At 69.7% G+C, this 112690-nt stretch carries 100 protein-coding genes, 1 tRNA gene and 3 pseudogenes (2 of these 104 running past the window's edge); 52 read left to right on the top strand and 52 right to left on the bottom strand.

What is annotated here, in order from left to right; translation table 11 throughout:
* Nucleotides 1–1647: the 3' portion of an autotransporter outer membrane beta-barrel domain-containing protein gene (locus JOE48_RS31105; RefSeq protein ID WP_210034758.1), read on the top strand. Its footprint begins 417 nt before the window's first position; the window shows 1647 of its 2064 coding nt (coding positions 418–2064); the start codon falls outside the window, past its left edge; its stop codon occupies nucleotides 1645–1647.
* 112 nt (nucleotides 1648–1759) lie between these two features.
* Here JOE48_RS31105 and JOE48_RS27870 read toward each other — a convergent pair.
* Nucleotides 1760–2366: pseudogene (locus JOE48_RS27870) on the bottom strand (IS3 family transposase); the annotation flags it as partial.
* Nucleotides 2367–2763: 397 nt separating this feature from the next.
* Between JOE48_RS27870 and JOE48_RS27865 the strand changes: the two are divergent.
* Together JOE48_RS27865 and JOE48_RS30940 are read left to right on the top strand one after the other, a co-directional pair.
* Complete coding sequence (locus JOE48_RS27865; protein WP_210034756.1) at nucleotides 2764–2940, top strand: hypothetical protein; 177 nt, start codon at nucleotides 2764–2766, stop codon at nucleotides 2938–2940.
* Between the two features lie 10 nt (nucleotides 2941–2950).
* Nucleotides 2951–3073, top strand: a complete 123-nt coding sequence (locus JOE48_RS30940; protein ID WP_280921339.1) for a hypothetical protein — start codon at nucleotides 2951–2953, stop codon at nucleotides 3071–3073.
* A 31-nt stretch (nucleotides 3074–3104) separates the two neighbouring features.
* Here the strand turns inward: JOE48_RS30940 and JOE48_RS27860 are convergent, their stop codons facing one another.
* Nucleotides 3105–3368, bottom strand: a complete 264-nt coding sequence (locus tag JOE48_RS27860; protein ID WP_210034755.1) for a hypothetical protein — start codon at nucleotides 3366–3368, stop codon at nucleotides 3105–3107.
* Nucleotides 3369–3509: 141 nt separating this feature from the next.
* Here JOE48_RS27860 and JOE48_RS27855 point away from each other — a divergent pair, with 141 nt between their 5' ends.
* The 8 genes from JOE48_RS27855 to JOE48_RS27820 all read left to right on the top strand — a co-directional run bounded on the left by JOE48_RS27855 (nucleotide 3510) and on the right by JOE48_RS27820 (nucleotide 12600).
* Entirely contained in the window at nucleotides 3510–4796 is a 1287-nt protein-coding gene (locus JOE48_RS27855) for a nucleotide sugar dehydrogenase (protein ID WP_210034754.1), read from the top strand.
* A gap of 26 nt (nucleotides 4797–4822) precedes the next feature.
* Nucleotides 4823–5413 (top strand): CoA-binding protein, encoded by a 591-nt coding sequence (locus JOE48_RS27850; RefSeq protein WP_210036099.1) that lies wholly within the window; start codon nucleotides 4823–4825, stop codon nucleotides 5411–5413.
* 439 nt (nucleotides 5414–5852) lie between these two features.
* The gene (gene rplM, locus JOE48_RS27845; RefSeq protein WP_210034749.1) at nucleotides 5853–6314 is read left to right on the top strand and encodes a 50S ribosomal protein L13; all 462 of its coding nucleotides are present in this window, start codon (nucleotides 5853–5855) and stop codon (nucleotides 6312–6314) included.
* Nucleotides 6315–6316: 2 nt separating this feature from the next.
* The gene (gene rpsI / locus JOE48_RS27840) at nucleotides 6317–6802 is read left to right on the top strand and encodes a 30S ribosomal protein S9 (RefSeq protein ID WP_043356850.1); all 486 of its coding nucleotides are present in this window, start codon (nucleotides 6317–6319) and stop codon (nucleotides 6800–6802) included.
* 189 nt (nucleotides 6803–6991) lie between these two features.
* Nucleotides 6992–7942, top strand: coding sequence for an N-acetyl-gamma-glutamyl-phosphate reductase (gene argC, locus JOE48_RS27835; protein ID WP_210034743.1), 951 nt, complete (start codon nucleotides 6992–6994; stop codon nucleotides 7940–7942).
* A 263-nt stretch (nucleotides 7943–8205) separates the two neighbouring features.
* A complete protein-coding gene (locus tag JOE48_RS27830; RefSeq protein ID WP_210034736.1) occupies nucleotides 8206–9597 on the top strand; it encodes a coagulation factor 5 8 type domain-containing protein in 1392 nt (463 codons plus the stop codon).
* A 77-nt stretch (nucleotides 9598–9674) separates the two neighbouring features.
* Nucleotides 9675–10919, top strand: a complete 1245-nt coding sequence (locus JOE48_RS27825) for a hypothetical protein (protein WP_210034734.1) — start codon at nucleotides 9675–9677, stop codon at nucleotides 10917–10919.
* A gap of 34 nt (nucleotides 10920–10953) precedes the next feature.
* Complete coding sequence (locus JOE48_RS27820; protein ID WP_245252982.1) at nucleotides 10954–12600, top strand: GDSL-type esterase/lipase family protein; 1647 nt, start codon at nucleotides 10954–10956, stop codon at nucleotides 12598–12600.
* Between the two features lie 122 nt (nucleotides 12601–12722).
* On the opposite strand, the gene JOE48_RS27815 is transcribed toward JOE48_RS27820, so the two are convergent.
* From JOE48_RS27815 to JOE48_RS27795, 5 genes are all read right to left on the bottom strand, one after another.
* The gene (locus JOE48_RS27815; protein ID WP_210034732.1) at nucleotides 12723–13055 is read right to left on the bottom strand and encodes a hypothetical protein; all 333 of its coding nucleotides are present in this window, start codon (nucleotides 13053–13055) and stop codon (nucleotides 12723–12725) included.
* A 14-nt stretch (nucleotides 13056–13069) separates the two neighbouring features.
* Nucleotides 13070–13822, bottom strand: a complete 753-nt coding sequence (locus tag JOE48_RS27810; RefSeq protein WP_210034731.1) for an FkbM family methyltransferase — start codon at nucleotides 13820–13822, stop codon at nucleotides 13070–13072.
* 68 nt (nucleotides 13823–13890) lie between these two features.
* Nucleotides 13891–14226 carry a hypothetical protein gene (locus JOE48_RS27805; protein WP_210034728.1) on the bottom strand — a complete coding sequence of 112 codons (336 nt, stop codon included), beginning with the start codon at nucleotides 14224–14226 and terminating at the stop codon, nucleotides 13891–13893.
* Between the two features lie 210 nt (nucleotides 14227–14436).
* A complete protein-coding gene (locus JOE48_RS27800) occupies nucleotides 14437–15864 on the bottom strand; it encodes a phosphomannomutase (RefSeq protein ID WP_210034726.1) in 1428 nt (475 codons plus the stop codon).
* A gap of 225 nt (nucleotides 15865–16089) precedes the next feature.
* The gene (locus JOE48_RS27795; RefSeq protein WP_210034724.1) at nucleotides 16090–16380 is read right to left on the bottom strand and encodes a hypothetical protein; all 291 of its coding nucleotides are present in this window, start codon (nucleotides 16378–16380) and stop codon (nucleotides 16090–16092) included.
* A 256-nt stretch (nucleotides 16381–16636) separates the two neighbouring features.
* On the opposite strand from JOE48_RS27795, the gene JOE48_RS27790 reads away from it, so the two are divergent.
* Entirely contained in the window at nucleotides 16637–16903 is a 267-nt protein-coding gene (locus tag JOE48_RS27790) for a hypothetical protein (RefSeq protein WP_210034722.1), read from the top strand.
* A gap of 533 nt (nucleotides 16904–17436) precedes the next feature.
* Here the strand turns inward: JOE48_RS27790 and JOE48_RS27785 are convergent.
* Nucleotides 17437–18548 (bottom strand): IS3 family transposase gene (locus JOE48_RS27785; protein ID WP_210031638.1). Its coding sequence is split into 2 segments (ribosomal slippage): nucleotides 17437–18299 and nucleotides 18299–18548, totalling 1113 coding nucleotides; the frame shifts between segments, so codons are not numbered across the junction.
* 195 nt (nucleotides 18549–18743) lie between these two features.
* On the opposite strand from JOE48_RS27785, the gene JOE48_RS27780 reads away from it, so the two are divergent.
* From JOE48_RS27780 to JOE48_RS27765, 4 genes are all read left to right on the top strand, one after another.
* Entirely contained in the window at nucleotides 18744–19658 is a 915-nt protein-coding gene (locus JOE48_RS27780; RefSeq protein WP_210036098.1) for a LysR family transcriptional regulator, read from the top strand.
* A 115-nt stretch (nucleotides 19659–19773) separates the two neighbouring features.
* Nucleotides 19774–20520 (top strand): SDR family NAD(P)-dependent oxidoreductase, encoded by a 747-nt coding sequence (locus JOE48_RS27775; RefSeq protein WP_210034720.1) that lies wholly within the window; start codon nucleotides 19774–19776, stop codon nucleotides 20518–20520.
* A gap of 34 nt (nucleotides 20521–20554) precedes the next feature.
* Complete coding sequence (locus JOE48_RS27770) at nucleotides 20555–20953, top strand: cupin domain-containing protein (protein ID WP_210034719.1); 399 nt, start codon at nucleotides 20555–20557, stop codon at nucleotides 20951–20953.
* A gap of 618 nt (nucleotides 20954–21571) precedes the next feature.
* Complete coding sequence (locus JOE48_RS27765; RefSeq protein WP_210034718.1) at nucleotides 21572–22582, top strand: hypothetical protein; 1011 nt, start codon at nucleotides 21572–21574, stop codon at nucleotides 22580–22582.
* A 592-nt stretch (nucleotides 22583–23174) separates the two neighbouring features.
* Here the strand turns inward: JOE48_RS27765 and JOE48_RS27760 are convergent.
* Complete coding sequence (locus JOE48_RS27760) at nucleotides 23175–24125, bottom strand: hypothetical protein (RefSeq protein WP_210034713.1); 951 nt, start codon at nucleotides 24123–24125, stop codon at nucleotides 23175–23177.
* Between the two features lie 707 nt (nucleotides 24126–24832).
* Between JOE48_RS27760 and JOE48_RS27755 the strand changes: the two genes are divergently transcribed.
* Nucleotides 24833–25974, top strand: a protein-coding gene (locus JOE48_RS27755; RefSeq protein WP_210034711.1) for an IS3 family transposase whose coding sequence is annotated in 2 segments (ribosomal slippage) — nucleotides 24833–25100 and nucleotides 25100–25974 — 1143 coding nt in all. Because the reading frame shifts where the segments join, the coding sequence is not laid out codon by codon here.
* A gap of 30 nt (nucleotides 25975–26004) precedes the next feature.
* Here the strand turns inward: JOE48_RS27755 and JOE48_RS27750 are convergent.
* Entirely contained in the window at nucleotides 26005–26400 is a 396-nt protein-coding gene (locus JOE48_RS27750) for a GIY-YIG nuclease family protein (RefSeq protein WP_210034710.1), read from the bottom strand.
* 26 nt (nucleotides 26401–26426) lie between these two features.
* Between JOE48_RS27750 and JOE48_RS27745 the strand changes: the two genes are divergently transcribed.
* The 3 genes and pseudogenes from JOE48_RS27745 to JOE48_RS27735 form a co-directional block, all read left to right on the top strand.
* Nucleotides 26427–26714 carry a hypothetical protein gene (locus tag JOE48_RS27745; protein WP_210034708.1) on the top strand — a complete coding sequence of 96 codons (288 nt, stop codon included), beginning with the start codon at nucleotides 26427–26429 and terminating at the stop codon, nucleotides 26712–26714.
* 474 nt (nucleotides 26715–27188) lie between these two features.
* A complete protein-coding gene (locus tag JOE48_RS27740; RefSeq protein WP_280921338.1) occupies nucleotides 27189–28331 on the top strand; it encodes an IS256 family transposase in 1143 nt (380 codons plus the stop codon).
* Nucleotides 28300–28554: pseudogene (locus JOE48_RS27735) on the top strand (transposase); the annotation flags it as partial. The gene JOE48_RS27740 and the pseudogene JOE48_RS27735, both read left to right, overlap by 32 nt.
* A gap of 126 nt (nucleotides 28555–28680) precedes the next feature.
* Here JOE48_RS27735 and istB (JOE48_RS27730) read toward each other — a convergent pair.
* Both istB (JOE48_RS27730) and istA (JOE48_RS27725) read right to left on the bottom strand, forming a co-directional pair.
* Nucleotides 28681–29523, bottom strand: coding sequence for an IS21-like element helper ATPase IstB (gene istB / locus JOE48_RS27730; RefSeq protein ID WP_210025729.1), 843 nt, complete (start codon nucleotides 29521–29523; stop codon nucleotides 28681–28683).
* A complete protein-coding gene (gene istA / locus JOE48_RS27725) occupies nucleotides 29520–31019 on the bottom strand; it encodes an IS21 family transposase (RefSeq protein WP_210025731.1) in 1500 nt (499 codons plus the stop codon). The genes istB (JOE48_RS27730) and istA (JOE48_RS27725) overlap by 4 nt, the downstream gene beginning before the upstream one ends.
* A gap of 108 nt (nucleotides 31020–31127) precedes the next feature.
* On the opposite strand from istA (JOE48_RS27725), the pseudogene JOE48_RS27720 reads away from it, so the two are divergent.
* Both JOE48_RS27720 and JOE48_RS27715 read left to right on the top strand, forming a co-directional pair.
* A pseudogene (locus JOE48_RS27720) lies at nucleotides 31128–31658 on the top strand (substrate binding domain-containing protein); the annotation flags it as partial.
* Nucleotides 31659–31972: 314 nt separating this feature from the next.
* A complete protein-coding gene (locus JOE48_RS27715; RefSeq protein ID WP_210034706.1) occupies nucleotides 31973–32521 on the top strand; it encodes a recombinase family protein in 549 nt (182 codons plus the stop codon).
* 31 nt (nucleotides 32522–32552) lie between these two features.
* On the opposite strand, the gene istB (JOE48_RS27710) is transcribed toward JOE48_RS27715, so the two are convergent.
* From istB (JOE48_RS27710) to JOE48_RS27685, 5 genes are all read right to left on the bottom strand, one after another.
* A complete protein-coding gene (gene istB / locus JOE48_RS27710; RefSeq protein WP_210028606.1) occupies nucleotides 32553–33335 on the bottom strand; it encodes an IS21-like element helper ATPase IstB in 783 nt (260 codons plus the stop codon).
* Complete coding sequence (istA, locus tag JOE48_RS27705) at nucleotides 33335–34573, bottom strand: IS21 family transposase (protein ID WP_210035590.1); 1239 nt, start codon at nucleotides 34571–34573, stop codon at nucleotides 33335–33337. Before istA (JOE48_RS27705) ends, istB (JOE48_RS27710) begins: the two co-directional genes overlap by 1 nt.
* A gap of 503 nt (nucleotides 34574–35076) precedes the next feature.
* Nucleotides 35077–35709, bottom strand: a complete 633-nt coding sequence (locus JOE48_RS27695) for a class I SAM-dependent methyltransferase (RefSeq protein ID WP_210034701.1) — start codon at nucleotides 35707–35709, stop codon at nucleotides 35077–35079.
* A gap of 105 nt (nucleotides 35710–35814) precedes the next feature.
* Nucleotides 35815–36243, bottom strand: a complete 429-nt coding sequence (locus JOE48_RS27690; protein ID WP_210034699.1) for a nuclear transport factor 2 family protein — start codon at nucleotides 36241–36243, stop codon at nucleotides 35815–35817.
* A gap of 32 nt (nucleotides 36244–36275) precedes the next feature.
* Nucleotides 36276–37025, bottom strand: coding sequence for an SDR family NAD(P)-dependent oxidoreductase (locus tag JOE48_RS27685; protein ID WP_210034697.1), 750 nt, complete (start codon nucleotides 37023–37025; stop codon nucleotides 36276–36278).
* A 282-nt stretch (nucleotides 37026–37307) separates the two neighbouring features.
* Between JOE48_RS27685 and JOE48_RS27680 the strand changes: the two genes are divergently transcribed.
* On the top strand, nucleotides 37308–38204 hold the full coding sequence (locus JOE48_RS27680) for a LysR family transcriptional regulator (RefSeq protein ID WP_210034695.1): 897 nt from the start codon (nucleotides 37308–37310) through the stop codon (nucleotides 38202–38204).
* Nucleotides 38205–38446: 242 nt separating this feature from the next.
* Here the strand turns inward: JOE48_RS27680 and JOE48_RS27675 are convergent, their stop codons facing one another.
* The 7 genes from JOE48_RS27675 to pdxY form a co-directional block, all read right to left on the bottom strand.
* The gene (locus tag JOE48_RS27675; RefSeq protein ID WP_210034687.1) at nucleotides 38447–40222 is read right to left on the bottom strand and encodes a site-specific integrase; all 1776 of its coding nucleotides are present in this window, start codon (nucleotides 40220–40222) and stop codon (nucleotides 38447–38449) included.
* 92 nt (nucleotides 40223–40314) lie between these two features.
* A tRNA-Ser gene (locus JOE48_RS27670) sits at nucleotides 40315–40404 on the bottom strand.
* A 141-nt stretch (nucleotides 40405–40545) separates the two neighbouring features.
* Nucleotides 40546–42813: a glycogen debranching protein GlgX gene (gene glgX, locus JOE48_RS27665; protein WP_210034685.1), complete on the bottom strand. Its 2268-nt coding sequence runs from the start codon at nucleotides 42811–42813 to the stop codon at nucleotides 40546–40548.
* Between the two features lie 125 nt (nucleotides 42814–42938).
* Nucleotides 42939–43913 (bottom strand): ABC transporter substrate-binding protein, encoded by a 975-nt coding sequence (locus JOE48_RS27660; protein WP_210034683.1) that lies wholly within the window; start codon nucleotides 43911–43913, stop codon nucleotides 42939–42941.
* A gap of 221 nt (nucleotides 43914–44134) precedes the next feature.
* On the bottom strand, nucleotides 44135–44845 hold the full coding sequence (locus JOE48_RS27655) for an NUDIX hydrolase (protein ID WP_210034681.1): 711 nt from the start codon (nucleotides 44843–44845) through the stop codon (nucleotides 44135–44137).
* The gene (locus JOE48_RS27650; RefSeq protein ID WP_210034679.1) at nucleotides 44838–45722 is read right to left on the bottom strand and encodes a PhzF family phenazine biosynthesis protein; all 885 of its coding nucleotides are present in this window, start codon (nucleotides 45720–45722) and stop codon (nucleotides 44838–44840) included. The genes JOE48_RS27655 and JOE48_RS27650 overlap by 8 nt, the downstream gene beginning before the upstream one ends.
* 59 nt (nucleotides 45723–45781) lie before the next feature.
* Complete coding sequence (gene pdxY / locus JOE48_RS27645; protein ID WP_210034674.1) at nucleotides 45782–46630, bottom strand: pyridoxal kinase PdxY; 849 nt, start codon at nucleotides 46628–46630, stop codon at nucleotides 45782–45784.
* 123 nt (nucleotides 46631–46753) lie between these two features.
* Here pdxY and JOE48_RS27640 point away from each other — a divergent pair, with 123 nt between their 5' ends.
* The 3 genes from JOE48_RS27640 to JOE48_RS27630 all read left to right on the top strand — a co-directional run bounded on the left by JOE48_RS27640 (nucleotide 46754) and on the right by JOE48_RS27630 (nucleotide 48687).
* Complete coding sequence (locus JOE48_RS27640; RefSeq protein ID WP_210034672.1) at nucleotides 46754–47275, top strand: DedA family protein; 522 nt, start codon at nucleotides 46754–46756, stop codon at nucleotides 47273–47275.
* A gap of 16 nt (nucleotides 47276–47291) precedes the next feature.
* Complete coding sequence (locus tag JOE48_RS27635; RefSeq protein WP_210034670.1) at nucleotides 47292–48068, top strand: cobalamin-binding protein; 777 nt, start codon at nucleotides 47292–47294, stop codon at nucleotides 48066–48068.
* A gap of 106 nt (nucleotides 48069–48174) precedes the next feature.
* Nucleotides 48175–48687, top strand: a complete 513-nt coding sequence (locus tag JOE48_RS27630; RefSeq protein ID WP_210034668.1) for an MmcB family DNA repair protein — start codon at nucleotides 48175–48177, stop codon at nucleotides 48685–48687.
* A gap of 41 nt (nucleotides 48688–48728) precedes the next feature.
* On the opposite strand, the gene JOE48_RS27625 is transcribed toward JOE48_RS27630, so the two are convergent.
* Nucleotides 48729–49409 (bottom strand): aldolase, encoded by a 681-nt coding sequence (locus tag JOE48_RS27625; RefSeq protein WP_210034663.1) that lies wholly within the window; start codon nucleotides 49407–49409, stop codon nucleotides 48729–48731.
* Nucleotides 49406–50413: a LacI family DNA-binding transcriptional regulator gene (locus tag JOE48_RS27620; RefSeq protein ID WP_210034661.1), complete on the bottom strand. Its 1008-nt coding sequence runs from the start codon at nucleotides 50411–50413 to the stop codon at nucleotides 49406–49408. Before JOE48_RS27620 ends, JOE48_RS27625 begins: the two co-directional genes overlap by 4 nt.
* A 316-nt stretch (nucleotides 50414–50729) precedes the next feature.
* Here JOE48_RS27620 and JOE48_RS27615 point away from each other — a divergent pair, with 316 nt between their 5' ends.
* The 5 genes from JOE48_RS27615 to denD all read left to right on the top strand — a co-directional run bounded on the left by JOE48_RS27615 (nucleotide 50730) and on the right by denD (nucleotide 56320).
* Nucleotides 50730–52052, top strand: coding sequence for an MFS transporter (locus JOE48_RS27615; RefSeq protein ID WP_210034659.1), 1323 nt, complete (start codon nucleotides 50730–50732; stop codon nucleotides 52050–52052).
* A gap of 90 nt (nucleotides 52053–52142) precedes the next feature.
* Complete coding sequence (ltnD, locus tag JOE48_RS27610) at nucleotides 52143–53057, top strand: L-threonate dehydrogenase (RefSeq protein WP_210034657.1); 915 nt, start codon at nucleotides 52143–52145, stop codon at nucleotides 53055–53057.
* Nucleotides 53058–53262: 205 nt separating this feature from the next.
* Nucleotides 53263–54045, top strand: a complete 783-nt coding sequence (gene otnI, locus JOE48_RS27605; protein ID WP_210034655.1) for a 2-oxo-tetronate isomerase — start codon at nucleotides 53263–53265, stop codon at nucleotides 54043–54045.
* On the top strand, nucleotides 54042–55316 hold the full coding sequence (otnK, locus tag JOE48_RS27600; protein ID WP_210034653.1) for a 3-oxo-tetronate kinase: 1275 nt from the start codon (nucleotides 54042–54044) through the stop codon (nucleotides 55314–55316). The genes otnI and otnK overlap by 4 nt, the downstream gene beginning before the upstream one ends.
* A gap of 26 nt (nucleotides 55317–55342) precedes the next feature.
* Nucleotides 55343–56320, top strand: coding sequence for a D-erythronate dehydrogenase (denD, locus tag JOE48_RS27595; RefSeq protein WP_210034650.1), 978 nt, complete (start codon nucleotides 55343–55345; stop codon nucleotides 56318–56320).
* A gap of 3 nt (nucleotides 56321–56323) precedes the next feature.
* On the opposite strand, the gene JOE48_RS27590 is transcribed toward denD, so the two are convergent.
* Together JOE48_RS27590 and JOE48_RS27585 are read right to left on the bottom strand one after the other, a co-directional pair.
* On the bottom strand, nucleotides 56324–56725 hold the full coding sequence (locus JOE48_RS27590; RefSeq protein ID WP_210034648.1) for a type II toxin-antitoxin system VapC family toxin: 402 nt from the start codon (nucleotides 56723–56725) through the stop codon (nucleotides 56324–56326).
* Nucleotides 56725–56952 (bottom strand): type II toxin-antitoxin system VapB family antitoxin, encoded by a 228-nt coding sequence (locus tag JOE48_RS27585; protein ID WP_210036096.1) that lies wholly within the window; start codon nucleotides 56950–56952, stop codon nucleotides 56725–56727. Before JOE48_RS27585 ends, JOE48_RS27590 begins: the two co-directional genes overlap by 1 nt.
* A gap of 83 nt (nucleotides 56953–57035) precedes the next feature.
* On the opposite strand from JOE48_RS27585, the gene recQ reads away from it, so the two are divergent.
* From recQ to grxD, 5 genes are all read left to right on the top strand, one after another.
* Entirely contained in the window at nucleotides 57036–58877 is a 1842-nt protein-coding gene (gene recQ, locus JOE48_RS27580) for a DNA helicase RecQ (protein ID WP_210034646.1), read from the top strand.
* A 154-nt stretch (nucleotides 58878–59031) separates the two neighbouring features.
* Complete coding sequence (gene purL, locus JOE48_RS27575; RefSeq protein WP_210034644.1) at nucleotides 59032–61257, top strand: phosphoribosylformylglycinamidine synthase subunit PurL; 2226 nt, start codon at nucleotides 59032–59034, stop codon at nucleotides 61255–61257.
* A 26-nt stretch (nucleotides 61258–61283) separates the two neighbouring features.
* Entirely contained in the window at nucleotides 61284–61520 is a 237-nt protein-coding gene (locus JOE48_RS27570; protein ID WP_007568343.1) for a BolA family protein, read from the top strand.
* A 23-nt stretch (nucleotides 61521–61543) separates the two neighbouring features.
* Nucleotides 61544–62038, top strand: coding sequence for a DUF29 domain-containing protein (locus JOE48_RS27565; RefSeq protein WP_210034642.1), 495 nt, complete (start codon nucleotides 61544–61546; stop codon nucleotides 62036–62038).
* A gap of 39 nt (nucleotides 62039–62077) precedes the next feature.
* Nucleotides 62078–62416, top strand: a complete 339-nt coding sequence (grxD, locus tag JOE48_RS27560; RefSeq protein WP_210034641.1) for a Grx4 family monothiol glutaredoxin — start codon at nucleotides 62078–62080, stop codon at nucleotides 62414–62416.
* A gap of 160 nt (nucleotides 62417–62576) precedes the next feature.
* Here the strand turns inward: grxD and JOE48_RS27555 are convergent, their stop codons facing one another.
* Complete coding sequence (locus tag JOE48_RS27555; protein ID WP_210034638.1) at nucleotides 62577–63233, bottom strand: class I SAM-dependent methyltransferase; 657 nt, start codon at nucleotides 63231–63233, stop codon at nucleotides 62577–62579.
* A 98-nt stretch (nucleotides 63234–63331) separates the two neighbouring features.
* Here JOE48_RS27555 and rlmN point away from each other — a divergent pair, with 98 nt between their 5' ends.
* Nucleotides 63332–64606: a 23S rRNA (adenine(2503)-C(2))-methyltransferase RlmN gene (gene rlmN, locus JOE48_RS27550; protein WP_210034636.1), complete on the top strand. Its 1275-nt coding sequence runs from the start codon at nucleotides 63332–63334 to the stop codon at nucleotides 64604–64606.
* A gap of 137 nt (nucleotides 64607–64743) precedes the next feature.
* Here the strand turns inward: rlmN and JOE48_RS27545 are convergent, their stop codons facing one another.
* From JOE48_RS27545 to JOE48_RS27535, 3 genes are all read right to left on the bottom strand, one after another.
* A complete protein-coding gene (locus tag JOE48_RS27545) occupies nucleotides 64744–70065 on the bottom strand; it encodes an alpha-2-macroglobulin (RefSeq protein ID WP_210034629.1) in 5322 nt (1773 codons plus the stop codon).
* A gap of 129 nt (nucleotides 70066–70194) precedes the next feature.
* Nucleotides 70195–70494 carry an antibiotic biosynthesis monooxygenase family protein gene (locus JOE48_RS27540; protein ID WP_210034627.1) on the bottom strand — a complete coding sequence of 100 codons (300 nt, stop codon included), beginning with the start codon at nucleotides 70492–70494 and terminating at the stop codon, nucleotides 70195–70197.
* Between the two features lie 16 nt (nucleotides 70495–70510).
* The gene (locus JOE48_RS27535; RefSeq protein ID WP_210034624.1) at nucleotides 70511–71371 is read right to left on the bottom strand and encodes a Kdo hydroxylase family protein; all 861 of its coding nucleotides are present in this window, start codon (nucleotides 71369–71371) and stop codon (nucleotides 70511–70513) included.
* Nucleotides 71372–71575: 204 nt separating this feature from the next.
* On the opposite strand from JOE48_RS27535, the gene JOE48_RS27530 reads away from it, so the two are divergent.
* Nucleotides 71576–72025, top strand: coding sequence for an RNA polymerase subunit sigma-70 (locus tag JOE48_RS27530; protein WP_210034615.1), 450 nt, complete (start codon nucleotides 71576–71578; stop codon nucleotides 72023–72025).
* A 65-nt stretch (nucleotides 72026–72090) separates the two neighbouring features.
* Here JOE48_RS27530 and JOE48_RS27525 read toward each other — a convergent pair whose 3' ends face one another.
* Both JOE48_RS27525 and JOE48_RS27520 read right to left on the bottom strand, forming a co-directional pair.
* The gene (locus JOE48_RS27525; RefSeq protein WP_210034613.1) at nucleotides 72091–73092 is read right to left on the bottom strand and encodes a GNAT family N-acetyltransferase; all 1002 of its coding nucleotides are present in this window, start codon (nucleotides 73090–73092) and stop codon (nucleotides 72091–72093) included.
* 162 nt (nucleotides 73093–73254) lie between these two features.
* A complete protein-coding gene (locus tag JOE48_RS27520) occupies nucleotides 73255–73737 on the bottom strand; it encodes an Hsp20 family protein (RefSeq protein ID WP_192708402.1) in 483 nt (160 codons plus the stop codon).
* A 236-nt stretch (nucleotides 73738–73973) separates the two neighbouring features.
* Here JOE48_RS27520 and JOE48_RS27515 point away from each other — a divergent pair, with 236 nt between their 5' ends.
* Complete coding sequence (locus tag JOE48_RS27515; RefSeq protein WP_210036095.1) at nucleotides 73974–74966, top strand: alpha/beta fold hydrolase; 993 nt, start codon at nucleotides 73974–73976, stop codon at nucleotides 74964–74966.
* A gap of 4 nt (nucleotides 74967–74970) precedes the next feature.
* On the opposite strand, the gene JOE48_RS27510 is transcribed toward JOE48_RS27515, so the two are convergent.
* Complete coding sequence (locus JOE48_RS27510) at nucleotides 74971–75495, bottom strand: SixA phosphatase family protein (RefSeq protein WP_210034611.1); 525 nt, start codon at nucleotides 75493–75495, stop codon at nucleotides 74971–74973.
* 204 nt (nucleotides 75496–75699) lie between these two features.
* Here JOE48_RS27510 and JOE48_RS27505 point away from each other — a divergent pair, with 204 nt between their 5' ends.
* Nucleotides 75700–76620, top strand: a complete 921-nt coding sequence (locus tag JOE48_RS27505) for a class I fructose-bisphosphate aldolase (protein WP_210034607.1) — start codon at nucleotides 75700–75702, stop codon at nucleotides 76618–76620.
* Nucleotides 76621–76645: 25 nt separating this feature from the next.
* Here the strand turns inward: JOE48_RS27505 and JOE48_RS27500 are convergent, their stop codons facing one another.
* From JOE48_RS27500 to JOE48_RS27490, 3 genes are all read right to left on the bottom strand, one after another.
* Complete coding sequence (locus JOE48_RS27500; RefSeq protein WP_210034606.1) at nucleotides 76646–77497, bottom strand: MoxR family ATPase; 852 nt, start codon at nucleotides 77495–77497, stop codon at nucleotides 76646–76648.
* Between the two features lie 234 nt (nucleotides 77498–77731).
* The gene (locus JOE48_RS27495; protein WP_210034604.1) at nucleotides 77732–78373 is read right to left on the bottom strand and encodes a hypothetical protein; all 642 of its coding nucleotides are present in this window, start codon (nucleotides 78371–78373) and stop codon (nucleotides 77732–77734) included.
* Nucleotides 78370–79629: an ATPase gene (locus tag JOE48_RS27490; RefSeq protein ID WP_210034603.1), complete on the bottom strand. Its 1260-nt coding sequence runs from the start codon at nucleotides 79627–79629 to the stop codon at nucleotides 78370–78372. Before JOE48_RS27490 ends, JOE48_RS27495 begins: the two co-directional genes overlap by 4 nt.
* Before the next feature lie 313 nt (nucleotides 79630–79942).
* On the opposite strand from JOE48_RS27490, the gene JOE48_RS27485 reads away from it, so the two are divergent.
* Nucleotides 79943–81805: a cation:proton antiporter gene (locus tag JOE48_RS27485; protein ID WP_210034602.1), complete on the top strand. Its 1863-nt coding sequence runs from the start codon at nucleotides 79943–79945 to the stop codon at nucleotides 81803–81805.
* Nucleotides 81806–82551: 746 nt separating this feature from the next.
* Nucleotides 82552–82992, top strand: a complete 441-nt coding sequence (locus JOE48_RS27480) for a hypothetical protein (RefSeq protein WP_210034595.1) — start codon at nucleotides 82552–82554, stop codon at nucleotides 82990–82992.
* A 394-nt stretch (nucleotides 82993–83386) separates the two neighbouring features.
* Here JOE48_RS27480 and JOE48_RS27475 read toward each other — a convergent pair whose 3' ends face one another.
* The gene (locus JOE48_RS27475; protein ID WP_210034593.1) at nucleotides 83387–83794 is read right to left on the bottom strand and encodes a hypothetical protein; all 408 of its coding nucleotides are present in this window, start codon (nucleotides 83792–83794) and stop codon (nucleotides 83387–83389) included.
* A gap of 335 nt (nucleotides 83795–84129) precedes the next feature.
* Between JOE48_RS27475 and JOE48_RS27470 the strand changes: the two genes are divergently transcribed.
* Complete coding sequence (locus JOE48_RS27470) at nucleotides 84130–85305, top strand: vWA domain-containing protein (RefSeq protein WP_210036094.1); 1176 nt, start codon at nucleotides 84130–84132, stop codon at nucleotides 85303–85305.
* Between the two features lie 70 nt (nucleotides 85306–85375).
* Here the strand turns inward: JOE48_RS27470 and JOE48_RS27465 are convergent, their stop codons facing one another.
* Entirely contained in the window at nucleotides 85376–85696 is a 321-nt protein-coding gene (locus JOE48_RS27465; protein WP_192708394.1) for a 2Fe-2S iron-sulfur cluster-binding protein, read from the bottom strand.
* Nucleotides 85697–85857: 161 nt separating this feature from the next.
* Nucleotides 85858–86178, bottom strand: coding sequence for an Hpt domain-containing protein (locus JOE48_RS27460; RefSeq protein ID WP_210034591.1), 321 nt, complete (start codon nucleotides 86176–86178; stop codon nucleotides 85858–85860).
* A gap of 289 nt (nucleotides 86179–86467) precedes the next feature.
* Here JOE48_RS27460 and JOE48_RS27455 point away from each other — a divergent pair, with 289 nt between their 5' ends.
* The gene (locus JOE48_RS27455) at nucleotides 86468–93649 is read left to right on the top strand and encodes a hypothetical protein (RefSeq protein WP_210034590.1); all 7182 of its coding nucleotides are present in this window, start codon (nucleotides 86468–86470) and stop codon (nucleotides 93647–93649) included.
* 72 nt (nucleotides 93650–93721) lie between these two features.
* On the opposite strand, the gene JOE48_RS27450 is transcribed toward JOE48_RS27455, so the two are convergent.
* Together JOE48_RS27450 and JOE48_RS27445 are read right to left on the bottom strand one after the other, a co-directional pair.
* Nucleotides 93722–94162: a DUF1489 family protein gene (locus JOE48_RS27450; RefSeq protein WP_210034587.1), complete on the bottom strand. Its 441-nt coding sequence runs from the start codon at nucleotides 94160–94162 to the stop codon at nucleotides 93722–93724.
* A gap of 67 nt (nucleotides 94163–94229) precedes the next feature.
* On the bottom strand, nucleotides 94230–95237 hold the full coding sequence (locus tag JOE48_RS27445) for a hypothetical protein (RefSeq protein ID WP_210034586.1): 1008 nt from the start codon (nucleotides 95235–95237) through the stop codon (nucleotides 94230–94232).
* A gap of 707 nt (nucleotides 95238–95944) precedes the next feature.
* Between JOE48_RS27445 and JOE48_RS27440 the strand changes: the two genes are divergently transcribed.
* The 6 genes from JOE48_RS27440 (at nucleotide 95945) to JOE48_RS27415 (ending at nucleotide 103241) form a co-directional block, all read left to right on the top strand.
* Nucleotides 95945–96226, top strand: a complete 282-nt coding sequence (locus tag JOE48_RS27440; protein WP_210034585.1) for a hypothetical protein — start codon at nucleotides 95945–95947, stop codon at nucleotides 96224–96226.
* Between the two features lie 1948 nt (nucleotides 96227–98174).
* Entirely contained in the window at nucleotides 98175–99332 is a 1158-nt protein-coding gene (locus JOE48_RS27435; protein WP_210034584.1) for an MFS transporter, read from the top strand.
* Between the two features lie 68 nt (nucleotides 99333–99400).
* Complete coding sequence (locus tag JOE48_RS27430) at nucleotides 99401–100549, top strand: ABC transporter permease (RefSeq protein WP_409518618.1); 1149 nt, start codon at nucleotides 99401–99403, stop codon at nucleotides 100547–100549.
* Nucleotides 100550–100571: 22 nt separating this feature from the next.
* A complete protein-coding gene (locus tag JOE48_RS27425) occupies nucleotides 100572–101357 on the top strand; it encodes an ABC transporter ATP-binding protein (RefSeq protein WP_245252980.1) in 786 nt (261 codons plus the stop codon).
* A 98-nt stretch (nucleotides 101358–101455) separates the two neighbouring features.
* Nucleotides 101456–102538, top strand: a complete 1083-nt coding sequence (locus JOE48_RS27420; RefSeq protein WP_210034580.1) for an MlaD family protein — start codon at nucleotides 101456–101458, stop codon at nucleotides 102536–102538.
* 121 nt (nucleotides 102539–102659) lie between these two features.
* Complete coding sequence (locus JOE48_RS27415; RefSeq protein WP_210034578.1) at nucleotides 102660–103241, top strand: ABC-type transport auxiliary lipoprotein family protein; 582 nt, start codon at nucleotides 102660–102662, stop codon at nucleotides 103239–103241.
* 7 nt (nucleotides 103242–103248) lie between these two features.
* Here the strand turns inward: JOE48_RS27415 and JOE48_RS27410 are convergent, their stop codons facing one another.
* From JOE48_RS27410 to thiE, 3 genes are all read right to left on the bottom strand, one after another.
* A complete protein-coding gene (locus tag JOE48_RS27410; RefSeq protein ID WP_210036093.1) occupies nucleotides 103249–103875 on the bottom strand; it encodes a helix-turn-helix domain-containing protein in 627 nt (208 codons plus the stop codon).
* 123 nt (nucleotides 103876–103998) lie between these two features.
* Complete coding sequence (gene thiD / locus JOE48_RS27405; RefSeq protein WP_210034576.1) at nucleotides 103999–104814, bottom strand: bifunctional hydroxymethylpyrimidine kinase/phosphomethylpyrimidine kinase; 816 nt, start codon at nucleotides 104812–104814, stop codon at nucleotides 103999–104001.
* A complete protein-coding gene (thiE, locus tag JOE48_RS27400) occupies nucleotides 104811–105521 on the bottom strand; it encodes a thiamine phosphate synthase (RefSeq protein ID WP_210034561.1) in 711 nt (236 codons plus the stop codon). The genes thiD and thiE overlap by 4 nt, the downstream gene beginning before the upstream one ends.
* A gap of 220 nt (nucleotides 105522–105741) precedes the next feature.
* Here thiE and JOE48_RS27395 point away from each other — a divergent pair, with 220 nt between their 5' ends.
* Nucleotides 105742–106737 carry an NUDIX hydrolase gene (locus JOE48_RS27395; protein ID WP_210034559.1) on the top strand — a complete coding sequence of 332 codons (996 nt, stop codon included), beginning with the start codon at nucleotides 105742–105744 and terminating at the stop codon, nucleotides 106735–106737.
* A gap of 9 nt (nucleotides 106738–106746) precedes the next feature.
* Here the strand turns inward: JOE48_RS27395 and JOE48_RS27390 are convergent, their stop codons facing one another.
* The 6 genes from JOE48_RS27390 to JOE48_RS27365 form a co-directional block, all read right to left on the bottom strand.
* Nucleotides 106747–108303: a serine hydrolase gene (locus JOE48_RS27390; RefSeq protein WP_210034557.1), complete on the bottom strand. Its 1557-nt coding sequence runs from the start codon at nucleotides 108301–108303 to the stop codon at nucleotides 106747–106749.
* A 153-nt stretch (nucleotides 108304–108456) separates the two neighbouring features.
* Nucleotides 108457–108702, bottom strand: coding sequence for a DUF333 domain-containing protein (locus JOE48_RS30935; protein ID WP_312893385.1), 246 nt, complete (start codon nucleotides 108700–108702; stop codon nucleotides 108457–108459).
* Nucleotides 108703–108818: 116 nt separating this feature from the next.
* On the bottom strand, nucleotides 108819–109637 hold the full coding sequence (panB, locus tag JOE48_RS27380; protein WP_210034555.1) for a 3-methyl-2-oxobutanoate hydroxymethyltransferase: 819 nt from the start codon (nucleotides 109635–109637) through the stop codon (nucleotides 108819–108821).
* A gap of 111 nt (nucleotides 109638–109748) precedes the next feature.
* Nucleotides 109749–110345 (bottom strand): rhodanese-like domain-containing protein, encoded by a 597-nt coding sequence (locus tag JOE48_RS27375; RefSeq protein ID WP_210034550.1) that lies wholly within the window; start codon nucleotides 110343–110345, stop codon nucleotides 109749–109751.
* A 2-nt stretch (nucleotides 110346–110347) separates the two neighbouring features.
* Nucleotides 110348–111187 carry a quinoprotein dehydrogenase-associated SoxYZ-like carrier gene (locus JOE48_RS27370; RefSeq protein WP_210034549.1) on the bottom strand — a complete coding sequence of 280 codons (840 nt, stop codon included), beginning with the start codon at nucleotides 111185–111187 and terminating at the stop codon, nucleotides 110348–110350.
* A gap of 42 nt (nucleotides 111188–111229) precedes the next feature.
* Nucleotides 111230–112201 (bottom strand): quinoprotein relay system zinc metallohydrolase 2, encoded by a 972-nt coding sequence (locus JOE48_RS27365; RefSeq protein ID WP_210034548.1) that lies wholly within the window; start codon nucleotides 112199–112201, stop codon nucleotides 111230–111232.
* A 126-nt stretch (nucleotides 112202–112327) separates the two neighbouring features.
* On the opposite strand from JOE48_RS27365, the gene JOE48_RS27360 reads away from it, so the two are divergent.
* On the top strand, nucleotides 112328–112690 hold the 5' portion of the coding sequence (locus JOE48_RS27360; RefSeq protein ID WP_210034547.1) for a TetR/AcrR family transcriptional regulator. It continues 204 nt past the right edge of the window; only the first 363 of its 567 coding nucleotides appear in the window; the start codon lies at nucleotides 112328–112330; its stop codon lies beyond the right edge, outside the window.

The raw sequence follows: 112690 nt of genomic DNA, 5'->3' as shown, positions 1-112690 counted from the left end.
GGCGGCACCGCCACCCTCGCCGGCGCCAGCGTCGCAGTGCTGGCGGGCTCCGGCACTTACGCGGCCTCGACCAACTACACGATCCTCTCCGCCCCGACCGTGTCCGGCACCTTCGGCGCTGTCACCTCGAACATGGCGTTCCTGACGCCGAGCCTGAGCTACCCGAACAACACCGTCGTGCTCACCCTGGCCCAAACTGCGCCGGTCACCAGCGTAGCCACCACGCCCAACCAGACCGGTACCGGCACTGCGGTCCAGGCTGCCGTACCGACGACGTCCCCTACGACGCCCGCAGCCACGATGACCACACAGCCGGCGAACACCCTGACAACCACGACGCTCGCAGCCACGACGACCACGCAGCCGGCGACGACCACGACGCCCGCAGCCACGACGACCACACAGCCGGCGAACACCACGACAACCACGACAGTCGCGCAGCCGGCGACCACCACGCAGCCGACGACAACGGCAGCTACGCAGGTCGCCTCTGCTGTCCTCACGCAGACCCCGTCTGGCGCGGTGCAGGCGCTGAACTCCCTCTCGGGTGAGGTACAGGCCAGCGCCATCTCGGCGCAGGTCCAAACTGCCTTCCTCGTGCAGGAGGCGATCCTCGACCACCTGCGCTTCGGCGCGGGCAACGGGTTCGCCGGCCCCGGCCTCGGCGGTCCGGGCCTGGCCGGCGCCATCGGCCAGCGCTTCGCCCCCGGCACGACTCTGCCCGCGATGTACTCGGCCGACCTGCCCGGCGGCCCTCCGGTCTCGCTGGTACCGGTGCGGCCGGCGACCCCTCACTACGCGCTCTGGGTCCAAGGGTTCGGCGCGTTCGGCGATACCGGTGGCAACGGCAACGCCGCCCGCCTCACCCGCCAGACCGGCGGCTTCGTGCTCGGCATCGAGACCGGGTTCGGGGCGCTGTCGAACGCCCTCGTCTCGGACCTGCGCGTCGGCGTGGCGGCGGGCTACACCTTCACCGGCTTCGACGTCACCGCCCGCCAGTCCACGGGGCAGGTCGAGAGCGGCTTCGGGGCGGTCTACGGCCGCGGCGCGCTCGGGGCGGTGCAGGTCCGCCTCGGTGCAGCCTACGCCGGCAACGCGCTCGACACCCGCCGCACGTTGCTGTTCCCGGGCTTCTCCCAGGCGGTCTCCGGCAAGACCGGCGGCGAGACGATCAACGGCTTCGGCGAGATCGGCTACCGGGTCGGGTTCGCGCAGGGCTACGTCGAGCCGTTCGTGGGCGGTGCCGCGATCCACATCCGTCGCGACGGCTTCGCCGAGGTCGGGGGCGCCTCGGCGCTGACCGTCTACGGGCGCTCCTACGACGTGCAGACGGCCACGGCCGGCCTACAGGGGCAGGCGGTGCTCTCGGACCTGTTCGGCACGAGCACCCCGATCATCGCCCGCGGCCTGATCGGCTATCGGCGGGCGTTCGGCGACGTGGTCCCGCAGGCGCTGCTGGCCTTCGGCGGCGGAGGGCAGGCGTTCCTGACGGCGGGCGTACCGATCGCTCGGGATGCGCTGGTGGCGTCTGCCGGCCTCGACGTGCAGGTGGCACGCAACGTGACGCTCGGCCTGAACTACACCGGTCAGGTCGGCGAGCGGGCGCAGGACCACGCGGTCAAGGGCAGCTTCTCCTACCGGTGGTGAGATGACGGACCGGGCGGCTACGGTCGCCCGGGTTCCATGGCCCGACTGTGTTCCGGTACCGCAAGGATGGGCGTATGCCCTACGTCGCGCCGTCTGAGGCCGCCGACATCCTAGAGCCGTCGTTCAGCCAAAGCCGGCTGCGCGGCCGGTGCTTCTGCGGGACCTTCAGCCCCTCGCGACGCAAGATGCGCTGCACCCGGTCCTTGCCCACCCGCCACCCTGCTGCCTGCAGCAGCGCGGTGACGCGGCGATAGCCATAGCGCCCGTCCTCGGACGCCAGGTGATGATGGTGCGGGTCAGCTCATCCTAGTCCGCCAGCACGGTTGGCACGGAGCGTTGCGTGCCGCGGTGCTGACCGACGATCCGGCAGGCCTGACGTTCCGAGAGGCCGTACTTCTCCCGGATCCCCTCGACTGCCTGCCTGCGTCGCTCGGGAGCTACAAGTTTCCCGAGGCGACGTCCGCCAGCACCTGCTTCTCTAAAGAAAGGTCGGCGACGAGCCGGCGCAGACGAGCGTTCTCGCGCTCCAGATCCTTCATCTTCCTGGCTTGATCGACCTGAAGGCCGCCGTACTCCTTGCGCCAGCGGTAGTACCTCTGCTCGGAGATCTCCGCTTCCCTGCATGCAAGAGCCAAACTCTTGCCCTGGGCCGTCCGCACCTCGATCTGACGCAGCTTGAGCACGACCTGCTCCACGCTCGTCTTCTGACCTCGCCGCATGTCCCGCGCCTCTGGTCCTGGCTGATCCTCGCAATCAGCCCGGTCCAAAGCCAGCCGGTCAGGTCAACTTTGACGACCATGAAAAGAAGCACCGCGCGCGATCCGTTGCGCCCAGGTGATCGGCCCGGGGAGAGGGCTATCGCGTGAAGATCGAGGCAAACCCGTGCGGTCGTCGTGTTCATCGGGCAAGGGCCGGAGAGGCCGCAAATCCACCGGCCCATCTTGCGGCGCGTCGGGCCGCCGCGAGAACGCCGGTATCGCGACGCGCGCCAGCCCTCCTGACCGGCAGGACGTCTGTCTGCCGATCAGCCTGTCTATCCGACAGTCGCGGCGGCCGGGTTGCAATACGGCCGTAAACAGCTAAGCTCCTCAGCATTGAATACTGAGGAGGGCGGCTATGAAATCAGTCTTTCCCCTCGAGGAAGACCGCCCAAGCGCAGCGATCCCGTCCGCGACGGCCCATCACCCGCCGCACGAGGACGAACTCCGTCAGCAGCAGATGCGCCGCCAGCACAACACCCGTGCCCGCGAGCGCGCCGCACGGCACCTGCGCGGCGGCCGACCGCTGCTCTGAGCGCGCAGCCATGCTGGATGCCCTGCTGCTCGTCTGCGCCGTCGTGGCGATCGTCGGGACGGCGATCCGGATCGGCATCGCGGTGACCGCCCCCTCCGTCCGGCCCCGACGCATCACGTGGGACGACCCCTGAGACGGCGCGGATCCGGCGCGCGCAAGGCGCGCTAACGCGGATCGCCCGCACCGCGAATGATGCGCACGGGCCGGAAGGCGCGCACCGCAACTTCGGCCTCGACCCAGGCGCGCGCCGCATCCATCGAGGGATGATCGGCGTAGGCGGGTGCGCGCGGCGGCCATTCCGAGCCGGATTGCACGACATATCCCCGCGTGCCGCCGGCGACGGGCCCGACATAGCCGAACACCTTGCCGGTCCCGTCCACGAGATCGGTGCAGTGAACCGGGCCGTCTGCCCAGCGGAGATCAGGCATCCTCACGCCCCCTATGCGCGATTCGGGTTGACCGCGTCATAGCACTCGGCGGATGCGGATCGACGCGGGACCGGGCCGCCCCTATACGCGCATGGCGGGCGCGGCGGTGACCGGCGCCTTCGAACCCGCGGGGGATCCGACGTGGCGGAGAGCGTGGCAATCGTCGGTCTGGGCTATGTCGGGCTCCCGCTCGCCCTGGCCTTCGGCCGGGTGCAGCCCACGATCGGCTACGAACAATCCGCCGCCAAGGTGGCCGCCTACCGGGCCGGGCACGACCCGGCGGGCGAGATCGACGCCGGGGCGTTCCGGGCCGCCGCGCACCTCGCGGTCACCGACGACCCGACGGCCCTGTCGGCCGCCGACGTGATCATCGTCACGGTCCCGACCCCGGTCGACGCGGCACAGTGCCCGGATTTCGACCTGCTGACCAAGGCCGCCGCGCTGGTCGGGCAGCACATGACGCGCGGCACGATTGTGGTGTTCGAATCCACGGTCTATCCCGGCGCCACCGAGGAGATCTGCATCCCCGTCCTGGAGCGGCATTCCGGGCTGCGCTGGCAGGCGGATTTCTTCGTCGGCTACTCGCCGGAGCGGATCAATCCCGGCGACACGGAGCACGGCCTCGCCGAGGTGGTGAAGATCGTCTCGGGTGACACGCCCGAGACGCTGGACCGGCTCAAGGCCCTCTACGGGACGATCGTCCCGGCGGGCCTCCACGCCACCTCGTCGATCCGCGTCGCGGAGGCCGCCAAGGTCATCGAGAACACCCAGCGCGACCTCAACATCGCGCTCATGAACGAGCTGTCGCTGATCTTCGACAAGCTCGACCTCGACACGCAGGAGGTCCTCCAGGCGGCCGGGACCAAGTGGAACTTCCTGCCGTTCCGGCCGGGCCTCGTCGGCGGCCACTGCATCGGGGTCGACCCGTATTACCTCACCCACAAGGCCGCGATGATCGGCTACCACCCGCAGGTGATCCTGGCCGGGCGGCGGATCAACGACAGCATGGCCGCCCACGTGGCCCGCAGCACGGTGAAGCGGATCGTCCGGCGGGGCGGCAGCGCCGGTCGCGCGCGGGTCATCGTGCTGGGTCTCACCTTCAAGGAAAACTGCGCGGACCTGCGCAACTCGAAGGTCGCCGACCTCATCGCGGAGCTGGAGGCGTTCGGCTGCGCCGTGTCGGTCCACGATCCCCGTGCAGGCCGGACGGAGGCCCGGGACACGTACGGCCTCGACCTCATCGACTGGGCCGACCTGCCCGCGGATGCGGACGCGGTCGTGATCGCCGTCCCGCACCGCGAATACGCCCGGCTCGCGCCGGAGGCGATCGCCGCGCTGGCGAAGCCGGGGGGCCTGATCGTGGACGTGAAGGCGCTGCACGACCGGGCTGCCTTCGAGCGGCTGGGCTACGAGGTCTGGCGGCTGTGACGAAATCGGACACCGGGGCGCACGCCATGAACGAGACGGGCAACGACGCCGCTTCGATTGCGGACCGGCACGCGCGCTACCCCGACGCGCAGATCCGCGCGATCCTGAACAGCACGCGCACGGTCGCGCTGGTGGGCGCCTCGGCGAACCCGGCGCGCCCGAGCTGGATCGTGCTCAAGTACCTGCTCGACCGGGGCTACGCGGTGACGCCGGTCAATCCCGGACTCGCCGGCCAGGACCTGCTCGGGCGCCGGGTCGCGGGCTCGCTCGCCGAGGTCCAGGCGTGCTTGGGCGGGCAGCCGATCGACATGGTCGAGATCTTCCGCAACGCCGCCGCTGCCGGCCCGCTGGTGGACGAGGCGCTCGCCCTCGATCCGTTGCCGAAGGTGATCTGGATGCAGCTCGGCGTGCGCGACGACGCGGCCGCCGCCCGCGCCGAGGCGCGCGGGCTCACGGTGATCATGAACCGCTGCCCCAAGATCGAGTACGGCCGCCTCTCCGGGGAGATCGGCTGGGCGGGGGTAAATTCCCGGATCCTCAGCGCCAGGAAGCCGGTTCTCGCCGCCCGAGGCGTCCAGAAGCTCACCATCGCGGATCGGGGCCGGCGCAGCGACTGAACGTGTTCTCCTGACGGTCCACGACAGCGTCCCGTGGTGGGCTGATCAGGCGATCCCACCCGCTGCCCTCATCCCGAGGTGCCCGCGTCAGCCGGCCTCGAAGGCGGGTTCCAGCCAGAAGCGCGATCCCTGGAAGTCTCCTTCGAGGCCTGTGCTGGGCTCCGGCCCCTCAGGATGAGGCGGTTGGACGGTCGATCCGAATCCGCAGGGTCGCGCGTCACGGGCCGTGTGGTATTATGATACCCGACCTATCAAATCACTCTGTCTGCTTGTCTTTTCGCGATCATTGATTTTCCGGTTGACCCGGCCGCCGGGCCCGGCTATGCAGCCGCCACCGCCGCCGCGTGCACCCCACGCGGCGGCTCGTTTTTCGGCACCCCGATGCCTTCGGATCCTGACACGTCGGGATCCGGTCCGTCGGAACCCCTGGGATTTGGCTATGAAGACCACCTCGCTGAAGCCCGCCGAGGTCGACAAGAAGTGGATCGTGATCGACGCGGAGGGCTTGGTCGTGGGCCGTCTCGCCTCGATTGTGGCGATGCGCCTGCGCGGCAAGCACAAGGCCGCCTATACGCCCCACGTCGATTGCGGCGACAACGTCATCGTCGTCAACGCGGACAAGGTGAAGTTCACCGGCCGCAAGTACGTCCAGAAGCGCTACTACTACCACACGGGCTATCCGGGCGGCATCAAGGAGCGCACGGCCAAGTTCATCCTCGAGGGCCGGTTCCCCGAGCGCGTGGTCGAGAAGGCTGTCGAGCGCATGCTGCCCCGTGGCCCGCTCTTCCGTCAGATCCTCGGCAACCTCCGCGTCTACAAGGGCATCGAGCATCCGCACGAGGCCCAGCAGCCGCAGGCGCTCGACGTCGGCGCCCTCAACCGCAAGAACGTGAGCGCTTGATCATGGCGACCCTGCAGTCCCTCGCCGACCTCAACCGGTCGAACACCGGCGCGGTCGACCCCGCCAACGAGGCCCCCATCCACGTCCAGAAGCTGGATGCGCAGGGCCGTGCCTACGCGACCGGCAAGCGCAAGGATGCGGTTGCCCGCGTCTGGATCAAGCCCGGCAACGGCACGGTCACGGTCAACAAGCGTCCGGTCGAGACCTATTTCGCCCGTCCGGTGCTGCGCATGATCCTGCGCCAGCCGCTGGAGATCGCCGGCCGCGTCGACCAGTACGACATCACCGTCACGGTGGCGGGTGGAGGCCTCTCGGGCCAGGCCGGCGCGGTGCGCCACGGCCTGTCGAAGGCCCTGACCTACTACGAGCCGGAACTGCGCGCTCCGCTGAAGCGTGAGGGCTTCCTCACCCGCGACGCCCGCGTGGTCGAGCGTAAGAAGTACGGCCGCAAGAAGGCCCGCCGCAGCTTCCAGTTCTCCAAGCGTTAAGACGCCCGGTCACACCGGTGTCACGGAGAGGGCGGTTCCTGCGGGAGCCGCCCTTTCGCGTTTCAGGGGTCGGGCCCATGGCTAGGCTGATGGCTCGGCCGTTGACAGGCTGTTGCACGGCGCGCACCTGATTCCCGGCCGCAAGGCCCGACTCGGGCGGCATGCATTTCGGAGAAGGCGAGACGGACGATGGCTGGCCAAGGCGCGACGAAGCCCACCGTGTTCATCGACGGCGAGGCCGGCACCACCGGCCTCGGCATCCGCGAGCGCCTGGAGCGCGACGGGCGGGTCGCCCTGCGCAGCATCGCCCCGGAGCACCGCAAGGACCCGGAGGCGAAGCGCGCGCTGCTGGCCGAGGTCGACCTCGTCGTGCTCTGCCTGCCGGATGAGGCCGCCAAGGCGACGGTGGCGCTCGCCGACAGCCTGCCCGGCGGCGGGCCGCGCGTCCTCGACGCCAGCACCGCCCACCGGGTCGCTGAAGGCTGGACCTATGGCTTCCCGGAGCTGACCCGGGAGCAGGGCGCGGCGATCGCCCGCGCCCGGCGGGTCGCCAATCCCGGCTGCTACCCGACCGGCGGCGTCGCGCTCCTGCGCCCGCTGGTGGAGGGCGGCCTGATTCCGGCCGATCACCCGATCAGCGTCAACGCGGTCAGCGGCTACAGCGGTGGCGGCAAGAGCATGATCGAGGCCTACGAGCAGGGCACGGCGCCCCCGTTCCTGCTCTACGGCCTGGGCTTTGCCCACAAGCACCTGCCAGAGCTGCAGCTTTACAGCGGATTGTCCCGGCGGCCGATCTTCGTGCCGTCCGTGGGCAATTTCCGGCAGGGCATGCTGGTGAGCGTACCGCTCCACCTCGAGACGCTGCCGGGCCGGCCCACGGCTGGCGATCTGGAGGCCGCCCTGCGCGATTGGTATGCCGGCCAGACGCTGGTTCAGGTGGTGCCGGGCGCCGCCACTGGCGCGTCCCGCGAGAAGATCGAGCCGGAGGGTCTCAACGACACCGACCGGCTGGAGCTGCTTGTGTTCGGCTCGTCCGAGCACGGGCAGGCGGTGCTGGTGGCGCGGCTCGACAATCTCGGCAAGGGCGCCTCGGGGGCAGCGGTGCAGAATCTCGGCCTGATGCTCGGACTCGATGCCTGAAGCTCCGGCCGCGCGTTGAAGCCCAGTGGGCGACGCGCGGCGGACCGGATCCTGTTTCCGCGGACGCCGCGCTGCCGCTGACGTCGACACCCGACGCTGTCCAGTCGCGCGCGGATCGGGTGCTGCAATCCTGTCGGAGCCGGTCAACCCATGCGGGTGGAGAAGTCGGCTGCGGCCAGCTACACCTCGCGACGCCGACGACCATGCCCGCGTTTCGGAGGGCTCGGCACGGAATCCTGACGGGAAGGCGCGGGCGCGATTTGATGGGTGCGGACGTCGATCATTATCGGGATTTCGTCGATCTCGCGCAGGGCAGCGCCTGGGTGGTCATCGACCCGGACGGCTCGTCACTGGCCGGAGCCGACGGGGACGCCACGGCGATCGCGATCGATCTCGGCCAGCGCTTTCCCATTCACAGCCTTCAGTTCGGCTCCCCCGGGGAGCCGGGTCAGGCGGGCGCGGCCGACATCCGTGTCGCTTTCTCCGACGACGGCACGACGTGGTCGCCGCCCGAGCTTGTGCCTCCAGCCGATGACGCGACCCCCGCGGCCGAGATCCGGATCGCTCCGGGCGAGGCCGCTTGGGCCCGCCACATCCGCGTCTCGACCCGGAGCCCCGCGGCCCAGGGCGGCCGCGCCGTGCAGATCTGGTGCGAGCGTGCCGCGTTCGACCTGATCGTGCTGCGCAAGCTTCTCGACGCCGATTTCGACATCGTGTCCGAGCACCGGGGCAGCGACGTGTACCGAGCCTACCGGCTCCGGAGCAATCCCCAGCAGACGGGCCTCTCCCTCATCGGCGTCGATCTCTACGAGAACGGAGCCTTCGGGAACTTCATCATCCAGTGCCTGCTCGCCATCGGGATCTGCCGCGCGCTCAAGCTCAAGTACCTCAAGCTGTCGATCATGGATCGGAGCGAGGTCCTCGACTTCGTGCAGGCCCGCGAGATCGGCGGCATCACCTTCATACCGGCCAACGATCCCCTGCCGCCGGAGGGTTACTTCCTGTCGGGGATGTTCTTCGACGTCCGGGTCCAGAAGCTTGCGGGCGATCTCGACCAGAACGAGAGCCGCCGCATCATCAAGGAGTACATCCGTCCCCTCTTCAACCGCATCCCGACGCGCTTCGAGGAGAAGCCGGCGGATCAGCTCCACATCCACATCCGATCCGGCGACATCTTCAGCACCTGGGTCGCGCCGCACTACCCGCAACCGCCCCTGGCCTTCTACAAGCTCGTCATCCAGCGCCTGCTCGCGGAGAAGCGCATCACGTCGATCAAGATGGTGTTCGAGAACCGGCTGAACCCGGTGATCCCCGCCCTGGAGGCTTACATCGCCGAGATCGGCGTGCCGCTGACGACGCAGAGCGGGACGCTCGCCGACGATGTCGCGGCCCTCGTCAACGCCCGGTATCTGGTCTTCGGTCTCGGGACGTTCGGGCCGGGCGTGTGCCACCTGTCCGACCATGTCGAGCAGGTGTTCTACTTCGCCTCGGGATGGCCTCAGCACTTCAGAGGCATTCCGACGATCGAAAAGATCACCGAGGTCGTGGACGTGGCCGGCGCCTACACGAAGGTCGGCGAGTGGGACAACTCGCCCGAGCGGCGCGCCCTCATGCTCGATTACCCGGCCCACAACCTCGCCTTCGACGACGCCTGATCGGCCCGGACCGGCCCACCTTGCCGAAGACGGGAAAAGCGGTGACAAGCGCCCAGCCGTTCCGCCGGAGGACAGACTTGGCCAGCGCCGACCCGTCATCGGAAGCCCTGCGCGTCAACGCCTTCGCGACGCACCGGGCCGAGGTGCTGATGATGCAGCGGCGCCGGCTGCGACCGCGCCACACCACCCTGGTCAGCTTTGCCGCCAAGTACCACTACGTGGAGAGCCAGCGCCGGCTGGCTGCGGCGGCGGCCGCCTCGGGCGACTTCGGCACAATCGAGAGCTGGTCACCCGACCGGCTGCGCGAGACACCGTTCTACCGGGAGCACCGGGAGATCCTCGACCGGTCCCGTGGCGCCGGGAACTGGGCCTGGAAGCCCTACATCATCGCCGAGGCGCTGGAGAAGCGCCGCGACGGCGACTTCATCATCTTCAGCGACACCGGGATGCAGGCGGTCGGCGACGATCCGCTGCCGCCGGTGGCGCCGCTCCTGACCTGGCTTGGCGGGTCCGAGCGCCGGGTCGCGGTCGGCGTGCTGCACGGCCGGCCGCAGCGGGTCTGGACCAAGCGCGACTGCTTCGTGCTGATGGAATGCGACACGGAACGCTACTGGGAGGCCGACCAGATCCAGGCCTCCTGGATCGCCTTCATGGTCAGCCCCGCCACCCGCCATCTCGTCGCCGAGTGGCTGCGCTACGCGGGCGATCCGCGGGTCGTCACCGACATGCCGAACGCGATGGGGTTGCCCGATCTCGACGGCTTCATCGATCACCGCTTCGATCAGAGCATCCTGTCGAACCTGATCTACAAGCTCGACCTGGAGATCCCGCCGCTGCGGCAGCCCTCGAAGCAGATCCGGACCCTGATCGAGGAGCTCGAGACGGACACGCTGGTCGCGACGCGGCCGTCCGAGAACATCGCCCTCGGCAAGACCTGGACGGCGAGCTCCGCCTCGCCCTGGTCGGGGACGACGGGCGTCTACGGCGCGCGCACGACCGGCGACCCGTCGTTCTTCTTCCACACGGCGCTGGAGCGGAACCCCTGGTTCGTTCTCGACCTCGGCGCGGTGGAGCGGGTCTCGGAGATCCGGATCTACAATCGCTGGGGGCAGCTCAGCGAGCGGGCGCAGCTGATGCGGGTCTGGCTGGGCGAGACCGAGGACGCCGACCGCCTCGTCTTCGACGCCGTGGACGCCCACTGCCATCCCGGCCTGCCGCTCCATCTCCGGTTCGACAACGCGCGATTCCGCTACCTCAAGATCGATCTCGACGAGGAGCAGTACCTGCACCTCGACGGCATCGAGATCTTCGCGGCGCGCTGAGGGCGCGGCAGCGCGCGACGGCATGAGCGCACAGATGTCAGACACGCCGCTCTTCCCGTTCGGGCCGATCCTGTTCTTCGGCGATTCGGTGACGGCGGGGCTGACGGCCGGGACGCCGCAGCTCTTTTCCGGGCCTCAGACGGTCGCGCGGGGAATTGCCGGACAATCGACCCGGGACATGGCGCGGCGGCTTCGCTCCGACATCGCCCTTTACGGCGCCCGGGGCCTGCACCTGATCGGCGGCCGCGACGACATCCTCAGCGGCGACGGCGCGCCGTCGGTGGAGCAGATCACGGCCGACATCGCCGCCATGCTGCAGGACGCGCGCGACCTCTACGTGCGGACCTGGGTCGGCTCGATCCCGCCGGTCGATCCGGCCTCCCGGGCCGCGGCCGGGCTGCCGGTCGCGCTCATCGGGCAGGTCAATGCGTGGCTGCGCGATCACGTCCCGGCCTACGGGGCGCAGTTCATCGACTACGATCCCGTCCTGGCCACCGAGACGGGCGCGCTCAGGCCCGCGTTCAGCGACGACGGAGTCCGGCTCAATGCGGCCGGCGAAGCGGCGCTCCGAGACACGATGATGGCCGCCCTGACCGCCCCGGGCGTGGAGCAGATCTGGGCTCCGCCCGAGAGCGAGGATGCTGCACGACGGCGCAAGTTCCTGCATCACTTCGGCTATCTCGACTCGAACACGCGGTATCCAAGCCCGTTCATCCAGTTCGCCGGCAAGCCGGGGGCGAGCCATTACGGCGTCCCGTTCGACGCCGACGGCTTCCTGAACGCGGCGCCGATCGTGGAGCGCAAGCCGGCCGGCGAAACCCGGATCCTGATCGTCGGCGACTCGACCACCATCGACGGCGGCGACATCGCCAACACCCTGCCGGGCCGGATCGAGCGGATTCTGCGGGCGGACTGGCCGGCCAGCGCGAAGGTCTACAATTTCGGGGTGATGTCGAGCTGCCTCACCCAGATGACCCACCTGATCTGGTCGCGTCTCGTCACCTACAGTCCCGACGCGATCCTCGTGCTCAGCGGCAGCACGGACCTGTTCCAGCCCTGGACCTACGATCCCCGGCCCGGCCACCCGTACAACGCCTTCATCACCCAGCGGCTCTACGACCACTTCTTCGACACGCACGACCCGAGGGCCCGCGAGGACGGGCTGTCCTACGATGCGCTGATCACGCTGATCTACGAGGAGCTGAAACGGCTGCGCGCCGAGGTGGGCTGGCAGAGCCCGGGCTGGGAGGACGCCATCGTCCACCACTACGAACGCGCCGCGCACCGCCTCACCAAGCTGTCCCACGATCACGCGGTGCCGATCGTGAGCGTCCTGCAGCCCACGGTCCTGCGCAAGCGCCACCTCACCGAGGTGGAGCGCGGCGTCGCCTCGGGGGCGTTCCTGGCCTATCTGGACCGCCAATACGCCAAGCTGGAGGCCTTCACGGCGCAGCTCGTGGCTCGGCGCCCGTACCGGCGCACGTTCACGGCGCTGGACCTCAGCGGGATTTTTCGCGATCGGGAGGCGGGGACCTTCTACGACATCGTCCACTACGACGATGCGGCCCGCGAGATCGTCGCGGCGCGGTTGGCCACCGAGATCCGAAATGCCCTGGAGCGAGCCCGCCCCCGGACGCCCCTTTCGCGCGCGGTACGTTTCTTCGGCGGCCGGAGGCGCTAGAAATCCAGTCCGCCGAAATCATCGCAGGGTCGCTCCGGCGACGGGCGATCAGGGGGCAGCCCGAGAGGCCGCATGCCCCCGCACAATCGGCGGCCGGCAGAAGTAGCTCTACGGCGCCCGCCTCAAGCCGGCCTCGCGATCCCGCCGGGCTGCTGCTCGATGTGGGCGCGCAGGATCGCGTATTGTTCGACGACGCGGTCGAGTTTCGCGGCGTTCGCCGCCTTGATCGTCTCAGACCCGAGGTCGGGCTCATAGGTGGCCGCGAAATGCGCGGCGTAGGCTTTCAGCTTCACGGCGACGAAATCCATGTCGGCCGACCAAACGGTGTCCGCGCGGATTTGCTGGAGACGTCTCGAGATCGCAAGCCAGTGCAGATCGAGGGCGATGCCGCTGCCCATCTGCCTGAACAGGTCGAACATCGAGTCGAGGGTCGCGATCGCGTTGCGGGTCGGCATGACAGAGGGCTCCGTCAGGCCTGCGCCGGGAGAAGATCGGGCCGTGCGTACCAATCGTCGAACAGAGAGAGGTGCCGGAACCGCCGACGGTACCCCAGCCCGGTCAGAAGATCGTAGATCTTCCCGCGGCTGTCCGAGAAATTGTGCTCGACGCTGATCAGGGCGATGTCGCGGCTCGCGAAATCGAAGCTTTGCAGGACATCGAACTCGCCGCCCTCGACGTCGAGGCTCATATAGTCGATCTGCCGGGGCGCGCGGGCCTCCGACAGGAAACGGTCGAGCGAGATCGTCTTGACCGCGTATTGGACGCCCTGCTGGCGGGCATCCGCGTGGAAATCACCCGTGATCAGATCTTCGACACCCGACAGCTCGCCGATATCGACCTCGTTGAACAGGACCTCAATCCCATCGGTTTTGTAGACGCAGCGATCGGTGATGTAACAGTTGCGATTGCGATACAGCGCCGCGTGCCAGGCGCGGGCCGGCTCCGCCAGGGCACCCTGCCAGCCGAAGGTCTTCTCGAGCAGGAGCGTGTTGCTGAGGCTGACGCCGTCACAGGCACCGAACTCGACGAAATAGCCGTTCCGCTTCTCCTTCAGCTCGTACAGGACCCACAGATCCTGCAGCAGCTGCGCGTTGGAGTACGGGGCCATCCGCGCGGCGAACGCGAGGAATTCGAGATCGGCCTGGAGGATGTGCGGCTTCTCGTCCAGATTGTCTCTGAGATGGATCAGCGCGTTGAAGACCGTCAGAAGCTCGGCACTCATGGTCCGCAGTTGCACCTTCTGGATTGCATGGATCGATACCGACGCTGCTGTGCGATCTCGATCTCGCGTCAGGGATGGAGGCGGCCGGGGGGCCGGGTGCCCAGGATCCGGTTCGCGCCGTCGAACAGGACGGTGTGCTGGAGCGCGTCCGGCCCCTGATCGGGGATTGCGCGCGCCGCCTTTCGGATGGCCGACAGGAAGAGCTTCCGGCTGAACCCGTAGGGTCGCAGGCTGCCCAGCAGCGCATCGACCAGCGTGGCCATCGCGTCGGACCGCGCGCGCGCCTGGTCGCGGTCGCGCAGGGCCGCGTCCCGCTCAGCCTTGATCACCGCCAACGCGATCTGCTGCTGCTGGATCTGGCGGATGTAGCGCGTGTCGAGGTCGTGGACGGGGTTCTTCGTCATACGGCAGCCTTGAGGGCCCGGAAGGGGATCAGGCCGGGACGCGCACCGCGACCGGCGTTGACGATCGCACGCCGCGGTGTGTCCCAGATCTGGGGCACCATAGCGACGGTCCGCAGCGCTGTGCAGGCGGTCGGGACGGTTTTGCGCATCACCGCGTGCGAAGGCCCGGTCCGATCCTCGCGTGGCAGGTCATACCGGGCCGCCCGGCCGTCAAGCCCGTGCGCCCTCTTCCGCCATGGCTGACACGGCGGCCTTCAGCCCCCACCGGACGAGGTCCGCGGCGTCCCGGGCCGATCTGGCCTCCGCATAGCATCGCAGTTCCGGGGCGTTGCCCGAGGCTCGGAAGTGAATCGTCCGTCCACCGTCCAGATCGATCCGGATGCCGTCCTGCTGATCGACGGCCTGCGGCGAACCGATCGGCCTGAGGAAATCGTCTCGGAAACCCGCCTCGCCGAGACGCGCGAGAAAGGCGCCGCTCCGCTCCGCGGGCGTGTTCGGAAGCCGGTCGCTCGCCATCTCGCCCGCATCGAGCGAGGCGACCAGATCGGCCAGCGACAGGCCGGCCGCGCGCGCCGCCGCGAGCGACGCCAGGATGGGCAGCATCGCGTCGCGGGTCGGCAGGAGACCCAGGATGTTCTCGCCGACGCGGACGTCCGACCCCAGCAGGAAGCCGCCGTTGGCCTCGAAGCCGATCACAGCCCGAGCCCCGGCGCGTCGCGCCTGCTCCATGCCGGCGATGACGAAGGGCGAGCCGACCTTGGTGCGGATGACCTGCGTGAAGCCGCCCGATCGCTCCAGGGCCGAGCAGGCCGTCACCGGCACCACGGCCGTATCGGCGCCCAGGTAGCGGGCCGTGACGAGCCCGAGCACGTCGCCCCGCACGATCTGCCCGGTGCCGTCCGCCATTAGGGGCCGATCGGCGTCACCGTCGGTGGTCACCAGCGCGTCGTAGTCGCCGGACGCCATGACGCGCCGGATGAACGCGACGTCCTCGGGACGATGCGCCTCGGTATCGATCGGCACGAAGGTGTCGGACCGGCCGATCGGCGTCGCGCTGGCACCGAAGCCGGCCAGCAGATCCGTCAGCAGATCGCGCGCGACCGAGCTCTGCTGATACACCGCGATGCGCAGACCCTCCAGGATCCGGGGCGCGAAGGCCGCGCGGTAGCGCTCGCGATAGCGCGCGATGGCATTGGGCTCCGGCACGGGCGGGACGGGGGACGTCGTCGCGCCGGACGCTGCGATGTCGCCCAGAGCGGCCAGGATGGCGGCCTCGTCGGCTTTGGTGATCTCGCCGTCGGGCCGATAGAATTTCAGACCGTTGCGGTCCTCGGGGATGTGGCTGCCGGTGACCATGACGGCATAGGCGCCGCGCCGCATCGCCTCGAGGGCGAGGGCCGGGGTGGGGAGGGCACCACAATCGACCGCCGTGAAGCCGGCCGCCGCAGCAGCATGCGCCACTGTCGCGGCGAGGCCGGGGCTGCTTGCCCGAAGGTCCCGCCCGATCACGACCTCGCGCCTGCTGTTCCCGGCCGGAACCGATCGGAAGAAGGCGCCGGCATAGGCGTAGCACGGGCCGCCCACGAGGTCCGTCACGAGACCCCGCAGCCCGCTCGTCCCGAATTTCAGACTGCTCACGGCATTCCTACCGATGCTGACGCTGCGACATGCGCGTGACCCATGCCCAAAATCGCACGCCGCCACAACGCTCGGCGTGCGGACACGCCGCCGGACGCGAACGTCGTCAAGACGAGGCCCGCGTTCGCATGCCGATGTCAGTCGCGGCACCAGCCCGTGTGCGACGCGCGGGGATGGGTCGTTGCGGATCCTGAAGCGGCCGCGGCTGCCATCCAGCCGCGTCGCTCAGGCCGCGAGCGCCGCCTGACCGTCCCGGCCGTGCGCTTGGTCCATGATCTCGCCGATCCGCTCGCCGACCGCGACCGCGATCGCCACCGAGGCCGGCCCTTCCAAGCCCTGCCGGCAGATCCGGGCGAGGACGTCGGTCACGCGTTGCTCCATCACGCCGAGGATCGCCGCGGCCGCCTGCGGTTGCGCGCCGCGCAGCACCGCCGCGAGGTCGCAATAGGCGTCGTGAAGAAGCCGGAGCGTCAACCGCTCGACTGCCTGCTCGTCCTCCGCCGCCAGTGCCCGCATGTCACGCCTCTCAACCCAACTGCCGGCAGCGTCGCCCGGACCCGTTAACAAGAGGTGAAGACGGCCGGCGCAATGCAAGACTCGGCTAACCTATCGCACCGTCGGGGACGCGCAGAACTGGCGCGCGACGCGCGATGCCCGTGCGTCGGTCCCGCGCAGGAGCCGGGTTCGGCAACCGGGCAGGCGATCGCGGATGGAACTTGGTGGGCCCCGAAAGTGTCGGATCTGCGAGACCCTTCACCACGGGAGTTCCCTCATGCGCGCGCTTCTCCTGGCTGGCCTCTGCCTGTCGTCGGCCGTCACCACCCCCGTCCTCGCCCAGGTGCAGCAGAACAATCCCAACGCCGCCAACCAGTCGATGGGCCGGGACAGCCAAATGCGCACCCTGCAGCAGCAGCAGACGACCCAGAGCGACACGCTCCGGATGAACAGCCAGCGGAACGAGGCCGCGACGCCCGCCCCGAACACCGGCCCCAACGCAATCGGCCCTGTCGGCGGTCGGCCGGGCCTCGGGGGGCGCTAGAGCTGGTCCCGATCACGGTGTGCCGGCCGATGACGGGACGCGGGACGTGGTGTGGACTTGGATCATCCCCTCAACGACCTCATCCTGAGGTGCGGCCGCGCAGCGGCTGCCTCGAAGGAGGGCTCCAGCCAGCCGCGCGATCCCGGAGACCACCTTCGCGGCCCGCTCCCGCGGGCATCTCAGGATGAGGCCGCGGGAAACGGACCCGGCCTGGTCGTCGCCGCTCCAAGGCGGTTTCGGTCTGATCCGGATCTCACCCTGTGGAAGCGGAGGCGGTGGCCTCCGCGACCGGCCGAAGGCCGCATGTTCCGGCTGCCGCTTGCGCGGCTACCGGGTCGGGGACGGCTCTGGAAACGGGCCTATGGGTCGACCAGGACCGGCTACCGCCCCGAAAGGCTCGATCCGACGCTGCCCGAGAGCTGGCTCGGTGTTCCGAGCTGCGTCCCGTTCGGGTTGGTGTCCAGGCTCGTCTCCGGGGCGGCGAGGCCGCCAGGAGCCGGATTGAACTGACCTTGCCCCCTGTTTGCCCCCGTTCATAACCAGAGTCCGTTCTGGTTCTGGTCCTGTTTGGACCGGGTTGCAAACGCGTTCGGGGTGAGTCCGCCGAGGCTCGTGTGAGGGCGGCAGGTGTTGTAGTCCACCCGCCACGCCTCGATGATGGTCCGAGCCGCCGACAGGCTCCGGAAGAGATGCTCGTTCAAGCACTCGTCGCGCAAGCGCCCGTTCAAGCTTTCAACGAAGCCGTTCTGCTGCGGCTTGCCGGGAGCGATGTAGTGCCACGCGACCGCACGCTCCTCCTGCCAGCGAAGAATGGCGTGCGAGGTCAGCTCGGTGCCGTTGTCCGAGACGATCATAACCGGCTTGCCCCGATCCGCGATGATCCGGTCGAGTTCGCGCGCGACCCGCTGGCCGGACAGCGACGTGTCGACCACGAGCGCCAGGCACTCCCGCGTGCAGTCGTCGACCACGACGAGGATGCGGAAGCGCCGTCCGTCGTCGAGCGTGTCGGAGACGAAGTCGAGGCTCCAGCGCTGGTTCGGCTCCTGCGGCACGGCGGCCGGTGCCCGCGTCCCTAGGGCTCGTTTGCGCCCACCCCGCCTGCGCACCGACAGCCGCTCCTCCCGGTAGAGCCGGAACAGCTTCTTGTGATTCAGCTTAAGGCCCTCCCGCCGCAGCAGGATAAGCAGGCGCCGATAGCCAAAGCGACGACGCTCGCCGGCCAGGCTGCGCAGGCGTACCCGCACGGCCGCATCATCATCACGGGTCGGGGCGTAGCGGTATGTCTTCGGCTCCAGGCCGATCAGCCCACAGGCGCGACGCTGCGAATAGCCCTTCTCCTCGATGGCCCAGCTCACGGCTGTTCTCCGTGCTCCAGGCGTTAGAAGTTTTTTCCCAGTGCCTCGCGCAGCGTGGCCACGTCGAGCATCGCCTCGGCCAGGAGCTTCTTGAGCTTGCGGTTCTCCTCATCGAGCGCCTTCAGACGCCGCGCATCCGAGACCTCCATGCCACCGTAGCGCGAACGCCATGTGTAGAACGTCGCGTCGCTGATGCCGTGGCGGCGACAGATATCGGCGACCGGCAGGCCAGCCTGCTGCTCCTTCAGGATGCCGATAATCTGCTCTTCACTGAACCGGCTCTTCTTCATCGTCCGTCTCCTGATCGACGGACCCTAGCTTCAGATCGAGGGCAATCCAGGGGGCAAGGTCAGCTGCCCCTGGCTTTGCGGAGGATGTCTGCCTCGGAACAGGCTGATCGCAAAAGCGGACGGTCCCATTCCGACCCAACGCGGTCACGCCGCGATACGGATTGCTTTCCCGCTAGCAGACACTCCACTGGCCCTATGCGGATCAATCGAACCGATCTGGCCGACCTCGGGACCTTTCTCGCCATCGCGCGCCACCGCAGCTTCCGGCGGGCGGGTCTGGAGCTTGGCGTTAGCGCCTCCGCCTTAAGCCATGCGCTCAAGGCGATGGAGGCGCGCCACGGCGTCCGCTTTATCAACCGCACCAGCCGCAGCGTCACACTTACGGCGGCAGGGGAAGATCTGCTCGCTTCGCTGGAGGCTCCGTTCGCGGCGATCGGCTCCGCGCTCGACGTGCTCAACCAGCACCGGGAGCCAACCAAGGCCATAGGGCGGATCCGGCTCAACGTGCTGGAGCACGCGAGCACGCTGCTGCTCGCCCCCGTGCTCCCGCTCTTCCACGAGCGTCATCCAAAGATCGAGGTCGACGTCCGGGTGTCTAACGACCTGCTCGACGTCGTGGAGACCGGAGCCGATGCCGGCATCCGCTACGGGGGCTCGGTCCCTCAGGACATGGTCGCTCAACGTCTGTCGGCCGACCTGCGCTGGGTCGTGGTCGGCGCGCCGGCCTATTTCGATCGGCATGGGACGCCGGATCATCCGCGCGACCTCGCAGCCCACCGCTGCATGCGCATTCGGCTCGGCGACGAGAGCCTCTACCGCTGGGAATTCGAGAGGGCGGACGAGGCCATCGCGCTCGACGTCCCCGGGGCGGTAACGATCGACAACACGCAATTCGGCTTGGCGCTCGCGGTGGCCGGCGGCGGTCTGGCCTACCTGCCTGAGCCGTGCGTCGCGCCTTCGGTCGAGCGCGGCGAACTCCGCGTCGCGCTGGCGGACTGGGCTCCGATGGGGCCCGGCTTTCATGTCTATTTCCCCGGACGACGCCAACTGCCGACCGGATTGCGGTTCCTCATCGATCTGATCCGTGAGGTCAGGCCGCTCAACCTGTAGCGGTCGTACTCCGGCGTTGAGCGGGGCTCATCGTTCCGATGAGGATCAAGCGGCTGATCGTCAGCCCGCTCGATGTCTACGTCTGGCCCATCGAGGTCAGCTGAGAGATCGAGACATGCATCGCTTCACCGGAAAAGTCGCTTTCATCACGGGCGCGGCCAGCGGTATCGGCCGCGCCGCCGCGCTCGCCTTCGCGCGGGAAGGCGCGCAGGTCGCGATCACCGACCGGACAGAGGCAGCGCTCGATCAGCTTCGCGCCGAGATCGAAGCGGCGAGCGGCGAGGTGCTCGCGATCCGGTGCGACGTGTCGGTGCCGGAGGATGTCGAGGCGGCGGTTGCCAAAACCGCCGAGCGGTTCGGCCGCATCGACTGCGCCTTCAACAATGCCGGCGTTGAGAACAAGGCCGCTCCCGTCCACGAGATCACCCTCGACGAGTGGGACCGCATCCTCGACATCAACCTGCGCGGCACATTCGTGTGCATGAAGCACGAGATCGCGCAGATGCTGCGCCAGGGCGGCGGCGTGTTGGTTAACACTTCCTCCGGCGCTGGCATCAGGGGCGTAGCGGGCGGCGCGAGCTACGCCGCCTCCAAGCACGCCCTCATCGGCCTGACCAAGTCGGCCGCCCTCGATTATGCGAAGGCGAACATCCGGGTAAATGCCGTCCTGCCCGGAAACATCGAGACGCCGATGATGGACCGCTTTACCGGCGGCGACATCCAGAAGGCGATCGACCTTGAGCCCGTCGGGCGGCTCGGCAAGCCCGAGGAGATCGCCGAAGCCGTCCTGTGGATGTGTTCCGACCTCGGGGCGTTCGTCACGGGTGCGGCGATCTCGGTCGACGGCGGCTGGTCGCTCTGACGCGCGTTTCTGAACCGGACAGAGGATGGATCCCATGGACATCAAGCGCAGCGGTAGTCAGCCCTCGGGCGCAGGACCGTCCGATTGGTTCACCGGCACGGTGCGGATCGATCCACTTCACAGCGCTCCCGATCCAGCCCGCGTCGCGATGGCGAGCGTCACCTTCGAGCCCGGCGCACGCACGGCGTGGCATACGCACCCGCTCGGCCAGACGCTGATCGTCACGTTCGGGCGCGGCTGGGTCCAGCGTGAGGGCGGCCCGATCGAGGAAATTGCGCCGGGCGACGTGGTCTGGTTCGAGCCGAACGAGCGGCATTGGCACGGGGCCACCGCGTCGACAGCGATGACCCACATCGCGATCCAGGAGCGGCTCGACGGCAAGGCCGTGACGTGGATGGAGCAGGTCGCCGACGGGGAGTATTCCGGGTCCTGAACTTCGGCTGCGAGGTCCGCTTTGAGCGATACGAGGCGAAGAGCGGACCGGCGGCTTTCCACCCGACCCGGTCTTTGGTCGACGTCCATCAAACCGCCGCGAAGCGGACCTTCCGAGGGTCTGTTAAGGATCGCTGGCGGTCCCCACAGCTATGTCCGCTTCGTCAGTCGCTCCCCCCTCTACAGAAGCCCACTGGTATCGCCATTCCGCATGCCTGAACCGAAGAGCCCGCCCCCACGGTATCGCGAGCGTGCCCAAGCCCTCCGCTCATTCTCCGCCAGTGAAACCGGTTGCACCGGCCAAAACGCCGAGCGTGACCCCCTCTGGATCGACCGCGTCCGCTTCCACGTGCCCACCATCGGCATCCGCCGCACCGCGGGGGACCTCTACGCGTATCTGCAAGAGCGAAAGGGGGTAGGACCATTCCGGTATGGTCGGACGCCGGCTGGCCTGCACACCATCGAGTTCAGGCCGAGCCAATGGCTCTTCAGTGCGAAGCTGTCATTCTGGCCGGTTCGTGCAACGTCAGGCGGCACCCGGCGGCGCGCTCAGGCTAGTGTTCACCCGTATCGAGGGCACGCTGAAATCACGTTGAACCCGACGCGCCTGTTTGCTCACATGGCGCCCGAAGTCGTGGCTAAGGCCGTCCCTGCCCTGCACTCCTACGATCTGAGATCCTGGAGTGATCGTGCCGAGGTGCTGCGGGGCCGAACCCTTGACGGCTCGGACAACGTCATTCCCGACGACCTGATCCAGGCGGCGATCGCTCTAGATTGGCCGAGGTTCTGCCAGGACTACGCCCACCGGATCGCCGCGTGTATGTCCATAGCGATCGGCACCCCCTACGAAGTCGGGGCTGAGGGAGAGAGTGGCCTAGATAGGTTCGAGCCGTTGCTGGACCTCCCCTCACCCGAGGCCTGGAGCCTACAGCAGGTCGAGCACTACCACGAGTACACGACCGACAACGCTATCGAAGCTATCCGACGCGTCGAGCCCTACGCCTTGAGCCTCAGTCGCGAGGTTGGGGTCCGCACGTACGAGCGCCACGTGCGCACTGAGGCCGTCCGCCAGGACAACGCGCGATCCTTGTCCATGGGACTGGAACGAAAGGGAGCCTACCTGGTCCTGTACGCCAAGACCCTTGAGCGCGTACGGGTGGAGGTCCGGTTCCAGCAGGAGCCGGCTGCCATCGCCGGCCTGCGATCCACCGAGTACGCTGGCTCCCCAAACGGGATGGCCAATCTCCTCCGGGGGACCTCTGCGGATGCTGCGCGGCGCCTGGCGCAATGGGTGTCCGAGTTCCACGAGAGCATTCCGCGGGGACGGCCGACCCACAAGCTCGTGGTGCTCATCGCGAAGCTATCCACTGTGTGTGGGAACGGGCCCCTCCTGACTAAGGTGCTGGCTATCCTGCTGGCACACGGGGGGATTATCCGCACGGGGCACACCGACATCGATCCGCTGATCCCCCAGATGATCAAGCATCGCCTGATCGTTCGGGTCCGGTCAGGTCGAGCGCGGAACGTCGTCCACTACCGGCTATGGCGAGATTACGCGGCGATCGTGCGCTCAATCAGGGCGCTTGAGGAGGTAGATCCGGCGATGGGATCGCCGCGCTTCCCACCATGAGTTGCGGGAGGCGTGTCCGGGTCTGGCCGCACTGTGAGGAGGTGGACACCTCATTCAGCGCTTGGAACAACGACCTGGCGTGCAATCGATTGCACGAGGTTGGAACCCGCGCTGGAGCCTGTCCATCCCCGAAACTCTTTCCGGATCTTTCCGCATCTTTAGAGAGGGGAAAGGCTCATTCGGCACGCTAAGGCGGCTCAGCTCGTGCGTGTCTGGAGATGCCGGAGCCTCTGAAGGTGCCCCATCCGCCAATAATTGGGGTCCATCTCGCGATGGCCGTTCCGGTCTTTCTCCGACTTTGAGAGGCGGAAGCAGCCCGTTTTATACGCGAAGATTTTCGTCCGCTTTCGTCAACCTTAGAGGTGCGAAGCGCCCTGGGCCTCGATCGATTGACGTGAGCGAGGCTCCGCTTGTGACCATCTCCAGTAAAAATTCATCGGTTCCGCGCGGAAGGACCTAGTGCGATCGGAGCCGCCTTCGCGTGGTTGAGGGCGGCCAGTCCGCATAAGGTGCCGGGTAGAACTGCGATCCCCAGTGAAACCGGTTGCACTGCCCTCTCCGCTTCCAAAAGCAGCATCAATCCAGCTGCAGCCTATCCGGCCTGCTCTTTTGCTTTCACTTCCGCCATGAAGACGCTCCCCGATATCCAATTGGTCGAGATTTTGTTGCCAATCCCGGCTGCTGTGTCGTCCCATTTGAAGGCACGTTTTGCCTGGAGCTCCGCAAAACTCATCGCGCGCAGTTTTGACAAGCCGCCCAGGAAGCCAACAACGATGCCGTCGCCGCGCTCCGCGCAAAGCTTCATCATCTCGGCGAGCTTGAGCGTGCCAGCGAAGTTGAGGCCTGGCCCACCAGGGCCGCTGCCTGTGACTGATTTGACCGCCTCGGCGCGTGTGGTTGCACCAATGAGGCGAGGCACTAATGTTCGGGTGCCGTTCGGATTTGTGAAAAGTGAAAATTCAACCGCGAGCATCTCGGCTGAACGCATTTGCTCATTCAGGAATTCAACTATCCGCGCCAATTCTGCGCCAACCTTGTCCGCGACTATCACCATACGCAGACGGCCTGCACTTAGGTTCGCGTCTACCTGCTTCCAAAATTCTTCGGGATCGCGGTCGCCTAGAAATTCCAGCAGTCGTGAGTTTGGAGTGAGCTCGGCGTCCTCTGCAGCCACTCGAAAAGCCTCTGAGATGACGCTGGCCTTGAGAGTTTTGGGCGCGTGAGCGGCGTAGTCGAGCATCTGCGCCACGACCTCGCGGCGGGCGCGAGTGTCGCTCGCACGCTTGACCTCTACGAGGACCGGCACGCCATCCCGATTAAGAAACAGGTGATCGAGCCGCCAGCGGTTGGAGCCGCCCTCCTCATCAGCAATGCCGAACTCCTGCTCGACCAGGAGCAGGTCACCATCACTGCCCGCCGCCAAGCGCAGGAGCGCAGGGTAGTCGGCCAGAAGCTTCTGGAATTCCGCCTCAGCCACGAACGTGGAAGGGCTTACCTCACTCAGTTGGTTGTCCGCCCCGATCACGAAAATCGACTGGCTCACTCCGTCAGCTCCCTTGGTAATCCGGTGCCGGGTGGAGCCTTGTTTTGTGGCACAGGTCAACAACCTAAACGCGAAACGCGCAATGCGGTCGTAGGCCGTCGCGCAAAGGCAAGGGCACACCTTGTCGAAATCGGAGAGCTGCTTACGCTAGACAGCAAGGGCGCGGCCCGGCTGAACTGGGGGTGGGTCTGATGCAGCGATCTATCCCATCTTGCTCCGGCAGTGTCCTCTCCTCGTAAGAAGCCCCGTGATACCCCCGTTCTGTCGCCTCCGAGATGGAGCATTGGCTCACAGAGATGGCCAGGGGCTGACATCAGCCTCCAGGATGCGGTGCCATTCGGTCTTCCGGGACGCAGTGCAACCGGTTTCACTAGGATCAGCCGGCTTGATCGAATACGCGCAGATGCTCATCCGACTTGGCTTGGTGATGAATGATGCCCTGGGAACCCTTCCACCAACAGCAGATTTACAACCGCCGCCGCGACATTCACGCCGTCTACGGGGGGCAACAGCAAGGCGGTATCTGCACTCCCAGCCAACACCCGCTCATAGTGCTGTTCACCGGTTCAAGCGGTGAGCAACACGGTTACACCGATGGCTGGTCGCCAGAAGGCATATTTCGCTACTTCGGCGAGGGACAGTGACCTGACCGGCTGGCTTTGGACCGGGCTGATTGAGAGGATCAGCCAGGACCGAAGGAGTCGGACATGCGGCGAGGTCAGAAGACGAGCGCGGAGCAGATTGTGCTGAAGCTGCGCCAGATCGAGGTGCAGACGGCCCAGGGCAAGAGTTTAGCGCTGGCATGCAAGGAGGCGGAGATCTCCGAGCAGAGCTATTACCGCTGGCGCAGGGAGTACGGCGGCCTCCAGGTCGACCAGGCCAGGAAGATGAAGGACCTGGAGCGCGAGAACGCGCGGCTGCGGCGGCTGGTAGCCGATCTATCCTTGGAGAAGCAGGTGCTGGCGGACGTCGCCTCGGGAAACTTGTAGCCCCCGAGCGACGCCGGCAGACGGTTGCTGGCATCCGGGAGAAGTACGGCCTCTCGGAACGTCACGCCTGCCGGATCGTCGGCCAGCATCGGGGCACGCAGCGCTACGTGTCCACGCTGCCGGCCGACGAGGATGCGCTGACCCGCGCCATCGTCGCCCTGGCGTCCGAGTACGGACGCTACGGCTACCGCCGTGTCACCGCGCTGCTGCAGGCAGACGGCTGGCAGGTGGGCAAGGATCGGGTTCAACGCATCTGGCGTCGCGAGGGGCTCAAGGTCCCACAGAAGCACCGACCGCGCAGCCGCCTGTGGCTGAACGACGGATCCAGCGTGCGGCTGCGTCCGCTCCACCGCAATCACGTCTGGAGCTTCGACTTCGTCCAGGCGCGGACCCACGACGGACGCTCGCTTCGGGTCCTGACGCTGATCGACGAGCATAGCCGGGCTTGTCTGGCGCTGAAGGTGGCGCGGCGCATCAACAGCGTCGGCGTGATCGAAGCGCTGGCCGACGCCATGTGCCTGCACGGCATCCCGGAGCACATCCGCTGCGATAATGGTCCTGAGATGATCTCCAAGGCGTTGCGCAAATGGGTCGCCAAAGCCGGAACACAGATCCAGTACATCGCGCCGGGCTCGCCGTGGGAGAACGGGTACTGTGAGAGCTTCAATGGCAAGCTTCAGGATGAGTGCCTGAGACAAGAGATCTTCTACTCGCTGAAGGAGGCGCAGATCGTGATCGGTCTTTGGCAAACTACCTACAACCGCGTCCGGCCGCATTCGTCCCTGGGCTATCGGCCGCCCGCGCCCGTCAGCTACCCGGATCTGGCCTTCCGGCTACCCATGGCCGCTACCATGCAGTAGCCTCCCAATCGGCTCGGTCCAAAATATCGGTCAGGTCACTTCGCGGGCGCGCTGAATGAGCCGCGCCTCAAGATAGCGAACGTGGCCCTTGGTCAGGCTCTCATCGCTGGTGGTCACCACGGCCGCCAGCTCCCAGAACGCACGCTTACGAGCACTGTCAGGCAGGCGACTGGCGATTTCTTCAGCCTCGCCGACGTAGGCGCGAGGTAGAAGCTCATCGTTCGGGTCCGGTCCGTACAGGATGTATACTCCGGTCCGAGCGGCCTCGGGCCGCTGTAGAAGCCTGGACAACGTGCTGTTGCGAGCGAGTAGCACGCTGCCGGTCCAGCCTTTTAAGGTGGCCAGGATCAAGCCGTTGGGTGTGCCATCAACCAGGTAGAGCTGGATGGTGCGGCCTAGGCTGAGAGCAGGTTCAGGCGGGATCATCTGGGCCTTTGAGCAGGAGTATAGTCGTGGCCAGCACGGAGCAGCTTGCGGAGGCTTATGCCAAGCTTCTAGCCGACCTGAGGGCCGCATCCCTGACCCTCATGAACCATGATGCGGACGGCGCTGCCTTGGTCATCGCCGCCATCGTGGATCGTTGCGCTTCCGAAGGCTTAGGCTTGATGCAGGTGTCCATCGGGGCCGAGTTGTCCGACCAGCTCGGGCTGCGTGAAGGTAGCCGCCTCAAACACGGTGAGCGACCTCTCATTCGGGTCGAGGCTGATCTGGGGCGACAGGTAAGGTTCGAGCTGGCGTGATGAATGTAGGCGCATGACTAACATGCGAAGGGGCCTCCGGAGGCTCTGGGTCGGGAGCTCTGGGCTTTGGGTCGTGATTGTTCTGCTGCTGGCCGCCTTCGTCCTCGCCGGGCCGATGGCGCACAGGGATTTCCTCGACAACTGCCCGGACCTCAAGATCCCGGCGGCCAGCACCCGTCCGGTTGAAGGTGGAGTGACGAGGACCTGATCACCTTCGTGGATGCTGCAAATGCCGCTGAGCGAAGGTGCATCGTTCGCTACATCGGCATGGGGACGACCCTCGCCGTCACACCTCCCACGGTCTTCCTCCTGCTGGGTCTCCTGGTTGCCTGGATCGTCCGAGGCTTCAGTACCTCATAGCGGAGTAGGGCGGCCTTTGGAGCAAATGCACCAAGGGGACTGTTAGCTGGGCGAGACGGGACTGTCAGGAATTTCGTGTGCGGGCGGCCATAGTGGATCCGATGGAGGTTCCCGATGGCACGACGCAAAGCTCCCCGTATCCCTGACGCGATCCTGGATCAGCTCCTGGCCGGGGCCGATCCGAAGACGGCGTTCGAGGCCGATGGCCTGCTGGACGAGTTGAAGAAGGCCCTGGCCGAGCGGGCGCTCAACGCCGAGATGGACCACCATCTGGCGGGCGAGGACGCCGGCAACACGCGCAACGGCTATGGCCGCAAGACGGTCACGACCGAGACAGGCCGGATTGAGCTGGCGATCCCGCGCGACCGGCAGGCGACGTTCGATCCGCAGCTGATCGCTCGCTATCAGCGCCGCTTTCCCGGCTTCGACGACAAGATCGTGTCGATGTACGCCCGCGGCATGAGCACCCGGGAGATCGTCGCGCACCTGCGCGAGCTTTACGGCATCGAGGTCTCACCCGACCTGATCAGCGCTGTGACCGACGCGGTCCTGGAGGAGGTCGCCGCCTGGCAGGCCCGGCCGCTGGAGCCGGTCTACCCGATCGTGTTCTTCGATGCCCTGCGGATCAAGGTGCGCGACGAGGGTGTGGTCCGCAACAAGGCCGTCCACATCGCGCTCGGCGTGCGCGCCGACTGCTCCAAGGAGATCCTCGGCCTGTGGCTGGAGCAGAACGAGGGCGCCAAGTTCTGGCTGCGGGTCATGAACGAGCTCAGGAACCGCGGCGTCGAGGACGTGCTGCTTGCCGTGGTCGATGGCTTGAAGGGCTTCCCCGATGCGATCCGAGCGGTGTTCCCCGAGGCGCTGGTCCAGACCTGCATCGTGCACCTGCTGCGCCACAGCCTCGACTTCGTCTCCTACAAGGACCGCAAGGCCGTGGCGGCGGCGCTGAAGGACATCTACCGCGCGCTCGATGCCGCCGCTGGCGAGGCGGCGCTGGCGGTCTTCGAGGCGAGTGAGTGGGGCCGGCGCTACCCGGCCATCGCCCAGAGCTGGCGGCGGGCCTGGGGCGAGGTGATCCCGTTCTACGGCTTCCCCGGCGAGGTTCGCCGGATCCTGTACACCACGAACGCCATCGAGGCCCTGAACGCCACGCTGCGCCGGGCCGTGCGGGACTGTCAGGAATTTCGTGTTCGGGCGGCCATAGTGGATCCGATGGAGGTTCCCGATGGCACGACGCAAAGCACCCCGTATCCCTGACGCGATCCTGGACCAGCTCCTGGCTGGGGCCGATCCCAAGACGGCCTTCGAGGCCGATGGCCTGCTGGACGAGCTGAAGAAGGCCCTGGCCGAGCGGGCGCTCAACGCCGAGATGGACCACCATCTGGCGGGCGAGGACGCCGGCAACACGCGCAACGGCTATGGCCGCAAGACGGTCACGACCGAGACAGGCCGGATTGAGCTGGCGATCCCGCGCGACCGGCAGTGTAAAGGGCGGACCAATTCCAGGCCGCCGTGTCGGAGCAAAATCAGGCCACTGGCAACGTGCAGCTCGAACGAAGAAGGGGCCCGATCGGGCCCCTTCTTCGTTCGTCGCCGATCGTAAGGGTCAGGCCGGCGGGATCTCGCCCGTCTCGGGGTCGTGAGGATCGGCGGTGGCCTGGTTTTGCTCCGCCCCTTCGGCCCGGCCGCGCCGGCTGCGGGAAGTTTTGAGGCGGTAGCTGTTGCCGTTCAGGCTCAGGATGCTGACGTGGTGGGTCAGCCGGTCGAGCAGCGCGCCCGTGAGCCGTTCCGAGCCCAGAACTGACGTCCAGTCCTCAAACGGGAGGTTCGAGGTCACCACGGTCGAGCCACGCTCGTAGCGCTGCGAGAAGACCTCAAACAGCAACTCCGCCCCCGTCGACGACAGCGGCACGTAGCCGAGTTCGTCGACGATCAGGAGCTTGACCGCGGCTAGTTCGCGCTGAAGCCGGAGCAGACGACGCTCGTCGCGCGCCTCCAGGAGTTGGTTGACCAGCGAGGCCGCGGTGGTGAACGTGACCGAGAAGCCCTTCTGGCAAGCCGCCAAGCCGAGAGCCAAGGCGATGTGGGTCTTGCCAGTGCCCGAGTTGCCAAGTGCGATGACGTTCTCCCGGCCGAGGATGTAGCCACAGCGGGCCAGTTCCAGCACGAGCATCTTGTTCAGGCTCGGGATCGCGGCAAAGTCGAACGTGTCGAGGCTCTTCACCGCCGGGAAGCGCGCCGCCCGGATGCGGCGCTCGACCATGCGCCGCTCACGGTCGATCAGCTCCAGTTCAACCAGCCGCAACAGGTAGCGCGAGTGGTCCAGGCCGCTCTGAGCGCACTCGCGGGCAACCTTGTCGTACTCGCGCAGCACCGTGGGCAGCTTGAGCTGCTTGAGGTGGTGAGCCAGCAGGACGCCCGGCGTGGTCTCGTCGCGCGCCAGGCTCATGCGGCCACCTCCGGCACCAGCACGGCATAGTCGGCAGCCACGGTGGTCCGCACCGTGGTTCTGGGCAGGTGCGGATAGGCTGCCAGGTCGAGCCGGGGCGGTCGGTGCTCGAGTCGGGCCAGCGCAATCAGCTTGACCGCATCGAAGCCGATCGCCCCGAGCCGGATCGCCTCCGCGACGGCTGCGGCCACCACGTCCTTGGGCATCGCCTCCATCAGGCGCAGCACCTGGATGAACTCGCGCTTGCCCCGGTTGCCCATGCGCGCCTCCAGGAGATGGCGCAGGTGCTGGAACGCCTCGGGCAGATCCCAGTCCTGGAGGGCCGCCGCTTGGTCGAGGGCGTTCGGCTTGGTCTCGATCAGCGCGAGGTAGTGCAGCGGCTCGGAGACGAACACGCCGGTGCCGTAGCTGCGTTCGTGCCGGGCGATCTCGATCCCGCCGCACAGGATCACGACCTCGTCGACGAAGCCCTTCACCAGCACGTCCCGGAAGCCGTAGGCGGTGGGCACCGAGTAGTCGTTGCCGTGATAGCGCACCAGCGCGGTCGAGGAGACACGACCAGCCCGCTTCTCGCACGGCTCCAGCGGGACCGCCGGCAGGGCGCGCAGGACCGCACGGTCGGCCACGAGCCGCGTACCGATGAGCTCGGCAGACCGACCGGCACACTCATCCTGCCGGACTCGGCAGCGTCGCTCCAGATCAGCGTTCAGCGCCTCGAACGAAGCTGCCTCCGGAGCCGGGGTCATGAAGTTGGACCGGGCGAACTTGACCAGCCCTTCGACTTTGCCCTTGTCGTTGCCCCTGCCCGGACGGCCGAAGCGGTCGCGGAACAGGTAGTGGCTCACCAACTCGGTGAAGGCGCGCGTGCGCTCGCGCTGCCCGTCACCGCAGATCTTGGCGACCGCGATCTTCGTGTTGTCGTACAGGATCGACAGCGGCACGCCCGTGAAGAAGGCGAAGGCGGCGACGTGCCCGTCGAGGAACGCCTCGGTGGTCTCCCGCGGATATGCCTTCACGAAGCAGGCGTCGGAGTGCGGCAGGTCCATGCAGAAGAAATGGATCTTGCGACGCACGCCGCCGATCGTGGCCACCGCCTCGCCGAAGTCAACCTGGGCATGGCCAGGCGGGTGGGCCAGCGGCACGAAGGTCTCCCGCCCCTGCGATCGGCAGATCCGCACGTGGTCCTTCACCACCGTGTAGCCGCCGGCATAGCCGTGCTCGTCGCGTAAACGCTCGAAGATCCGCTTGGCCGTGTGCCGCTGCTTGATCGGCGCGCTTCGGTCCGTTTCCAGGATGGCCGTGATCACCGGCAGAAGAGGCCCAAGCTTCGGCTTCTCGACCGGCTTCGAGCGCGTATAGCCCGGCGGCAGGGAGAACCGGCACATCTTGGCGATCGTCTCTCGGCTCAGCCCGAACACTCGAGCCGCCTCACGCCGAGAGTTGCCCTCGATAAACACGAACTGCCGAACGGCCGCGTAGACTTCCACGGCAAACATCCCCAGCTCCTCTCGAAAGAGAAGCTTCTCCACTGGCCGGCTTTTACGCCGCCCGCATCAGCACGACGCCGACGCTCCAGTGGATGGTTTTGTCACCGCCCTACACACGAGGAGGGCATCGATGTCGCGATCCGGGTAGGCGAGCTAGCGGACACGCGCCTGATCTCCCGGCGCCTTGCGCCGCACCGGCTCGGCGCCTTCGCCTCCCCGGGCTACCTGCAGCGGCGCGGCACTCCGGTGCATCCGGATGAGCTGGTCGGCCACGACTGCGTGAACTTTCGCTTCCAGAGCACGGGCCAGGCTCTGCGCTGGCCGTTCCGGATCGGCGGCCGCACGGTCGAGATCACGCCGAACGCCAGCATTGTCACGGACTTCAGCGACGCCGTGGCGGCCGTCCTAGTGGCCGGCGGCGGCATCGGCATCTCGCCAACCTACATCGCAGCCCCGTACGTCGAGCGGGGCGTGCTGGTGCCCGTCCTGCAGGAATTCGCTGTCGAGCGTTCCGTCATCACGGCGCTATGGCCGGAGAGCCGGCGCAGCAACCCGAACGTGAAAGCCTTCCTGGCTTTCCTTGAGGAGGTGTTTCCGTCCCCAACACCTTGGGACAGGCTGCTCTCTGCAGGTATTGGAGACAAGTAGGATGCCAGCCCGATGGGCGCGAGGCCCGCTTGTTGGGTCACGACGTGCTCGCGTGATGGCCGCCTGAACGGCGTCTACATCTGTTTCGAACCGGACCTTCAAAAAGTCTGGGCTCAAGGTCCGAAAGGGGTCGGAAGCAGACGCTCGCAAAGCATCAACTCGTGACCTTGCACCGGGTGCATGAGAGCAGCTGTCCGTTGAGGCATGCCCATACAGACATTGGGGAAGATGGTCGAAATTGCGTCCGATAGGGTTACTTCCGTGTTTCGGACACGCGACTATACGGATGCCAACTCAACGGACGAAAGACCTCCGTGCAAACCATCCTCTATGCCCGCGTGTCCACCACGGATCAGACCATCGCCCATCAACAGAAGCAGGCGGAGGCGGCAGGGTTCAAGATCGATGCGGTTGTGGCGGATGAGGGGGTATCGTGGGTGTCCACCATCCTGGCGAAGCGTCCACAGGGCCGGCGCCTATTCGATATGTTGCGGGCCGGCGACGTGCTTGTGGTGAGGTGGGTGGACCGCCTGGGCCGCAACTATGCCGACGTGACAGAGACCATCCGCGAGCTGATGCGCCGCGGCGTGATCGTCTGGACCGTGATCAATGGCATGACCTTCGACGGTGCGACCATCGACCCGATACAGATAGCGGTGCGGGACGCGCTGATCGGGTTCATGGCGGCGACTGCCCAGGCTCAGGCCGAGGCGACAAAGGAGGTGCAGCGGGCTGGGATCGATCACGCGAAGGAGCGGTATGATGCCTATCTCGGTCGGAAACCGTCATATAGCGCAGCGCAGCTTGCCGACGTGGTCGCCGGCTTTCAAGCGACATCCGGAACTGACCCCTTCGCGTCATGAGGATCTGACCCCCACGCCGATTTCCCCTCGCCTAGACGGGTGTGGGTTGGGGGACCGCAGCCGCCTTTTGCAGAAGGCCGCTGCGACGCTTCTCACGAAGCCGGTAGCTGTCGCCGCGGATGGTGACGACGTGGCTGTGGTGCAGCAGCCGATCGAGGATCGCGGTAGCCACCACCGCGTCGCCGAACACGCTACCCCACTCGCCCACCGCCCGGTTCGAGGTCACCAGCATCGCGCCCCGCTCGTAGCGGCGGCTGACGAGCTGGAAGAACAGATGCGCGGCATCCGGCTCGAACGGCAGATAGCCGAGCTCGTCGATAATCAGCAGCTTCGGCTTGGCGTAGTGCGTCAGTCGCTCCTCCAACCGGCCTTCAGCATGCGCCTTGGCCAACTGCGCCACGAGCGTCGTGGCCGGGGTGAACAGCACGCCATAGCCGGCCACGATCGCCGCGCGCCCGATCGCCACCGCTAAGTGCGTCTTGCCCACACCCGGTGGGCCGAGGAGCAGCACCGCCTCGCCATTGGCGATGAAGCGGCCGGTGGCGAGTTCACGGATCTGTGCCTTGTCCAGCGAGGGCTGGGCGCCGAAGTCGAAGCCGGTCAGATCCCGCACGAAGGGGAAGCGAGCCAGACCGAAGGCCATGTCAATGCGGCGCTGGTCACGCCGAGCAATCTCGCGCTCGCAGAACAGGGTCAGCGCCTCGCGGATCGTCAGCTCGCCCCGGCCGGCCTCGTCGATCAAGCTATCGAGCTGATCGCGCATAGCCGTCAGCTTCAGGCGATCGAGCAGTATGGTGAGGTGATCTTCGCCCATCAGAAGCCTCCCCCGGCGACTGCCTCGTACTCGGCGAGCGGCCGCAACAGCGCCGGTGGCATGGCAGAAGACGGGTCGAGCCGGTGAGCCGGTCGCTCTCGGCTGCCGACAAGCCCGGCCAGATGGGCATCGTCGACGACACGGCCGTGGCGTCCCTTCAACGCGGCGTGCACGGCGACCTCCCGTCCGCCGTGGTGGACGCGCACCACCGCTCCGCTCACGGTGACGCGAACCCGCTCGCCGATCAGCCGCCAAGGCACCGAGTAAGCGTTGCCGTCGACGCTGACCGCGCAGTCTGCCCCGACCCGGCGCACGAGGTCGCGCGCGGCGGAGAATGGCGGCACGCCCGCCAGCGGCCGCAGCGCCCGGGCCTCGTCCCGGGCGAACCGCGCGTGCGGCGCCTCACCGGTCGTGCCGTGCGCGCGCCGGTCGGCCACGTCCCGTGTCCAGGCGTCGAGATGCGCCTCCAGGGCGGCAAAGCTCGCAAAGCGGCGACCGGCCACTGCGTTCTTCTTGACGTAGCCAACGCCGCGCTCGTCCTTGCCCTTCGTGCGCGCCCGGTACGGGGCGCAGGCTCGCACCCGGAAGCCCCAATGCCGGGAGAAGGCGTGCAAGCGCGGATGCAGGATGACCTCGCGGCTGACCGGGTCATGGTGCAGGACCAGGGCGCGGGCATTGTCGAGCAGCACCTCGCGCGGCACGCCGCCGAACGCCTGGAAGGCGCTCTCCAATCCGGCGAACCAGTCCTCCTGCCGCTCGTGGCCGAAGGCGCGCACGTGCAGGCGGCGCGAGTAGCCGAGCGTCGCCACGAACAGCGAAACCCGGGTCGGCACGCCGCCGATCTCGATCCGCCGCTCGCCGAAGTCGATCTGCATCTGCTCACCTGGCCGCGTCTCGAACCGCACGCTCGCCCGCGCGGCGATCACCAAGTCCCGCCGCAACGGCGCCACGGCCCGTTCCACGGTGCGCAGGCTGACGTGGATGTTCTTCTCGTTGGCGAGGTCCTGGCGCACGACGTCGGCGTTGCCCGCATGCTGCCGGAACCGTTCGGCCAACCAGTCCGTCAAGCCGTCGAGCCGCTTCGACCGTGAGGGCGTTTTAGAGGGGCGCCAATCGCCCTGACGGAGCCAGTGCTTGACCGTATTCTTCGAACAGCCGAGCTCGGTCGCGATCCGCTTGGCGCCCCAGCCCAGCGCCTTCAGCCGCACCATCGCCGACACGTCGTCCGGCGTCTTCATCTCGGTCCTCCGCGGATCGTCCGTCCGCTGAAGAGCCTGATCCTCGTTCCTGATCATCTCGACCTCCTCGCTCATCGAGGGGGTCAGGTCCTCATGGCGTCAGGGGGGCAGTTTGCCCTGTCGCCTGACACCGGCCTCGATCGTGGCGACGCAGTAGGGGCCGTCGCCAAGGCCACCGGGCTCTCGCGGCAGACGGTCTATCGCATCCGGGACAACCGGGTCGAGGCGGAGGCTGCGGTTGCGCGATGGGCTGCCTGAGTGAAACCGGTTGCACTGGTCCGGTTCGGCAAGCGACGAACAGACGCTTAGGGTGGCGAACGGAAGTTGGATCAGCGCCTGGAAGCAGACCTTCGGCTTAGCGCCCAACTTGGTCATTCGGTAGATCTGTCGACCTGCCCCGAAACGGACACCCCCGTGTGGCCCGAAAGAAACTTAAGAAGTGCGCTCGTATTGCAGTGCAATCGGTTCCTACGGGAAATGGGGAGGCGGACCGGCCAAGCCACTCAGGGTTTCATGAACCGGTAGGCGAAACGATCCGTCCGACCCTTGATCGACGGATCGAACACCTTGATCGAGTGCGGATCTTCCTCGTTCGCAAGCAAGGTGCTCACGGCATCCAGCACGAAGCCGGCCGCCTTGACCTCCTCGCGGACCAACGCTGGATCGATCCGATGGAGGGATTGGGTGTCGCTCGTGCCCGACCCGGCGGCGGCGGCGTGGTCGACGACGACGTAGCGCCCGCCGGGCCTCAGCCGGTCATGGACGGCCCGATTGAAGGCGTCCGCCGTCGCGCCCTTGCCCTGGATCAGCGCGGTGTGGAGATCGTGGTAGAACAGGTGGAGCCACAGGACGTCCGCGGGCTGCGTGACCTCCGCCAACGCGACGAGGTCCGCGGAGACGGCGTCGACGTTTTCCCGGCCCGGCTCCTTCGCCAGCGTCCGCATGAGGCCGACAGGATCGTTCTTGAAGTGCGCGACCTCGGCCGGCACGAAGCTGTAGACCCGACCTTCGGGTCCGACGACGTCCGAGAGGACACGGGTCCAGTCACCGCCTCCCGGGTAGACGTCGATGACCGTGGCGCCCGCGTCGACGCGTGCGAACCGGACCAATTCGGATTGCGTGGCTTGGTCGTACATCGGGATCTCCTTCAGGGTCGGACATGCGGCAAGCGCGCGGCGTCGGGACGTCGCTCCGCGGCTCGCGCGGTGTTGGAGCAAGCCTCGTGAGGCTTGCCCTACGGCTCAGGACCCAGTGGACGAGGGCACCAAGGCCGTCTCCGTCTCGGCGGCCCGCGCCAAGGCCTGGGTGTCGACATACTCCCGGATGCTGGTCAGCTTGCCGTCCCGGACCGTGATGGCGAAGACCCAGTCATCCTCGAACGGGTTGTTCGTGGCCTTGACCTTCCCTCTGGCGAAGCCGACCACCAGCACCCGGTCGCCCTGGGCGACGAACTCTCGGGGCTCCGTCGACGTCTCTATCGACCCGGACGCTGTCTTGAGCAGCCTCGCCAAGCCCGCGTGCCCGCGGTGCGTTCCCGCCAGCGGCCAGTCCTTGCCCGGGATGATCCACTCGATGTCCTCGGCGACCAGCGCCCGCAGAGCCTCCCCGTCGCCCTTGCCCATCGCGGCGAAGAAGTTCTTCACGGTCCGGACGTTCCGCTCGATGCTCATGGTGGCTTGCCCCGATCCAGTACGGCGTCAGTTCAGACCTGGGCCATGCCGCCGTCGACGGCGAGATCCACGCCGGTGACGAAGGAGCTTTCGTCCGAGGCGAGGAACAGGACGGCGGCCGCGATCTCCTCAGGCTTGCCCCTGCGGCCGAGCGGAACCTGCGAGGCGAAATGGGCGACCGCCTGCTCCACCTGCTCGGCGGTGAGGCCCACCTTTTCCAGGGCCGGAGTTTCGATGGGGCCGGGGCTCATGGAATTCACGCGGATCCTTTGATCCTTCAGCTCCATCGTCCAGCCGCGGGCGAAGCAGCGCACGGCTGCCTTGGCGGCGGCGTAGGCCGTGAAGGCCGCGTCTCCTCTGACGTTCGCGACCGAGGAGGTCAGGATGATCGAGCCCCCGTCCCTGAACAGGGGAAGGGCCTTCTGCACGGTGAAGAACGTCCCCTTCGCGTTCAGGTCGAAGGTTTTGTCGAAGTGAGCTTCGGTGGCCGCTGCGAGCGGTGCGATCTCACCCCAGCCGGCGTTCGCGAAGAGCACGTCGATGTGACCGTGCTTCTCCTTCACGACCGCATAGAGCCGGTCCAGGTCCTCTAGCCGGGTGACGTCGCCCGCGACCGTCGTGACGTTGTTCCGGATCGAGGCCGCCGCCTCCTGTAACTCCTTCTCTCGCCGCCCGGTGATCACGACGTGGGCGCCTTCGTCGACGAAGCGCTTGGCCGTGGCCAATCCGATCCCGCTGTTTCCGCCGGTGATGACCGCGACCTTGCCTTCGAGCCTCTTCATGACTGCCACTTCGGTGCTCCGTGCCTGACGTCCGGGGATGTCCCCGAGAGCCTCGAAATGCATCCGTCGCTTCCGGATGTTGAGTGCGAAGGCGCGCACATCGGTGGTGCGAAATCGATCCACCCGGCGCGTAAGCCGGGTAGCGGAGACGGGTGACGCCCGCTAGAACCGGCAGGTCTATGCTCCCCTCAACGCTACCATCCAGATGACGCAGATGCGTTGCCGTCCGGGACCTCGGCATACGAGCCTTGAACGGGGTGCCCCCTGGTGCCAGGACGCACCATGATCGACTGGGACGACGTCCGCTATTTTCTGGCCGTGGCGCGCGCCGGCTCGGTGCGGGCGGCCGCCCATCGCCTCGGCGTGAACCACGCGACCGTGCTCCGGCGTGTCGGCCAGCTTGAGGACCGCCTCGGCGTGCAGATGTTCGAGAAGCTGCCGTCAGGCTACCGCATCACGAGCGCGGGCGAGGAGGTCCTCGAACTCGCGGACCGGATGGAGGCGACCTCGAACTTGCTGGAGGGCCGTGTCTTCGGTCGGGACCAGAGCGTGCGCGGGCTCCTGCGGGTGACACTCGCGCCGCCCCTCTCGACCCACCTCCTAATGCCTGACCTCGCCGAATTCGCGCGCCTGCATCCGGACATCGAGATGGACATCTCGTCATCCGGCGAGCTGGCGAACCTGACGAACCGGGAAGCCGACGTCGCGATCCGGGTCGTCTACGACCGCAAGAGCCTGCCGCTCAATCTCCACGGCCTGAAGGGGCCCGGCCTGTTCGGGGGCGTTTACGTCTCCCGCGACTGCATCGCCGCGCAGCGTGCAGGCGCGCCCGATCCCATCCGCTGGATCGTCATCAGCGCCCATGGGGTCCCGCACTGGGCCAACGAGGGAGAGGTTCGCGCCGCCGAGGTCCCGTTCAGGGTCACGGATGGCGGATCTCAGGTCGCGGCGGTCCGGCAAGGGCTCGGGATCACGACGCTGCCGTGTTTCGTTGGGGATGCCGACCCCCTCCTGGTCAGGGTGCCGGGGACCGACCTGCACATGTACGGGACGCTCTGGCTCCTCACTCAGGGAGAAGCGCGGAAGACGAAGCGCGTGCGGCTGTTCACCGATTTCCTGTTCCGCAGGCTTGTGACCCACGCTCCCCTGCTCGCCGGGTTAAGTCCAGCTCGCGATTGACGCGCGGCAGACTTCTGGAAGTGGCTATGCACCTGGAAGCGGACATTCTGAGCGTCCGAGATCGGTCGGAAGCAGCCGCCGAAGGGGCATGCGTTTACGCTGCCTGCGGCGAGGCGTGGTTGGCTGTTCAGGTACAGCAAGTAACCGCGTGCCTACCGGATCAAGTAGTCCGATTTCAGTGAAACCGGTTGCACTGGATCGGGCAGTACGGTGCCTCCGCTCCTTGTGCGCGGCACCGCGCATCAGCGATAGGTGAGGTGAGAAAGGTCGAGCCCGTCATACCGGATGCGTTGCATGTGTTCTTGTAGGACGGATGCGGTGATCCGCCCGCTCCCGTAATGCTCCTCCATCCCACCGCGGACCCATCCGCCCAAGGCAGTCACCACGTCGGGCGGCACGCTGGCCTCGCGCATCGCATCCCTGAAGGTATGCCGAAACGAGTGGAAGGCGTTGCGATCGCGCTTCACCCCGGCATCCGCGAGGAAGCGCGAGAACCACTTCGAGAACGGGCTGAAGTAGCCATCAGCACCGCGTACGATGTCCGGAAAAAGCCGCTCGGAGCCCGCCTTACGCATCTGCTCCACGTGCTGGGCGAAGCCGATCTGCGCCAGCATCGGGTGAACGGGCACATAGCGTTCGCCAGCTTCCGTCTTCACTCTCTTGCGATCGGCTTCGTCAACATCTTCACTGTCCGCCGCGATGAAGATGCAAAGGACGCCCTGAAACAGACGCACGTCCTCCGTGCGGAGCTGCGCGATCTCGCCCTGTCGCATGCCGGTGTAGAGCCCTACCAGCGGGATCCAGAACCGCCCCCGCCGCGGCCGGTTTAGTCCCAGCTTCGCATACCCGTTCTCGTCATCCTGGCAGCCCGTGTAGAGCGGCGTCTGGAAGATGGCGGTGAGTTCCGCGGCGTTGAACGGGTCGCGGCGATGGCGCTTTTTTACGCCCTTGATCGCGAGGCCCTTGCCAGGGTTCTGAACGATCCAGCCCTCGTTGTGCGCGTAGTTCATCAGCGCCGACAGGCCGTGGACGTAGTGGTTGACGGTGGTGGCGTGCAGCCGATCTGTGGCTGGCAGGTTCAACCCCGCGACCTCCACAAGTGCCCGCCCCGGGAAACGCTTGGCTGCGTTCGGCGGCAGCGCCTGCACGGTCGCGCGGAACGCCTTGCAGTCCTCACGGCCGATTTCGCGGATGGGCCGCTCGGTGCCAAACAGCTCACCCGCGAGGCGGAAGACTACGTCGTATGTCTGTTGGGACTTGGCGATGAGGGTGGCCCGCTGTGGCTCGGCGCGGAAGGCGGCGATAGCCTGTGCGAGGGTCTTGCCGTTCGGCTCCACCTTGGCCTTGAACACCGGATCGAACGACCGATCCTGGTAGTCGCCCGTCAGGCGTGCCCGGCTGCGGTGGATGTCTTCCAACTGGCCCCGACGTAGCAGCGCCAGCAACTGGCGGAACTGGACCGACGCTGCATCATCGCGAGCCACCACGAACGGCATCCGCGATCCGGCAGCGCGGATTGGATCGAGCTGGCGCCGCACGAGGCGTACATCGTTTGCCCGAAGCAGGCGGACCGCGGTTTGGTATGCTGCGTCGAGACCGAGATCCCCGGGGTCGGTTAGAGCGCTCTCGTCCTGGTCCAAGATTATGAGAGCTTCGTCCCGGTCGTGTGGCAGCGTACTCGCGTGCCGGTGCTCGCGCTCCACGTTCAGGGTGTCGAACCACGCGAGTACCATCTCCTGGATGGCCGCCTTGCTCAGCGACGTGAGGGCCACGGTGCCGATGGTGTCCAGGCCATGTGTTGCCGCTCGGTCACGCAACGCCCTGCACTGCTTATCGAAGGCATCCGCCTCGTCGCGTACTCGTCTCTTGGCCTCCGCGAGGTCGGAGGTTCCGAGCGTCTTCCAGACCTGCTCTCGCCCGAAAGCGACAACGAGATCGCGGGGAACCTTGGCCTTAAAGTACCAATTCGCGCTGCCCTTGCGCTGCGCGAGGTAGGTGTGGCGGCTCACGTCGCTCATGCTCCCGGATAGCACCGCGGGGTAGCAGTCGCCTAGCCGTAAGCCATTGATCTTGGTGAGCTTCGTAGTGGATCAGCCACTTAGCGAAGCGCTGGCGGAGGGAGCGGGATTCGAACCCGCGATACCGTTTCCGGTATACACACTTTCCAGGCGTGCGCCTTCAACCACTCGGCCACCCCTCCGTCCGCGGACCGGGCACCCGGGCGCACAAGCGGGGCGCCGGGCGCAGCCAGGGCTGCGCGGTGCCGTGCTGTTAGCCGGGTGCGCCGCCGCGCGCAAGGCGAAGACGGCCGGGCGATGCGAAAACCGCCCGGCCGCCGGTTTCAGCCCTTCGCGTCGAGGTGGAACCGGACATGCTCCACGTTCGCCCGCTCGAAGGCCTGCATCACGTGCTGGTACGAGCGCTCCATGGCGTTGTCGTCGTCGCCCGGGCTGTCCTCGGGCTTCAGCACGAACATCAGCAACGAGCGCCCGGTCACGTCGTAGCCGGTCCCGAACTTGAAGCTCTCCACATCCTGGCTGTCGGGCAGGTTGGTGTCGAGGAGCCGCGTCCAGGCTACGCCGCCCACGGATTCGGGCAGACTGAACGTCACGAGGTCGTGGTAGGCGTTGAACATGATCAGCAGGGTCGCGTCGCCGCCGCGCCGGTGCAGGCCGGTGGCCTGGGCGCGGCCGTCGAGCTGAACCGCGAAGGCGCGCGCGCCGCCATCGGTCCAGCTCTCGGCCGTCATCTCGCTCCCGTCCGGGCGCAGCCACGCCACGTCCTTGACGCCGAACTCCTCGTCGTACTGCCCGGTGAGGAACCGTCCGCGGCTCAGGATCGGCAGGGCGTTGCGCAGGATGATGAGGCGCTGGGTGAACTCGGCGAGGTCCCGTTCCTGCTCCCCGATCGCCCCCCAATCCAGCCAGGAGACCTCGTTGTCCTGGCAATAGGCGTTGTTGTTGCCCTGCTGGGTCCGGGCGAACTCGTCGCCGGCGAGCAGCATCGGCGTGCCGCGGGACAGGAACAGGGTCGCCAGCATGTTGCGCATCTGGCGCAGCCGCACCGCCCGGATCTCGGGATCGTCGGTCGGGCCTTCGACCCCGTAATTGTACGAGAGGTTGTGCGAGTGGCCGTCGCGGTTGCCCTCGCCGTTCGCCTCGTTGTGCTTGTCGTTGTACGAGACCGTGTCGTGCAGGGTGAAGCCGTCATGGGCGGTGAGGAAGTTCACCGAGGCCCAGGGCTTGCGCCCGCGCTTGTTGAACTTGTCGGCCGAGCCCGCGATGCGCGCGGCGAGGTCCGGCAGCAGGCCGCCATCGCCCTTCCAGTAGGCGCGGACGTCGTCGCGGAACCGGTCGTTCCACTCGGCCCAGCCCGGCGGGAAGCCGCCGACCTGGTAGCCGCCCGGGCCGCAATCCCACGGCTCGGCGATCAGCTTCACCGAATTCAGGACCGGGTCCTGCCGGCAGGTGTCGAGGAAGCCGCCGCCCTCATCGAACCCGTAGGGCTCGCGGCCCAGGATCGTGGCGAGGTCGAAGCGGAACCCGTCGACCTGCATCTCCTGCGCCCAGTAGCGCAGCGAATCGGTCACGAGCTGCAGCACCCGCGGATGCGACAGGTTGAAGGTGTTCCCGGTGCCGGTGTCGTTGATGTAGTAGCGCGGGTCGTTGGGGAGCAGCCGGTAATAGGAGGCGTTGTCGATCCCCTTGAACGAGAGAGTCGGGCCCTTCTCGTTGCCCTCGGCGGTGTGGTTGTAGACCACGTCGAGGATCACCTCGAGGCCGGCGCCGTGGAAGCGCGAGACCATCTCCTTGAACTCGGAGAAGGCAAAGTCCGGCACCGCCGCGTAGCGCCGGGCGGGGGTGAAGAACGAGATCGTGTTGTAGCCCCAGTAATTCACCAGCCCCTTCTGCTCGAGGTAGTCGTCCTGCACGAAGGCGTGGACCGGTAGCAGCTCCACCGAGGTGACGCCGAGGCTCTTGATGTAGTCGAGGACGTCCCGGGTCCCGAGGCCGGCATAGGTGCCGCGCAGCTTCTCGGGCACCCGCGGATCGAGCTTGGTCATGCCCTTGACGTGGGTCTCGTAGACGATGGTCTTCTCCCACGGGACCAGCGGCTTCTGGTGCCGCCCCCAGGTGAAGGCCGGGTCGATGACGCGGGAGCGGCGCGTGTAGGGGGCGCTGTCGCGCTCGTCGAAGGTCAGGTCGTCGCCCGTCTCCATCTGGTAGCCGAACAGGGCCGGGTTCCAGGTGATCGAGCCGACGAGACCCTTCGCGTAGGGGTCGATCAGCAGCTTGTTGGGGTTGAACCGGTGGCCGGCCTTCGGCTCGTAGGGGCCGTGGACGCGGTAGCCGTAGATCGTGCCGGGGCGGGCGTCGGGCAGGTAGCCGTGCCAGATCTCGTCCGTGTACTCGGGCAGCTCGATCCGCTCGATCTCCTGCTCGCCCTGGTCGTCGAACAGGCAGAGTTCGACCTTGGTGGCGTGGGCCGAGAACAGCGCGAAGTTGACGCCCAGCCCGTCCCAGTTGGCGCCGAGGGGATAGGGGCGGCCTTCCTGGATGCGCGAGCGGGTCGCGCGGGCCTGAGAAGCGGGACGACGGGAATCGGGCATGGACACTCCGGAACGCGACCCGCAGGGCCACGTGCCGCTGCGGGGAGCCCCTGGTGAACGTGCCGGAAACAGCGAAGCTCCCGCAGCGCCGCAAAAATCGCGGGTGCGTGACGACCGCGCCGCGCTCAGTTCGAGGCCGCGGCCGTGAAGCTCCGGTCGACGGCCCGGCCGACGTCGAGGGGCCTCGACAGGATGCCGTAGCGCGTCGCCCGGTCCGAAGCCTCCTGGACCTCCTTCACGACGGCGTCGTCGATCGCGATCGGGCGCGTCCGCTGCGCCGTGTAGGCCGCGTGCAGGACGTCCTCGGGCAGCTTGGTCATGTCGGCCGTGGTCCGGGCATACGCATCGAGGTGGTCCAGCGACCAGAGCCGCGCCTTGCTCAGGCGGGTCAGGAAGTCCTGCAGGGCGGCCCGCTTGGTGGCGATGGCGTCGTCCGACGCGACGATGAACGTGATGGCCGGCGTCAGGCCCGCGCCGTCGGCGACCGGGCGGGCCCTGTCCTTGAGCGTCGCGAACGAGACGTAGGGGTCCCAGACCGCCCAGGCATCCACCGAGCCGGCCATCAGCGCGACCTTGGCGTCGACCGGGTTGAGCGGCGCGAAGGTGGCCTCGGACGGCGCGATCCCGGCCTTCTCGAGGGTCGCGCTGATCAGGAACTGGCCCCAGCCGCCGCGGGTGCCGGCGAGCCGCTTGCCCTTGAGATCCGCGGCCGAGCGGATCGGCGAGTCCGCGCGGACCAGGATCGCCTGCGTCCGTGGATCCGATTTCGTGCCGCCGATCGCCTTGATCGGCGCCCCGGCCGCGTAAACTGTGAGGAAGGAGAGGTCGCCGGTATAGCCGACATCGAGGGCGCCGGCATTAAGCGCCTCGAGGATCGGTGCCGCGGCCGGAAATTCCGACCACGCGATCCGATACGGCAGGTCCTTCCCATACCCGGCGATCTCGAGGAGCGACCGGTTCCCGCCCTTCTGATCGCCGACGCGCAGGACGACCGTGTCGGCCGCGCGCGATGCGGCCGCCGAGGCCCCGGTGACGGCGGCGGCCAGAAGGACGGCCGCGAGCCGGCGGCCGGCGGGACGAGCGTGAGATCCGGTGCGCATGAAGCCTGTCGCCGTGTGCGGCCCGCGACGCGCGAGCCCTTCGGGACGGCCGAGTTTATGGTTGCGCCAGCGGCGATCAATGAAATGGGATTCTGTATTGCACGCGCATCGTACAACAACATCGCGTCGAGCTGACGCGCGCAAGACGATCTCAGTCTTTCCCCCGCAGGAGCCTGCGGACGATGTCGGCGCAACCGCGCCGGGCCCGACGCGGTTGCGCCTCAGGATCGGGACGCGAACGCGTCCGCGAGATAGGCGCGCACGAAGCCCGGCATCCGCGCGGCGTCGATATCCGCGGTGCTCCGCACGCTGTGCAGGCCGGCGAGTTCCGGCTCGGTCTCGCCGCGGAGATGGGCCCCGATGCGCGCGTCGAGCGCCTCGGCCGAATCCGGGAAGCGCACCGGGCGCAGGAAGGCAAGCTGGCCCTCCCCGTCCAGCAGCACCCACGCGGTGGCGGCGCCCTCGGGCAGCGCGAGGCCGGTCTCCTCGGCGAGTTCCCGGGCGGCACTGCCGGCGAGGTCGACGCGGTCGCCCCGCACGTCGTCCGGGTCCGGCGTGCCGCACGGGAAATAGAGCTGGCCGGCATTGGCCGTGTGGGCACCCATCTCGCCGAGCAGGACGGCGCCGTCCGCCGTCCAGGGCACGATCGCCGCGAAGGCGTTGGCGACCTGCGGGTCCGCGACCCTGAAGTTCCGGTACGCCGTGAAGGTGGAATAACGGACGGCGAACAGGTCGACCCGGGCGGACCCGTCCGCGACGCTGTGGGCGCAGCTCAGGAGGACGGTGCCGTCGAACAATCCGGGGCTCCGCCGGATCCGGTCCTGCCAATGCGCCGCGATGGCGGCGGCGTTCTCGCGGGGGAAGGCCCAATCGTAGGCTACGATCCGCGCCGTGACACCGGTCAGGCGCGTGATCCGGAAGCCCTCAGACATGCAGGGTGCCGTCCGAGACGATCACGGCCGCGCCGCCGATCTCGACGCCCCGCAGAGCACCCGCCGCGATGGTGAGCTGGAGCGCGATCGTGCTCGGCCGGCCCATCGCCTGTCCCTGGCGGATCGCCACGTCGTGGGTGCCCTCCCCCAGGGTCTCGAACTGCATCAGGACTCCCGCGAAGGCGGAGGCCGCCGAACCGGTGGCGGGGTCCTCCGGCACTCCGAAATTCGGCGCGAACATCCGCACCCGCCAGCTCTGGCCGGCCCCCTCGGGATCGGGCGTGTAGAGGTAGAGCCCGTCCGTGGGGTCCGGCGCCTGGGCCGGCCGGGCGGCGTCGAGGGCCGCCACCGAGGCGACCGGCACGCAGGTGAAGCTTGGGCCGACCCCGTGGCGGCTCGGCACGTGCCGGCCGGTGCCGATGTCGCCGGGCGTCAGGCCGAGGAGCGGCGCCAGGGTCTCGGGCTCGGGGCCGGGGCCGAGGAACTCCGGCAGGATCGGAAGACGGAACCGCGCCCGGCCGCCGGTGCCGTCGACCAGAGTCTCGACCACGCAGGGGACGATCCCGATGCCCTCCTCCAGGCCGAAGGCGCGGGCATCGCCCCGGGCCGGATCCTGCAGCGCCAGCAGCACCGCGGCGCCGACCGTAGGGTGGCCGGCAAACGGCAATTCCCGACCCGGGGTGAAGATGCGCAGACGCGCCCGGTGCCGGGCCTCCGTCGGCGGCAACACGAACACCGTCTCGGACAGGTTGAACTCCCGCGCGATGGCCTGCATGGCCGCGTCGTCGAGCCCCTCGGACTCGAGCACCACCGCGAGCGGGTTGCCCGCGAGCCGCTGCTCGGTGAACACGTCGAGGGTGAGGAAGCGGCGCGCCATGGTGTCGGACTTTCCTGCTCTGGCTGTGCCGTTCCGGCTGCGCCCGGCGCGGCCGTGTCTCAGACCGCCTCGACCGTGAAGGTCTCGCTCGGATTCACGTACTCGTCCTGCGCGGCCACCGTCAGGATCTCCCGGGACCCCGCCTCGGCGGTCCGCTTGAGCAGCCCGTAGACCGAGGCCGCCGCTGCGCCGAGCGCCGCGGCGGCCGAACCGGTGCGGGCGTAATGGACCAGGAACAGGGCCGCGATGCAGTCGCCCGCGCCGTTGACCGCGATCGCGAGCCGCGGGGTGCGCACCCGGTACAACTGCCCCTCCGCGCCGGCGAGCAGGTCGATCCGGTCCGGCGGCGTGTCGGCGCAGAGCGCCGAGGTGACCAGCACCACGCGGGGCCCGGAAGCCTGGAGCGCCGCGATCCCGGCTCCGGCCTCGGCGAGCGTCCGGCTCGGCAGGCCGGTGAGAAGGCCCAGCTCGAACTGGTTGGGGGTGAGGATGTCGGCCTGCGGCACCGCGCGCTCGCGCAGGAACGCCTCGATGCCGGGCCGCACGTAGACGCCTTCCTCCACGTCGCCGATCACCGGGTCGCAGCAATAGAGCGCCGCGGGGTTGGCCGCCCGCACGGCGGCCGCCGCCTCCAGGATCGCGGCCCCGATCTCGGGCGAGCCCATGTAGCCCGACAGCACCGCGTCGCAGGCGCCGAGCACGCCGCGCTCGCCGATGCCCTGCACCACCGCGCGGATCATCGCCGCGTCGAAGACCGGGCCGCGCCACGCGCCGTAGCCGGTGTGGTTGGAGAACTGCACCGTGTGCACCGGCCAGACCTCGACCCCGAGCCGCTGCATGGGGAACACCGCCGAGGCATTGCCGACATGGCCGTAGGCGACGTGGGACTGGATCGACAGGACGTTCAACGCGCGACTCGCTCGTGGTCACGCTACGGTTAGCCGGTTCCCGCCCCGCCCGCACCCCCATCCCTTGCCGGCCTCCCCCGCGCACCTCAGATGGGACCGATCTCCGGTCAGACGCTGAGCCCCATGGACATCGAAGCCCTGCGCACCTCGACTCTCGCCTTCGTCGAGGCGCACAAGGTCTGGACGCCGCTGATCGCGGGCGGCCTCGCCTTCTGCGAATCGATCGCGGTCCTGTCGCTGTTCGTGCCGGCGACCGTGATCCTGATCGGCATCGGTGCGCTGGTGGGCGGCGCCGACATCTCATTCTGGCCGGTGGTGATCGCCGCCGCGCTGGGTGCCGCGCTCGGGGACTGGATCTCCTACGAGGCCGGGCGCTGGCTCGGCCCCGGCGCCAAGACCAAGTGGCCGCTGCGGCGCTATCCCGAGCTCATGGCGAAGGCCGAGGCCTTCATCGGCCGCTGGGGGATCGCCGCGGTGGCCCTCGGACGGTTCTTCGGGCCGGCCCGGGCTCTGGTCCCGCTCTTCGCCGGCATCCTCGGCCTGGCGCGGTTGCCGTTCCAGCTGGCCAACCTCGCCTCCGCGCTGGTCTGGGCCTTCGTGCTCCTCGCGCCAGGGGCCGGTCTGCTGACCTGGCTCGACCGATGATCGGGATCGACCGCTGATGCGCCGCTTTCCCCCGGAGCGCATCGTCTGCCTCACCGAGGAGACGGTCGAGACCCTGTACCTGCTTGGCGAGGAGGACAGGATCGTCGGCGTCTCCGGCTACGCGGTCCGGCCGCCCCGGGTCCGGCGGGAGAAGCCGCGCGTCTCGGCCTTCACCAGCGCCGACCTCCCGAAGATTCTGGCGCTGGCGCCGGATCTCGTCCTGGCTTTCTCGGACCTCCAGGCCGACATCGTCGCCGACCTCGCCCGGGCGGGCGTGGCGGTCCACCTGTTCAACCAGCGCGACGTGGCGGGCTGCCTCGCGATGATCCGCACCCTCGGCGCGCTCGTCGGCGTGCCCGAGCGGGCCGACATCCTGGCGGCCGAATTGGAAGCCCGCCTCACGGAGGCCGCCGATGCGGCGCGGGATCGCCTACCGGTGCGCGTTTACTTCGAGGAATGGGACACGCCGATGATCTCCGGCATCGGCTGGGTCTCGGACCTGATCGGCCTCGCGGGGGGCCGGGACGTCTTCCCGGACCTGAGCCGGCAGGCGGCCGCCAGGGACCGGATCGTCACGTCCGAGCAGGTGATCGCGGCGGCGCCCGAGGTGATCCTCGCCTCGTGGTGCGGGAAGCGGGTCAACATCGCGCGCATCCGGTCCCGCCCCGGCTGGGCGGCGATCCCGGCGGTGCGCGACGGGCGCATCCACGAGATCAAGGCGCCGCTGATCCTGCAGCCGGGCCCGGCCGCGCTCACCGACGGGTTCGACGCGATCCGGGCCTGCCTCGGATGAGCGTTTCGCGGTCGCGATCGTCGGGGTGATCCCGCGCCGCAGGTGACGGACCGGGCGCGACTTGGCAGGATGTCCCGATTCGGCACAGACGCATCCCCCTTGATTGATGTCCGCTTCCCTCAGCCTGCCTGATTCCGCGCCCCCGGTCGCCGAGGCGCTCCTGCCGGTCGACCGGCGGCAATCGCCCACGGCCCTGCGCATCCAGCGCGGCGTGCGCCGGCTGTTCTCCGAGATGGGCTGCGTCACCCTGCCGGAATTCTCCCTGGCGAACGGGCGCCGGGCCGACGTGATCGCGCTGTGCGGGGCGGGCAAGCTCACCATCGTGGAGATCAAGTCGAGCGTGGCGGATTTCCGCGCCGACCGGAAATGGCCGGATTACCGCGACTTCTGCGACCGGTTCTTCTTCGCGATCCCCGAGGAAGTCCCGGAATCGCTGATCCCGGGGGAATGCGGCCTGATCGTCGCCGACGCCTATGGTGCGGGGATCCTGCGGGAGCCGCCCGACCACCCGCTGAGCGGTGCCCGCCGCAAGGCCGTGACGCTGCGCTTCGCCCACAGCGCCGCCCGCATCCTCCACGCGCTGGCGGATCCGGGGGCCGTGCGCGAGGGCGCGCTGTAGGCTTGGGGGGCCGTGCGCCCCTTTTTATGGGCGTCCGCGCCTCACCCGTGATCGTGCCCGGCATGGTCGTCCGGCTCCGGCAGGGTCAGGCCGAAATGGCGCACCAGATCGGCCACCTGCCCGGGACTTAGCTGCCGCGGGTTGAGGTTGCGCAGGAGCAGGTACAGCTTGGCGGTCTCCTCCAGCTCCTCGGTGGCGAAGACCGCACCCTCCAGGCTGTCGCCGGCCACCACAGGGCCGTGATTGGCGAGCAGCACCGCGCTGTACTTGCCCGCCAAGCCCCGGATCGCGTCCGCCACGGCCGGATCGCCCGGGCGGTAATAGGGCACCAGCGCCGTCCCGCCGGTGCGCATCAGGTAATAGGGCGTCAGCGGCGGCAGCACCTGCCGCGGATCGATCTCCGGCAGCATCGACACCGCCACCGCGTGGGTCGAGTGCAGATGGACGATGGCCTTCGCCTCGCTCCGGCTCTCGTAGAGCGCGCTGTGCAGCGGAATCTCCTTGGTGGGCTTGTCGCCCGAGACGAGCCGGCCGGCCCCGTCGAGCCGCGAGATCCGCGCCGGGTCGAGGAAGCCGAGCGAGGCATTGGTCGGCGTGACCAGCCAGCCGCCGTCGGGCAGGCGCAGCGAGATGTTGCCGGACGAGCCCGGGGTCAGGCCGCGCTCGAACAGCGAGCGGCCGTAGCGGCAGATCTCCTCGCGCAGCCGGCTCTCGTCGCTCATGCGGTCGCTCCCTCGATCAGCTCGAATCCAAGATCGATTTTTTTCGGGCCGTCACCGGTCAGGCAGGCGGCGGCCTGCCGGCCGATCTCCAGGCGCGGCGTGCGCACCGTCGACAGGGGCTGGGGCATCGCGGCCGCGAAGTCGAGCCCGTTGAAGCCGAACAGGGCGATCCGCCCCGGGACCGCCAGCCCCGCCGACAGGCAGGCGAAGTAGCCGCCGAGCGCCATGTCGTCGTTGGAGAAGTAGACCGCGTCGAGGTCGGGAACGCGCGCCAGCAGCGCTTCCAGCCCCGCCCGGCCCGAGGCCGGCGAGGACGGCCCGGGCCGGACTTCCTTGGCGCGCAGCGACAAACCGGCCTCCGTCAGGGCGTCCTCGAACCCCGAGAGCCGCTTGCCCGCCCGCAGGTCGACGCGCAAATCGTGGCCGAGATAGGCGATCCGGCGGTAGCCCCGCGCGACGAGGTGCCGGGCGCTCGCCGCGCCCACGGCCCGGTTGGAGAAGCCGACCACGGTGTCGATTCCATCGCCATCCGTATCGATCATCTCGATCACGCGCACGCCCCCGGCCTTCGCGAGGACCACCGTCCCCGGATTGTGCTCCAGCCCGGTGAGCAGCAGCGCGGCCGGGCGCCAGGACAGGAGCGCGGCGGCCAGCGCCTCCTCCCGGTCCGGATCGTAGTCGCTGACGCCGATCACGCAGGGGATGCCCTCGGCGTCGAGGGCGGCGGTCAGGCCGCGCAGCAGGTCGGGGAAGACCACGTTGGCGAGCGACGGGATGACGACGCCGACGAGCCGCGCACTTGCCCCCTGCCCGGCGAGGCTGCCGGCGAGGCGATTCGGCACGTAGCCGAGACGGGCCACGGCTTCCGCCACCCGCTCGCCGGCGCGCTTAGAATATGAGCCGTGGTTGCGCAGGACCCGCGAGACCGTGCTTTCGCCGACCCCGGCCTCGCGGGCGACGTCGGTAAGCGTGACGAGCCGCCCCGGCGGCTGGATGTCGTCCATGGCCCCGCTTCTCCCGACGCGGCTTCTTCTGGCGATGACAGCGCGACTAAGCCGGACGGATCCGGTTGTGCGCGGGTCCCCTCTCCCGTGCGGGAGAGGGGCGGGAACTCTCCGGAAAGGGCCGCCCCTCGCCCCCACCCTCTTCCGCACGGGAGCGGGCGCGCGTCGCAGCATCTGCCATAGCCGCGTGCATTATGTTGCACAACCGAATTGGCAGCGCTGCCAAATTGCGATATCGGTCCGCGTAATGCCGCCGTCGAGCGGCGGCGACCACTATTCGTCCGGGCGCGGAATCGTGCGGACAGGGAGAACGCCCATGCCGGTCCAAGCCGCTCCGCTGGGGGGCGCCACCGCGCCCGCGGACGAGAAATCCTTCGCCGACCGCACCTACGCGAAGGTGTTCTGGCGCCTCGTGCCGTTCCTGATGCTCTGCTACGTGGTGGCGTATCTCGACCGGGTGAATGTCGGCTTCGCCAAGCTCCAGATGTCCCAGGAGCTGAAGTTCTCCGAGACGGTCTACGGCCTCGGCGCCGGCATCTTCTTCCTCGGCTACTTCCTGTTCGAGGTGCCCTCGAACGTGATCCTGCACCGGGTCGGCGCCCGGGTCTGGATCGCCCGGATCATGATCACCTGGGGGATGATCTCCGGCGCGTTCCTGTTCGTTAACTCCGAGTGGAGCTTCTACGGGATGCGCTTCCTGCTGGGGCTGGCCGAGGCCGGCTTCTACCCGGGCGTGATCCTCTACACGACGTCGTGGTTCCCGGCCCATCGCCGCGCCAAGGTGATCGCGGTGTTCATGGCGGCGATCCCGATCTCCGGCATCTTCGGCAATCCCCTGTCGGGCTGGATCATGGATGCGCTTAACGGCGCGCACGGCCTGTCCGGCTGGCAGTGGATGTTTCTGATCGAAGCGGTGCCGGCGGTGTTGATCGGCGTCGCGGTGTTCCTCTACCTCGACAATCGCCCGTCCGAGGCGAAGTGGCTGACCGATTCCGAGAAGCAGCTCCTCGAGCGCGACATCGCCGCCGACAATCAGGGTAAGGAATCGAGCCCGCACTCGATCGCAACCGTGTTCCGCAACGGCCGCGTGTGGTTCATGAGCCTGATCTACTTCGCCTTCGTCACCGGCCAGTACGGCCTGACCTTCTGGATGCCGACGATCGTCAAGGCGTCGGGCGTGCAGGGCAATCTCAACATCGGGCTGATCAGCGCGATCCCGTTCCTGTGCGCGGCGATCGTGATGGTCCTGCTCGGCCTCTCCGCCGATCGGATGCGCGAGCGCCGCTGGCACCTGATCGTGCCCGCCCTGCTCGGCGCCGTCGGTTTTGTGGTCTCGGCCACTGCGGGCTCGACCACGATCGCGGTGGCGGCGCTGTCGGTGGCGGCGGCCGGCGTGCTGACCTGCTCGCCGCTGTTCTGGTCGCTGCCGACCGCCTTCCTGAGCGGCGCTGGCGCGGCGGCCGGCATCGCGCTGATCAACTCCGTGGGGAACCTCGCCGGCTTCGTCAGCCCCTACGTGATCGGGGCGCTGCGCGACGCCACCGGCAGCACCGCTGCCGGCATGTACGCGCTCGCCGTGATGCTGGTGGTCGGCTCCGTATGCGTGTTCGTCACGCCGGCGCGGATGGTCAATCGCTGAGGCTTTTCTCCTCCCCGCAAGGGGGGAGAGCGCGTCGAGATTGATGACGGGGCGCCAAAGATACCGCCTGTGGAATTCAAGAGGCCTCCCATGACCACCGCCACCCCCACACACCGCGCTGCGGTGATCGGCCTGGGCTCCATGGGCTCCGGCATGGCCGGCTCGCTGCTGCGGGCGGGTTTTTCCGTCGCCGCCAGCGACGTGAACCCGGAGGCCGTGGCGCGTTTCGCGGCCGCCGGCGGGCGCGCCGCTGCCAGTCCGGCCGAGGCGGCGCGGGACGCCGATGTGGTGGTGAGCGTGGTGGTCAACGCTGCCCAGACCGAGGCGGTGCTGTTCGGTGAGAAGGGCGCCGCCGCTGCGATGCCCGAGGGCGCGGTGTTCGTCTCCTCCGCCACCATGGACCCGGCCATCGCCCGGGCCCTGGCGACGCGGCTGGAGGCGACCGGCCGCCACTATCTCGACGCCCCGATGAGCGGCGGTGCCGCTCGCGCGGCGGATGGCGGCCTGACCTTCCTGGCCTCGGGCTCGGCCGCGGCCTTCGCAAAGGCGCGCCCTGCCCTCGATGCCATGGCGGGCACGCTCTACGAACTCGGCGACGCGGCCGGCCAGGGCGCGGCCTTCAAGATGATCAACCAGCTGCTCGCGGGCGTGCACATCGCCGCCGCTTGCGAGGCGATGGCCTTCGCGGCCAAGCAGGGGCTCGACCTCCGGCGCGTCTACGAGGTGATCACCAAGTCGGCCGGCAATTCCTGGATGTTCGAGAACCGGGTGCCGCACATCCTCGAGGCCGATTACAGCCCGAAGAGCGCGGTCGACATCTTCGTCAAGGATCTCGGCATCGTGCAGGACATGGCCCGGGCCGATAAGTATCCGGTCCCGGTGGCGGCGGCGGCGCTGCAAATGTTCCTGATGGCGTCCGGCGCCGGCATGGGCCGGGACGACGATGCGTCCGTGGCGCGGCTCTACGCGCAGGTCTCGGGGGCGAAGCTGCCGGGGAAAGCCTGACGACCGGCGATCCCACCCACTCCCTCATCCTGAGATGCGGCGAAGCCGCCTCGAAGGAGGGCTTCAGGGATCACGGTGCAGGCTGGAGGGCTCCTTCGAGGCCTCCGCTGCGCTCCGGCACCTCGGGATGAGGGGATCGGGTTGGATGACGGTCCGCTGAGCGGATCGAACAGGTGTCGAGAACCGGGCAAGGAGTCCCAAAAGAATGCCGCGCTTCGCCGCCAACCTGAGCCTCATGTTCAACGAGGTGCCGTTCCTCGACCGGTTCGAGGCCGCCGCCAAGGCCGGGTTCGACGCCGTCGAGTTCCTGTTCCCCTACGAGCACCCCCCCGAAGCCATCGGCGAGCGACTCCGGGCGAACGGCTTGACCCAGGCCCTCTTCAACCTGCCGCCGGGCGATTTCACCAAGGGCGAGCGCGGCTTGGCGGCGTTTCCTGAACGCTTCGACGAGCTGAAGGCCGGGGTCGACACCGCGCTCCGCTACGCCGAGGCGACCGGCGTCGGCCGGCTCCACCTGATGGCGGGCCTCGCTTCGCACGATGACCCCCGCGCCGCCGAGTCGTACCGCAGGGCCGTGACCTGGACGGCTCAGCGGCTGGCGCCGGCCGGCCTCGACCTCGTCTTGGAGCCGATCAACGGCCGGAACATGCCGGGCTACTTCCTCAACGATTTCGGCCGCGCCGCGGACCTGATCCGCGACCTCGCTTTGCCGAACCTGAAGCTCCAGTTCGACCTCTACCATTGCCAGATCCTGCACGGCGACGTGACCATGCGGCTGCGCGCCCTGATGCCGATCGTCGGCCATGTCCAGACCGCGAGCGTGCCCGAGCGGCACGAGCCCGGAACCGGCGAGATGAACGACGCCTTCCTGTTCGACGAGCTGGACCGGCTCGGCTACGCCGGCTTCGTCGGCTGCGAGTACATCCCGGCCGCCGAGACCGTCGCGGGACTCGGCTGGCTCGCCGCCTATAAGGAGAGCACCCGATGAGCCTCGCACTGGGCTGCGTCGCCGACGATTACACGGGTGCCTCGGACCTCGCCAACACGCTGACCAAGGCGGGCCTGCGCACGATCCAGACCATCGGCGTGCCTGAGGAGGGCGGCGCCCTGCCGGAAGCGGACGCGGTGGTGGTGGCGCTGAAAAGCCGCTCGATTCCGGCCGATCAGGCGGTGGCGCGCTCCCGCGAGGCGGAAGCCTGGCTGCGGGCCCGGGGCGCGGCCCACGTGATGTTCAAGGTCTGCTCGACCTTCGACTCGACCGATGCGGGCAATATCGGCCCGGTCATGGACGCCCTGCGGGCGGAGGCCGGCGAGGCCATCGCGCTGGTCACCCCCGCCTTCCCCGAGACCGGGCGGAGCGTCTACCAGGGCAACCTGTTCGTGGGCGCGGTGCCGCTGAACGAGAGCCCGCTCAAGGACCACCCGCTCAACCCGATGCGCGACGCCAACCTCGTGCGCGTGCTCGGGCGCCAGAGCGGCAGTCCCGTCGGCCTGATCGACACCGCCACGGTCGCGAAGGGACCGGAGGCCGTGGCCGCCCGCCTCGATGCATTGGCCGCCGAGGGCAAGGGCGCCGCCATCGCGGACGCGATCTTCGACAGCGATCTCGTAGTGCTCGGCCGGGCGATCGTCACCCAAAAGTTCTCGGTCGGGGCGTCCGGCCTCGGCCTCGGCCTCGCGCGGGCCCTGGTCGCCGACGGGTGCGGCACGACGGATGCCGCCGGCGCCGCTCTGGGCGAGCCGGTGGGCGGTGCCGCCGCCTGCCTCGCCGGCAGCTGCTCGCAGGCGACGCTCCAGCAGGTCGCCGCCGCCGAGGCGATCATGCCGGTGCTGCGCCTCGATCCGGCGCGGCTGCTTGCTGGCGCCGACGTGGTGGAAGAGGCCCTGGCCTTCGCGGAGGAGCGCCTTCCCTCCGGCCCGGTGCTGATCGCCACCTCGGCGCCGCCCGAGTCGGTGCGCGCGCTCCAGGCCGCGCATGGGGTCGACGCCGCCGGCCACGCCATCGAGGCGGCGCTGGCGGCCATCGCCGAGGGCCTCGTCGCCCGCGGCGTGCGAAGGCTTGTGGTCGCCGGCGGCGAGACCTCGGGTGCGGTGGTCGACCGGCTGGGCCTCACCGCCTTCCTGCTCGGGCCGGAGATCGCCGCCGGCGTTCCGGTCCTGCGCACCGCTGGCCGGCCCGAGCCGATGCTGCTCGCCCTCAAATCCGGCAATTTCGGCGGCGCCGACTTCTTCGGCCGCGCCCTCGACATGATGGCCTGACGCCACAACCCGACGGGAGGTACTCCATGCACGCCCTGATTCTCGGCGCCGCCGGCATGATCGGCCGCCGCCTCGTGGACGCCCTGGTGAAGGACGGCCGGGTCGGCGGGCAGACGCTGAGCACCCTCACCCTGCTCGACGTCGTGGCGCCCGCGGCGCCGGAGGGCTTCTCCGGCACGGTGCGGGCCGAGGCTGCCGACCTGACGGCGCCCGGCGCCGCCGAGGCCGCCATCGCCGAGCGGCCGGGGGTGATCTTCCACCTCGCCGCGGTGGTCTCCGGCGAGGCCGAGGCGAACCTCGAACTCGGCTACCGGGTCAACCTCGACGGCACCCGCTTGCTCCTCGACGCGATCCGGGCGGCCAACGCGGCGGACGGCTACCGGCCGAAGCTGGTCTTCACCTCCTCGCTGGCCGTGTTCGGGCCGCCCTTCCCCAAGGTCATTCCGGACGACCACATCCTGCGCCCTGCCTCCTCGTACGGGGTTCAGAAGGCCATGGGCGAGCTGATGCTCGCCGACTATGCGCGGCGCGGCTTCCTCGACGGGATCGGCCTGCGGCTGCCGACGATCTGCGTGCGGCCCGGCAAGCCCAACAAGGCGGCGTCCGGCTTCTTCTCGGGGATCATCCGCGAGCCGCTGGCCGGCCAGGAGGCGATCCTGCCGGTGCCCGACACGGTGCGACACTGGTTCGCCAGCCCCGCCGCGGCGGTGGGCTTCCTCACCCACGCCGCCGGGCTCGACCTCGCGGCGATCGGGCCGCGGATCAGCCTGACCATGCCGGGAGTCTCGGCGACGGTCGCCGAGCAGATCGAGGCCCTTCGCCGCGCGGCGGGCGACAAGGCGGTGGCGCTGATCCGGCGCGCGCCCGACGCGACCATCGCGCGGATCGTCGGCTCCTGGCCGGAGGCGTTCGAGCCGGAAGCGGCGCTGGCCCTGGGCTTCCGGGCGGACGCGTCGTTCGACGCGATCGTGGCCCAGCACGTGGCGGAGTTCCATGGCGGCTGAGGCTCAGCCGGGGGCCGAGCGGATGTCGGTCTGCGGAAAATCGTCGCCGACGTAGAGCAGCGGCACGCCGTGCACCTGCGCGCAGGCATAGGCGAAGCAGTCGCCGAGGTTCAGGCGCGTCGGGTGGCGGCCCTTGCCGTAGCGGGCGTGGGTCGCGACAGCCTGGGCGCTCACGGCCTCGGCGATGGGCACGATGCGCAGACCGGTGACGCGGAAGAATTCCGCGACCTCCGCTTCGGCATCCGCGACGGACATCGCCATCTTGCGAGCCACTGCGACCACCGTCTCGAAGACGGCGAGGCCCAAGGTGAGTGGTGTCACCGCGCCGTCGAGGCAGTCCAGCGGGACAGGGCTGTCCGGCTCCGCGGTCAGGATTGCCACGAGAGTCGAGGCGTCGACGAACATCACTCGTCGTTCAGGCTGTCGAAGAACGCCTTGTCGGCCTCAAGGCCCGTGCGCGGGACGGCATCCATCCTGTCGAGGAGGGGCTTCAGCCGTTCCGCGAGCGGCACGCGCCGCGCCGGCTCGTTCGTGAGCGCGAGCCGGACCGCCTCGGTCTTGCTCACGCCCGCCCGCGATGCCAGCTTCTCGGCGCGCTGATTCACCTCTTCGCTGCGGATGTTGAGCGGCAGGGCAGCCCCCGTGTAGACGGGGGGAGGCCAGTGTCTACACACCCCTGCCGCAAGGGCGGCCAGAACGCCGATCAAGGATCCCGATGACCCGCCTCGACGAGGCCCGCGCCGCGCTCAAGAAGACGTTCGGATACGAGGATTTCCGGCCCGGACAGGACGAGGTGATCGGCGCGGTGCTCGACGGCGCCGATGTGTTCGCCGTGATGCCCACGGGCTCGGGCAAGTCGATGACCTACCAGCTCCCGGCCCTGGTCGATCCGGGGCTGACCGTGGTGGTCTCGCCGCTGATCGCGCTGATGCACGATCAGGTGCAGCAGATGAAGAGCGTCGGCATCTTGGCGGCCACCCTCAATTCGACGGTGGCGGAGTCCGAGTCCCGCGAGACCTGGCGCAATCTGCGCTCGGGCGACCTGCGGCTGCTGTTCGTCTCCCCCGAGCGCCTGCTGATGGACGGCTGCATCGAGGCCCTGCGCGGGGCCGGCGTCCGCCGGCTCGCGGTGGACGAGGCGCATTGCGTCTCGCAATGGGGCCACGATTTCCGGCCCGAGTACCGGGAGATCGCCCGCGCCCGGACCAGTCTCGGCAACGTCCAGACCCTGGCGCTCACCGCCACCGCCGATGCCGCGACCCGCGCCGAGATCGCCGAGCGCCTCTTCCCGCAGGGCCGGCCGCCCAAGATCTTCGTCCATTCCTTCGACCGGCCGAACATCCGGCTGACCTTCCAGCCCAAGGACAACCCGGCCCGGCAGATCGAGCGGTTCCTGAAGCACCGGCGGTCGGAGAGCGGGATCATCTACTGCTCGTCGCGCAAGCGCACCGAGCAGCTCGCCGAGACCCTCAAGAAGGACGGGTTCGACGCCCTGCCCTACCATGCCGGCCTCGACCAGGCGACGCGGATGAAGAACCAGGACCGCTTCCTGCAGGAGGACGGGGTGGTGATGACCGCCACCGTTGCGTTCGGCATGGGCATCAACAAGCCGGACGTGCGCTTCGTCTGCCACGCCGACATGCCCAACAACGTCGAGGGCTACTACCAGGAGATCGGCCGCGCCGGCCGCGACGGGCTGCCGGCCGACACGCTCACCCTCTATGGCCTCGACGACATGGCGCTCCGCCGCCGCCAGATCGACGAGAAGGAGATCTCCGACGAGCGCCGCCGGGTCGAGCGGCGCAAGCTCGAGGCGATGATCACCCTGTGCGAGGGAGCCAATTGCCGGCGCCAGTCGCTGCTCGCCTATTTCGGCGAGGCGAGCGGCACCTGCGGCCGCTGCGACCTGTGCCGCGGCGGCGTCACCCTGGTGGACGGCACGGTCGCGGCCCAGAAGATCCTCTCGGCGATCGTGCGCACCGGCCAGCGCTTCGGCGCGGCCTATATCTGCGACGTGGTCCACGGGAAGGAGAGCGAGCAGATCCGCCGCAACGGCCATGCCGGGCTGAAGACCTTCGCGGTCGGCGCCGACAAGCCGGTGGCGGCGTGGCGGGCGATCCTGCGGCAGCTCTTCGCGGCCGGGGCCATCGCGGAGAATGCCGACGGCTACGGCGGCCTGTCCATGACCGAGAAGGGTGAGGCGATCCTGTTCGGGCGTGAGCCGGTCCAGCTTCGCCCGGATCCCGAGCCGAAGGCCGAATCGCGCGAGCGCCGCCGTTCCGCGCCCCGCGAGGACGGCGAGATCGCGCTGTCGGAGACCGACGAGGCGCTGTTCCAGCACCTGCGCGGCCTGCGCGCCACCATCGCCCGGGCCGAAGGCATCGCGGCCTTCATGGTCTTCCCCGACCGGACCCTGATCGAGATGGCCCGGCAGAAGCCTGTCGATCTCTGGGCCTTGCGCACCGTACACGGGGTCGGCGAGCGCAAGCGCGAGGCCTACGGCGATAAGTTCGTGGCGGCGATCTCCGAGTTCCTAGCCCATCCACCGGCGGCGTGACCGGCATCCGTACACGGCCGGGAGTGCCGGCGTATTGCAACGCGGTGGTGGAAGGCACTAATCCGTCGCAGTCACCGCACGCCGCCCGGTCCGGGTCGCGTATCGGGTCGCGGGTCCTGCGGGGCTCCCGGACCGCCTTCGTCGAGACCGCCGCATGTTCCGCAACGACGTTCCGATCACCCCCGAACTCGTGGCCCAGCACGGCCTGACGCCGGACGAGTACGCGCGCTTCCGCGGCCTGATCGGGCGCGATCCGACGCTGACCGAGCTCGGCATCGTCTCGGCGATGTGGAACGAGCATTGTTCCTACAAGTCCTCCCGCAAGCACCTGCGCGGGCTGCCGACTTCGGCGCCGTGGGTGATCCAGGGCCCGGGCGAGAACGCGGGGGTCATCGACATCGGCGACGGCCACGCCTGCGTGTTCAAGATGGAGAGCCACAACCACCCGAGCTACATCGAGCCCTATCAGGGCGCGGCGACCGGTGTGGGCGGCATCCTGCGCGACGTCTTCACCATGGGCGCGCGGCCGATCGCGGCGCTCAATGCCCTGCGCTTCGGCTCCCCCGACCATCCGCGCACCCGCAGCCTCGTCTCCGGCGTGGTGGCAGGCGTCGGCGGCTACGGCAATTCCTTCGGCGTGCCGACCGTCGGCGGCCTGACCGGCTTCCACCGGCGCTACGACGGCAACATCCTCGTCAACGCCATGGCGGTGGGCCTCGCCCGCACCGACGGCATCTTCTACGCGGCCGCCGCCGGAATCGGGAACCCGATCGTCTATCTCGGTTCCAAGACCGGCCGCGACGGCATCCACGGCGCCACCATGGCGTCGGCCGAGTTCGACGAGGCCTCCGAGTCGAAGCGCCCGACCGTGCAGGTCGGCGATCCCTTCGCCGAGAAGCTGCTCCTGGAGGCCTGCCTGGAGCTGATGGCGTCGGGCGCGGTCATCGCCATCCAGGACATGGGCGCGGCCGGCCTGACCTGCTCGGCGGTGGAGATGGGCGCCAAGGGCGACCTCGGCGTCGAGCTCGACATCGACAAGGTGCCGGCCCGCGAAGCGGGCATGACCCCCTACGAGATGATGCTCTCCGAGAGCCAGGAGCGGATGCTCATGGTGCTCAAGCCCGGCATGGAAGCCGAGGCCGAGGCGATCTTCGTGAAGTGGGGCCTCGACTTCGCGGTGATCGGGCGGACCACCGACACGCTGCGCTTCGTCATCAAGTGGCACGGCGAGACCGTGGCCGACCTGCCGATCAAGGAGCTCGGCGACGAGGCCCCGCTCTACGACCGGCCGCACCTCGCCAACACGCACCAGCCGGTGATCGCGGCCGCCGATGTGGCGGCGCCGGCCTCGCTCACCGACGCGCTGAAGCGCCTCGTCGGCTCCCCCGACCTCGCCTCGAAGCGCTGGGTCTTCGAGCAGTACGACCACTTCATCCTGGGCAACACCGTCCAGAAGCCCGGCGGCGACGCCGCCATCGTGCGGGTCGAGGACGGGCCGAAGGGCCTCGCGCTGACCTGCGACGTGACCCCGCGCTACTGCGAGGCCGACCCGGTCGAGGGCGGCCGGCAGGCCGTGGCCGAGGCGTGGCGCAACATCACGGCGGTGGGCGCCAAGCCGCTGGCCATCACCGACAACCTGAATTTCGGCAATCCGGAAAAGCCCGAGGTGATGGGCCAGCTCGTCGGCTGCCTGCAGGGCATCGGCGAGGCCTGCCGGGCGCTGGACTTCCCGGTCGTGTCGGGCAACGTCTCGCTCTACAACGAGACCAACGGCGTCGGCATCCTGCCGACCCCGACGATCGGCGGTGTCGGCGTGCTCGACGACGTGGCGCGCCACGCCACCATCGCCCTCAAGCGCGCGGGCGACGTGCTGGTGCTGATCGGGGTGAGCGAGGGCTGGCTCGGCCAGTCGTCCTACCTATCGGTGATCGAGGGCCGCGAAGAGGGCGCGCCGCCACCGGTCGACCTCGCGCTGGAGCGCCGCAACGGCGATTTCGTCCGCGGCCTGATCCAGGGCGGCACCGTCGACACGGTCCACGACCTCGCGGATGGCGGCCTCGCCGTCGCGCTCGCCGAGATGGCCATGGCGGGCGGTATCGGGGCGGCGCTCTCCGACGTGCCGGTGGACCTGCCGCCCCACGCCTACCTGTTCGGCGAGGATCAGGCTCGCTACCTGCTGGCGGTGCGGCCGGAGGCGGCCACCGACCTGCTGGCGGCTGCGGCGGCGCAGGGCATCGCGGCGGCGTCGGTGGGCGTCGCGGGCTCCGACCGTTTGACCCTGCCGGGCGGCGAGACCATACCGCTGGCCGACCTGACCGCCGCGCATGAAGGCTGGCTGCCCGCCTACATGGCGAGCCAGCCGGCCGCGCCGGCCGCCTGAGCCCCGTTCTGACGAGGAGTTTCCCGATGCCGATGGATGCGGGCGAGATCGAGCGCATGATCCGCGAGGCCCTGCCGGACGCGCAGGTGGAGATCCGCGACCTGGCGGGCGACGGCGACCATTACGCCGCCACCGTCCTGTCGGCGGCCTTCAAGGGCAAGACCCGGGTTGCGCAGCACCAGATGGTCTACGGCGCCCTCCAGGGTAGGATGGGCGGCGTGCTCCACGCCCTTGCGCTGACCACGGGCGTGCCGCAGGATTGAGCCTTCTGACGGGAGCGCTCCCGATGGACCGACCGAGTCTCTACGACGACGACATCGTGACTTGGGCCGAGGAGCAGGCGGCGGCCCTGCGCGCGCTTGCCGAGCGGCCCGACCTGTCGAATGTAGTCGATTGGGAGAACGTTGCCGAAGAGATCGAGAGCGTGGGGCGTTCGCATCTGCGGGCGGTCGAGGGTCTGTTGATACAGACGCTCGCCCACCTGCTCAAGCGCGCGTCTGCCCCGCTCGCGCCGGCAAGCCTGCACTGGCGGGAGGAGATCACGACCTTCCAGATCACCGCCTGGAACGCCTACGAGGCGTCGATGCGGCAAAGGTTGAACTGGAACAGGATCTGGAGATCCGCCGTCACGGCTGCCGAGGCTGGTCTCGGCGCCTATGGGAACACACTGCTTCCGGGGCTGCCCGAAGCCTGCCCGATTCGTCCTGAAGATCTTCTGACCGAAACTTTCGACATAGAGCGCGCACTTCGCACGATCGCCACATCGGTTGCGCGCCGCTGATTCAGGCCTCACATACAGGCGAGAAGCAAGGACAGAGCGATGACTGACGCGAACACGACCATCCAGAACGAGATCGCCTCCCAGGACGTGGTGGTGTTCATGAAGGGCACGCCGCAGATGCCGCAATGTGGCTTCTCCGGGCAGGTTGTGCAGATCCTCAACTACCTCGGCGTGCCGTTCAAGGGCGTGAACGTCCTGGCCGATCAGGAGATCCGCGAGGGCATCAAGGCCTTTTCCAACTGGCCGACCATCCCGCAGATCTACGTGAAGGGCGAGTTCGTCGGCGGCTGCGACATCACCCGCGAGATGTTCCAGTCGGGCGAGCTGCAGACCTTCCTGGCCGAGAAGGGCATCCCGTTGAAGACCGCCGCCGCCTGAGTCTTTTGGCACCTGGGCACGGTGGATGAGGGCGCCTGCGGGTGCCCTTTTTCGTGGAGCTCGTCTTTGCGAGCGGAGCGAAGCGACCCAGGGCAGCGCGCCATCGGGAAGCATGGCGCCGCTGGGTTGCTTCGCTCCGCTCGCAAAGACGCTGGCCGGATCAGCGCGGCTCCCGCGCGACGAACAGCGCGACGCAGCCGACGACCGTGATCTCGACCGATCGGAAGCGCCGGTCCAGCGCCGCCCGCAGCTCCGGCAGGGTGTCGGCCGCGTTCGAGAACACCCCCTTGCGGTTGTAGACCCGCATCAGCGCCCGCGCCGCACCCGTGGTCGGGACGCCGCCCGACAGGATCGTGGCGCCGAACACCACGCCGTCATCGGCCAGGCACGGGCGCAAAGTGTCGAAGGCCTTGGCCTTCGCGGCGATGTCGCCCGGCAGGCAGTGCAGCAGGTAGGTCATCCCGATCGAGTCGAACGGCGCGAGGCCGGTGGCCGGGGCGCCGAGCACGTCGACCCGGTAGGTCTCGGGCCGGTAGCGCGCGATCCGGTCGGCCGCGAAGGCGAGGCTGTCGGCGTTGAGGTCCATCAGGCCGATGCGCGGTGTGGTGGACGGGAACCGGCACCGGTCGAGGTACCACCCGGTCCCGACCCCGACATCGAGATGCGCCAGGCCCGCGTTCCGGTCGTAGAGGTCCAGGATCCGCGCCGTGGGGCAGCGCCAGATCAGCGGGTTCGACAGGCGCAGCACGACGAGGTCGTAGATCCGCAGCGTCCGCGGATTGTAGATCGCCTGCCCGGCTCGGGTGTCGGTCGCCATGGCTCTCCGTCAGGGCCCCTGTGGGCGGCGCGCATTCGCCTTCGCCGCCGGGATCGCCTATATCAGACCCTTTCCAACGTATGGATCGTTTGAACGCCATGGCGACGCCGTCGCTCGACAGCGCCCGCGCGGCCGATGCCGCGATTGAGAAGGCGCCGGATCTCCTCCCCGAGGCGCTGCCCGGCCGCCGCCCGTCGCTGGTCGGCCTGACCCGCGACGCCCTCAAGGCGCAGCTCGTCGGCATGGGCGTGCCCGAGCGCGAGAGCCGGATGCGCGCCGGCCAGGTCTGGCACTGGGTCAATTTCCGCGGCGCGTCCGACTTCGCCGAGATGACCAATGTCGGCAAGGCGCTGAAGGCGCAGCTCGCCGAGCACTTCACCCTGGAGCGGCCGGAGGTCGCGAGCCGGCAGGTCTCCCGCGACGGCACCCGCAAGTGGCTGCTGCGCATGGCGCCGACCAACCGGCAGGAGCACAACCGCGGCGCCGAGATCGAGTGCGTCTACATTCCCGGCCCGGACCGGGGCACGCTGTGCGTGTCCTCCCAGGTCGGCTGCACCCTGACCTGCTCGTTCTGCCATACCGGCACGCAGCGCCTCGTGCGCAACCTCTCGGCCGCCGAGATCGTGCAGCAGCTCGTCACCGCCCGGGACGAGCTCGGCGACTGGCCCGGCCAGATGCCGAGCCGCGACGCCGGCGGCGCCGGCGAGGTCGGCCGGCTCGTGACCAACATCGTGTTCATGGGCATGGGCGAGCCCCTCTACAATCTCGACGCCGTGGTCGACGCGGTCGGGGTGATGTCGGACCAGGAGGGGCTCGCCCTGTCCCGCCGCCGGATCACGGTCTCGACCTCGGGGGTCGTGCCGCAGATCCCGCGGCTCGGCGAGCAGGCCAACGCCATGCTGGCGATCTCGCTCCACGCCGTGCGCGACGACCTGCGCAACGAGCTGGTGCCGCTCAACCGGAAATACCCGATCGCCGAGCTGCTCGCGGCCTGCCGGACCTATCCGGGCCTGAGCAACGCCCGCCGGATCACCTTCGAGTACGTGATGCTGAAGGGGGTCAACGATTCGGACGCGGACGCGCGGGAGCTGGTCCGCCTGCTCAAGGGCATCCCGGCCAAGATCAACCTGATCCCGTTCAACCCCTGGCCGGGCAGCCGCTACGAATGCTCCGACTGGGACCGGATCGAGCGCTTCTCCGAGATCGTGTTCAACGCCGGCTACGCCTCGCCGGTGCGCACGCCCCGGGGCCGGGACATCCTGGCGGCCTGCGGCCAGCTCAAGAGCGAGACCGAGAAACTGCGCGCCCGCGCCCGGTTGATGCAGGAGGAGGGCATCGGCGTGGAGAGCTTCTACGCGGGCGCCGACGACTGACACCCGTCCTTGCGAGCGCAGCGAAGCAATCCAGTGCCGCGCCACGCCCGCCGATGGCGCGCTGCCCCGGGGTCGCTTCGCTGCGCTCGCGATGACGGGAGGGCGACGTCGAGCGGAGCGCTCGAACGCCACCCGTCCTACTTCGCCGCCCCGACCGTCACGCTGCCCGAGGTGGTCCGGCCGAACCGCGCCGGCCGGTACATGTCCTCCACGGTGGCGCCCGGATGGACGTAGGTCCCGGGTGAGACCGCCCGCACCGTGTAGGCCACCGTGAAGAAGGCCGACTGGCTCGGGTCGCGGTCGTAGGCCGCCACGAACCGGTCGTCCCGGAACTCGGTGTGGACCGGCTGCACGTCGGACTTGGCGAAGGCGAGCCCCTGGAGCGCGTCGGCGTCGAGGAGCTTCGGATTGTCGATCTCCAGCCCCGCCGGCAGCGGATCGACCAGCAGGAGCCGCGCCGCCTCCGCCTTGGACTCCGTGACCTTGAGCACCACCACCAGGCGGTCGTTCTGGCGCAGGCCGCTCGCCGGGTCGACGGTGCTGCCGTCGAGGCGGCGGAAGCTCCGCTCGATCGTGTAGCCCTGCTGCGCCGCCGGCTCCGGCACCAGGGGGCTGCCGTTGACGGTCACGGCCACCTGCACAGGCGCGCGGCCGGTATTGGTGAGCTGCACGCTCCTGTCGGCCAGGGCCGCCTCCCGGTAGACCCGGGCCAGCAGGCCGGTCTGCGGGGCGCCGTCCAGGGTGAACGACAGCGCGCCCGCCTCGTTCGACAGGCTCTCGGCGGCGAGCACCATCCAGGCATTCTCCTGCGTGCTCGTCGACCGCTCGGCCTGCTGCTCCTCGCCGAGCACGGAAGCGGCGGGGCCCAGCGCCCCCTGCGCCAGCCCGCTCTCGGCGGCGAGCGTGATCAGCCCGGCCCCGTCGCGCAGGCGGGAGCCGTAATCGGCGCGATAGACACCCTTGTCGCGATCGGCGCGCAGCAGGGTGAGCGCCGAGTCCATCGTCTTGGCGGCCCGGCCGCGGTCGCCGAGCAGGGCCAGGGCGGCGGCGAGCTGCGCGCGCCCGAGGGCGGAGGAGAAGTCGCCGATCTTGGTGTCGGCGAGGTAGCGCAGGTCTCCCATCACCGGCCGGCCGTTCCGGGCGAGCACGTAGGCCGCGTAGGCGAGGTCGGCGCCGCCGTTGCGCACCTCGGTGGCGTTGGCCACCGCGTTGCGCAGGTAGTCGAGGGCCTGGGCGAAGGCCTTCTGCGGCACCGCGAAGTTGCGCTCGCGGGCACGGGTCAGGAAGTCGGTGACGTAGGCGTCGAGCCAGAGGTCGCTCGACCCCTGCGCCGACCACAGGCCGAAATCGCCGCTCGAATCCTGGCGGGCGAGCAGGCGCTCGATCGACTCGCGCACCCGATCGTCGGCGCCGTTGTCGAGGGCGAGCTTCTCCAGGGCCGCGAGCTTGTTGACGTAGAGCAGCGGCATCGCCCGGCTCACCACCTGCTCGGAGCAGCCGTAGGGGTAGCGGTCGAGCGCCCGGAGCAGGGCCGCCACGTCGACCCCCGGCAGGGGCGTGGCCGAGAGCGAGACGCTGCCGGTGCCCGGCTGCAGGTCGGCGAGGAGGTCCGAGGTCAGCGTCAGCCCCGCCCCGGGGGCGAGGCTGCGCACCGAGCGGCGCAGCAGGGCGCCGGTGCCCGGCGCGATGCCCAGGGCGAAGCTCTGGTTCAGGGCGGCCGGAAGTCCCGGCCCCGACAAAGCGAGGTCGAGGCGGGCCGTGCCCGGTCCGGCGGCGGTGAGCGGGATCGCGAACTGGCCCTTGGCGCCGGCCTCCAGCCGCAGCGTCTGGCGCAGCGCGCTGGCGCCGACCACGACCGGGCCGGTCGGGCTCAGGTCGACCGTGTACTCGCCCGCCTGCCCCTCGACATTGTCGAGGGCCACGAACAGGCGCGAGCGGTCGCCGGTGTCGAGGAAGCGCGGCAGCGTGGCGCTGAGCACGACCGGTTCGCGGATGATCACGTCGGCCTGGGCCTGCCCGACCCGGTCGCCGCTCCAGGCGGTGACCATGACGCGGCCGGTGCCGTTGAAGGCCGGGATCGGGAAGGTGACGCTGGCCGCGCCGTCCGGCCCCACGGTCACGATTCCGGAATAGAGCGCCAGCGGGGCCTGGGTCGGCGGGGAATCGGCAAGCTCGCCGCCGCCCGCGTCGCCGCCGGAGCGGATCGCCCCGGCCGAGCCCTGCATGCCGTCGATCAGGTAGCCGTAGAGGTCGCGGACCTCCGGCCCGAGCGCCCGCTGGCCGAGGAAGTACTGGGTGGGGTCCGGCGCCGCGTAGCGGGTCAGGTTGAGGATGCCGACATCGACGAGGGCCACGGTGATCCGCGCCGGCTCGCCGGCCTTCAGCCCGGCGAGCTGGACCGGCAGGGTCAGGTCCTGGCGCGGGCGCGCCCGCTCCGGCGCCTTCACGGCGACCCCGAGGCTGCGCCGCTCGCGGTCCACAGAGAACCACGCCAGACCCAGCGCCCGGCCCGGCAGGCGCCTGGCCGCCTGGTCGAGGGGCCGGTAGGCGGTGGCCACCAGGTAGGCGCCGGCGCCCCACTCGGCCTTCACCGGGATGCTGACCGTGGTGCCGCCCTCCGGCACGCTGACCTCCAGGGTCTGGTGCACGCGGTCGCTGACGACCATCAGGCTGGCCTGACCCTTGAACGTCGGGCTGAGCTTGGCCCGCAGCGTGTCGCCGGCCGCGTAGGCGGCCTTGTCGAGGGTCAGGTCGAGCAGGTCGGGCGCCTCCGCGGTCTCGGAGCCGCCCCAGCCCACCTCGAAGCCAAGGCTCGCACTCGCCTCCGGGGCGCCCGCGGTCGAGACCTCCAGCCGGTATCGGCCGAGGCCGACCGGCGCCTCGATCCGGCTCGGGCCGGCGGCCGTGAGGTCGACGGTGCCGCTGGCGACGCGCCGGGCGGACTTGACCGCCTCGAACGACCAGCGCCCGTCCGCCCTGTACCACTGGTAGGAGGAGTCGATCCGCGACAGGGTCCAGCTCACGCCCGGCCGGGCGAGGAGCGCCCCGTCGGGGCGCGCGAACACAGCGTCGAAGCCCGCGATCCCGCCCTCCTTCAGGTCGGTGAAGCCCTTGCGCAGGGCGAGGACCGGGTTGGCCGGGAGGATCGGCAGCGTCAGGCTGCGCGACAGCGCCCGGCCGCCGGGCTCGCCGACCGCCAGCGTGATCTTCGCCTCCAGCGCCCGCGGCGCCGCGACCTGGGGCACCGGCACCGTGACGGTGGCGCCGCCCTGCGCGTTCGTGGTGGCGTGGTCCTGCAGTTCCTGCGTCGCCGGCTCCACCGCCTCGTCGTCGAGACCGATGGCGTAGGCCTCGAGCCCCTTGATGCCGCTGGCGGCCGCCGCCTGCACGGTCACGCTGCCCGACACGTCGAGATCGGCGCCCGGGGCGCCGTAGAGGTAGCGGGCGGCGACGTCGACCTGCGCGGCCTCGCCCCGGTTCAGGGCCGCCTGCCGGGCCTTGAGGGTCACCTCCAGCCGCTCGGGGACGTAATCCTCCACGAGGAAGCTGGTCTCGCCGATCGCGGGCGCCTTCGGGTCCGTGTAGGCGGAGACCCGCCACGTGCCGTGCATCGCCCCCGACAGGAGCGGCAGCGGCAGGGCGCGGCCGCCGAGCCCCTGGTCGGGCACCGAGACGCGCCGGTACTCGACGCCGTCCGGCCGCTTGACCACCAGGGTCAGCGGCAGGTCCGGCACGGCGGCGCCGCGGGGATCGCGCAGCAGGGCGGTGAGCTGGACGGTCTCGCCGGTGCGGTAGACCCCGCGCTCCGGGAACAGATAGGCGTCGAGGCCGCCGGTCTCGGGCCGCCCCTTCACCCCGCGGTCGGTGAGGTCGAAGGCGCCGAGGTTGAGGTCGAGGAAGCCGTAATCGCCGCCGGCCTGCGCCACCACGAGGCTCGGGGCCAGACCGCCCTCCCCGCGGGCGAGCCCCGAGTCGAAGGCGACGTGCCCCTGCGAATCCGTGGTCCGGGTGCCCAGCACCTCGTTGTTGCGGGCGACCAGCCGGATCTCGGCGCCCGGCATCACCTGCGCGGAGGCGAGCGAGCGCAGGACCACGGTGACCCCGTCCCGGCCCTTGGTGGCGGTGAGCCCCAGGTCGGAGACCACGAACCACTGAGTCGCCTGGGTGTCGTACTCCTCGTCCGAGGCGGCCACGCCCGAGGGCCGGGCCAGCATCACGTAGAGGCCGGGTTCCAGCTTGCCCACCGCCTGCAGGACCGGGAAGGCGGTGACGGCCTCCTGGTTCAACTCGGCCTTGGCGGTGTCGAGGGTGCCCTTCCAGACGCGCTGGCCCTTCTCGGACGCGATCGTCCGGGCGGTCGAGCCGCTGAGCTGGCCCAGGAAGTCCTCCGACCGCAGGGTCGGCAGCAGGCCGCGGTCGCCGATCCGCAGCACCTCGACGTCGAGCTTGGGCGCGTTCACCGAGACCAGGGGCACGCCCGCCTGCCCCGTGCGCGGCAGGACGTAGTTGCGCCCGGTGAAGCGCACCTGCGGGGCGCGGTCGCGGACGTAGATCTCGTAATCGGCGGCCTTGAGCAGGCTCTCGCCCACCGCCGAGGGCAGGCCCTGGCGGACCACGATGGCGTAGCGGCCGCCGTGCTTGAGCCCGTCCACGCAGACCTGGGAGCCCTCCCCGGTCACGGCGGCCGCGCTGCTGCCCGAGACGGCGACGAAGGGCGCGTAGTCGGTCTTGGGCCTGATCGCCTCCGAGAAGGTGAAGCAGGCCCGGGGGGCGGCCGCGTCGGAATCGACCTTGTAGTCGAGGATCCGGAAGCCGTGCTGCGCCCGCACGGTCTCGTAGGTTTCTCGGACCGGACCGGTCTCGGCCAGGGCGAGGCTCGCCGCGTAGGCGTCGAGCGCCGGTCGCCAGGATTCCTGCTCGGCCTCGGCGGCGCCGAGCGCCGCCAGCGAGGCCGCGGCGTCGGCGGCCGTGCCGGCGCGCTCGTAGGCGCGATAGGCGGCGGCCGTCACCCGCCCGCGCAGGCGCGCCCGGCCCTGGTAGTCGTTGTCCTCGAGGGCACCCAGGGCCGCCGCGGCTCCCCGGGCATAGGCCTGCCAGTTGCGCCCGTCGGCCGGGTCGGCCGCCACCGCGGCGGCGAGTGGCGCCAGCGCCTCGTCGGGCTTGTCGGCGGCGAGCAGGGCCAGCCCGGCGGCGCGGGACTGGCCGGCGGGCCGGAGCGGGCCCCCGGCTTCCGCCTTCAGCGCGGTCTCCAGGCGGACCGCCGCGCTGGCGAGGTCGGCCCGGACGAAGGTCCTGGCGAACGGCGCGGCGACGGCCGTGACTGGCCGCGGCGCGGTGCGGGCCGCAGGTGGGGACTGGGCCGGTGGGGACTGGGCGGGCAGGGTCTGGGCGAGGGCCGGACCGCCGGCAATTCCTCCGAGGAGCACCAGGGCACCCGCGAGCCGTCCGAGCCGCGCCATCAGCCTGTTCCCCACCCGCCGCAACCCCGATGATTCGTCCCGGGTCCCGTCGCGCGGGAGCCTAGCACCGGCGGTCGGGCTCGCAACGCTCCGGATCGCCGGGGGCCCGCCCTGGCCTCGCGCCGGGGCTCAGAACGCCTTCAGCACCTGCTCGGCGTGCTCGACGGCGACCGGGCCGGCGAAGCAGTGGGCGACCAGGGCGCGGTAATCCTGCCAGGGCTGCGAGCCGGTGAAGTCCTTGGTGTGGGCCTCCAGCGTGTCCCAGTGGATCAGCAGCCGGTAGCGCTGCGGGTGCTCGATGGAGCGCCGCACCTCGAAGTGCCGGCAGCCCTTGGCCTGCTTGAAGATCGCCGAGGCCTCGGTGATGCCTGTCTCGAACTCGGCCTCCAGGCCGGGCTTGATCTCGATCTGCGCGATCTCGAGGATCATCGGTACGGTTCCTCTCTCAGGTGCGAAGGGCGCGGCCGAGCTTGGCTGCGAGGATGCGCTGCGGGCTCAGGGCCGGGTCGGCCTGGGCGGCGACCGGCAGGTAGGCGGTCTGCTCCAGCATGTAGCGGCCGCCCATGGCCCCGTGCATCACGAGGTCGGAGAAGGTCACCCAGGTCTCGCCCGGGCGGAACTCCACGTCGGCCTGGGGCGCAGACGCCTGATAGGTCTCGTCCTGCTTGAGGGCGTCGTGCAGGTGCAGCATCAGGTGGTCGTATTCCGAGCGCCGGGCCTTGGTGATGCGCAGAGCCGCGAGCAGGCGCGCCGAGAGCGGCGCGTAGCCGGGCAGCCGCGGTAGGAACTTCTCCGCCATCGACCCGAAATCCTCGCCGACCCGCCAGCGGCGCGGCTCGCCCGCGGGGTTGATGTTGCGGAATACCCGCAGGATCCGCTTCTCGCCGATCGGGTTCGACGGGAAGGCATCGACGTGCAGCCGCGTGTCGTCGCGCCGCCAGCTCAGCTTGCGCCGGTCGACGTCGAAGGGCCGGTAGGAGGTGCCGGCGAGGCTCACCCGGTCGCGATACGCGGGCAGGTAGGTGCCGATCAGGTCGCGGGCGAAGGCGCGGTAGCGGATCAGGAGCTGGCGCAGGGCCTCCTGCTCCTCCGGCGTACCGGCCGCGCCGCGCAGCTCGGCGGCCTCGCCGCGGATGCTGACGTTCTTGGCCTTGCCATCCGCGAAAGGCCGCTCGGTGAACCGGCGCTCGAACGCGCTGAACGGGAAGGGCAGGTCCGGGAACAGCAGCACCGCCCCGGCTTCCAGCTCTCGCGCCAGGGAGCCGGGCGCCTCGCCGGGAGCGACTCTGCGGATCGGGCTGATCATCGTGCGCGGGCTGGCCCTGCCATGTGGGTGCGCCCCTGTAGCCGAGGCACCCCGTGCAGGCCAGGGGCGCCATTTCCGGTGGATGACATCGCGCGTCCACCGACACCGGATCGCGGACCCGGCCGCAGCGCTTGCGCAACCGCTTCGTTCCCGGCACGTTCCCCGGCTAGTACCGGCTCGAGAGCGCGGCGGAGGATGGCGCCGATGGCGACCCTGAAGGAATTCGAGGAAGCCCTGCGCGAGCACGGCATGAACATGGCGCTGGCGCTGCTGGAGCGCCTGCGCGAGCGTGACCGCGCGAACCGCACGGTCAAGCCGGCCCGGCGGCTGACCGGGCAGAAGATGACCCCGGAACTCGCCCGGGCGATCCTGGATCTGCACGCCACCACGGGCATGACCCAGCAGGAGATCGCCTTCAAGGTCGGGGTGAATCAGGGCCGGGTCAACGAGGTGATCAAGCGCGGCAAGTGGCTGACGGACGATCCGAGCGCCCCCGAGGCGGTGGCCCGTGACAAGGCGGTCGCCCGGATGCGCGGCGACCCGAAGCCGAAGAGGCAGGCCGCGGCGCGGTCCGCCTCCGGCCGGACCAAGGAGCGCAAGGCCCCGCCGCCGAAGACGCGCAATCAGGGTCAGCTGGCGCTGGGAGATCTTTAAGGGGTTGCTTCGCTCCGCGCGCAACGACGCTGAGCGACACACCCTCCGAGTGCCCGGATCAGTCCTCACGCGGCCGGCGCGAAATGCCCCCGGTAGCGCGCGCCGATCGCCTCGACCGGCAGCGTCACGAACACGTCGGTCGTGCCGAACTGGCGGTCGATCACCGCACCGTCGCCGAAGGTCGCGCCGAGGCGCAGATAGCCCTTGATCAGCGGCGGCAGCGCCTGAAGGGCGGCCTTGGCATCCACGGCCTCGCGCGGCATCCGGTCCATCGCCACCGCGCGCTCCGGCAGCGCCCGGGCCCGCCAGCCCTCGGGGGCGCGGGCATGGTGGTGCAGGAAGGCGAGCGGCAGCGCCAGCCGGTCCGGATCGGTGCCCTCCAGGCTGGCGCAGCCGATCAGCGCGTCGATCCGGTGGTGCAGGACGTAGGCGTAGATCCCCTGCCACAGCAGCTCGACGATGCGCTTGCCCCGATAGGGCTTCAGCACGCAGGACCGGCCGAGCTCCAGCAGCCGCCGGTGCCCCTGCGCGGCGAGCAGCGGCCCGAGGTCGTACTCGCCCTCGGAATAGAAGCCCGCATGGCGCGCCGCCACCTCGCTGCGCAGCAGCCGGTAGGTGCCGACCACCTTGGGACGGGGCTCCACGAAGGGCTTCTTTCGCTTCGGCGCCGTGTGGTCGAGGACGAGCAGATGGTCGCAGAGCGCGTCGTAGCTGTCGACGTCGCGCCGGGACAGGGCGGCAAGCCCGGTCGGGACCGCCGACATCTCCTCGTAGAACACCTTGTAGCGCAGGCGCTGCGCGCGGCGGATCTCGGATTTCTTCGTGGCCAGCCGCACCTCCAGGCTGCCGATGCGGCCGAGGCTACGCCCCTCGAACGGATCCGGCAGGCGGATGGCACGATCGGCCGAGAGGACATCGGCGATGCCGGCCGGACCGGCCTCGTCCAGGCGCGGTTGCATCTGCCGTCGACGCAGCTTGGCGATCGGTGCACCGACACCCCATTGCACGCCCCTGTGCCAGCCGGCTCCGAGCGCGCTGTAGGCTCCGCGGGCGAGATTGGCGACCATGGTCGGGGATCACTCCGGGTGCGCGTCCTGCACCGTCCGGGGACTTAAGAGCACGAACGCACACGCCATTATGACAGCCGCGACAAGAAAAGCGCCCCAGCGTGGGCTGGGGCGCTCGATCACTCCGGGGTTCCGACGGTGAGGGCTGACAGCCCGGCCGGATCAGGCAGCCTGCTGGACGGCATCCGTGCGGACGTCACCCTCGATCACCGGGGCGCTGGCGCGGCCCGCCGTGGCGATCTGGATGCGGCGCGGCTTCTTCGCCTCCGGAACCTCGCGGACGAGGTCGATGTGGAGGAGGCCGTTCTCGAGCGCGGCGCCCGTCACCTGGACGTGGTCGGCGAGCTGGAAACGGCGCTCGAAGGCGCGGGCCGCGATGCCCTGATGCAGGAACTCCGCCTTGCCCTCGGGCTTGCGCTCGCCCTTCAGCGTGAGCGCGTTCTCCCGCACCTCGATCGACAGGTCGGACTCGGTGAAGCCGGCGACCGCGACGGTGATGCGGTAGGCGTTCTCGCCGGTCCGCTCGATGTTGTAGGGCGGGTAGGTGGGCGCAGCCTCGGCGCTCGCGAACTGGTCGAGCGCGGAGAACAGCCGGTCGAAGCCGACGGTGGAGCGGTAGAGGGGCGCAAGATCGAACTGACGCATGACATATCCTCGCGTGAGCAACATGCAATTCCGGTCCGCCCAGAGGGCCGGACCCGTCTTTCGTGCCGCCTGATGGCCGGCACAGGCGAGATATCGGGGGCGAAAAAACCGGGTTCAAGCCCCCCGTCGATAGCAAGAATCGAGATTTTTTCGCTACGGTCGGACCGCGTACGGACACGCTTGAGGTGAGCCCTGTGAGACGGTTCGACGGTGAGATCGGGCGGGAGCCGCCGCTCATGACCCTGCGCGGGACGCCGGACAACCCGGTGCCGCCAGGCGGCACCCTGATCGCGGTCGGCACGCGCGACGATTGCACCCTGCGGGCGGCCTACTGGCAGACCACGGCGCGCAGCTGCCGCGGCACGATCTGCCTGCTCCAGGGCCGGGCCGAGTTCATCGAGAAGTACTACGAGACGATCCGCGAGCTGCGGAGCCGGGGCTTCGCGGTCGTCGCCTTCGACTGGCGCGGCCAGGGCGAGTCGGACCGGCGGGTGGACGACCCGCACAAGGGCCACGTTGCCCATTTCGACGAATACCGCCTCGACCTGAAGGCCGTGGCCGAGACGGTGCTGGTCCCGCTGATGCCGGAACCGCATATCGGCCTCGCGCACTCGATGGGCGGATGCGTCGCCCTCCTCGGGGCTCTCGACGGCTGGCTGCCGTTCCGGCGTCTGGTGGCGCTGGCGCCGATGCTCTCGATCCGGATGATCCGCTGGCCGGCCGGCGCCGCTCTGCTCTCACGGGGATTGCAGCGGCTCGGGCTCGGGAGCCGCTACATCCCGCTCGGCAAGCCGGTCTCGATCGCCACGAAACCCTTCGCCGGGAACCGCCTCTCGCGCGATCCCGTCCGCTACGCCCGCAACGCCGCGGCGGCCCGGCAGGTCGGCGCCGGCGCCGTCGGCGATCCGACGATCGCGTGGCTCGCCGAGGCGTTCCGGGCCATGGCGCGCCTGCGCGATCCGCGCGCGGCGCCGCGCATCGCGTTGCCGACGCTGATCATCGCGGCGGGCGCCGACCCGGTCTGCGGCACCCCCGAGGCCGAGCGGTTCGCGGCCCGGCTGAAGGCCGGCCACATCCTGGTCCTGCCGAATTCCCGGCACGAGATCCTGACCGAGCGCGATGCGATCCGGCAGGATTTCTGGGCGGCCTTCGAGGCCTTCGCGCCGGGCTCGCCCCTGCCGTCCCACGCGGAGGTCGAGGCGCACGCCGCGGCGGTCCCGGTGGCGTGAGATCTCAGCCGGCGAGATCCGGGTCGATGTCGCGCGGGCGCACGAACCGCTCCAGGCGGCCCCGGTCCGACGCGATCTCCGCCCAAACGGCAGCGTCAAAGTCGATCACCGCGTAGGCGGCGGTCGGGAACTCCAGGGCCAGGTGATCGCGGGCGGCACGCGGCCCCTCCCCCGCCAGGTCGACCGCAAGGTCGCCGAGGCCCGGATTGTGGCCGACGACGATCACGGTGGTCGCCGTATCGGGGGCGGTCTTGATCACGTCGAGGATCCGGCGGGCCGGGGCCTCGTAGATCTCCGGCTGCCAGCGCGTCTCCGGATTGCCGAGCGCCGCAGCCATCGCGTCCCAGGTCTCCCGCGTCCGCAGCGCCGTCGAGACCAAAGCGAGGTCGGGGCGGAACCCCGCCTTCGCCAGATGGGCGCCCACGGCCGGCGCGGTCCGGCGGCCGCGGGCATTGAGCGGACGTTCGCGGTCGGCGACGCCCGCCGGGCGGTCCGACTTGGCGTGCCGCAACAGGATCAGCCTGCGCATCCCATGAGCCTTCGAAGAAGCTATTCCTGGCGTCGTCCCGGGGCGAGGCGCGCGGGTGTCGCCGGCCCGGCCCCGTGGATGTCCCCTGCCCGGTTAGCCGAAACGGCGGCGCGCGGGAACCTCGGCTTTCCTCGCCCGGTTCGGAAAGCGGGCCGCGGCGCCCGAGCAGATGGCGCGTCGGCCTTTGGCGAAGGAGGCTGCCCGATGGAACGATCGCCCCGCGTCACCGAGATCCTGTCCTGGTACGGGGCCGACAGCCCCGGGACGCTCACCAACCTCGCCCGCATGCTGGAGCACGGCAGGCTCGGCGGCACCGGCAAGATGCTGATCCTGCCGGTGGATCAGGGTTTCGAGCACGGTCCCGCCCGCAGCTTCGGACCGAATCCGCCGGCCTACGATCCGCATTACCATTTCGAACTCGCCCTGGCGGCGGGCTGCAACGCCTACGCGGCACCGCTCGGCTTCCTGGAGGCCGGCGCGCGGGACTATGCCGGGCGCATCCCGCTGATCCTCAAGCTCAACGACCACGATCTGCTCGCCGACGAGGAGGATCCCGAGCAGGCCATCACCGGCTCTGTGGCGGACGCGCTGCGGCTCGGCGCCTGCGCCATCGGCTTCACGATCTATCCGGGCTCGACCCACCGCAACGCCATGTACGGCCAGATCCGCGCCATTGCCGAGGAGGCCAAGAGCGTCGGGCTCGCGGTGGTGATCTGGTCCTACGCACGGGGCTCGGCCCTGTCGAAGGAGGGCGAGACCGCCATCGACGTGATCGGCTACGCGGCGCAGATCGCCGCGCAGCTCGGCGCCCACATCATCAAGGTCAAGCTGCCCACCGCCCATATCGAGCAGCCGGCGGCCCGGAAGGTCTACGAATCCACCGGCATCCCGATCGGCACCGCGGCCGAGCGCGTCCGCCACGTGGTGCAATGCGCCTTCAACGGCCGGCGGATCGTGATCTTCTCCGGCGGCGCCCACGCAGAGGAGGCCACGTTCCTCGACGAGATCCGCGCGATCCAGGCCGGCGGCGGCTTCGGCTCGATCGTCGGGCGCAACGCGTTCCAGCGCTCGAAGGCGGAGGCCCTGAAGCTTCTGGGACAAATCACCGACATCTACGCCGGCTAGACCGGCTGACGCGGGCGCCTGAACCTCAGCCGCCGCGCTGCTCGCGCCGCATCATGAAGGCGAGCTTCTCGAACAGGCTGACATCCTGCTCGTTTTTCAGAAGCGCCCCGTGCAGCGGCGGGATCAGCTTGCGGCCGTCGTGCTCGCGCAGGGTCTCAGGGGCGATGTCCTCGGAGACGAGGAGCTTCAGCCAGTCGAGCAGTTCCGAGGTCGAGGGCTTCTTCTTGAGGCCTGGGACCTCGCGCATCGCCAGGAAGGTCCGCAGGGCTTCCTCGACGAGGCGGTGCTTGATGCCCGGATAATGCACGTCGACGATGCGCTGCAGCGTCTCGGCATCGGGGAACTTGATGTAGTGGAAGAAGCAGCGGCGCAGGAACGCGTCCGGCAGCTCCTTCTCGTTGTTGGACGTGATGATCATGATCGGCCGGCGCACGGCCTTCACGGTCTCGCCGGTCTCGTAGACATGGAACTCCATCCGGTCGAGTTCGGTGAGGAGATCGTTGGGGAACTCGATGTCGGCCTTGTCGATCTCGTCGATGAGCAGGACCGGGCGCTCGGGCGCCGTGAAGGCCTCCCAGAGCTTGCCGCGCCGGATGTAGTTGGCAATGTCCGAGACCCGGGGATCGCCGAGTTGGGAATCGCGCAGGCGCGAGACCGCGTCGTACTCGTAGAGGCCCTGCTGCGCCTTGGTGGTAGACTTGATGTTCCAGACGATCAGCGGCGCGCCGAGCTCTTTGGCGATCTCCTCGGCCAGCACGGTCTTGCCGGTGCCGGGCTCGCCCTTCACCAGGAGCGGGCGCTCGAGAACCACGGCGGCGTTGACGGCTGCCGTCAGGTCGGGGGTCGCGACGTAGGACTCGGTTCCGGAAAAGCGCATCGCGATCTCGATGAGGTGGGTCGGGGAAAACGGGTAACGCGGGGCGCCACAGGGTCGCAAGCGCGACGCTGGATCCGACTCCCCCGCCGTCATCCTGAGATGCCCGCGTCAGTGAGCCTCGAAGGAGGGCTCCAGGGATCTCGGAGCGATCTGGAAGGCTCCCTCGAGGCCTCCGCTCCGGCACCTCAGGATGCGGGTAAGGATTGGATGTCCGCGCTAAACCTCGGGGCCTGATCAGCCCTTCTCGTGCCAGACGCAGTTCCGGGCCAGGATCTCGAGGTTGACGTCCGACTTCTGCGGCTGCGGCAGGGTCTTGCCGTCCATGGCGAGGTCGATCTTGATCTCGACCTGACCCTTCGCCTCGTTCGAGCGGCGGGAGAAGTAGCAATATTGCTGGTAGGGCTGGTCGGCGCTGTCCTTGAAGTTCCAGCCGGTCACGATCTGCCCGTCGAGATAGGGCACCTGCTTGAACACCGTGAAGGTGGTGTTCACCGCCGCCTTCGAGGCCGGGGCGGCGTCGCTGCCGAGCTGCGCCTTGGTCGGCGTCGGCGAGGCGGCGACCTTGGGCAGGCCCTCGAGCTTGAGGGTGTTGTCGGTGAGCGTGACCTCGCCCTTGGTCTTCAGGGTCACGTTCGAGAGCGCGGCCTGCATGGCGGCGGCGATCTTCTCCGCCGCGGTGTCGAACTGGTTCAGGGTCGCCCAGCCATAGGCCGCCGCCCCGACGCCGATGCCGGCGAGGCACGCGAAGGCGCCGAAGCCCAGGGCCCGGAACAGGAACGCCCGGGCGGCGACGTAGCTCGAATCCGCCCGCAGACGGGAATTTACCTGCTGGGCGAGGGCGATGTTCTCAGGAGTTCCGCCCGCGACGTAGTTCATGCGCCCGCTCCCGCGGCAGGTAGGGTCTGGCCCGGCAGGGTCTGGTTGGGCAGAGGCTGCTGGCCCTGGGCCGGTCGGTTCATCGGGATCACCGCGCCCGAGGCGTTGGCGGCGCGCGGCAGGATCGGCTCAGGATGCGAGCGCAGGGCGTCGGCGATCGCGTCCAGCATGTAGGGGGCGGCCTCCGGGTTCACGGCGGCGCCGAGATCGTCCTCGTCCATGAAGGTCCGGCGGGTCGAGACCGCGCAGAGCGCCAGGATCGTCGACGCGAAGGCCGCGCAGATCGCCGGCAGGAACACGAAGATCCGCAGGAAGGCGTGGACCTGGCTCTCGGTCACGTCGATCGGATCGACGCCGTAGACCATGGCGGTGAACGAGTGGAGCTGCGAGCGGTTGACCGCGTTCCGGTAGCCCTGCTCGGCATCGGCCACGCGGCGGTCGGCGGCGCCCGGATCGAGGGCGGCGCGCGCCTTGCGGGCCTCCTCCAGGTCCTTGATCATCCCGGCGCGGTCGGCCGACGCCTTGGCGACGCCCTGCGACAGGGCCGCGACGCGGGGGTCGGCCACGCATTTCAGGTTCTGGTACTTGCGGCCCTTGCTGTTGGTGCCGAACACGCGCTCGCAGCGCTGGGCCGGCAGGCCGGCGAGCTGCTGGGCGTTGTCGGCGGAGCGCTTCTCGATCTGGTCGAGCTCGGCCGTGTACTGGGCCACGCGCTCGTCCGCCGCCTTGATCCGGTCGCCGATCGTGGCGCGGTCGGCCTGCGCGTCCTTCAGGGCGGTCTTGGTGCGGGCCGCCTCCATCAGGCGGGGATGGAACATCATCTCGCCGAGCTGCGACACCGACTTGGTGGTCACGCCCGCGGCGAAGATGATGCCCAGCACCGCGAGGCCGCGCACGAAGTAGGAGCGCTGGGTGCGGGCCAGGATCCCGAGCGGCACCCGGCACAGCTCAACCGCGGCGTAGACCAGCGGCGCCAGCAGCATGAAGTAGAAGGCGTGCCAGTCGCCGTCGCTGTAGACGCCCGCGAATAGCCACGCGCCCCAGAGCGAGGCGCCGATCACCATGAACTCGACGAGGTACGCGATGGCCACGTAGCCCCACTTGATGCGGTAGCCCTTGTCGACGTGGCGCTGGTGGTGCCAGCGATCTGATTCCAGCTTCCATTCGCGCTGCTCGCGCTTGAGGTCGCGGTTGGGTGGCGAAGCGGGACCGCTAAATATCGATTTGATGGAGATCATCGGCCTCGTCGCGTCCATCGGGTCCAGTCTCGGGCACGGCCCTGCCGAGCTTAACCGCCGGTTAACTCAGGCGTGTATGCGCGCATTGTGCCGATTTTGCGCCGCGTTGCACGTCTTCACTGCACGCATCCTCTGGATGGCCGTCTGCATCCCGCGTGCCGGTGACCGAAATGTCTCACCCCGGCCGTGTATCCGGCTTGTGTCGGAACGCACCTGCGCGGGACCGATCCGGGGTCGAAACAGGTTGCTCCCAGGACAGGCCCGACCCATGATCGCGCTGCCGTGATCGGCATCCCCGCCGCCCCGAGAGACGAGGTTCGATCCGCCGCCGATGCCAGAGGTCCAGATCTCAGGAGTTCATTCGGGCTCCTACAAGGAAGCGATCCTATTCCTCGTCACGGCGGGCATCGTGGTGCCGCTGTTCCACCGCCTGAGGATCTCGCCGGTTCTCGGCTTCATCGGTGCCGGCGCCCTGCTAGGACCCTTCGGCCTCGGCCGCCTGGCCGATGCGCACCCCTACGTGCATCTCTTCACCATCGGCAACCGGGCCGAGATCGCGCACCTCGCCGAGTTCGGCGTGATCTTCCTGATGTTCATGATCGGGATCGAGCTGTCCTGGGAACGCTTGCGGATCCTGCGTCGCCTGGTTTTCGGCCTCGGTTCCCTGCAGGTCGGCTGCTCCGCGCTGATCCTCGGCGCGATCCTCTACGGACTCAACGTGCCGCTCACCGGCGCGGCGATCGTCGGCATCGGCCTCGCCCTGTCGTCGACCGCCGTGGTGCTGCCGGTCCTGGCCGAACAGAAGCGGCTCAATGCGCCCACCGGCCGCACCAGCTTCGCGGTCCTGCTGTTCCAGGATCTGGCGGTGGCGCCGGTCCTGTTCGCCATCGCGGTGCTCGGCCGCGACGACGGCGGCGACAAGGGCTGGGCGCTGGCCATGGCGCTCGGCCAGGCCGCCGTCGCGCTGGTGCTGATCGTGGTCGCCGGGCGCCTCGCCCTGCGGCCCCTGTTCCAGCTGGTGGCGCGCACGCGCTCTACGGAGCTGTTCATGGCGGCCTGCCTGCTGGTCATCGTCGGCACGGCGCTGACCGCGGCGGCGAGCGGCCTGTCGATGACGCTGGGCGCCTTCGTGGCCGGCCTGCTGCTCGCCGAGACCGAGTATCGCCGGGCGATCGAGGCGACGATCGACCCGTTCAAGGGCCTGCTCCTCGGCGTGTTCTTCGTCTCGGTGGGCATGAACCTGGACCCGGCCCAGCTCATGGCGTCGCCGGGGGCGATCCTCGGCCTGTCCCTGGCGCTCGTCCTGATCAAGGCCGCCGTGGTGATGATGGCCGCCCCCGTCCTGAAGATCCCCCGGCCCGTGGCCCTGGAGACGGCGCTGCTGCTCGGGCCGGGCGGCGAGTTCGCCTACGTGCTGATCGGCGGCGCCATGGCGACCGGGCTGGTGCCGGAGGAGGTTGGGGCGGCCGCCCTGGTGGTCACCACCGTCACGATGATCATGATCCCGGCTCTGGCGGCGATCGGCCGGCGGCTCAAGATGCGGGCGACGGCCAGCGCCCAGGCTGCCGTCAAGGCGGAGCCGTGGCCGGAGCGGGTGGAGAATCGGGTGATCGTGGCGGGCTTCGGCCGCGTCGGCCGGCAGGTCGGCGAGATGCTGGAGCGGCACAAGATCCCGTATCTCGCCCTCGATTCCGACGCCGCCCGGGTCGCCGAGCAGCGTCGCGCCGGCGCGCCGGTCTATTTCGGCGACAGCGGCAACACCGAGATGCTGCGCCGCTGCGACATCGCCACGGCCCGGGCCCTGGTGGTGACCCTCGACAACCCGCGTGCCGTCGAGGCGGCAGTGTCGGCGGCCCGCGCGGAGCGGCCGGACCTGACCATCGTGGCCCGCGCCCGCGACGCCCGCCATGCCTCGTCCCTTTACGAACTCGGCGTCGACGACGCGGTGCCGGAAACGATCGAGGCCTCGCTGCAATTGTCGGAGGCGGTGCTGGTCGATGTCGGCGTGCCGATGGGACTCGTCATCGCGTCGATCCACGAGCGCCGGGACGAGTATCGCGCCCTGCTGAAGAAGCGCGAGAGCGAGGCGAAGCCGATCTTCCGCGCCCGCCGCACGGTGGGCAAGACGCTGGGAAAGCCGTCGGCCAAGCGGGAACCGGAGCGTCAGGAAGTGGCGGCCGGCCAGGAGGCGTGACCTCCCCGCCGGAGCCACCGCCTCCGGTGCAAGGCCTGCCCCAATCTCCGATACGTCCCGAATGAACGAGGCCGGGCGCGGCGCTGCAGCCGCGTGCCGGTTCACCGTCGCGCCCGGCCTGCCAGGGAGGGCGCGCCGATATCGGCGCCTCCGGACCCGTCTGCGGCAGCTGTGCCTCCGGCGCCTGCGCGATATCGCGACAACGGACGCGTCGATCAAGATCAAGGTTGCGTGATTTCTGCCGCGTATCAAATATCTGAAAGTGGTGAGCCGTAGTTTTATCAATATTAGATGTTATTTCTAACGTAAAACAATGCTTACGACGTCCAAATTATTGTTTATCGATAACAGTTCCGTCTATCTATATAATTCTGTAGTCATTCTGTCGTCCGTGCTTTATGTTTCGGGTCATCGATTGCATGATCGCGACCGCTGCGGGCATCGAACCGGTCGGGGGGGGCGAAGCGGCCGAGGAGCAGAGGGACATGTCAAACGTCCCGGTCGTGCCCCGTTCGGAGGCGGGGAACGACCGTCCTCGTCCTTGAGAGGATCGGTTCGGGCGCGGAACCCGATCGAGTGATGGATCGCGTCGGGCAAACGGCGATGAGCGAGCCGCAAGACCGCGTTCACGGCAGAGGCTCCGGCCGCATCATCGCCCGGTACGCGACCTTCAGCATGAGCACGGACGACGTGCCGAAGATGCGGGCATCGAGTATTGGGGGAACGCCTGTCGAGATGCGGTCGGCGTGTTCGAATTCGTCGGCTATCAGCGTAAGGGGTTCCATGCCGGCCTCGACATGTTCGCTGTCAGTACGATCAAGGTGTGCCATCACTGCGGCGGCGCGCGCACCATGGAGCGGCGGAAGTGTCACCTCCGGTCATCGGATACGGATGACGACACCATCATCCTCGGATCGCGGCGGACCTGGCACTCCGCGCAGGGCCGCTACCACGACGCCGTGTCCGGCGGCATCTCGCTGATCGACACGGCCCAGCCCTGCGTGAGTGCCCATCCCGAGAGCCTCGACGTCATCAGTTTCCTCGTCCCGCGCGCCGCTCTCGACCAAGCCCTCGGACCGAGCCGACACGCCGTCGGGGCGTCGATCACCGCCGCACAGACGAGCTTCCCCATCGTCGCGGCGGGCTTCTCGCCGAACGATTGGAGGCGGATCCGCCCCGGTGGCTGAGCGGTGCCGCAATCCTCACCCGGGCCCAGGCCGTCATCACCGACCACATCGACGTCGAGGGCCTGTCGACCAGCGATGTGCGGCCGCGCTCAACATCTCGGTCCGCCGGCTTCAGGAGGTCGCCGGCGCGGAGAACGTCGCGCGCATGGACCGGATATGGGAGCGCCGCCTGCAGCGCGCAGGCGAAGCTGGCCGATCCGGCCAATCTCGTCGTGCCGCTCGGGCTCGTCGCATATCAGTGCGGATTTGCCAGTCAGGCGCACTTCTCCCGCCGCTTCACGAGCGCTTCGGGCAGATACCGACCGAGTTCAGGGTGCGGGCCGGCCACCGGCGGGTGCGCGCTGAGCGCTACCGCCGGTCGCCCGCGCGCCGCCGAAGCTCCGCGATCCTCCGCTCAGAGCGGGGCGGAATGCGCGTCGTCGTGCTTGGGCCGGCGGGCGACGCGGCTGCGCGGCGCCGGCTCGAACCCGTCGGCGAAGCTGCACCGGTAGACCAGTTCATCCGGCGGCCCGAGGCCGGTGACCAGGGGCACCGTCACGCTGTCCCCCGAGAAGCGCCAGCCGCGCGCGCCCTTGTCCCAGTAGAGCCAGACCGTGCCGGGATAGCCGCGCAGGGTGAACACCGCGGCCTTGCGCGACAGGGCCTGCACGGCCCGCGGCGCGTACATGCCCTTGTCTCGGTAGGCCTCCCGGGTCGCGTCCGGCTGACGGTCCATGAAGGTGTTGCGCACCAGCTGAATCGTCGCGCCCGGCTTCCCGAGAAACCGCTTGAAATCCGCCAGATTCCGCAGGATGACCGCCATCGCGGGTCTCCTCGCTTGCCCTGCACGAACCGCGTCGCCGCGTCCGCACACACTCGATGTACCGAGTTGAGCGATTCCCATGACCGATTGAGTGACCGGGCCAGGGTTGTCCGGGTACATATCAACAGATTCGGCGAGTTATGCCCAGGTTATGAGTCCCATTTGTGCGGAGAGACTCCCGCAGGCGTCTGATTCAGCGCTGTTCATGACATTGCATCTTGTCGACCACCGGCGAAGATTCGGAATCACGGTCTGAAATCTTTGCCAAGCTCGGCGCTGCCATCCTCGATTCGGCCGGGCTTGACCCGCGCCTCCGGGTGGCGCGTTCTCCGGGGATGCTGCTGCAGTTCTTCACGGCCCTCCGGGACGCCAAGGTGCCCGTCTCCCTGACGGAGTACCTGACGCTTCTCGGTGCCCTCGACCGAGGCCTCGCTGGTCACGACGTGGAGGCGTTCTACTTCCTGTCGCGCACGGCGCTCGTGAAGGACGAGGCGCATCTCGACCGGTTCGACCGGGTGTTCGGCACGGTGTTCAAGGGGCTTGAGACCCTCGGCGAGGCGGTGGAGCCCACGCCCATTCCCGAAGAGTGGCTGCGCAAGCTCGCGGAAAAATACCTGACCGAGGCCGAGAAGGCCGAGCTCAAGGCGCTCGGCTGGGACAAGCTGTTCGAGACCCTGAAGCAGCGCCTCGCCGAGCAGAAGGGGCGCCACCAGGGCGGCTCGAAATGGATCGGCACCGGCGGTACCTCGCCCTTCGGCGCCTACGGCTACAACCCGGAGGGGATCCGCATTGGCCAGGACGGCAACCGCAACTTCCGGGCGGTCAAGGTCTGGGACAAGCGTGCGTTCAAGGATCTCGACGACGACCGGGAGATCGGCGCCCGCAATATGCGCCTCGCGCTGCGGCGCCTGCGCCGTTTCGCCCGGACCGGGGCGGCCGAGGAGCTCGACCTCGATGGCACGATCCGCGCGAGCGCGCGCCAGGGCTATATCGACGTGAAGCTGCGGCCGGAGCGGCGCAACGCCGTGAAGGTGCTGCTGTTCCTCGATGTCGGCGGCTCGATGGATTGGCACATCGAGCAGGCCGAGGCGCTGTTCTCGGCGGCGCGCTCGGAGTTCAAACACCTCGCGCATTACTACTTCCACAACTGCCCCTACGAGGCGGTCTGGACCGAGAACCGGCGTCGGCACGAGGCGAAGACGCCGCTGCTCGACGTGGTCCGCACCTACGGCAGCGACTACCGACTCGTCTTCGTGGGCGACGCCTCGATGAGCCCGTACGAGATCGCCACGCCCGGCGGCTCGGTGGAGCATTGGAACGAGGAGGCCGGCGCCGTCTGGATGCAGCGGCTCCTCGACCACTTCCCGAAGGCGGCGTGGCTGAACCCGGTGCCCCAGACGCACTGGGGCTACACCCAGTCGATCGGCATGGTGCAGCGGCTGGTCGCCGGCCGGATGTTCCCGCTCACCCTGGAGGGGCTCGACGCCGCTGCGCGGGCTCTCGTGCGATAACAGGTGGGTTTACGGCCTCACTGCGCTCGCGCTGACGGGAGAGAACCGAACGTCCTGAACGGCTGCCGTGTCAGCCCTGCTGGGAGGGCGTCGTCACCACGAGGCCGTCGAGCGCCGGCGTGATCTTGATCTGGCACGACAGGCGGGAATTCTCGCGCACGTCGCTGGCGAAGTCGAGCATGTCCTGCTCCATGTCCTGCGCCTTGCCGACCGTCTCGATCCACGCGTCGGCGACGTAGACGTGGCAGGTGGCGCAGGCGCAGGCGCCGCCGCACTCCGCATCGATGCCCGGGACGTTGTTGCGCAGCGCCGTCTCCATCACGGTCGCGCCGACACTGCCTTCGACGGTCCGCTCCGTCCCGGCGTGGTCGACGTAGGTGATCTTGGGCATGCTGGGGGCTCCGGGCTCGCGTCGAGCGCAATCTGTCCGACGGGCGGCGTGCCTGCTTGGCGGCTGGAAACGCGGAATGCAAGCGCGGCGGTTGACGCCGGTCCGGGATCGATCGCCGCATTGCAAGAACGCGCGCGTCGCGGCGCCCGGGGCGGCGGCGGTCAGGTCCGCGCGACCGCGATCTCGGATAGCGCCGCCGCGACCGCGTCCGTGAGGGCGCCGAGGGAGACGGGTCCGGTGCCGGACCGCAGCTGCGTCTCGGCGGTGTCGGCCAGCGTGCGCACCTGAACCGCTCCAACCCCGGCGGCCGAGCCCTTGAGCGTATGCGCGAGGTCGGCGCGCTGGTCCCGCGGCAGGGCAGGATCGGTCAGGCGCGGCAGGATCGACCGGCACTGGCCGGCGAACAGGTCCAGAACCTCCCGGGCGAGATCGGCGTCGCTGCCGGTCTGCGCAGCGAGGGCCGCACGGTCGATGGCCTGCATGCTCCGGCTCCCGAACTCCGCATTCTTCTGGGGGTTGTCGAACCGATCCCCATGATTCACCCCCCGATTCGCCGCGGGGGGATCGCGCAGACGGGTCCGTCTGCTGCAAGATGGCCCGGCCGAAAGGCGGCGGCCCCGGTAACCATTCGGTTAACGTTTTCTGGGGCCGGTCGGCGGCTCGGGTATCGGCAATCGCTGCCCGAGTTTACGCTTGTAATGGTAAACGGGGCGTTGCGTCTCCGGCATGAGCCTCTCCAGGCGCCGGTGAACCCGTGTAACGAGGCGTTGAATGGCGACCGAGAAGAAGCTGAAGGACCCGGCCGAGGCCGCGCTCTCTGCGATCGAGCAGGCGCTGAACCTCGACGCCCTGACGCCGAACGGCATCGAGGGCCGCGCCGAGCCGCGCCTCCCCGATGTCGGCGACGCCGATCCGCTTCTCGACGGAGGCCTCGATCAGGCCGGCCGCACCATGCCGCCGCGCCTCGATCTCGACGCGCCGCTCGTTTCCGACCTGCCGCCGCCCGGCCTCGACCGCCCGCGGCGCGAGGGCGGGCTCCTGCCCCCCGACCGCTCGCTGGTGGCCAACGACGACCGGCGCAACATCGGCATCCTGCAGCAGACCCTGCGGGTGCGCTCCTCGCCCAAGCCCTACCTGCTCGCGCTCGCCGCCGGCCTCGTCTGGATCGGCGCTCTGGTGCTGATCGCGTGGTCGAAGTCCGACGGCGACCTGCGCGCCGTCGTCTCGAGCCTGACCGCCCTGCAGGCGAGCGTCGGCGCCGCCGCCCTGTTCGGCCCGGTGGTGCTGTTCGTGATCGCCGCCATGCTCGCGGTGCGGGCCCAGGAGATGCGCCTTGTCGCCCGTGCGGTCGGCGAGGTCGCGGTGCGTCTGGCCGAGCCCGAGAGCTTCTCCACCGACGCCGTCCTGACCATGTCGCAGACGGTGCGCCGCGAGGTGGCGGCGGTGGGCGACGGCGTCGAGCGGGCGCTCGCCCGGGCCGGCGAGCTGGAGACCCTGGTCCGCGGCGAGATCGCCACGCTGGAGCGGGCCTATTCCGACAACGAGATCCGCATCCGCTCCCTCGTGGACGAGCTGGTGGCGCAACGCGAGGCGATCGTCACCAACGCCGAGCGGGTGCGTAGCGCCATCACCGGGTCGCACCAGAGCCTGAGCCAGGACCTGGAGGGCGCCTCCGACCGGATCGTCTCCGCCGTGACCGGCGCGGGCGAGCGGGTGACCGGTGCCCTGGAAACCCGCGGCGCCGCCATCACCGCCTCCCTGGGCGACGCGGGCGACCGGGTGGTCAGCCTGATGACGGCCCGCGGCAGCGACCTGATCGACAATCTCGCGGCCACCAGCCAGGACGTGCGCGGCACCCTCCAGGAGGTCGGCGAGACCCTGACGCGCGCCTTCGAGAGCCGCGCCGGCGAGGCGACCGGCGCCTTCGAGGCCGCGGGCACCACCCTGGCCGGCCGCCTGTCCGAGAATGCCGGCACCCTCGCGCAGAGCATCGCCGAGACGGGCGCGCGCGTGAGCGAAGCGCTGGAGCGTCAGGCCGGAACGGTGCGCGAGAGCTTCGAGCGCTCGGTGACCGGGCTTGAGACCGTGTTCCTGTCGCGCGGCTCGGAGCTGACCGAGCGCTTCGGCACGATGGGCGCCGAGATCACCGCCCGCTTCGCCGAGACCGGCTCCGCCCTCACCGAGGACATCGCCGGCCGCGGTCTCGCCCTCCGCGCCGAGATCGAGAGCGCGGGCCTGTCCGTCGCCGAGACGATCGAGGGCCGCGGGCGCGACGCGCAGGCCGCCCTGGCGCTGGCGGCCAGCGGCGCCGGCGAGACCCTGACGGCGCGCGCCGGCACGGTGCGCGACGCGTTGATCGACACCGCCGAGCAAATTGCCGAGGCGCTCTCGGACCGCGGGGGTGCCCTCACGGACCGCATGGACGGCATCGCTTCGCGCCTGGACGAGACCGTCACGGTCCGCGCCGCGGATCTGGAGACCCGGGTCGCCGACGCGGCCGAGCGCGCGGGCGGTCGTCTCGCACACCGCACACAGGAGGCCACGGCGAGCCTGGAGGCCGCCTTCGCGGCTCTCGGGCAGGGCTTCGAGGCCGGGGCCGCCGCCGCAGTCGGCTCCCTGCAGGGCACCGTCGAGGGGCTGTCCGGCGCGATCGGCGGCCGCGCCGCCGAGGCCGTGCAGATCTTCGAGCACCGGGTGGCGGAATCCGCCGCCGCTCTCGCGGCGCGCACGGCGGAAGCCGCGGAGGCGCTGCGCGCCGCCGCCGACCAGGCGGGCAATGCCGCCGAGACGCAGACCCGCGACGCGGCTGCCCGGCTCGCCGGTGCGCTGGAGACCCTGCAGAACGCCTCCGCCGAGGTCACCGGCGCCGTTGAGGCCGAGACCGCGATCCTGACGGCCCGCTTCCGCGACGCCGCCGACCGCGCCGGCACGGAACTCGGCGAGCGCGGCATGGCCGCCGTCTCGGCCGTGCGGGCGGCCCTCGACGATCTCAACCGCGAGCTTGCCGCCCGCACGGGCGACGCCACCGGCAGCCTCGCCGAGGCCGCCCGCGCGGTCTCGGCCGACCTCGCCGCCCGGATCGGCGAGATGGAGGCGGCCTTCGGCGCGCATGGCCGCGGCGTCGCCGAGCTGCTCGCCAGCCACGCCGACGAGACCCAGGCCCGCATCAGCGGCACCGGCCGCGACATCGTGCTCGCGGTGGCGAGCCAGGGCGCCCGCATCGCCGACACGCTCAGCCAGACCGGTGCGAGCTTCGCCGAGACCGCCGACGGCCGCGTCCGGGCGATCGACGAGACCCTGGGCAACCGCCTCGCCGCCCTGCAGGAAACCATCGCCCGCGGCGACATCCTGGCCGACCGGATCGGACGCGACACGGCGGCGCTCGGCGAGACCGTCGGCGCCCGCCTGGAAGAGATGGACCGTCTCCTCACCGGCAAGGGGCAGGCGGTGGCCGAGACGATCACGGCCAGGGCCCAGGAGGCCGGGAGCCTGATCGAGACCCAGCTCGGGGGCCTCGAGACGCGCTCCGCCCAGCGGGCCGCCGAGATCGGGGCGGCCGTGACCGACCTCGTCAGCCACATCGACGGGCATCTGGGCAGCCGCGTCGGCGCCGTCGACGAGGCGCTGCGCGCCCGCACCGACGAGATGGCGCGGATCATGGCCGAGGGTCATCGCGGCCTGATCGAGATGCTGGAGGGCCGCACCAGCGGGCTCGGCCAGGACATCGCCCGGCACACCGGCGAGATCGCCCGCCGGATCGAGGAGAGCGCCGGCCATTTCGACGCCGGCGTGATCGGCCGCCTCCAGGCGATCGCCGAGACCCTGGACGAGCGCGCCCGCCTCGTCGACGAGAGCTTCGGCGTCCAGGCCTTCGAGGCGATCCGCCTCATCGAGACCCGCACCCGTGCGGTCGACGAGGAGCTGGCCGGCCGGACCCGCGACCTCGTGGCGATGATCTCCGACCGTACCGGCGGCCTCGACGGCGCCATGGGCGAGCGCGTCCGCGCCCTCACGGCGACCATCGAGGACTCCACCCGCGCCCTGGAGGCGTCGCTGACGGCCCGCACGGAGGCCCTCGTGCGGCAGGTCGACGAGCGCAGCGAGAGCGCCGATGCGGCCCTCACGGCTCACACCGAGGCCGTCCGCGCCGCCTTCTCGGAGCGCGCGGACCTCCTCGGCCGCCTGATCGACGAGCGCATCGCCGCCATGTCGGGCGAGCTCGACGAGAAGGGTCGGGCCGTGTTCGGGGCGATCGGCACCCGGATCACCGAACTCGCCCGCCTGCTCGACCGCGGCGGCACGTCGCTCGCCGAGCTGATCGACCAGCGCGGCGAGAGCGTGCTGTCCAAGCTCCAGCAGACCATCGCGGATGCCGAGCGCATGCTCGATGCCGGCGAGGGTCGCCTCGGGCACACCCTCTCGAGCCGCACCGCCGATATCAGCGGCCTGCTCGATGACGGCGTGCGCACGGTTCACACGCTGCTCGACGACCGCACCAACCAGATCCGCGTGATGCTGGACGACCACGCTGGCACCCTGGCCGCGACTCTCGACGGCCGCATGGGCCCGATCAACGAGGCGCTCGACGGCCGCGGCCGGGCGCTGGTCGCTGCCCTGGATGGGGCGTTCGGCACCGCGAACGGAGCCCTCGAGGACCGGACCCGGCAGCTCGGCAGCCTGTTCGACGAGCGGCTGGGCACTCTGGAAGGCCTGGTCGAGGGGCGCGGCAACCGCCTCGCCGAGACTCTCAGCGCCCGGGCGCAGTCCCTGCGCACCCTGTTCGAGGAGGCGCAATCCGCCCTCGACGCGGTGGTGGAGGGCGGCGGCGGCCGCTTCGCCGCCACGGTCGATGCGCGCATCCAGTCGCTGCGCGCGGTGCTGGAGGAGGCGCCTGCCGCCGTCTCCGCGCTGGTCGAGACCCGCGAGCGCCAGCTTGCCGCGACCCTCGACGCCCGGACCCAGCGTCTTCAGACCCTGTTCGAGGAGGCCCAGACCGGCCTGCGCGAGCTCGTTGACGGGCGCGGCCAGGAGGTCGCCGACGCCATCGGGGCCCGGACCGAAAGCCTGCGCACGACCCTCGACGCGGCGCCCGCCCAGATGGCCGAGATGCTGGATACCCGCCTGGCGGATCTGCAGGGCCTGTTCGAGCGGGCGCAAGGCGAGATCGACCGGCTCGTGGACGGCCGCGGCCGCCAGATCGCCGGGACGATCGAGCACCGGACCCAGTCCCTCCAGGCGACGATCGAGAAGGTGAACCCGGCGATCGCCGGCCTGCTCGAGGAGCGCGAGACCCGTCTCGCTGAGACCCTCAGGGAGCGTTCGGGCGAGCTGCAGGCCCTGTTCGAGCGGGTGCAGAGCCGCCTCGGCGCGATCGTCGAGGGCACCGGCCGCGACGTGTCCGAGCGGGTCGACGCGCGCATCGAGGCTCTGCGGTCGACGTTCGAGCAGGCGCGCGCCTCGATCGAGGGGCTTCTGGAGGACCGCAGCCAGGCCCTGGTGGCGGCTGCCGAAGGCCGCACCGGCGCGCTGGTCGAGGTCTTCGATACCCGGCTGCGCGACCTCGACGGCGTCGTGGAGGGTCGCACGGCGGCCCTGGCGCAGGCGGTTGAGGCGCAGAGCGAGGCCCTGGCCCGCGGCGTCGACGCCCGCGCCGATGCCTTCACCCAGCGCATCGACAGCCGCATGCGGCTGTTCGCGACCCTGGTGGCGCAGCGCGCCGACACGCTGGCCACCGCCTTCGACGACCGCCACGACGCCTTCGCGGGCCTCATGGACGAGCGCACGGCAGCCCTGGTCGCCGCCCTCGACGAGCGGGCGCGCGCCCATGCCGAGCAGGTCGACGCCCACAACGCGGCGCTGGCCGAGACGCTCAGCCGCCGCGAGGCCACCCTGGCGGGTTTGATCGATGCCCGTACGGAAGCCCTCGGGGCCGGGTTCGAGCGGCGCGCCATGGCGCTCGGCGCCCTGGTGGATTCCCGCGGCGAGGCCCTGTCGCGCCGCCTCGCGGAGAGTGCCGAGACCCTGGTCCGCGCCATCGAGGAGCGCGGCGGCGCATTGCTCGCCAGTGTCGAGGGCAGCGGCCGCGCGGTCGGCGACAGCCTGGACGGCCATGTCGAGCGCCTGCGCACCGCCATCGACGGGCCGATGATGGACCTGTCCCGGGCCCTGGCGGACCGGGCCGAGGCCATCGAGCGGACGCTTGCCGAGACCGGCATGCCCCTGGCCGAGAGCCTGCGGGAGCGGACCGAGGAGCTGGCCGTGCAGTCCAGGGCCTCGGCCGAGCTGCTGCGCGCCGCCGTCGAGGACGGCGCAGGCCGCACCCTCTCGGAGCTGTTCGAGACCAACGACCGGATGGGCCAGGAGCTGGGCGCCCTGCTCCAGCGGATCGAGGCCGCCAACACGGCCCTCACAGACTTGGTGGCCGGCGCCGACACCAATCTCGGTGCGATCGAGCAGGGCCTTGCCGGCCGGATCGAGCAGGTCCAGGGCGCTCTGGAGCGCATCGCCGCCGAGACCGGCCGGGCCAGTGCGGGCGTCTCGGCCCAGGTCGAGTCGCTGCGGGGTGCCGCCGACGGGGCTCTGCGCGAGGCCGCCCGGCTGGCCGAGACCCTCGACGGCCGCGGCCGCTCCCTGGGCGAGCAGACCGCCGTGCATGTGGCGGCGCTCGACCGGGCCGCGGCCTCGCTGGCCGCGATCGAGGAGCGTCTGGGAACGGCCCTGTCGGGCCGCGAAACCGCCCTGACCGAGGCCATGAGCGCCTTCGAGGCGCGCGCCGCCGCTCTGGAGCAGAACGGCAGCGCCCTCGCGCAGACGATCGAGCAGACGCTGCGCGCCGCCGAGGAGCGCGCCCGCAGCGTCGGCGAATCCCTCGCCCAGTCGGCCCAGGGCGCCGGCGCCTCGGTGACGAGCGCCTTTGCCGACCTCAAGGACAGCGCCAGCGCCGAGGGCGAGAAGGCCGCCCAGGGCGTCCGGCAGGCCATCGAGGAGGCGGCCCGCGAGATGCGCAGCGGCTTCCAGGAGGCTCAGGCCAGCTTCGGCGACTCCTTCTCGGCCCTGCGCGAGATGACGGGCTCGATCCGCGGTGAGCTCGACGCCACCCGCGCCGAGCTTGCCAAGGGCGTGCTCGAACTGCCGCGCGAGACGCAGGACGCGACCGGCGAGATGCGCCGGGTCGTGGCCGACCAGATCAAGGCGCTCAACGAGCTCTCGTCCCTGGTCTCCCGCTCCGGCCGCACTGTGGACGTCGCCCAGCCGCTGGCCCAACGCCGGGTCGCCGAGGGCGGCGGTCGCGCCGTCGCGGCTGCGCCGGCCGGCCCGGCCGCCGCGACGCCCCTCGCGCCGACGGCCTCCGCCGCGCCGGCTTTGCCGGCCCCCGGGGCTGCACCGCGTGCGTCCGCGGCGGCCCCGGCCCGGATCGAGGCGCAGCGCCCGGCGGCCCCGGTCCGCACCGCCGGCCCGGCCCAGGCCGGAGACAAGCGCGGCTGGCTGTCCGACCTGCTGACCCGCGCCTCCCTGGACGACGACGAGGAGGCGGCGCCCGCGGCGGACGCGGCGGCCGCCGCACCGGCAGGGCGCCGGGCCTCGTCGCCGGCCGCCGCGGAGACCGGACGGATCGCCCTCGACACGATCTCGACCGACATCGCCAAGATGATCGAGCACCGGACCGCGGTCGATCTGTGGGAACGCTACCGGCGCGGCGAGCCGAACCTGTTCGACCCGCGGATCTACACGCCGCAGGGCCGGGCGACTTTCGCGGAGATCCAGCGCCGCTACCGGTCGGATGCGGAGTTCCGCCGCAGCGTCGACCGCTACGTCAGCGAGTTCGAGCGCCTGCTCGGCGACGTGGTCAAGAACGACAGCGACGCCAAGCGGACCGACGCCTACCTCACCTCGGAGACCGGCAAGGTCTACACCATGCTGGCTCATGCCAGCGGGCGTTTCGACGGGGCGTAGGACGCCGCCCGCCGGGGCCGGCCACGGCTCCGGCGGGACGCGCATGTCAGGGGGCGGCCTGGAGGGCCCTGGTCACAGCAGGCCGAGGCCGGCCAGCTCGCGCCGGAGGGCTTCCGGCATCTCGGCGAGATCGCCCGAGGCCTCCGCCCCGAGATCGGCCGGAGCGTCGCCCGCCGTCAGGTAGCGCCAGCCCTGGAACGGCCGGTAAGGCCGGGGCGCCACCGGGACGAGGCGCGGATCGAAGACCAGCCGGCAGCGCGGGATCCCGTCCGCGTCGGTCAGCGGCTCGATTGCGGTGATCGCCTGCCGGCACGACAGGGTCCCACGGATCACCCAGTAGATCGAGCCCTGTCCGGTGATCTCGCGATGCCGTTTGGGCAGGGTCCGGGTGACGTGGAACGGCGCGGCTGTCCGGCCGTCCCGGAGGGCCTCCGCCAGGAACCGGGCCTGCCGCGCCTCGAGATCGGCGATGGAGGCAGGTCCGACGCAGAGCTTGATCAGGTGCAGGGCCACGGACGCGCGTTCTCAGGTCTCTCGGCGGGGCGGCCCTGATAGCAGGCTCCGCGCCCCGGCGCGCCTGTCAGGCGAACAGGGCGAGCCGCTGATCCGGCGACAGGGCCTCGATCTCGGCGAGGCTCAGCGCCGGCTCGTCCGGAGCCGGGCCCGTCTCCGGAGCCGCCGCGACGAGGGCGGCCCAGTCGAGGCCGGCGTCGTCCTCGGCCGGCGCGACCGCCTCGGTGACCGGGGCCGGTCTGGGCTCGCCGACCGCGTCCTCAGTCGCGGGTTCGGCTCCGGCGACCGGTTCGTCGTCCGCCGCGCTGGCCACCGGCAGGAACACGAGATCCTCGTGGAGCGCCGGGCTTCCGGGCCGGGCCACGAGGGCGGCCGCGGTGACAGCCGGGACATCCATGCTGATGTAGCGATCGATGTCGCTCTGGTTGAGGTCGGACGGCACGGCCTCCGCGCCGCTCGGCTTGACGCCGGGCAAGGGCGGGATGCGCTCCGCGTCGTTGCCCCAGATGGCGATCATCGCCGAGAGCCGGTCCTCGAGGTAGCGCAGCGTGTAGACGATGCGGGCGGTCCGCTGCGCGGTGAGGTCCTGGAACGAGCAGGCGGTGTAGATCGCGGTGGCGTGGCGGTCGAGGGCGTCGCAGGCCGACGCGTCGGCGCCGCGCTCACGGAAGGTCCAGGCCGCCTCCTGGATCGCCTCGGCCGAGCCGAGGATGTCCGAGGTCGCCTGCTCGGTCTCGCGCACGATCGCATCGAGGGCCAGGGACGCCTGCGTCAGGCGGGTCTGTTCGGTGTTGGTGGCGCTGATCGCCGCGATCTCGGCCTTGGTGCGGCTGATCGCGTCGGCCATGTCGACGAGGTTGCCCCGCAGATTGCCGAAAGCCTCGTGGCCGCGGTCCTCGGTGACGGTCCGCTCGAGACGGGCGATCGCCCCGAGCAGCACCTCGGTCTCCGCGCCCCGGCTGCGGCGGCCGTGCTCGGTGAGGAACCAGCGGCCGCGCTCGGTGGCGGAGATCGCCGCCGCGATGGCCTCGTACTCGGCCGAGGGGCTTGCGCTCAGGCTGCTGGAACCGGACATGAGCTTCCCCGAAACGCGCAATGCAGGCACGGCCCGCGCGGGGCGCGATCCGGAAGTCCGCACTCTGCCAGGGTGCCTTTAACGGGCGCCTAAAACCAAATTCTCGACGGCTTGACCATTCGATCCTTCGCGCGTGCCGCCTCGGTCGGAACGGTCCTCGTGGTCCGGAGCGCGTCGCCCGCGCCTCGTGCGCGCCAGCGCTGACCGGCGGCCCATCCGCGGGATCCGTGTGCGGAAATCGGATCTCGCGATCGAGCTCATCCTGGCAGCCGCGCGCGGGCAGCGCCGCCACGCGCGACGGTGACGCTCGGTCCGGCCGCTTGCGGCCTTTCGGCAGGCGGCCTGGGACTTCATCCGGGTGGAGGGGCGAGGGCTCGAACTCCCTGCCATCAACCCCACTGCAATCCTGGGCCCGGTTCTCGGAGCCGACGATGCGCACGCCGTCAGGCTGATCCGGAGCCTCATGGACGCTCTGCCGGGATGCCCGACGGGTAATGCCGGCTGTGTCGACATGTGCGACGCGGCGGACCTGCGCCTGCGGGGGACGACCAAACCTGCGGCGAGCGGTGAGCGCGTCCTGGCCCTCTGATGTGTCAGGAGTGCGGGACTAACCTCGACCGCAGGTGTTGGCCTCACCTACTCCCACGATCGCGCTCAGCGGATCACGACATGGCTCCCTCATCGAAACGCAAAGGGTCCAATCCCGCATGACGCCGGAGGATCTCGGGGCTGTGGTTGCCGATGATCACACCGACGCTCTGCGCCAAGAGAGCGAGAAGATCGCTGGCAAGATCGACGAGGCCTATGGGAAGCTGGCCTCGAAGCTCCGCGGCAAGGCGGACAAAGCCAAATCGACGATGGAGACCAAAACGAGCGCGAAGAAGCGCGCGCTGCTGAGGCGGCGCTTTGAGTTGTACGCCGACGCGGCCAACGCGCTTGAGATGCGCGCCGCTGAGCGGAGAGGCTCAGACGATGGCAAGAGCGACTGACGCCGCGATTTGCGGTCGGTCGCCCCGTCCGGACGCTCCCCCGCCCCGTGAGCAGATCGGGGCGGAGCCGTGCTGCGGTTCAGCCGGCACCGCCACACGGGGCTTTTTCCAGTCCGGGCCCGTGACGCTCACAACGAGCACCCGCCGCGAACCGCTCAACGGCGTCTCGGAGCACTTGCCGCCGATTAAGGCTCAGCCTCGACATAAGCCGTCGCCTCAAATCACCAAGGGTCCGGTAACGTCTTGCTAACTTTATTTATAGTTTCCAGAGTGTAATTTCTTGCGCGAAAAAACCAAAGGTTCGAAGAACGGGTTTACGTGCCGATAGCCCAGCAATCCATCGAAGCACCTACGTGTAAAATTTTATCTATTCAAGTACAGACGGACGAGTGGGATGATAGTTGCGGCTTTGTTGTTCGTCGCCGGAATCTTTCTCGGCCTTGGTCACAATGTGTTCGCTCTTGTCCTGTCGTCGGCGCTCATATTTTTCGCATCGATAATATTATTTATCGAAATCTCTGATTTTGACGTGCTCGAACTCCTGTTGACATTCGCATATCTGTTGGCGCATCAATCCGGCTACCTTGTAGGCGTCTATCTAGGCTACCAGAGCAAAGATCAATAAAAAAGGACCCTTCACCAAAACCAGATTAGGCGACCCGCACGCAGGTAAATCGGCAGCCAGATCGCCACGCTAGCCACAACAGATGCAACGACGAGCGCAAGAGATGGGCGAGTGCCAGATTTCGTTTTCAATGCTGCCGATATGGACAGGATTTTCATACCAGTAGCCCTAAAGACGAAACTTGAATATGGCTTCGATTTTCGCGTTTCATCTGACATTAAACAGCAAGATCGCAATCGATCTTTTGGCCGCTCATCAAGCCTGGATCGCACCTGCTGTAAGCTGGTAGCATCCGCCGCAGGGTGTTCGCTCTTGAGTAGCGAGTAGCCATGCGTGTAATTTCAGCACGTGACTAAAGTCAATGATGGTCAAGTTTTATATCAGTTTTATATGAAGGTTGATTAAATTTAGCACTGCGTCACGTCTGCAGCGGATCCGTCGTTGAGTCACGCTTGTCCTGCGGTCCTCGAACCCGGAGCCTCGGGATACGCCCAGTTCACCCGGGCGGGCTTTTTCGTGCCGGGCCCTGGCAGGCATATTGCACTTGAGTGTGGATGGCTGTGTTCCACCTTGAATGCTCCATCCATCGGCGCTGCGCGAGCGGCCTGTCGGTCGCTGCCGAACAGATCAATGCGCAGACCGACGCACAGGCTGCTCGCGAGGCTGAAGCCAGGTTCGATCTCCTACTCGCCGGCCGTTTTGGCTGCGCGACACTCCGGGACGATCGCGGCGTGGTCATCTGGTCGACACGAAGGCCCCTGCCGGCGGCACTTGATACCGGTCCTCCCCTCGCGGACACAGCCCGCTAGATCGTGGTCAGCCATCCTATCCCCGACCCAAGTTGCGTATCCGCTCGGCTCACGCGCGAGTGAGATCGGACGCTTGGTGCCCGCGCGGGGTCCGCAAAGGGTCGTGAGGGGCTACGGTCGCGACGTCCGCTTCGATGCATCCGTCCCCGATAGCGGACCGGCAGAAGGCCACCCGTCGTCGCGGATCAGGCCAGGCGCCGGGTCGACCCGCCCGGGACAGGGCACCGCAGATCACAACGTGCCAATCACAATGTGCCAAGCGCGCCGCATCTCGCAACCGGCAGGGATGAGCCCGGCTGCGGCTCCTCAAGGAGCGTCTCAGCACGATGGGGATCCTCAGGCTCCTGTTCCCAGACCCCTCGGCCCGCAGTTCCTTGTCGGAGTCTCGTCGTTACGGAACGGGCGCTGGAGTTCTCAAGCCCTTGACGGGTCGTGAGATAACGGGCGCTTACCGGCACGCCCGCCGCGGGCGCCCCGGCGCACCGCTCGCTTCAGCCCGCTCTCGAGACCTGCCTTGCTCCGCCCGTCCGGCCCGGCGCGCCTGTCGCTGCTCTACGCCGTCGTCTTCACCGAGATCGGCATCGCGATGCCGTTCATGCCCGTCTGGCTCGACGCGCTCGGCCTCGACGCCGCGGTGATCGGCGTGCTGCTCGCCCTGCCGATCGGCACGCGGATCGTGGCCACGGCCCCGCTCATGAGCCTGCTCGACCGCGGCCTCGGGCCGCGCCGGCTGATCATGCTGGGTAGCCTCGCGGTCGGCCTGACCTACGCGCTGATGCCCGCCGCCGCGGGGTTCGGCTGGCCCTGCCTAGCCGGGCTGGTGGTGCTCAACGCCGTGGCCGGCGCGCCGCTCGTGCCCTGCATCGACTACCTGACGCTGGCGGCCGTCCGCCGCGATGCCCGCCTCGCCTATTCGCGGATCCGGATGGCGGGCTCGGTCGCCTTCCTGCTGGCGAACCTCGCGGGCGGGCTGCTGCTCACGGCGCTGGGCGGCCGGCTCGCGGTGCCGCTGCTGCTCACCGGCCTCGCCCTGTCGGCCTCCCTGGTGGCCTGGCGCAGCCGCTCGGTGGCGGGCCTGCCCCAGGCGCCGGAGGGTGCCGGACGGCCGCGTCTCCCGCTCACGTTGTGGCTGTGCATCGGCGCGGCCGCTGCCATCCAGGCGAGCCACGGCGCGATCTATGGGTTCGGCAGCATCTACTGGACGAGCCAGGGCATCCCGGCGGCCTGGGTCGGATCGCTCTGGGCGACCGGCGTGCTCGCCGAGATCGTGCTGTTCGCCGCCATGCCGGCCTTGCCCGCGTCGTGGCGCAGCCCGGTGCGGCTCCTCGCCCTGGGCGCGACCGCCGCGATCCTGCGGGCGATCGGCATGTTCCTCCTCGGCGACCGCCTCGCCGCCCTGGTGCCGCTCCAGTGCCTGCACGGCCTGACCTTCGGGGCGACGCAGCTCGGGGCCATGGCGGCGGTCTCGGCCTACGCCCCGGACGGCGCCCGCGGGCGGGCGCAGGGTACGCTCAGCGCGGTCAATGCCGGGATCTCGGTGGGGGCGACCCTTGTCAGCGGCCTCGCTTACCGGGCCGGCGGTCCCCTCGCCTTCCTGCTGATGGCGCCGTTGGCTGCGGCGGGCCTCGGGCTCGCCTTCGCATCCGGACGGGCGGCCCGTCGCGCAAGGTGACGTTGGACACGCTTCATCAACCGTAATCTCGACATAACCACCCGGCAGGGTGGTGCCTCGATCGAGGAGTGAGGGTCTTGCTGAGCGAGGGCATCGTTGCCGGCGCCGGGCTGCGGGACCGGCCGGCCGACGGCCGGCTGGCGCTCGACGGCCGCTGGACCGCCGACCAGGCACCGACCGTCGAGGCAACGGCCGCGCGCATCGCGGCGGCCGGCCGCGCCGGTCCGTTGACTCTCGACCTGTCGGGGATCGAGCGGCTGGACACGCTCGGCGCCTGGGTGCTGGAGCGGACCCGCGCCGAGATCGAGCAGGCGGGCAGCACCCTGACCTATCTCGGCGTCCGGCCGGAGCACCGCACCCTGCTCGGCGAGGTCCGGTTGCGGGAGGCCGACGCCCCGCCGCCGCGGCGGCACGGCCCGGTCGTCGGCCTGCTCGACGCCACCGGGCGCCAGACCGTGCGCGGGGGCCAGGAATTCGTAACCGCCCTCGCCTTCCTGGGCGAGCTGATCGCCGCCTGCGGGCGCGTCGCCCTGCGGCCCGGCACGTTCCGCGGCAACGCCCTGATCAATCAGGTCCAGCAGGTGGCGCTCAACGGGACGCCGATCATCGTGCTGATCTCGTTCCTGGTGGGTGGCATCGTCGCCCAGCAGGGCATCTTCCAGCTCCAGCGCTTTGGCGCCCAGACCTTCGTGGTCAACCTGATCGGCCTCCTGATCCTGCGCGAGATGGGCGTGCTGCTCACCTCGATCATGGTGGCGGGCCGCTCCGGCTCGGCGATCACCGCCGAGATCGGCTCCATGCGCATGCGCGAGGAGGTCGATGCGCTCCGGGTCATGGGCCTCGACCCCGTCGAGATCCTGATCGTGCCGCGCGTGCTCGCCCTGATCATCGGCCTGCCGATGCTGACGCTGATCGGCGACCTCTCGGCGCTCGCGGGCGGCGGCCTCACCGCGATGCTCTACGGCGGGCTGACGCTCGACCAGTTCCTCGCCCGGCTCCAGGCGGCGGTCGGCGTGCACCACGTGATGGTCGGCCTGATCAAGGCGCCGTTCATGGCGCTGACCATCGGGGTGATCGCCACGATCGAGGGGTTCGCCGTGGAAGGCTCGGCGGAGTCGCTGGGCCGCCACGTCACGGCCTCGGTGGTGAAGTCCATCTTCATGGTCATCGTCCTCGATGGCCTGTTCGCGGTCTTCTTCGCCGCGATCGATTTTTGAGACCGCCGCGATGACCGCCCCGATGGACGCCCCTCGCCCGATCATCCGCGTGCGCGACCTCGTGGTCGGCTTCCGCGACCGCAACATCCTGAAAGGCCTGAGCCTCGACATCCGGGCCGGCGAGATCCTGGGCTTCGTCGGGCCCTCGGGCCAGGGCAAGTCGGTGCTCACCCGGACCATCCTGGGCCTCAACCCGAAGCGGGCGGGCACCATCGAGGTGTTCGGCCGCGACGTCGACGAACTGACCTACGCGGAGCGGCGCCGGATGGAGCAGCGCTGGGGCGTGCTGTTCCAGCAGGGCGCCCTGTTCTCGGCGCTCACCGTCAAGCAGAACATCCAGGTGCCGATGCGCGAGCACCTGAACCTGTCCGAGCGCCTGCTCGACGAGTTCGCCCGGCTCAAGATCGAGATGGTCGGCCTGCAGCCGGACGCCGCCGACAAGCTGCCCTCGGAACTGTCGGGCGGCATGATCAAGCGGGCGGCTTTGGCCCGCTCCCTGGCGCTCGACCCCGAGATCCTGTTCCTCGACGAGCCGACCTCGGGTCTCGACCCGATCGGCGCGGGCGAGTTCGACGACCTCGTCTCGACCCTCAAGGAGACGCTGGGCTTGACCGTCTTCATGGTCACCCACGACCTCGACAGCCTCTACACCGCCTGCGACCGCATCGCCGCGCTCGGCGACGGCCAGATCATCGCGGCCGGGACCATCGACGAGATGCTGGCGAGCGACCATCCCTGGCTGCGCTCGTACTTCCACGGCAAGCGCGCCCGGACCATCGCCATGGGCGGCACGGCCCTGCATGCCTGAGCGCCGCCCCACCGCAATCCCGCCCCGCTCCCATCCGGGAGCCGGGGCCAGACGCCCGGCCGGACCCCGTCCGCCGGGCAGAACCGCAGGCTGACCGCATGGAAACCCGCGCGAACTACGCCCTCATCGGGGCCTTCACCATCGCCGTGATCCTGGCGGGCTTCGGCACCGTGCTGTGGCTCTCCGGCGGCTCCTCGCGGCAGGTCAGCCAGACCGTCCGCATCGTCTTCTCGGGCTCGGTCGGCGGCCTGTCCCGCGGCTCGAGCGTGAACTTCAACGGCATCAAGGTCGGCGAGGTCACCGACATTCGCCTCGCGCCGCAGGATCCGCGCCGGGTGCTCGCCCAGATCAAGGTCGAGCCCGCGACCCCGCTCCGAGCCGACACGCGCGCCCGCCTGGACTCGGCGATGCTGACCGGCGTCTCGGTGATCTCGCTCTCCGGCGGCAATGCCGACGCGCCGGTGCTGACGCCGATGGCCAACGGCGAGCCGCCGACGATCTTCGCCGATTCCTCCGACATGCAGGACATGATGGCGCTGGCCCGCCAGGTCGCGCAGCGGGCCGACGACATGCTGGGCCGCCTCGACCGGCTCGTCTCCGCCAACGAGGGCGCGATCAACCGCTCGCTCACCAATGTCGAGACGTTCTCGAAGACGCTGGCCGATGCCGGCCCGAACATCTCGGCGCTGGTCAAGGCGGTGGACGGGGTCAAGCTCGGCCACGTGATCGACAACGCCGACCGCTTCTCGGCGGCCCTGTCCAAGGCCAGCCCAGACATCGAGGCGGGCCTGCACGACGCCCGCTCGCTCGCCGCCAAGCTGAACGCCTCGGCCGACAAGATCGACGCGGTGCTCAACGGCGCGCAGGGCTTCCTGGGGTCCGCCTCCGGCCAGGAGGGCTCGAGCACCTTCGCGGAGATCCGCGCCGCCGCGATCTCGGTGCGCGACGCCGGCAAGGCGTTCCGGACCATGTCGGAGAACCTCGACAAGCGCACCGCCAGCATCTCGACGAGTTTCGGCCGCCTGAGCGGCACCGGCCGCCGGGAGGTCGAGGCCCTCTCGGGCGACGGACAGCGGACGCTGAGCACGCTCAACCGCACAGTGCGCAGCCTGGAGCGCGACCCGAGCCAGGTGATCTTCGGCGGCAAGCCATCGTTGCCGGAATACAACGGCGGCCGCTGAAAACGTGCGGATCCGGGCGGATGTGTCCGGGCGCACGGCACAAGTGCCAAAGCGGATTAGTTTTAACCGCATAGCTTATACAGCTCCGCCGCACGCCGGTGGGGCTTCTCAGGTTATGTGTATGGTCCGCTCGTCCCACATTGCCGCCGCTGCTCTGCTCGCCGCCCTTCTGGGCGGCTGCGGTGGCGGCGCGGTGCCCCTCACCTTCGACCTCGAGGCGCTGCCGCCGACGGGGCGGCCCGTCATGGCGGGCCGCTCGATCGCGGTGTCCGAACCCGTGGGGATTCAGCCCTTCGAGGCCGACCGGATCATCGTGCGCGAGAACGGCGGCGCGCTCTCCTTCCTGGGCGGCGGCCAGTGGGCCGACCGGCTGCCGCGCCTGATCCAGACGCGGATCATCCAGAGCCTGGAGAATTCCGGGCGGCTGCGCTCGGTGAGCCGGCCGGGCGACAAGGTCGTGGCCGATTATCAGCTGATCAGCGAGATCCGCGCCTTCGACGTCCAGGCCGGGACCGGCGAGGCGGTGGTCGATTTGTCGTTCAAGCTCGTGGCCGACGGCACCGGCAAGGTGACGGCCGCGCGGATCTTCACGGCCCGGGTGCCGGTGGCCAAGATCGATGCCGGTAACGGCGCCCGCGCCCTCGATAAGGCGCTGGTGACCGTGCTCGCCGACGTGGTGCGCTGGGTGAATACGGGGCGCTGAGGGCGCCTCACTCCATCACGGCGGCCTTGAGGATCACCACCATCGTGGCGCGGGCCGGCCCCTCGGCGCAGCGCACGAGGTGGGGCCGGTCACAGCGGTAGCGCAGGGTCTCGCCGGCCCGCGCGCGCTGCACGACGCCGCCGATCTCGACCTCGAACGCCCCCTCCGACACCGACAGCGATTCCACCGAGCCCCGCTGGTGCGGGTCCGAGTCGAGGACCCCGCCGGGATCGGCCGTGACCTCGTACCATTGCAGCCACTCGATCGTCTTGAGCCAGCCGATGATCGCCAGCCGGACCTTGCCGTCCTCGGAGACCAGAATCGGCGTGTCCGCCCGCGAGGTCTTCTCGATGAACGGCTCCTCGTCGCCGGCCGCCAGAACCCGCTCGATGGACACGTCGAGGGCCTGGGACAGGCGCCAGATCGTCGCCAGCGTCGGGTTGGTCTCGTTGCGCTCGATCTGGCTGATGATCGACTTGGCCACGCCCGACTGCTCGGCGAGTTCCGAGAGCGAGAGATTGTAGGCCTTCCGCAGCCGCTGGATGGTCTTGCCGAGCTGCCCTGAGAGGACCTGCGCCCCGGTCAGCAGGTCGCGCCCGCGCCCCCGTTCGGGCCGTTCCGCTTGGTCCTGCATCGTCACCGGCCCGCCTGGTCCGTTCCGTTATCCGAACGATCGTACGCTTCTTCAAACGCAATCGCCATGCGGTTGCAAGGCGGATGTCGCCGCGACGGTTGGGAAAGCCGTGATCCGGTCGGCCTATGACCAGAGGGCATGGAAGTGGTGGACCGGCCCGTGTCCGGCGCCGATCGCCAGCCGGTCCGCCGCGGCGAGCGCGGCCGTGAGGTAGTCCTTGGCCGCCGCCACCGCTTCCGGCAGCGTCAGGCCCCGGGCGAGCCCCGCCGCGACCGCGGCCGACAGGGTGCAGCCGGTGCCGTGTGTGTTCGCCGTCGCGATCCGCGGCGCCGCCAGGGTACGCAGGGCGCCGTCGGCCGTGACAAGGTGGTCGCTGCTCTCGCGGCCGTGCCCGTGGCCGCCCTTGATCAGAACAGCCCGGGCGCCGAGGGCCACGAGGCGCCGGCCCTGCGCCACCGCGGTCGCCGCGTCCTCGGCCACCGCCTCGCCGAGCAGCACCGCCGCCTCCGGCAGGTTTGGGGTGATCAGGTCGGCCCGCGTCAGCAGCCGGTCGCGGAGCACCGCCACGGCCTCGTCGGCGATCAGCCGGTCGCCGCTGGTGGCGACCATCACGGGGTCGAGGACCACCGGGATCGTCCCGGCGTGACGGGCGAGGCCGTCGGCGACCGCCGCGATCACCGCGGTTCTGGACAGCATGCCGATCTTCACGGCCTTCACGGCGAGATCGGAAAACACGCTGTCGATCTGCCGGGTCACGAAATCCGCCGGCACGTCGTGGATGCCCTGGACGCCGAGGGTGTTCTGCGCGGTCAGCGCCGTGACGACGCTGGCGCCGTAGACCCCGAGCGCCGAGAACGTCTTGAGGTCCGCCTGGATTCCGGCGCCACCGCCGGAATCCGAGCCCGCGATGGTGACGGCGATCGGGACAGGTCCGCTCATCGTGCCTGCGCCCGGTCGGTCAGGGCGGCGTCGATCCGGGCGCGCAACGCCCGGGCGTGCTGCCGGACCGGCTCCGCACCGAACAGCGCGGTGATCACCGCGACGCCATCGGCGCCCGCGGCGATCACGGCGGCGGCGTTCTCCGGGCCGATCCCCGCGATGGCACCGAGCGGCAGGCCCGCGCCCCGGGCGAGCCGGGCCCGAAAGGCGATGCTGGAAAAGCCCTCCAGGCCGACCGGCGGGTCGGGATTGTCCTTGCTGGTGGTGGCGAACACGCCGCCGATGCACGCATAGTCGACGGGCAGCCGGTACAACTCGTCGGCCTGGGCCGCCTTCTTCACGGTGAGGCCGATGATCGCGCCCTCCCCCAGGAGCCGGCGCGCATCGGCCGGGTGAAGATCGTTCTGGCCGAGATGCACGCCGTCCGCGCCGGCCGCCATGGCAAGGTCGACCCGGTCGTTGACGAGCACCGGTACCCGGCCGCCCACCGCTTCCTGGATCGCCCGGATCCGCGCGAGGGCCGCGCGGGCATCCGGGATGTCCTTCTCGCGGTACTGCAGCAGGGTGCAGCCCCCCGCCACGGCCTCGGCGCCGAGCCGCGCCAGATGAGCGCCGTCCGCGCCGCAGACGCCGACGTCGAGCAGGCCGTAGAGGCGCAGGTCGACCGTCCGGATCCCGGCCGCTGGCGCATTCGTGCTCGCTGGCATCGCCGTCGCTGCCTCCGCCCGACCAGCCCCGTGCCGACCCTGTGCCGGCCCGCTCGGGCGGCCCTGTTTGGGCAGGCCCCATCGTCTTGGCAAGCGGCTCGACAGGTCCTCGGCGGGGAACCGTCATGCGGCGGCGTTGACGTGGCGTGATCCTGTACCCCTATAGGTGGGGTCCGCCGCCGCGCGTGGCGCATCCGAGGGGAGAGGCGTTCGAGGGACGATGAATGTTGCCGCGACGCAGACGGGTGCGCGCGGGGCGCAGGCCCCGCTGGAGCGCTCCTCCGTAGGCCTCGTCGCGGTGATCGTCGCCGCGACCAAGGGGGAACCGCGCGCCCTGACGATCCGGGTGCCCGATCAGGCGTCCGGCCGCGGTGACGGCCTGCCGGCCGGCCCCCTCGTCCCCGAGCACGCCACCCTGGAGCGGGGCCTGCGCGCCTGGGTGGAGCGGCAGACGCACCAGCGCCTCGGATATGTCGAGCAGCTCTACACCTTCGGCGACCGCGACCGCTCCGGGACCGCCGACATGTCGGAGGTGCATTCCCTGTCGGTGGCGTATCTGGCCCTCGTCCGCGAGGAGCGGCCGGCCGGCATCGCCGAGGCGGCGTGGCAGAACTGGTACCGCTATCTCCCCTACGAGGATTTCCGGCAGGGGCGCCCGCGCCAGCTCGACGCCATCGAGGCGCGGCTCGCCGCCTGGGCGGCCGAGCCCGAGGATTGCGCCACCCGGACCCGCCGCCTCGACCGGCTCGGCCTGACTTTCGGCATGAACGGCGGCACCTGGAACGAGGAGCGGGTGCTGGAGCGCTACGAGCTGCTGTTCGAGGCCGGGCTGATCCCGGAGGCACGGGGCAATCCCGGCCCGGCCGTGCCGAATGACCCGACCGGCGTGCCCATGGCCTTCGACCACCGCCGGGTCCTGGCCACCGCGATCGGGCGCCTGCGCGGCAAGATCAAGTATCGCCCGGTGGTGTTCGAGCTGATGCCGCCGGAATTCACCCTGCTCCAGCTCCAGCGCACCGTCGAGGCGCTCTCGGGCACGCAGCTGCACAAGCAGAATTTCCGCCGCCTCGTGGCCCAGCAGGGGCTGGTCGAGGAGACCGAGAGCGTCACCAGCGGCGCTGCCGGCCGGCCGGCGCGGCTGGTGCGCTTCCGCCGCGAGGTGCTGCTGGAGCGCCCGGCCCCGGGCCTGCGGCTGCCGTCGCGGCGGGTGGGGTGACGGCCGGGATCAGTCGCGTCGCGGCAGGGTGCCGAGTCCGCTCCCGTTGAGGGCGTCCACCGTCAGGGCGGCGGCCCGGCCGTCATGGCCGATGGCGAAGCGGATGGCGGAGGGCCGGTCGGGCGCCTCCGCGTCCGGGAAGCTCAGGAAGAGGTCGCGGTCGAAGTGCCGGAGGGGGTAGCGGCGCGCGCCCGCGGGGCCGACCGTCAATGTCAGGGTGCCGTCCGCCTCCGCCACCACGGCCTCGCCGACATAGGTGTTGGCGTAGCGCCCGGCGTAGGCCGAGAGCGCCAGGGGCGCGGAAGCCTGGGCCGGCGGCGTCCCGTAGGCCGCCTTGTCGGCGGCGATGCCCGGCGCGAACAGGCCCTCGTAGGCCGCGCCCCAGGCCTTCGCCCAGTCCCGGCCGACGCGGCCGTCGAAGACGAGATCGGCGAAGCTGTCGGCCAGCCCTTCCGGCACGCCGGACGGGAAGGCGTTGGTCAGCACGAGGATCCCGAGACCGGCCTCCGGATGGATCGCGACGAGCGTCTGCGCCCCGACGCTGAAGGCGCCCGCGTGGCCCCAGACGAGGCCGTGGCGGCCGTACTCGACGTTCCAGCCGAGGCCGTAGAAGGACGCGCCGCCGGTCACGGGGTTGCGGCCGCGGGCCATGAGCGGGACGTGCGTCTGCGCCAGGGCAGCCGCCGCGACGCGTTGCGCGCCCTCGAAGCGGCCGTTGCCGATCACGAGCCGCAGCCACCGCGCGAGATCGCGGACAGGGCCGCTGACGCCGCCGGCCGGGGCCTGGGCGTCGGGGTTCCGCTCGACCTTGGCGGTCCAGACGCCGCCGGCCCGGACATGGAGCGCCGCGCGGTTGGTCCGGCTCAGGAACGCCGCGTGGGTCGTGCCGGTGGCGGTCATCCCGAGGGGCCGGAACAACCGGTCCCGGGCCACGGCTTCCCAGGGCTGGCCGGTCGGCCTCGCGGCGGCGACCGCGCCCTCGGTGAAGCCGAAATTGCTGTAGGCGTAGCCGGCGCGGAAGCTGGAGGCGGGCGGGACGAGACGGAGCTGGCGCAGGATCGCGTCGCGGCCGAAGCCGATCGCCTCCAGGTCATCGCCTGCGGTCCCCGGCAGCCCGCTGCGATGGTTGAGGAAGTCGCGCACCGTGACCTGCGCGGTCGGATAGGGCTCGCTCAGCTGGAAGGCGGGATCGAGATCCGCGACGCGCGAGTCCCAGGCGACCACCCCGTCGCCCACCAGGGCCGCCACGATCGTCGCGGTGACGGGCTTGGACAGGGAGGCGATCTGGAAGACCGTGTCGGGGTCGACCGTCTCGGGCTTCCCGGCCTGCCTGAGGCCGAATCCCTCTAGGAGGAGCGTCTCGCCGCCGAGGACGACCGCGACCGCGAGGCCCGGCACAGCGCCCGCGTCGACGGCTTGCCGCGCCAGTGCCTTCAGCGCCGGCAACTGCGCCTCGACCTGCGCCCGCGTGATCGTCCCGGCGGATCCCGCTCCGGGCCCGGCCGCGATCAGGCCGAGGACGAGGCACGCGCGGACGAGGCGACGGCGCGATCGAGCCCGCTGCATGAGTCGTCGATCCCGCCTGAGAGAGCTCGGAGGACGAGAGTGGCATCCTCGGGCCGGCGAAATCAATCACGCCGGCAGGGGCGCGCGCCTCGCATGCGCGTGCCGGCCCGCCGAGAGGCGGCCGAAGACTGTCCGAGAACCGCGCCGGCCCGTCTATCGGAACGGGTTGGCGTCGGGTGTCGGCTTCACGCCGTGGAGCATCCGGTACAGCGTCCATTCCTCGACGATCTTCCGGCCCGGCAGGGAGCAGAGCCCGATCGTGCCGCCATCGGGCAGCTTCGCGAGGATCGATTGACCGTCCATGGTCGCGCAGAAGACAGAGGCCGGGTTCCCAAGCGCGAGGGCCGGTCCCGGTCCGGCGAGGGCGGCGCAGACCGCGAACGCGATGACAAGCCTCACGGCGCGCACTCCCGATGGCAGGACCGGCCGACCGATACGCCGCCCCGGCTGAACGGGGCCGGCGCGGTCCGTGCAGGAATCCGCGGCGGCTCGCCGGCCGGGTCGAAGGCCCTGCCCTATCCGTAGGTGTGGTCGTCGGCCGGGAACCGCCCGGCCCGGACCTCCTCGGTATAGGCCTTGACGGCCTCTTCGATGTGGCTCCGCAGGCTCCCGAACTGGCGGACGAATTTCGGCGTGCGCTCGGACAGGCCGAGCATGTCCTCCAGCACCAGGATCTGCCCGTCGCAGACCGCCGAGGCGCCGATGCCGATCGTGGCGGCCGTGACCCGGGGCGAGGTGGCGATCGCCCGCGCCACCGGCTCGACGATCCCCTCCAGCACGATCGCGAAGGCGCCGGCCTCGGAGATCGCCCTGGCATCCTCCATGAGGCGGCGCTCGTCGTCGGGCGCCCGGCCCTGCACCTTGAATCCGCCCATCGTGTTCACCGCCTGCGGGGTCAGGCCGATATGGCCCATCACCGGCACGCCGCGCTGGACCAGGAACGCCACCGTCTCGGCGAAATGGGCGCCGCCCTCCATCTTGATCGCGCCGGCACCGGTCTCCTTCAGCACCCGGGAGGCGTTGAGGAAGGCCTGCTCGCGGCTCGCCTCGTAGGAGCCGAACGGCATGTCGACCACGACCAGGGCCTTCGACGTGCCGCGGATCACCGCCTGCGCCTGGAGGATCATCATCTCCAGGGTCACGGGGATGGTCGATTCCATCCCGTGCATCACCATGCCGAGGGAATCGCCGACGAGGATGAAGTCGCAATAGGCATCGACGATGCCGGCCGTGTGCGCGTGGTAGGCGGTGAGCGCGGTGATCTTGCGCCCCTCGGCCTTGCGCTTGCCGATATCGATCGCCCGGAGCCGGCGGGATTGCACGACCTGCGACATGGTTCACACCTCTTCCGGCGCCGGCACGGGGCCGTCGCCTTATCTCGGAGGGACGGGCCGCGCTCGCGGAGTCTCACGCGGCCCTACTCTTACACCGCCGGAGGCGTCCGGTCAGCGCCCCGCCTGCGGCTCGCTCGCCGCCGTCCAGGCCGGATCGACGCGCAGGTTGGCGGTCTCGTGCTTCTCCTGCCAGCCCTCCACGCCCTCGGGGAACCAGCGCACCCCGGTATAGCCCGTCCGCACGAGGCGCTTGGCGGCGTTCCAGCTGCCCCAGCACTCCACGTGGCAGAACACCACCACGGGCTTGGCCCTGTCGCCGCCGGTCAGCTCCGCGACCCGGGCGTAGAACTGCGCCTCGCGCGCCGGCGCCAGGGGCTCGGCCCCGGCCTCCGGCATCCAGATGGCGCCGGGAATCGAGGGATGCACCGGCAGCCAGAGCCGGCCTTCGGGGAAGTTCGACGGTTTGCGGTCCGGCGCCGCGACGTCGATCAGCACCGGCTTGTCCGGTCCCGCCATCAGGGTGGCCAGCGCGTCGGCGTCGACCACCTGGGCGCCCTTGAGGGTCGGCGGCGTGTAGCCTTTCGGCGGGCCCGCATAGAGCCCGTCCGGCTCGGGCACGTTGACCGGGGAATCGGCCGGTGCGGCGGCGAGGCAGAGGAGCGCGGCGCAGGCCGCCGCGATCCGGCCGGTCAGGACGAGGCGCCGCATGCTCAGTTCGTCGGGCCGGGCGGGTTGAAGCTGTGCTGCCAGCGGCCGCCCTGGTTGTCGGAGGCCGCCACCTGGATCGGCTTGCCGTCCGGCTTGAACGCGAAGTTGATCACCGGATTCGAGGCGATCGAGATGTCGCCCGTCATGGTGAAGACCTTCCGGTCGCCGGCCGAGACGGTCAGCCTGTCGATGTAGCGCGCCGGCGTGTACTCGCGGGTGACCTGGTTCATCTGCATGCCGGAGAAGTTCGGGTGGCGGACCATCAGGGTCGCCTCCACGGGCTTGCCGGGCTGGGTGTCGGCGAACTTCATGCGCATGTCGCCCATGCCCTTCATGGCCTCTTCGTCGCTCATGCCCATCGGGGCCGAGCAGCCGCCGGACGCCTTCACGAACTGCTTGGCCTCGTAGAGCTTGCCGTCCTGGGTCTCCACCACGGCGTGCATGTCCGTGTAGTTGTTGACCCGCACGCGCAGCTTCAGCTCCGCCGGGTCCGCGGCCGGGCCGAATTCGAACTTGGCGGCGTAAGGCGCCGGGTTGTCGTCGATGATCAGCGAGACCGCCTTGACCTGCCCGGCCTGCGGCATGGTCAGGGTGATCGGCACCAGGGCTGCGTCGAGCGCCCTGCCGGGGGCCTCGATCTTCACGAGGCTGTCGGTCTGGGCGATCGGGCGGTCGCCGAAGATCGACTTGGCGATCTCCTGCCAGCGGGCCGCCCGCTCCTGATCGGTGTCGGAGGCGCCGGCGGCCCGGGCCGAGAGGGCGAGCGGTCCCGACAGGGCGGTCGTCGCGAGGGCGACGCCGAGGGCGAGGCTGGAGAGCGTTTTTCCGATCCTGAGGGTCATGGCGTGCCTCCCGATGAATTCAGATATGGGGATCTTGAAAACCTATTCCCACTCGAGTTCCTGATAGGCCACGGTGACGTTGCGGCCGTTATAGGTGTCGAACAGGGCCCACTTGTCCTTCTGGTCCGAAGCGACGGTCGCGACCGCCTTCTCGATCGGCACGTCCTTGGCGATCGCCGCGCGGGTGCCGTCGCGCAGGTCCGTCAGGTAGCCGGTGAGATCGGCGAGCGCCGGGCCGAGATCGACCGTCACCGGGCCGTGGCCCGGCACGGCGCGGGTGGCGCCCATGCCCTTCAGCCGCTCGGCTTCCTTCAGCCAGCCCCTGAGGCTGCCGTCGAGCGACGGGATCCGGTTCACGAACAGCAGGTCGGCGGGGAAGAGCAGGCCGCTGCCGGAATCCAGCATCGACAGGTCCGAGGTGGTGTGCGCCGGCCCATGGGCCGTGAAGGTCAGCCGGCGGTCGCCGAGATCGATCTCGGCCCCGTCGGCGACCGTCATCGTCGGGTAGACCACCGGCCCGGTCCGGTCCTCGCCCAGAAGGTCGATCAGGCGCTTGCGGTAAAATTCGCCCCGGGCGGAGAGCGCCTCGGTGAGCTTGGCATGGCCGATGAAGACCGGCTTGTCCTGAACGAATGCCCCTGCCCCGAAGACGTGGTCCGGGTGGACATGGGTCAGGACAACGTGGGTGATCGGCTTCTGCGTGCGCTCGACGATCTCGGCGCGCAGCCACTGGCCGTCGGCGAGGCTGCCGCCGGATTCCGTGACCAGCACGCCGTCCCGGCCGATGAGGAAGCCGATATTGGCGATGGCGTCGGCGTTGTCGGGGGTGGCGTCGGCGATCAGGCCCTTGCGCACGAACAGGCCGGGGCCGACCTCCTCCATCGTGAACGAGTCCGCGGCCCGGCCGAGGCTCGGCAGACAGCACAGGCACAGGCCGGCGAACAGGGCATGCCGCCGCGACAGGGTGCGCCCCACGCCGAACGACTCCCGCGGATGGACGGCGGATGCCGTCATGCCGAACCCTCCCTGTTCTTGTTGTCTACCATTAAGTAGGTAGATCTTTTCGCCGTCAAGTGGCAGACAGGTGACGAGGAGCCGGCGGGGCGCACGTTGGTGTGAGCCGGAGATGCGAGGGCCGCGATGAGGGATACCCGCGCCGAATTGCTGATTCAGGCCGAGACCCTGGTCCGGGGGCGCGGCTATGCCGGGTTCAGCTACGCCGACCTCGCCGAGGCGGTGGGGATCCGCAAGGCCAGCATCCACCACCATTTTCCCACCAAGGTCGATCTCGGGGCCGCCCTGGTGGTGGCCTACGCGGCCCGCTACGCCGCCGCCCTCGAGGCGATCCATGCCGAGGTGCCGGATGGGCCAGGCCGGCTCGCGGCCTACGGGCGGCTGTATCTCGGCGGCGTCGAGCAGGGGCTCGGCTGCCTCTGCGCCGCACTGGCCATCGAGGGCGAGGCCCTGCCCGAGCGCCTGCGCCGGGACATCGCGACCTTCTTC

Origin of the sequence: Methylobacterium sp. PvR107, from assembly GCF_017833295.1 — a bacterium.
GTDB lineage: Bacteria > Pseudomonadota > Alphaproteobacteria > Rhizobiales > Beijerinckiaceae > Methylobacterium.
The sequence above is the reverse complement of the archived record's forward strand: the minus strand, read 5'-3'. Positions and strand labels throughout refer to the sequence as shown.

Coding starts and splice junctions, on each gene's coding strand:
- JOE48_RS27865 (WP_210034756.1), top strand. CDS start 2,764: ATGAAATCAGTCTTTCCCCTCGAGGAAGACCGCCCAAGCGCAGCGATC.
- JOE48_RS30940 (WP_280921339.1), top strand. CDS start 2,951: ATGCTGGATGCCCTGCTGCTCGTCTGCGCCGTCGTGGCGATCGTCGGG.
- JOE48_RS27860 (WP_210034755.1), bottom strand. CDS start 3,368: ATGCCTGATCTCCGCTGGGCAGACGGCCCGGTTCACTGCACCGATCTC.
- JOE48_RS27850 (WP_210036099.1), top strand. CDS start 4,823: ATGAACGAGACGGGCAACGACGCCGCTTCGATTGCGGACCGGCACGCG.
- rplM (WP_210034749.1), top strand. CDS start 5,853: ATGAAGACCACCTCGCTGAAGCCCGCCGAGGTCGACAAGAAGTGGATC.
- rpsI (WP_043356850.1), top strand. CDS start 6,317: ATGGCGACCCTGCAGTCCCTCGCCGACCTCAACCGGTCGAACACCGGC.
- argC (WP_210034743.1), top strand. CDS start 6,992: ATGGCTGGCCAAGGCGCGACGAAGCCCACCGTGTTCATCGACGGCGAG.
- JOE48_RS27830 (WP_210034736.1), top strand. CDS start 8,206: ATGGGTGCGGACGTCGATCATTATCGGGATTTCGTCGATCTCGCGCAG.
- JOE48_RS27820 (WP_245252982.1), top strand. CDS start 10,954: ATGTCAGACACGCCGCTCTTCCCGTTCGGGCCGATCCTGTTCTTCGGC.
- JOE48_RS27815 (WP_210034732.1), bottom strand. CDS start 13,055: ATGCCGACCCGCAACGCGATCGCGACCCTCGACTCGATGTTCGACCTG.
- JOE48_RS27810 (WP_210034731.1), bottom strand. CDS start 13,822: ATGAGTGCCGAGCTTCTGACGGTCTTCAACGCGCTGATCCATCTCAGA.
- JOE48_RS27805 (WP_210034728.1), bottom strand. CDS start 14,226: ATGACGAAGAACCCCGTCCACGACCTCGACACGCGCTACATCCGCCAG.
- JOE48_RS27795 (WP_210034724.1), bottom strand. CDS start 16,380: ATGCGGGCACTGGCGGCGGAGGACGAGCAGGCAGTCGAGCGGTTGACG.
- JOE48_RS27790 (WP_210034722.1), top strand. CDS start 16,637: ATGCGCGCGCTTCTCCTGGCTGGCCTCTGCCTGTCGTCGGCCGTCACC.
- JOE48_RS27780 (WP_210036098.1), top strand. CDS start 18,744: ATGCGGATCAATCGAACCGATCTGGCCGACCTCGGGACCTTTCTCGCC.
- JOE48_RS27775 (WP_210034720.1), top strand. CDS start 19,774: ATGCATCGCTTCACCGGAAAAGTCGCTTTCATCACGGGCGCGGCCAGC.
- JOE48_RS27770 (WP_210034719.1), top strand. CDS start 20,555: ATGGACATCAAGCGCAGCGGTAGTCAGCCCTCGGGCGCAGGACCGTCC.
- JOE48_RS27765 (WP_210034718.1), top strand. CDS start 21,572: ATGGCGCCCGAAGTCGTGGCTAAGGCCGTCCCTGCCCTGCACTCCTAC.
- JOE48_RS27750 (WP_210034710.1), bottom strand. CDS start 26,400: ATGATCCCGCCTGAACCTGCTCTCAGCCTAGGCCGCACCATCCAGCTC.
- JOE48_RS27740 (WP_280921338.1), top strand. CDS start 27,189: ATGGCACGACGCAAAGCTCCCCGTATCCCTGACGCGATCCTGGATCAG.
- istB (WP_210025729.1), bottom strand. CDS start 29,523: ATGAGCCTGGCGCGCGACGAGACCACGCCGGGCGTCCTGCTGGCTCAC.
- istA (WP_210025731.1), bottom strand. CDS start 31,019: ATGTTTGCCGTGGAAGTCTACGCGGCCGTTCGGCAGTTCGTGTTTATC.
- istB (WP_210028606.1), bottom strand. CDS start 33,335: ATGGGCGAAGATCACCTCACCATACTGCTCGATCGCCTGAAGCTGACG.
- istA (WP_210035590.1), bottom strand. CDS start 34,573: ATGAAGACGCCGGACGACGTGTCGGCGATGGTGCGGCTGAAGGCGCTG.
- JOE48_RS27695 (WP_210034701.1), bottom strand. CDS start 35,709: ATGTACGACCAAGCCACGCAATCCGAATTGGTCCGGTTCGCACGCGTC.
- JOE48_RS27690 (WP_210034699.1), bottom strand. CDS start 36,243: ATGAGCATCGAGCGGAACGTCCGGACCGTGAAGAACTTCTTCGCCGCG.
- JOE48_RS27685 (WP_210034697.1), bottom strand. CDS start 37,025: ATGAAGAGGCTCGAAGGCAAGGTCGCGGTCATCACCGGCGGAAACAGC.
- JOE48_RS27680 (WP_210034695.1), top strand. CDS start 37,308: ATGATCGACTGGGACGACGTCCGCTATTTTCTGGCCGTGGCGCGCGCC.
- JOE48_RS27675 (WP_210034687.1), bottom strand. CDS start 40,222: ATGAGCGACGTGAGCCGCCACACCTACCTCGCGCAGCGCAAGGGCAGC.
- glgX (WP_210034685.1), bottom strand. CDS start 42,813: ATGCCCGATTCCCGTCGTCCCGCTTCTCAGGCCCGCGCGACCCGCTCG.
- JOE48_RS27660 (WP_210034683.1), bottom strand. CDS start 43,913: ATGCGCACCGGATCTCACGCTCGTCCCGCCGGCCGCCGGCTCGCGGCC.
- JOE48_RS27655 (WP_210034681.1), bottom strand. CDS start 44,845: ATGTCTGAGGGCTTCCGGATCACGCGCCTGACCGGTGTCACGGCGCGG.
- JOE48_RS27650 (WP_210034679.1), bottom strand. CDS start 45,722: ATGGCGCGCCGCTTCCTCACCCTCGACGTGTTCACCGAGCAGCGGCTC.
- JOE48_RS27640 (WP_210034672.1), top strand. CDS start 46,754: ATGGACATCGAAGCCCTGCGCACCTCGACTCTCGCCTTCGTCGAGGCG.
- JOE48_RS27635 (WP_210034670.1), top strand. CDS start 47,292: ATGCGCCGCTTTCCCCCGGAGCGCATCGTCTGCCTCACCGAGGAGACG.
- JOE48_RS27630 (WP_210034668.1), top strand. CDS start 48,175: ATGTCCGCTTCCCTCAGCCTGCCTGATTCCGCGCCCCCGGTCGCCGAG.
- JOE48_RS27625 (WP_210034663.1), bottom strand. CDS start 49,409: ATGAGCGACGAGAGCCGGCTGCGCGAGGAGATCTGCCGCTACGGCCGC.
- JOE48_RS27620 (WP_210034661.1), bottom strand. CDS start 50,413: ATGGACGACATCCAGCCGCCGGGGCGGCTCGTCACGCTTACCGACGTC.
- JOE48_RS27615 (WP_210034659.1), top strand. CDS start 50,730: ATGCCGGTCCAAGCCGCTCCGCTGGGGGGCGCCACCGCGCCCGCGGAC.
- ltnD (WP_210034657.1), top strand. CDS start 52,143: ATGACCACCGCCACCCCCACACACCGCGCTGCGGTGATCGGCCTGGGC.
- otnI (WP_210034655.1), top strand. CDS start 53,263: ATGCCGCGCTTCGCCGCCAACCTGAGCCTCATGTTCAACGAGGTGCCG.
- otnK (WP_210034653.1), top strand. CDS start 54,042: ATGAGCCTCGCACTGGGCTGCGTCGCCGACGATTACACGGGTGCCTCG.
- denD (WP_210034650.1), top strand. CDS start 55,343: ATGCACGCCCTGATTCTCGGCGCCGCCGGCATGATCGGCCGCCGCCTC.
- JOE48_RS27590 (WP_210034648.1), bottom strand. CDS start 56,725: ATGTTCGTCGACGCCTCGACTCTCGTGGCAATCCTGACCGCGGAGCCG.
- recQ (WP_210034646.1), top strand. CDS start 57,036: ATGACCCGCCTCGACGAGGCCCGCGCCGCGCTCAAGAAGACGTTCGGA.
- purL (WP_210034644.1), top strand. CDS start 59,032: ATGTTCCGCAACGACGTTCCGATCACCCCCGAACTCGTGGCCCAGCAC.
- JOE48_RS27570 (WP_007568343.1), top strand. CDS start 61,284: ATGCCGATGGATGCGGGCGAGATCGAGCGCATGATCCGCGAGGCCCTG.
- JOE48_RS27565 (WP_210034642.1), top strand. CDS start 61,544: ATGGACCGACCGAGTCTCTACGACGACGACATCGTGACTTGGGCCGAG.
- grxD (WP_210034641.1), top strand. CDS start 62,078: ATGACTGACGCGAACACGACCATCCAGAACGAGATCGCCTCCCAGGAC.
- JOE48_RS27555 (WP_210034638.1), bottom strand. CDS start 63,233: ATGGCGACCGACACCCGAGCCGGGCAGGCGATCTACAATCCGCGGACG.
- rlmN (WP_210034636.1), top strand. CDS start 63,332: ATGGCGACGCCGTCGCTCGACAGCGCCCGCGCGGCCGATGCCGCGATT.
- JOE48_RS27545 (WP_210034629.1), bottom strand. CDS start 70,065: ATGGCGCGGCTCGGACGGCTCGCGGGTGCCCTGGTGCTCCTCGGAGGA.
- JOE48_RS27540 (WP_210034627.1), bottom strand. CDS start 70,494: ATGATCCTCGAGATCGCGCAGATCGAGATCAAGCCCGGCCTGGAGGCC.
- JOE48_RS27535 (WP_210034624.1), bottom strand. CDS start 71,371: ATGATCAGCCCGATCCGCAGAGTCGCTCCCGGCGAGGCGCCCGGCTCC.
- JOE48_RS27530 (WP_210034615.1), top strand. CDS start 71,576: ATGGCGACCCTGAAGGAATTCGAGGAAGCCCTGCGCGAGCACGGCATG.
- JOE48_RS27525 (WP_210034613.1), bottom strand. CDS start 73,092: ATGGTCGCCAATCTCGCCCGCGGAGCCTACAGCGCGCTCGGAGCCGGC.
- JOE48_RS27520 (WP_192708402.1), bottom strand. CDS start 73,737: ATGCGTCAGTTCGATCTTGCGCCCCTCTACCGCTCCACCGTCGGCTTC.
- JOE48_RS27515 (WP_210036095.1), top strand. CDS start 73,974: ATGACCCTGCGCGGGACGCCGGACAACCCGGTGCCGCCAGGCGGCACC.
- JOE48_RS27510 (WP_210034611.1), bottom strand. CDS start 75,495: ATGCGCAGGCTGATCCTGTTGCGGCACGCCAAGTCGGACCGCCCGGCG.
- JOE48_RS27505 (WP_210034607.1), top strand. CDS start 75,700: ATGGAACGATCGCCCCGCGTCACCGAGATCCTGTCCTGGTACGGGGCC.
- JOE48_RS27500 (WP_210034606.1), bottom strand. CDS start 77,497: ATGCGCTTTTCCGGAACCGAGTCCTACGTCGCGACCCCCGACCTGACG.
- JOE48_RS27495 (WP_210034604.1), bottom strand. CDS start 78,373: ATGAACTACGTCGCGGGCGGAACTCCTGAGAACATCGCCCTCGCCCAG.
- JOE48_RS27490 (WP_210034603.1), bottom strand. CDS start 79,629: ATGGACGCGACGAGGCCGATGATCTCCATCAAATCGATATTTAGCGGT.
- JOE48_RS27485 (WP_210034602.1), top strand. CDS start 79,943: ATGCCAGAGGTCCAGATCTCAGGAGTTCATTCGGGCTCCTACAAGGAA.
- JOE48_RS27475 (WP_210034593.1), bottom strand. CDS start 83,794: ATGGCGGTCATCCTGCGGAATCTGGCGGATTTCAAGCGGTTTCTCGGG.
- JOE48_RS27470 (WP_210036094.1), top strand. CDS start 84,130: ATGCTGCTGCAGTTCTTCACGGCCCTCCGGGACGCCAAGGTGCCCGTC.
- JOE48_RS27465 (WP_192708394.1), bottom strand. CDS start 85,696: ATGCCCAAGATCACCTACGTCGACCACGCCGGGACGGAGCGGACCGTC.
- JOE48_RS27460 (WP_210034591.1), bottom strand. CDS start 86,178: ATGCAGGCCATCGACCGTGCGGCCCTCGCTGCGCAGACCGGCAGCGAC.
- JOE48_RS27455 (WP_210034590.1), top strand. CDS start 86,468: ATGGCGACCGAGAAGAAGCTGAAGGACCCGGCCGAGGCCGCGCTCTCT.
- JOE48_RS27445 (WP_210034586.1), bottom strand. CDS start 95,237: ATGTCCGGTTCCAGCAGCCTGAGCGCAAGCCCCTCGGCCGAGTACGAG.
- JOE48_RS27440 (WP_210034585.1), top strand. CDS start 95,945: ATGACGCCGGAGGATCTCGGGGCTGTGGTTGCCGATGATCACACCGAC.
- JOE48_RS27425 (WP_245252980.1), top strand. CDS start 100,572: ATGGACGCCCCTCGCCCGATCATCCGCGTGCGCGACCTCGTGGTCGGC.
- JOE48_RS27420 (WP_210034580.1), top strand. CDS start 101,456: ATGGAAACCCGCGCGAACTACGCCCTCATCGGGGCCTTCACCATCGCC.
- JOE48_RS27415 (WP_210034578.1), top strand. CDS start 102,660: ATGGTCCGCTCGTCCCACATTGCCGCCGCTGCTCTGCTCGCCGCCCTT.
- JOE48_RS27410 (WP_210036093.1), bottom strand. CDS start 103,875: ATGCAGGACCAAGCGGAACGGCCCGAACGGGGGCGCGGGCGCGACCTG.
- thiD (WP_210034576.1), bottom strand. CDS start 104,814: ATGAGCGGACCTGTCCCGATCGCCGTCACCATCGCGGGCTCGGATTCC.
- thiE (WP_210034561.1), bottom strand. CDS start 105,521: ATGCCAGCGAGCACGAATGCGCCAGCGGCCGGGATCCGGACGGTCGAC.
- JOE48_RS27395 (WP_210034559.1), top strand. CDS start 105,742: ATGAATGTTGCCGCGACGCAGACGGGTGCGCGCGGGGCGCAGGCCCCG.
- JOE48_RS27390 (WP_210034557.1), bottom strand. CDS start 108,303: ATGCAGCGGGCTCGATCGCGCCGTCGCCTCGTCCGCGCGTGCCTCGTC.
- panB (WP_210034555.1), bottom strand. CDS start 109,637: ATGTCGCAGGTCGTGCAATCCCGCCGGCTCCGGGCGATCGATATCGGC.
- JOE48_RS27375 (WP_210034550.1), bottom strand. CDS start 110,345: ATGCGGCGCCTCGTCCTGACCGGCCGGATCGCGGCGGCCTGCGCCGCG.
- JOE48_RS27370 (WP_210034549.1), bottom strand. CDS start 111,187: ATGACCCTCAGGATCGGAAAAACGCTCTCCAGCCTCGCCCTCGGCGTC.
- JOE48_RS27365 (WP_210034548.1), bottom strand. CDS start 112,201: ATGACGGCATCCGCCGTCCATCCGCGGGAGTCGTTCGGCGTGGGGCGC.